Source organism: Streptomyces sp. NPDC030296, assembly GCF_055572815.1.
Map to the genome: position 1 here is coordinate 1 of NZ_JBVICQ010000006.1, position 115,343 is coordinate 115,343.

At 70.9% G+C, this 115,343-nt stretch carries 90 protein-coding genes, 1 tRNA gene and 1 rRNA gene (1 of these 92 running past the window's edge); 66 read left to right on the top strand and 26 right to left on the bottom strand.

The genetic code is table 11. The features are described 5' to 3' along the window. From rrf to ACZ4Z3_RS18275, 3 genes are all read left to right on the top strand, one after another. Positions 1-95 (top strand): 5S ribosomal RNA (rrf, locus tag ACZ4Z3_RS18265); the annotation flags it as partial. Positions 96-209: 114 nt separating this feature from the next. After that, complete coding sequence (locus ACZ4Z3_RS18270; protein ID WP_468502342.1) at positions 210-872, top strand: DegT/DnrJ/EryC1/StrS family aminotransferase; 663 nt, start codon at positions 210-212, stop codon at positions 870-872. Between the two features lie 96 nt (positions 873-968). Continuing rightward, positions 969-1,041: transfer RNA gene (locus tag ACZ4Z3_RS18275), tRNA-Thr, on the top strand. A gap of 64 nt (positions 1,042-1,105) precedes the next feature. On the opposite strand, the gene ACZ4Z3_RS18280 is transcribed toward ACZ4Z3_RS18275, so the two are convergent. Continuing rightward, a complete protein-coding gene (locus ACZ4Z3_RS18280) occupies positions 1,106-3,853 on the bottom strand; it encodes a SpoIIE family protein phosphatase (protein ID WP_468501946.1) in 2,748 nt (915 codons plus the stop codon). A 396-nt stretch (positions 3,854-4,249) separates the two neighbouring features. Between ACZ4Z3_RS18280 and ACZ4Z3_RS18285 the strand changes: the two genes are divergently transcribed. The 10 genes from ACZ4Z3_RS18285 (at position 4,250) to ACZ4Z3_RS18330 (ending at position 19,694) form a co-directional block, all read left to right on the top strand. Beyond that, on the top strand, positions 4,250-9,724 hold the full coding sequence (locus ACZ4Z3_RS18285; protein ID WP_468501947.1) for a HAMP domain-containing protein: 5,475 nt from the start codon (positions 4,250-4,252) through the stop codon (positions 9,722-9,724). Positions 9,725-10,021: 297 nt separating this feature from the next. Beyond that, positions 10,022-10,705: a response regulator gene (locus tag ACZ4Z3_RS18290; RefSeq protein WP_055538482.1), complete on the top strand. Its 684-nt coding sequence runs from the start codon at positions 10,022-10,024 to the stop codon at positions 10,703-10,705. Positions 10,706-11,009: 304 nt separating this feature from the next. Next, on the top strand, positions 11,010-13,739 hold the full coding sequence (locus tag ACZ4Z3_RS18295) for an FtsK/SpoIIIE family DNA translocase (RefSeq protein WP_468501948.1): 2,730 nt from the start codon (positions 11,010-11,012) through the stop codon (positions 13,737-13,739). A 293-nt stretch (positions 13,740-14,032) separates the two neighbouring features. Continuing rightward, complete coding sequence (locus tag ACZ4Z3_RS18300) at positions 14,033-14,899, top strand: helix-turn-helix domain-containing protein (protein ID WP_055538480.1); 867 nt, start codon at positions 14,033-14,035, stop codon at positions 14,897-14,899. Positions 14,900-15,052: 153 nt separating this feature from the next. Continuing rightward, the gene (rimO, locus tag ACZ4Z3_RS18305; RefSeq protein WP_468501949.1) at positions 15,053-16,525 is read left to right on the top strand and encodes a 30S ribosomal protein S12 methylthiotransferase RimO; all 1,473 of its coding nucleotides are present in this window, start codon (positions 15,053-15,055) and stop codon (positions 16,523-16,525) included. Further along, positions 16,522-17,253: a CDP-diacylglycerol--glycerol-3-phosphate 3-phosphatidyltransferase gene (gene pgsA, locus ACZ4Z3_RS18310; protein ID WP_468501950.1), complete on the top strand. Its 732-nt coding sequence runs from the start codon at positions 16,522-16,524 to the stop codon at positions 17,251-17,253. The genes rimO and pgsA overlap by 4 nt, the downstream gene beginning before the upstream one ends. After that, complete coding sequence (locus ACZ4Z3_RS18315; protein ID WP_468501951.1) at positions 17,250-17,795, top strand: CinA family protein; 546 nt, start codon at positions 17,250-17,252, stop codon at positions 17,793-17,795. The genes pgsA and ACZ4Z3_RS18315 overlap by 4 nt, the downstream gene beginning before the upstream one ends. 109 nt (positions 17,796-17,904) lie before the next feature. Further along, positions 17,905-18,282 carry a helix-turn-helix domain-containing protein gene (locus ACZ4Z3_RS18320; protein ID WP_055511872.1) on the top strand — a complete coding sequence of 126 codons (378 nt, stop codon included), beginning with the start codon at positions 17,905-17,907 and terminating at the stop codon, positions 18,280-18,282. 298 nt (positions 18,283-18,580) lie between these two features. After that, entirely contained in the window at positions 18,581-19,051 is a 471-nt protein-coding gene (locus ACZ4Z3_RS18325; RefSeq protein WP_468501952.1) for a Dps family protein, read from the top strand. 340 nt (positions 19,052-19,391) lie between these two features. Continuing rightward, positions 19,392-19,694: a hypothetical protein gene (locus tag ACZ4Z3_RS18330; RefSeq protein ID WP_468501953.1), complete on the top strand. Its 303-nt coding sequence runs from the start codon at positions 19,392-19,394 to the stop codon at positions 19,692-19,694. Here ACZ4Z3_RS18330 and ACZ4Z3_RS18335 read toward each other — a convergent pair. Genes ACZ4Z3_RS18335 through ACZ4Z3_RS18345 form a run of 3 tightly spaced genes read right to left on the bottom strand, consistent with a single transcriptional unit; the run spans position 19,657 to position 26,358 of the window. Further along, the gene (locus tag ACZ4Z3_RS18335; RefSeq protein WP_468501954.1) at positions 19,657-20,424 is read right to left on the bottom strand and encodes an SDR family NAD(P)-dependent oxidoreductase; all 768 of its coding nucleotides are present in this window, start codon (positions 20,422-20,424) and stop codon (positions 19,657-19,659) included. The genes ACZ4Z3_RS18330 and ACZ4Z3_RS18335 overlap by 38 nt on opposite strands. 43 nt (positions 20,425-20,467) lie before the next feature. Then, positions 20,468-21,316, bottom strand: a complete 849-nt coding sequence (locus tag ACZ4Z3_RS18340) for a DNA-formamidopyrimidine glycosylase family protein (protein ID WP_468501955.1) — start codon at positions 21,314-21,316, stop codon at positions 20,468-20,470. Positions 21,317-21,363: 47 nt separating this feature from the next. Further along, complete coding sequence (locus tag ACZ4Z3_RS18345; protein WP_468501956.1) at positions 21,364-26,358, bottom strand: ATP-dependent helicase; 4,995 nt, start codon at positions 26,356-26,358, stop codon at positions 21,364-21,366. A 148-nt stretch (positions 26,359-26,506) separates the two neighbouring features. Here ACZ4Z3_RS18345 and ACZ4Z3_RS18350 point away from each other — a divergent pair, with 148 nt between their 5' ends. Genes ACZ4Z3_RS18350 through ACZ4Z3_RS18360 form a run of 3 tightly spaced genes read left to right on the top strand, consistent with a single transcriptional unit; the run spans position 26,507 to position 28,640 of the window. Beyond that, a complete protein-coding gene (locus tag ACZ4Z3_RS18350) occupies positions 26,507-27,502 on the top strand; it encodes an AraC family transcriptional regulator (protein WP_468501957.1) in 996 nt (331 codons plus the stop codon). 26 nt (positions 27,503-27,528) lie between these two features. Beyond that, the gene (locus ACZ4Z3_RS18355) at positions 27,529-28,335 is read left to right on the top strand and encodes an AzlC family ABC transporter permease (RefSeq protein ID WP_468501958.1); all 807 of its coding nucleotides are present in this window, start codon (positions 27,529-27,531) and stop codon (positions 28,333-28,335) included. Next, complete coding sequence (locus ACZ4Z3_RS18360) at positions 28,332-28,640, top strand: AzlD domain-containing protein (protein ID WP_468501959.1); 309 nt, start codon at positions 28,332-28,334, stop codon at positions 28,638-28,640. Before ACZ4Z3_RS18355 ends, ACZ4Z3_RS18360 begins: the two co-directional genes overlap by 4 nt. A gap of 67 nt (positions 28,641-28,707) precedes the next feature. Here ACZ4Z3_RS18360 and ACZ4Z3_RS18365 read toward each other — a convergent pair whose 3' ends face one another. Continuing rightward, the gene (locus tag ACZ4Z3_RS18365) at positions 28,708-29,652 is read right to left on the bottom strand and encodes a hypothetical protein (RefSeq protein WP_468501960.1); all 945 of its coding nucleotides are present in this window, start codon (positions 29,650-29,652) and stop codon (positions 28,708-28,710) included. Between the two features lie 79 nt (positions 29,653-29,731). Between ACZ4Z3_RS18365 and ACZ4Z3_RS18370 the strand changes: the two genes are divergently transcribed. From ACZ4Z3_RS18370 to recX, 4 genes are all read left to right on the top strand, one after another. Then, on the top strand, positions 29,732-29,926 hold the full coding sequence (locus ACZ4Z3_RS18370) for a DUF3046 domain-containing protein (protein ID WP_055538943.1): 195 nt from the start codon (positions 29,732-29,734) through the stop codon (positions 29,924-29,926). 196 nt (positions 29,927-30,122) lie between these two features. Beyond that, on the top strand, positions 30,123-31,502 hold the full coding sequence (locus tag ACZ4Z3_RS18375; protein WP_468502343.1) for an AI-2E family transporter: 1,380 nt from the start codon (positions 30,123-30,125) through the stop codon (positions 31,500-31,502). Between the two features lie 313 nt (positions 31,503-31,815). After that, on the top strand, positions 31,816-32,940 hold the full coding sequence (gene recA, locus ACZ4Z3_RS18380) for a recombinase RecA (RefSeq protein WP_468501961.1): 1,125 nt from the start codon (positions 31,816-31,818) through the stop codon (positions 32,938-32,940). 3 nt (positions 32,941-32,943) lie between these two features. Next, positions 32,944-33,819 (top strand): recombination regulator RecX, encoded by an 876-nt coding sequence (recX, locus tag ACZ4Z3_RS18385; protein ID WP_468501962.1) that lies wholly within the window; start codon positions 32,944-32,946, stop codon positions 33,817-33,819. Between the two features lie 44 nt (positions 33,820-33,863). Here recX and ACZ4Z3_RS18390 read toward each other — a convergent pair whose 3' ends face one another. The 4 genes from ACZ4Z3_RS18390 to ACZ4Z3_RS18405 form a co-directional block, all read right to left on the bottom strand. Continuing rightward, on the bottom strand, positions 33,864-34,397 hold the full coding sequence (locus ACZ4Z3_RS18390) for a cupin domain-containing protein (RefSeq protein WP_468501963.1): 534 nt from the start codon (positions 34,395-34,397) through the stop codon (positions 33,864-33,866). A 146-nt stretch (positions 34,398-34,543) separates the two neighbouring features. Beyond that, positions 34,544-34,756, bottom strand: a complete 213-nt coding sequence (locus ACZ4Z3_RS18395; protein ID WP_468502344.1) for a putative leader peptide — start codon at positions 34,754-34,756, stop codon at positions 34,544-34,546. Positions 34,757-34,783: 27 nt separating this feature from the next. Next, positions 34,784-36,475 (bottom strand): FAD-dependent monooxygenase, encoded by a 1,692-nt coding sequence (locus ACZ4Z3_RS18400; protein WP_468502345.1) that lies wholly within the window; start codon positions 36,473-36,475, stop codon positions 34,784-34,786. Between the two features lie 231 nt (positions 36,476-36,706). Next, on the bottom strand, positions 36,707-37,369 hold the full coding sequence (locus tag ACZ4Z3_RS18405) for a response regulator transcription factor (protein WP_468501964.1): 663 nt from the start codon (positions 37,367-37,369) through the stop codon (positions 36,707-36,709). Between the two features lie 305 nt (positions 37,370-37,674). Between ACZ4Z3_RS18405 and ACZ4Z3_RS18410 the strand changes: the two genes are divergently transcribed. Then, the gene (locus ACZ4Z3_RS18410) at positions 37,675-38,139 is read left to right on the top strand and encodes a hypothetical protein (protein WP_468501965.1); all 465 of its coding nucleotides are present in this window, start codon (positions 37,675-37,677) and stop codon (positions 38,137-38,139) included. A gap of 62 nt (positions 38,140-38,201) precedes the next feature. Next, entirely contained in the window at positions 38,202-38,639 is a 438-nt protein-coding gene (locus tag ACZ4Z3_RS18415) for a hypothetical protein (RefSeq protein WP_468501966.1), read from the top strand. A 91-nt stretch (positions 38,640-38,730) separates the two neighbouring features. Here ACZ4Z3_RS18415 and ACZ4Z3_RS18420 read toward each other — a convergent pair whose 3' ends face one another. From ACZ4Z3_RS18420 to ACZ4Z3_RS18435, 4 genes are all read right to left on the bottom strand, one after another. Beyond that, positions 38,731-39,633 (bottom strand): amino acid ABC transporter permease, encoded by a 903-nt coding sequence (locus ACZ4Z3_RS18420; RefSeq protein ID WP_468501967.1) that lies wholly within the window; start codon positions 39,631-39,633, stop codon positions 38,731-38,733. Next, on the bottom strand, positions 39,630-40,307 hold the full coding sequence (locus ACZ4Z3_RS18425) for an amino acid ABC transporter permease (RefSeq protein ID WP_468501968.1): 678 nt from the start codon (positions 40,305-40,307) through the stop codon (positions 39,630-39,632). Before ACZ4Z3_RS18425 ends, ACZ4Z3_RS18420 begins: the two co-directional genes overlap by 4 nt. Positions 40,308-40,401: 94 nt before the next feature. Next, positions 40,402-41,238: a glutamate ABC transporter substrate-binding protein gene (locus ACZ4Z3_RS18430; RefSeq protein ID WP_468501969.1), complete on the bottom strand. Its 837-nt coding sequence runs from the start codon at positions 41,236-41,238 to the stop codon at positions 40,402-40,404. 80 nt (positions 41,239-41,318) lie between these two features. Next, positions 41,319-42,095, bottom strand: coding sequence for an amino acid ABC transporter ATP-binding protein (locus tag ACZ4Z3_RS18435; protein WP_055715723.1), 777 nt, complete (start codon positions 42,093-42,095; stop codon positions 41,319-41,321). A 384-nt stretch (positions 42,096-42,479) separates the two neighbouring features. On the opposite strand from ACZ4Z3_RS18435, the gene ACZ4Z3_RS18440 reads away from it, so the two are divergent. Both ACZ4Z3_RS18440 and ACZ4Z3_RS18445 read left to right on the top strand, forming a co-directional pair. Next, positions 42,480-43,166 (top strand): response regulator transcription factor, encoded by a 687-nt coding sequence (locus ACZ4Z3_RS18440; protein ID WP_468501970.1) that lies wholly within the window; start codon positions 42,480-42,482, stop codon positions 43,164-43,166. A 9-nt stretch (positions 43,167-43,175) separates the two neighbouring features. Next, positions 43,176-44,594 (top strand): sensor histidine kinase, encoded by a 1,419-nt coding sequence (locus tag ACZ4Z3_RS18445; protein WP_468501971.1) that lies wholly within the window; start codon positions 43,176-43,178, stop codon positions 44,592-44,594. Positions 44,595-44,699: 105 nt separating this feature from the next. On the opposite strand, the gene ACZ4Z3_RS18450 is transcribed toward ACZ4Z3_RS18445, so the two are convergent. Both ACZ4Z3_RS18450 and ACZ4Z3_RS18455 read right to left on the bottom strand, forming a co-directional pair. Beyond that, a complete protein-coding gene (locus ACZ4Z3_RS18450; protein ID WP_468501972.1) occupies positions 44,700-45,701 on the bottom strand; it encodes a TAXI family TRAP transporter solute-binding subunit in 1,002 nt (333 codons plus the stop codon). Between the two features lie 210 nt (positions 45,702-45,911). Further along, positions 45,912-47,054, bottom strand: a complete 1,143-nt coding sequence (locus tag ACZ4Z3_RS18455; protein WP_468501973.1) for a peptidoglycan recognition protein family protein — start codon at positions 47,052-47,054, stop codon at positions 45,912-45,914. Between the two features lie 231 nt (positions 47,055-47,285). Here ACZ4Z3_RS18455 and ACZ4Z3_RS18460 point away from each other — a divergent pair, with 231 nt between their 5' ends. From ACZ4Z3_RS18460 to ACZ4Z3_RS18470, 3 genes are all read left to right on the top strand, one after another. Then, positions 47,286-47,681 (top strand): pyrophosphohydrolase domain-containing protein, encoded by a 396-nt coding sequence (locus ACZ4Z3_RS18460; RefSeq protein WP_468501974.1) that lies wholly within the window; start codon positions 47,286-47,288, stop codon positions 47,679-47,681. A 59-nt stretch (positions 47,682-47,740) separates the two neighbouring features. Then, positions 47,741-49,261 carry a tRNA (N6-isopentenyl adenosine(37)-C2)-methylthiotransferase MiaB gene (gene miaB, locus ACZ4Z3_RS18465; RefSeq protein ID WP_468501975.1) on the top strand — a complete coding sequence of 507 codons (1,521 nt, stop codon included), beginning with the start codon at positions 47,741-47,743 and terminating at the stop codon, positions 49,259-49,261. Positions 49,262-49,424: 163 nt separating this feature from the next. After that, positions 49,425-50,132: a class III extradiol dioxygenase subunit B-like domain-containing protein gene (locus tag ACZ4Z3_RS18470; protein WP_468501976.1), complete on the top strand. Its 708-nt coding sequence runs from the start codon at positions 49,425-49,427 to the stop codon at positions 50,130-50,132. Between the two features lie 119 nt (positions 50,133-50,251). On the opposite strand, the gene ACZ4Z3_RS18475 is transcribed toward ACZ4Z3_RS18470, so the two are convergent. Next, the gene (locus ACZ4Z3_RS18475; protein ID WP_468501977.1) at positions 50,252-50,560 is read right to left on the bottom strand and encodes an antitoxin; all 309 of its coding nucleotides are present in this window, start codon (positions 50,558-50,560) and stop codon (positions 50,252-50,254) included. 23 nt (positions 50,561-50,583) lie between these two features. Then, positions 50,584-50,874, bottom strand: a complete 291-nt coding sequence (locus ACZ4Z3_RS18480; protein ID WP_240508567.1) for a hypothetical protein — start codon at positions 50,872-50,874, stop codon at positions 50,584-50,586. Positions 50,875-51,034: 160 nt separating this feature from the next. Here ACZ4Z3_RS18480 and miaA point away from each other — a divergent pair, with 160 nt between their 5' ends. From miaA to hflX, 6 genes are all read left to right on the top strand, one after another. Continuing rightward, a complete protein-coding gene (gene miaA / locus ACZ4Z3_RS18485) occupies positions 51,035-51,973 on the top strand; it encodes a tRNA (adenosine(37)-N6)-dimethylallyltransferase MiaA (protein WP_468501978.1) in 939 nt (312 codons plus the stop codon). A gap of 102 nt (positions 51,974-52,075) precedes the next feature. Next, complete coding sequence (locus tag ACZ4Z3_RS18490) at positions 52,076-52,606, top strand: hypothetical protein (RefSeq protein WP_099968146.1); 531 nt, start codon at positions 52,076-52,078, stop codon at positions 52,604-52,606. Positions 52,607-52,680: 74 nt separating this feature from the next. Beyond that, the gene (gene dapF, locus ACZ4Z3_RS18495) at positions 52,681-53,550 is read left to right on the top strand and encodes a diaminopimelate epimerase (RefSeq protein WP_468501979.1); all 870 of its coding nucleotides are present in this window, start codon (positions 52,681-52,683) and stop codon (positions 53,548-53,550) included. Positions 53,551-53,846: 296 nt separating this feature from the next. Beyond that, a complete protein-coding gene (locus ACZ4Z3_RS18500) occupies positions 53,847-56,009 on the top strand; it encodes a RelA/SpoT family protein (RefSeq protein ID WP_468501980.1) in 2,163 nt (720 codons plus the stop codon). Positions 56,010-56,158: 149 nt separating this feature from the next. Next, on the top strand, positions 56,159-57,649 hold the full coding sequence (locus tag ACZ4Z3_RS18505) for a M1 family metallopeptidase (RefSeq protein WP_468501981.1): 1,491 nt from the start codon (positions 56,159-56,161) through the stop codon (positions 57,647-57,649). Positions 57,650-57,856: 207 nt separating this feature from the next. Continuing rightward, positions 57,857-59,353, top strand: a complete 1,497-nt coding sequence (hflX, locus tag ACZ4Z3_RS18510; protein ID WP_055712297.1) for a GTPase HflX — start codon at positions 57,857-57,859, stop codon at positions 59,351-59,353. A 75-nt stretch (positions 59,354-59,428) separates the two neighbouring features. On the opposite strand, the gene ACZ4Z3_RS18515 is transcribed toward hflX, so the two are convergent. Beyond that, positions 59,429-60,616 (bottom strand): trypsin-like serine peptidase, encoded by a 1,188-nt coding sequence (locus ACZ4Z3_RS18515; RefSeq protein WP_468501982.1) that lies wholly within the window; start codon positions 60,614-60,616, stop codon positions 59,429-59,431. Positions 60,617-60,794: 178 nt separating this feature from the next. After that, positions 60,795-62,021, bottom strand: a complete 1,227-nt coding sequence (locus ACZ4Z3_RS18520; protein WP_468501983.1) for a trypsin-like serine peptidase — start codon at positions 62,019-62,021, stop codon at positions 60,795-60,797. Positions 62,022-62,398: 377 nt separating this feature from the next. Between ACZ4Z3_RS18520 and ACZ4Z3_RS18525 the strand changes: the two genes are divergently transcribed. From ACZ4Z3_RS18525 to ACZ4Z3_RS18540, 4 genes are all read left to right on the top strand, one after another. Then, positions 62,399-63,889: a diaminobutyrate--2-oxoglutarate transaminase family protein gene (locus tag ACZ4Z3_RS18525; RefSeq protein ID WP_468501984.1), complete on the top strand. Its 1,491-nt coding sequence runs from the start codon at positions 62,399-62,401 to the stop codon at positions 63,887-63,889. A gap of 309 nt (positions 63,890-64,198) precedes the next feature. After that, complete coding sequence (locus ACZ4Z3_RS18530; RefSeq protein ID WP_468501985.1) at positions 64,199-66,469, top strand: IucA/IucC family protein; 2,271 nt, start codon at positions 64,199-64,201, stop codon at positions 66,467-66,469. A gap of 70 nt (positions 66,470-66,539) precedes the next feature. After that, the gene (locus tag ACZ4Z3_RS18535) at positions 66,540-67,289 is read left to right on the top strand and encodes a GNAT family N-acetyltransferase (protein ID WP_468501986.1); all 750 of its coding nucleotides are present in this window, start codon (positions 66,540-66,542) and stop codon (positions 67,287-67,289) included. Between the two features lie 369 nt (positions 67,290-67,658). Next, the gene (locus tag ACZ4Z3_RS18540) at positions 67,659-69,653 is read left to right on the top strand and encodes an ATP-dependent DNA helicase (RefSeq protein ID WP_468501987.1); all 1,995 of its coding nucleotides are present in this window, start codon (positions 67,659-67,661) and stop codon (positions 69,651-69,653) included. 135 nt (positions 69,654-69,788) lie between these two features. On the opposite strand, the gene lexA is transcribed toward ACZ4Z3_RS18540, so the two are convergent. After that, positions 69,789-70,565, bottom strand: coding sequence for a transcriptional repressor LexA (gene lexA / locus ACZ4Z3_RS18545; protein WP_055512494.1), 777 nt, complete (start codon positions 70,563-70,565; stop codon positions 69,789-69,791). Positions 70,566-71,124: 559 nt separating this feature from the next. On the opposite strand from lexA, the gene nrdR reads away from it, so the two are divergent. Next, a complete protein-coding gene (gene nrdR / locus ACZ4Z3_RS18550; protein WP_468501988.1) occupies positions 71,125-71,688 on the top strand; it encodes a transcriptional regulator NrdR in 564 nt (187 codons plus the stop codon). A 160-nt stretch (positions 71,689-71,848) separates the two neighbouring features. Continuing rightward, a complete protein-coding gene (locus ACZ4Z3_RS18555; RefSeq protein WP_468501989.1) occupies positions 71,849-74,743 on the top strand; it encodes a vitamin B12-dependent ribonucleotide reductase in 2,895 nt (964 codons plus the stop codon). A gap of 70 nt (positions 74,744-74,813) precedes the next feature. Here the strand turns inward: ACZ4Z3_RS18555 and ACZ4Z3_RS18560 are convergent, their stop codons facing one another. Then, entirely contained in the window at positions 74,814-75,347 is a 534-nt protein-coding gene (locus ACZ4Z3_RS18560) for a TerD family protein (RefSeq protein ID WP_468501990.1), read from the bottom strand. Positions 75,348-75,501: 154 nt separating this feature from the next. Between ACZ4Z3_RS18560 and ACZ4Z3_RS18565 the strand changes: the two genes are divergently transcribed. The 4 genes from ACZ4Z3_RS18565 (at position 75,502) to ACZ4Z3_RS18580 (ending at position 80,063) form a co-directional block, all read left to right on the top strand. Continuing rightward, positions 75,502-76,107, top strand: coding sequence for a YdbC family protein (locus tag ACZ4Z3_RS18565; RefSeq protein ID WP_468501991.1), 606 nt, complete (start codon positions 75,502-75,504; stop codon positions 76,105-76,107). 142 nt (positions 76,108-76,249) lie between these two features. Beyond that, positions 76,250-76,909 (top strand): histidine phosphatase family protein, encoded by a 660-nt coding sequence (locus tag ACZ4Z3_RS18570; protein ID WP_468501992.1) that lies wholly within the window; start codon positions 76,250-76,252, stop codon positions 76,907-76,909. Between the two features lie 12 nt (positions 76,910-76,921). After that, entirely contained in the window at positions 76,922-77,827 is a 906-nt protein-coding gene (locus ACZ4Z3_RS18575; RefSeq protein ID WP_468501993.1) for an ADP-ribosylglycohydrolase family protein, read from the top strand. Between the two features lie 730 nt (positions 77,828-78,557). Continuing rightward, the gene (locus tag ACZ4Z3_RS18580; RefSeq protein WP_468501994.1) at positions 78,558-80,063 is read left to right on the top strand and encodes a DUF4153 domain-containing protein; all 1,506 of its coding nucleotides are present in this window, start codon (positions 78,558-78,560) and stop codon (positions 80,061-80,063) included. A 148-nt stretch (positions 80,064-80,211) separates the two neighbouring features. Here the strand turns inward: ACZ4Z3_RS18580 and ACZ4Z3_RS18585 are convergent, their stop codons facing one another. After that, positions 80,212-81,759: an MFS transporter gene (locus tag ACZ4Z3_RS18585; RefSeq protein ID WP_468501995.1), complete on the bottom strand. Its 1,548-nt coding sequence runs from the start codon at positions 81,757-81,759 to the stop codon at positions 80,212-80,214. 171 nt (positions 81,760-81,930) lie between these two features. Here ACZ4Z3_RS18585 and ACZ4Z3_RS18590 point away from each other — a divergent pair, with 171 nt between their 5' ends. The 3 genes from ACZ4Z3_RS18590 (at position 81,931) to ACZ4Z3_RS18600 (ending at position 84,011) form a co-directional block, all read left to right on the top strand. Continuing rightward, positions 81,931-82,554 carry a TetR/AcrR family transcriptional regulator gene (locus tag ACZ4Z3_RS18590; RefSeq protein WP_468501996.1) on the top strand — a complete coding sequence of 208 codons (624 nt, stop codon included), beginning with the start codon at positions 81,931-81,933 and terminating at the stop codon, positions 82,552-82,554. A gap of 81 nt (positions 82,555-82,635) precedes the next feature. Continuing rightward, complete coding sequence (locus tag ACZ4Z3_RS18595; RefSeq protein ID WP_055512478.1) at positions 82,636-83,337, top strand: ribonuclease HII; 702 nt, start codon at positions 82,636-82,638, stop codon at positions 83,335-83,337. Positions 83,338-83,405: 68 nt separating this feature from the next. After that, complete coding sequence (locus ACZ4Z3_RS18600) at positions 83,406-84,011, top strand: hypothetical protein (RefSeq protein ID WP_079049666.1); 606 nt, start codon at positions 83,406-83,408, stop codon at positions 84,009-84,011. 401 nt (positions 84,012-84,412) lie between these two features. Here ACZ4Z3_RS18600 and ACZ4Z3_RS18605 read toward each other — a convergent pair whose 3' ends face one another. Then, the gene (locus ACZ4Z3_RS18605; RefSeq protein WP_055512474.1) at positions 84,413-85,039 is read right to left on the bottom strand and encodes a hypothetical protein; all 627 of its coding nucleotides are present in this window, start codon (positions 85,037-85,039) and stop codon (positions 84,413-84,415) included. A gap of 350 nt (positions 85,040-85,389) precedes the next feature. Here ACZ4Z3_RS18605 and ACZ4Z3_RS18610 point away from each other — a divergent pair, with 350 nt between their 5' ends. The 6 genes from ACZ4Z3_RS18610 (at position 85,390) to ACZ4Z3_RS18635 (ending at position 93,035) form a co-directional block, all read left to right on the top strand. Next, positions 85,390-87,549 (top strand): RecQ family ATP-dependent DNA helicase, encoded by a 2,160-nt coding sequence (locus ACZ4Z3_RS18610; protein WP_468501997.1) that lies wholly within the window; start codon positions 85,390-85,392, stop codon positions 87,547-87,549. A gap of 130 nt (positions 87,550-87,679) precedes the next feature. Beyond that, entirely contained in the window at positions 87,680-88,765 is a 1,086-nt protein-coding gene (locus ACZ4Z3_RS18615; protein WP_468501998.1) for a hypothetical protein, read from the top strand. A gap of 302 nt (positions 88,766-89,067) precedes the next feature. Beyond that, positions 89,068-90,156, top strand: coding sequence for a hypothetical protein (locus ACZ4Z3_RS18620; RefSeq protein ID WP_468501999.1), 1,089 nt, complete (start codon positions 89,068-89,070; stop codon positions 90,154-90,156). 21 nt (positions 90,157-90,177) lie between these two features. Then, entirely contained in the window at positions 90,178-90,906 is a 729-nt protein-coding gene (locus tag ACZ4Z3_RS18625; RefSeq protein WP_240501211.1) for a hypothetical protein, read from the top strand. Positions 90,907-90,917: 11 nt separating this feature from the next. Further along, entirely contained in the window at positions 90,918-91,685 is a 768-nt protein-coding gene (locus tag ACZ4Z3_RS18630; protein WP_468502000.1) for a hypothetical protein, read from the top strand. 240 nt (positions 91,686-91,925) lie between these two features. Continuing rightward, entirely contained in the window at positions 91,926-93,035 is a 1,110-nt protein-coding gene (locus ACZ4Z3_RS18635) for a M14 family metallopeptidase (protein ID WP_468502001.1), read from the top strand. Between the two features lie 77 nt (positions 93,036-93,112). Here ACZ4Z3_RS18635 and ACZ4Z3_RS18640 read toward each other — a convergent pair whose 3' ends face one another. After that, positions 93,113-94,357 (bottom strand): ATP-grasp domain-containing protein, encoded by a 1,245-nt coding sequence (locus ACZ4Z3_RS18640; RefSeq protein ID WP_468502002.1) that lies wholly within the window; start codon positions 94,355-94,357, stop codon positions 93,113-93,115. A 125-nt stretch (positions 94,358-94,482) separates the two neighbouring features. After that, a complete protein-coding gene (locus ACZ4Z3_RS18645) occupies positions 94,483-95,853 on the bottom strand; it encodes an MFS transporter (protein WP_468502003.1) in 1,371 nt (456 codons plus the stop codon). Between the two features lie 532 nt (positions 95,854-96,385). Here ACZ4Z3_RS18645 and ACZ4Z3_RS18650 point away from each other — a divergent pair. From ACZ4Z3_RS18650 to ACZ4Z3_RS18715, 14 genes are all read left to right on the top strand, one after another. Then, positions 96,386-97,624: a hydroxyacid-oxoacid transhydrogenase gene (locus ACZ4Z3_RS18650; protein WP_468502004.1), complete on the top strand. Its 1,239-nt coding sequence runs from the start codon at positions 96,386-96,388 to the stop codon at positions 97,622-97,624. A gap of 148 nt (positions 97,625-97,772) precedes the next feature. Further along, positions 97,773-99,230 (top strand): aldehyde dehydrogenase family protein, encoded by a 1,458-nt coding sequence (locus ACZ4Z3_RS18655; RefSeq protein WP_468502005.1) that lies wholly within the window; start codon positions 97,773-97,775, stop codon positions 99,228-99,230. Positions 99,231-99,398: 168 nt separating this feature from the next. After that, the gene (locus ACZ4Z3_RS18660; RefSeq protein ID WP_468502006.1) at positions 99,399-99,824 is read left to right on the top strand and encodes a LuxR C-terminal-related transcriptional regulator; all 426 of its coding nucleotides are present in this window, start codon (positions 99,399-99,401) and stop codon (positions 99,822-99,824) included. 104 nt (positions 99,825-99,928) lie between these two features. After that, on the top strand, positions 99,929-100,903 hold the full coding sequence (locus ACZ4Z3_RS18665) for a GlxA family transcriptional regulator (protein WP_468502007.1): 975 nt from the start codon (positions 99,929-99,931) through the stop codon (positions 100,901-100,903). Positions 100,904-100,935: 32 nt separating this feature from the next. Then, positions 100,936-101,463, top strand: coding sequence for an aspartate-semialdehyde dehydrogenase (locus ACZ4Z3_RS18670; protein WP_468502008.1), 528 nt, complete (start codon positions 100,936-100,938; stop codon positions 101,461-101,463). A gap of 12 nt (positions 101,464-101,475) precedes the next feature. Beyond that, positions 101,476-101,985 carry an Asd/ArgC dimerization domain-containing protein gene (locus tag ACZ4Z3_RS18675; protein WP_468502009.1) on the top strand — a complete coding sequence of 170 codons (510 nt, stop codon included), beginning with the start codon at positions 101,476-101,478 and terminating at the stop codon, positions 101,983-101,985. Next, a complete protein-coding gene (locus tag ACZ4Z3_RS18680) occupies positions 101,982-103,289 on the top strand; it encodes an amino acid kinase family protein (RefSeq protein ID WP_468502010.1) in 1,308 nt (435 codons plus the stop codon). Before ACZ4Z3_RS18675 ends, ACZ4Z3_RS18680 begins: the two co-directional genes overlap by 4 nt. Before the next feature lie 503 nt (positions 103,290-103,792). Further along, positions 103,793-105,328 (top strand): DUF4192 domain-containing protein, encoded by a 1,536-nt coding sequence (locus ACZ4Z3_RS18685; RefSeq protein ID WP_468502011.1) that lies wholly within the window; start codon positions 103,793-103,795, stop codon positions 105,326-105,328. 252 nt (positions 105,329-105,580) lie between these two features. After that, positions 105,581-107,800: a glycogen debranching N-terminal domain-containing protein gene (locus tag ACZ4Z3_RS18690; RefSeq protein WP_468502012.1), complete on the top strand. Its 2,220-nt coding sequence runs from the start codon at positions 105,581-105,583 to the stop codon at positions 107,798-107,800. A 150-nt stretch (positions 107,801-107,950) separates the two neighbouring features. Further along, complete coding sequence (locus ACZ4Z3_RS18695; RefSeq protein WP_055715528.1) at positions 107,951-108,709, top strand: NUDIX hydrolase; 759 nt, start codon at positions 107,951-107,953, stop codon at positions 108,707-108,709. Between the two features lie 119 nt (positions 108,710-108,828). Then, positions 108,829-110,715: an ABC transporter ATP-binding protein gene (locus ACZ4Z3_RS18700; protein ID WP_468502013.1), complete on the top strand. Its 1,887-nt coding sequence runs from the start codon at positions 108,829-108,831 to the stop codon at positions 110,713-110,715. A 186-nt stretch (positions 110,716-110,901) separates the two neighbouring features. Then, on the top strand, positions 110,902-111,789 hold the full coding sequence (locus ACZ4Z3_RS18705) for a FadR/GntR family transcriptional regulator (RefSeq protein WP_468502014.1): 888 nt from the start codon (positions 110,902-110,904) through the stop codon (positions 111,787-111,789). Between the two features lie 712 nt (positions 111,790-112,501). Further along, entirely contained in the window at positions 112,502-114,040 is a 1,539-nt protein-coding gene (locus tag ACZ4Z3_RS18710) for an RNA polymerase sigma factor (RefSeq protein WP_468502015.1), read from the top strand. Positions 114,041-114,196: 156 nt separating this feature from the next. Continuing rightward, a complete protein-coding gene (locus ACZ4Z3_RS18715; protein WP_468502016.1) occupies positions 114,197-115,012 on the top strand; it encodes a serine protease in 816 nt (271 codons plus the stop codon). A gap of 202 nt (positions 115,013-115,214) precedes the next feature. Here the strand turns inward: ACZ4Z3_RS18715 and ACZ4Z3_RS18720 are convergent, their stop codons facing one another. Beyond that, on the bottom strand, positions 115,215-115,343 hold the 3' portion of the coding sequence (locus ACZ4Z3_RS18720; protein WP_055512778.1) for a DUF7455 domain-containing protein. Its footprint extends 102 nt past the window's final position; 129 of the gene's 231 nt are visible here — the last part of the coding sequence; its start codon lies off the right edge, out of view — the gene reads right to left on this strand; its stop codon occupies positions 115,215-115,217.

Below are 115,343 nucleotides of genomic sequence, written 5' to 3' on the forward strand. Positions count from 1 at the left end.
AAACGCCCGGTTACATTCCGAACCCGGAAGCTAAGCCTCACAGCGCCGATGGTACTGCAGGGGGGACCCTGTGGGAGAGTAGGACGCCGCCGAACAATCATTGATAGAGCTGGTCCCCGAATTTCGGTTCGGGGACCAGCTCTTTTTTGTTGTGCGTCACTTGGCGTTCACATTGCGCGACGAGGATCCGCGCTATGGGTACCGTTGGAATGCTCAAGGCCGCAGGTGTCGGCGTCGGTGACGAGGTGGTCGTGCCGGCGTTCGGGAACCACGAGGTCGCCCAGGCCGTGAGCCTGACAGGGGCAGTGCCGGTCTTCGCGGACATAGACCCGCTGTCGTACTGCCTGGACGCGGCGGCCGTCGAGGCCGCGGTGACCACGCGGACCGTGGCGGTCGTCGCAGTGCACCGCTTCGGGCGGTCGGCGGACATCGCGACACTGCACCAAGTAGGGCGACGACACGGCCTGTTGGTGCTGGAACAAGGCGAGTCCGAGACGCCGTACAGCGAGGTCGGAGTGCGCAGGGAACGCGCCGCGTACCTCAGCACCAAGCTGAAAGGCGTACGAACCCCGGTCGGATGCGACGGGCACACCTTCCAGCAGTACGTCGTACGGGTGCCGGGCAACGGGCGCCCGGACCGGGACGCGTTCGCACGAGCCATCAAGGCCAAGGGAGTTGCATGCAGCGTGCCGGTGAAGACGCCGGTGCACCGCATGCCTGAGTTCCGGCGGGACATATGCCTCCCCGAGACCGAACGAGCCGCCGACGAGACGCTCGCGCTGCCCATCGGCGGGGACATGTCGCGGCGCGAACTCCACCGGCTGGTGTCCGCCTGCAACGCACTCGGCGGACTGCTGCAGCCAGCGTTCTGAGAACGGTCGCCGGGCGCACGAGCTTGGTTTGGGAGCACGGCTCTGTTCGGGGTATGATCTATTCCGTTGCCGCGAGGGAAACCTCGAAAGCGACAAGCCCCTATAGCTCAGTCGGCAGAGCGTCTCCATGGTAAGGAGAAGGTCAACGGTTCGATTCCGTTTGGGGGCTCAGCCAAAAGGCCCCGCCCATCCGGGCGGGGCCTTTCTCATGCCCTTTTCCGGTCGCCGCCCGCTCAGTCCTTGGGCAGGCCCGGAACACGCATCGCCAGGATGGCCATGTCGTCCGACGGGGCGTCCGAAGCGAACCGCTCGACCGCGCGCATCACACGGGCCGCGACAGCGCCGGCCGTGAGACCCGTACAGGTCGTGAGGACCTCCGTCAGACCGTCGTCGCCCAACATGCGGGTGCCCTCACGGCGTTCGGTGACGCCGTCCGTGACACAGAGGAGCACGTCCCCGGGATCGAGGGTGACCGTCTGCTCGTACAGCTCCAGGTCCTCCATGACGCCGAGGAGCGGCTGCGGTTCGGCAGCCGGCTCGACCGTGCCGTCCTGGCGCAGGCGGAGCGGGAGCGGATGCCCGGCGCAGACGACCTTCAGGACGGCGCTGCCGTCCTCCTGAGGCCACAACTCGCCGTACAGGAGGGTCAGGAAGCGGCTGCGGGCGCCCTCGTCGATGATGGCGGAGTTCAAGCGCTCCAGAACGGCCGGGCCGCCGTAGCCCTCGCGGGCCAGCAGACGCAGGGCGTGACGGGCCAGGCCCGTGACCGCGGCGGCCTCCGGGCCCGTACCGCAGACGTCGCCGATGGCGAAGCCGTACGCGCCGTCGCGGATCGGGAAGAGGTCGTAGAAGTCGCCGCCCACCTCGTTGCCCTCGCCGGCCGCGCGGTAGATGACCTCGACCTCGACGCCCTCGATGTCCGGGAGCTCCGGCGGGAGGAGGCTGCGCTGGAGGGACTGGCTGATGGCCATGCGCTCCGAGTACAGGCGGGCGTTGTCCAGGGCCAGCGCGGCCCTGCGGGACAGGTCCTCCGCGAGTTCCAGGATCTCCTGGCGGAAGTGCTCGTCCGTCGGCTTGCCGAGCGTGAGCATGCCGATGACGCGATTGCGGGCCACCAGGGGCAGGACGACCGTCTCCCCGCCCACCGCCGAGGCCGTCGCCAGGGTCGTGCCGATGCCCGAGCTGACCGTGGCCGGTTCGCCGAGGCCCAGGCTGCGCATCGAGGTGCGCAGAGCCGCGCGGTGGGCCGCCTCCGCGGGTGCCGTCCAGACACGGGCGCCCGGAGTCGGGATCGGCTCGGGCGGCGCGATCTTGGACAGGAGGGCCTTGAGGCCGTCGATGAGGTCCTCGTCCTCGTGGAGCACGTACGAGAGGTACGGGTCGGACGCCTGGTCGGCGATCGTGTACACCGCGCACCAGGTGGCGAGGGTCGGGATCGTCATCTGCGCCATCAGGGCCAGCGTCTGATCACGGTCCAGGGTGCCCGCGAGGAGGTCGGAGGCCTCGACGAGGAACGACAGGGAGCCGCGGCGCAGACGCTCCAGCTCACCCAGGCGGGCCGACTCGACGGCGAGAGCGATGCGGTCGGCGGCGAACTGGAGGCGCAGGGCCTCCTCGTTGGAGTAGCGGCTCGCGGCCTCCGCGGCGACGCCGAGGGAACCGGTGAGGCGGCCCTCGACCTTCAGCGGGACCGTGACGACCGAGCGCATGCCCGTGCCGCTGAGCAGGGGGACCGCGCCGGGGACGGCCGCGAGATCGTCATGGACGGCCGGCATGCGGGCCGAGCCGTAGCGGCCGGGGCCGGCCTCCACGGGGACGCGTGCGAAGCGCTGGCGGGCCGAGGGAAGGCCGGTGGAGGCCCGTACCTCAAGCTCGGTCTCGTCGTCGGTGGCGAGGAGCAGGAACGCGGAGTCCCCGTCGAGCATGTCGCGGGCGCGCTCCACCGTGCGCTGCAGGAGGCCGTCGAGGTCGTCCGGGGCGGGGGAGCCGATGAAGACCTCGAAGGGGTCCGTGGCCTGGCCGCCCTCGCCGGAGCCGCTTGAGTCGCCGGTGGGGACGCGGAGCGGGGTCTGCAGGACGGCGCGCTCGTGGTCCCGTACGAGAAGGCAGACCGTGGACGGTTCGCCGGCCGTGTCGCGCACCCGGAGGTGGGAGGCGTACACCGGGGTCACCCGGCCCCCCGCGTCGCGGATGCCGTAACTGCCCTCCCAGCGGGAGAGTTGCAGGGCCTCCGCGACCCCGGTGCTGGTGCCGGGGGTGTGCGGCCAGGCGGCGAGGTCGGTGAGCGGCTTGCCGATGACCTGGTCCGGGGCGTAGCCGAACAGTTCCTCCGCGTCCTCGTTCCACGCGTTGATCGCGCCCGTGCGGTCGATCTGGACGACGGCGACGCGGACCCGGCCGTCGGCGAGGGGCAGCAGGTCGGGGGGGAGTGACGGGCCCGCGGTGCGGGTGCCCACGGGGCGGTCGGGGAGGTCGAGTTGGAACCAGACCTGCTTGTGGGTGGGGGTGTACTCCACGCCCCAGCGGCCGGCCATCGCAGCGCACAGCTGGAGGCCGCGGCCCCCCTCGCGGTCGGGGCTGCCCATGTTGACGGGGCTGGACTGGAGGGGGATCTCCCGCTCGGGGTACCTGTCGGCGACCTCGATGCGTACCCCGTCCTCCGAGCGCAGGCACAGCACGTCGGCGGAGGTGCCCGCGTGGACGACCGCGTTGGTGACCAGTTCGCTGGTGAGGACCACGGCGTCGTCGACGATGTCGGCGAAACCCCAGCCCTGGAGGGTGTCGCGGACGAACGAGCGGGCCGTCGCGACGGATCGCGAGACGGGGTCGAAACTGGCGGCCGCGCGCGCGGTGATCACAGATCTCCTTGTCCGGTTCTCGTCGTGCGAGGACCCACGACCGACCTCCTGCCGAGGCAGAGGCTGATCATCCGTCGGCCTGGGTTCCTGGGGGGCTTCCCCAGGATGCAGTCCGGTGGTCATGGTGCGGCCGCCCCTCCGATGCCTGCCCGCTCGTGCTCGTGCGCCACCGCCCAGGCCGGACGGGACCGGCATGGCTGGACAGCCGCATGCAAGGTTACTTACCTTCGCCGTCCATGCGGATGCCGGTCGTCTGTGATTCCGCCCGGAAGGTGTGCGGACCGTGTGCGAAGCTGCCGAACTGTTATGGCCTGGTTCAGCCATGGTGAAACACTGGGCAGGATTCCAGGAGAAGGCCGGGTCGGACCGCGTTCTGCCAGGTACCGGGGAGTGGTGTCCGGCTCACCGAGCAGACGTACCCGCGTACGAAAGTAGTACGAGTGGTACGAGCAGTGCGATGCGGCCCAGTGGGGCGCAGTAGATCCAGCAGGAACGGTCGACCCTTGCGGGAGGGACACAGTGGAGTCTGGCGCAGCGACGCGAGGCACTAAGGCGCGCGCGAAAGGCGGACAGTCCCTGAACCAGCAGCGCAAACCGCGCGGCGGGACCACCACCGTGGACACGGCTGCCCTGAATCGGCTGTTGACGGCGCTGGAGGCCATGCGGGACGGCAACTTCCGCAAGCGGCTCACCGTCTCGGGTGACGGTGTCATGGCCGAGATCGCCGCCGTGTTCAACGAGGTGGCGGACCGCAATCTGCATCTGACCGGCGAGTTGTCGCGGGTGCGGCGGATGGTCGGCCGTGAGGGAAAGCTCACCGAGCGGCTGGAGACGGGCGCGACCGAGGGGTCGTGGGCGGCCGCGATCGACGCGTCGAACGCCCTGGTCGACGATCTCGTACGGCCGGTCTCCGAGGTCAGCCGGGTGTTGTCGGCCGTCGCCGAGGGTGACCTGTCGCCGCGGATGGAGCTGCGGACGCACGCCCCGGACGGGAGCGGGCATCCGCTGCGCGGGGAGTTCCTGAAGGTCGGGCGGACCGTCAACAACCTGGTCGACCAGCTGTCGACGTTCACCGACGAGGTCACCCGGGTGGCCAGCGAGGTGGGCACCGAGGGCAAGCTGGGCGGGCAGGCCCGGGTGCGCGGGATGTCCGGTTCGTGGAAGGATCTGACCGAGTCCGTCAACACCATGGCGTACCGGCTCACCGCGCAGGTGAGGGACATCGCGCTGGTGACGACCGCGGTCGCCAAGGGTGATCTGTCCCGGAAGGTCACGGTTCACGTCGCCGGCGAGATGTTGGAGCTGAAGGAGACCGTCAACACGATGGTCGACCAGCTCTCCGCGTTCTCCTCCGAGGTGACGCGAGTCGCCCGTGAGGTGGGCACGGAGGGCCAGCTCGGCGGTCAGGCCGAGGTGCCGGGTGTGGCCGGAGTGTGGAAAGAACTCACCGATTCGGTGAACACCATGGCCGGCAACCTGACGGCGCAGGTGCGGGGGATCGCTCAGGTCACGACCGCCGTCGCCAACGGTGACCTGTCGCAGAAGGTGACCGTCCCGGCACGCGGTGAGGTCGCCAAGCTCGCCGAGACGATCAACCAGATGACCGAGACGCTGCGGATCTTCGCCGACGAGGTCACCCGTGTGGCGAACGAGGTGGGTGCCGAGGGGCGTCTCGGCGGTCAGGCGCAGGTGCCGGGTGCGGCGGGTACGTGGAAGGACCTCACCGATTCGGTGAACACGGTCTTCCGGAACCTGACGATCCAGGTGCGGGACATCGCGGCCGTGACGACCGCCGTGGCCAACGGCGACCTCTCGCAGAAGGTCACCGTCGACGTGGCCGGCGAGATGCTGGAGCTGAAGAACACCGTCAACGGGATGGTCGACCAACTGTCCTACTTCGGTGCCGAGGTCACCCGCGTGGCCAACGAGGTGGGGGCCGAGGGCCGCCTCGGTGGTCAGGCGAAGGTGCCGGGCGCGGCCGGTACGTGGAAGGACCTCACGGACTCCGTCAACACGGCGTTCCGGAATCTCACCGGACAGGTGAGGAACATCGCGGCGGTGACCACGGCCGTGGCCAACGGCGACCTCTCACAGAAGGTCACCGTCGATGTCGCGGGCGAGATGCTCGAACTGAAGAACACCGTGAACACGATGGTCGACCAGCTGTCGTCGTTCGCCGACCAGGTGACCCGCATGGCCCGTGACGTGGGCACGGAGGGCCGCCTCGGCGGTCAGGCCCGCGTGGACGGCGTGTCGGGCACCTGGAAGGAGCTCACCGACTCCGTCAACTCGATGGCCGGCAACCTCACCTCACAGGTGCGTAACATCGCGCAGGTGACGACGGCCGTCGCCCGCGGTGACCTCTCGCAGAAGATCGACGTCGACGCGCGCGGCGAGATCCTGGAGCTGAAGAACACCATCAACACGATGGTCGACCAGCTGTCGTCCTTCGCCGACCAGGTGACCCGGGTCGCCCGTGACGTGGGCACCGAGGGCCGTCTCGGCGGGCAGGCGCACGTGCCGGGCGTCGCCGGTGTGTGGCGCGACCTCACCGAGTCCGTGAACGGCATGGCCGGCAACCTGACCGGACAGGTCCGCAACATCGCGCAGGTCGCCACGGCGGTCGCCCGCGGTGACCTCTCCCAGAAGATCACCGTGGACGCGCGCGGCGAGATCCTGGAGCTGAAGAACACGCTGAACACGATGGTGGACCAGCTGTCGTCGTTCGCGGAGGAGGTCACCAGGGTCGCCCGCGAGGTGGGCACCGAGGGCCAGCTCGGCGGTCAGGCGGAGGTGCAGGGCGTCTCCGGCACCTGGAAGGACCTCACCCAGTCGGTGAACTTCATGGCGAACAACCTGACCATCCAGGTGCGCCAGATCGCCGAGGTCACCACCGCGGTCGCCAAGGGCGACCTGTCGAAGAAGATCACCGTGGACGCCAAGGGCGAGATCCTCGAACTCGTCACCACGGTGAACACGATGGTCGACCAGCTGTCGTCCTTCGCCGAGCAGGTGACCCGGGTGGCCCGCGAGGTGGGCACCGAGGGCATCCTCGGCGGCCAGGCGCACGTGCCGGGCGTCACCGGCATCTGGAAGGACCTCAGCGGCAATGTGAACCTGATGGCCAAGAACCTGACCATGCAGGTGCGGAACATCTCCCAGGTGGCCGCGGCCGTCGCCAACGGCGACCTCACCCGTACGGTGACGATCGAGGCGCGCGGCGAGGTCGCGCAGCTCGCCGACACCTTCAACAGCATGGTCAAGACGCTGAGCTCCTTCGCGGACCAGGTGACCAAGGTGGCCCGGGAGGTGGGCACGGACGGCATCCTCGGCGGCCAGGCGCACGTACCGGGTGTGGCTGGCACCTGGAAGGACCTCACCGAGTCCGTGAACTCGATGGCGTCCAACCTCACCGGGCAGGTCCGCAACATCGCGATGGTCACGACCGCCATCGCCAAGGGCGATCTCACCAAGAAGATCGACATCGACGCGCGCGGCGAGATCCTGGAGCTGAAGACCACCATCAACACGATGGTCGACCAGCTGTCGTCCTTCGCCGAGGAGGTCACCCGGGTGGCCCGCGAGGTGGGCACCGAGGGGCAGCTGGGCGGTCTGGCGCGGGTGCGGGACGTCGACGGCACCTGGCGGGACCTCACCGAGTCGGTGAACGAGATGGCCGGGAATCTCACCCGGCAGGTGCGCGCCATCGCACGCGTGGCGACCGCGGTGACCCGAGGCGACCTGAATCTCAAGATCGACGTGGACGCGTCGGGCGAGATCAAGGAGCTGCAGGACTACATCAACAAGATGATCGCCAACCTGCGCGACACCACGATCGCCAATCAGGAGCAGGACTGGCTCAAGGGCAACCTGGCCCGCATCTCCGCCCTGATGCAGGGCCGCCGGGACCTGGACGACGTGGCCTCGCTGATCATGAGCGAGCTGACCCCGGTGGTGTCCGCGCAGCACGGGGCGTTCTTCCTGGCGATGCCGCTGGTCGACGGCAAGGACCTGGGCCCGGACAACGAGGACCAGTACGAGCTGCGGATGCTCGGCTCGTACGGCTACTCGATGGGCTCCATGCCGACGTCGTTCCGGCCGGGGGAGGCGCTGGTCGGGACGGCCGCGCAGGAGAAGCGCACCATCCTGGTGGAGAACGCGCCGAGCGGTTATCTGAAGATCTCCTCCGGGCTCGGTGAGGCGCCCCCGGCACAGGTCATCGTGCTTCCGGTGCTCTTCGAGGGGACCGTGCTCGGGGTGATCGAGCTGGCGTCGTTCACGCCGTTCACGCAGATCCAGAAGGACTTCCTCAACCAGATCGCAGAGATGATCGCGACGAGCGTCAACACCATCTCCGTCAACACCAAGACGGAGGTCCTGCTGAAGCAGTCGCAGGAGCTGACCGAGCAACTGCGGGAGCGGTCGGACGAGTTGGAGAACCGGCAGAAGGCCCTCCAGGCGTCCAACGCCGAACTGGAGGAGAAGGCCGAGCTGCTGGCCCGGCAGAACCGCGACATCGAGGTCAAGAACACCGAGATCGAGGAGGCGCGGCAGGTCCTGGAGGAGCGGGCCGAGCAGCTCGCCGTCTCGATGCGCTACAAGAGCGAGTTCCTGGCGAACATGTCGCACGAGCTGCGTACCCCGCTCAACTCGCTGCTGATCCTCGCCAAGCTGCTCGCGGACAACGCCGAGTCGAACCTGACGCCCAAGCAGGTCGAGTTCGCCGAGACGATCCACGGGGCGGGCTCCGACCTGCTCCAGCTGATCAACGACATCCTGGACCTGTCGAAGGTCGAGGCGGGCAAGATGGACGTCTCGCCGACCCGGATCGCGCTCGTGCAGCTCGTCGACTACGTGGAGGCCACCTTCCGGCCGCTGACCGCCGAGAAGGGCCTGGACTTCTCCGTACGCGTCTCGCCGGAGCTGCCGGCCACGCTGCACACGGACGAACAGCGGCTGCTGCAGGTGCTGCGGAACCTCTTGTCGAACGCGGTGAAGTTCACCGACTCCGGGGCCGTGGAGCTGGTCATCCGGCCGGCCGGCGCGGATGTGCCGGTGGCCATCAGGGAGCAGCTGTTGGAGGCGGGCTCGCTGAGCGACCCGGACGCCGACATGATCGCGTTCTCGGTGACCGACACCGGGATCGGTATCGCGGCCAGCAAGATGCGGGTGATCTTCGAGGCGTTCAAGCAGGCCGACGGCACCACGAGCCGCAAGTACGGCGGTACGGGTCTGGGGCTGTCGATCTCGCGGGAGATCGCCCGGCTGCTGGGCGGCGAGATCCACGCCCAGAGCGAGCCCGGACGCGGCTCCACGTTCACCCTCTACCTGCCGCTGCACCCGAGCGAACTGCCTCCGCAGGGCTACGCGAGCAACACCCCGTCCTCGCTGGAGGCCGGGGAGCTGCTGGCCTCCGAGGCCGAGCTGAGCGAGCCCACTGAGACACCGGCCGAGGTGAAGTCGTACCAGGAGACGCAGAACGGGGCCGCCGCGCTGTTCAGGCGCCGCCGCAGGGCCGTGCCGGCCGGTCCGTCGTCCGGGTTGCCCGGACAGGGCAACGGGCAGGCACAGGAGAACTGGGCGCAGGAGGCGCCGCAGGCGCGCCGTGCGGCCCGGTTCGACGGCGAGAAGGTGCTGATCGTCGACGACGACATCCGCAACGTCTTCGCGCTCACCAGCGTCCTGGAGCAGCACGGCCTGTCGGTGCTGTACGCGGAGAACGGCCGTGAGGGCATCGAGGTCCTGGAGCAGCACGACGACGTGACAGTCGTCCTGATGGACATCATGATGCCCGAGATGGACGGGTACGCGACGACCACGGCGATCCGCCGGATGCCCCAGTTCGCCGGGCTGCCGATCATCGCGCTGACGGCCAAGGCGATGAAGGGCGACCGGGAGAAGGCGCTCGATTCGGGAGCCTCGGACTATGTGACCAAGCCGGTCGATCCGGATCATCTGCTGGCGGTGATGGAGCAATGGATGCGGAGCGAGTGACGGGGCGGAAGGCATGCGGTCACAACCGGATGAGCGGGAAGCGCAGTTGCTGACTGAGTGTGGCCGAGGCCGTGTAGAAGCGCGGGATTCGGGGAACCTTCTGGTCCCCCGCCGCGTTTCTGCTACGAGCACAGTGACATCACGGTGACAGGGTGTGGCGACGGGCGGGGTGCGGCTACGATGACCGGCACAAGGACGGGCGGCGCAAGGGAGTCGTCCCCTGAGGTGACACCCGGCGGTGTCACCTCGGATCCTGAGGACAGGGGAGGCCCCAAGCCGGGGCGAGGAGGGCGGGCCATGGTGCAGAAGGCCAAGATCCTCCTGGTCGATGACCGGCCGGAGAATCTGTTGGCGCTGGAGGCCATCCTCTCCGCGCTCGATCAGACGCTGGTGCGGGCATCGTCCGGGGAGGAAGCGCTCAAGGCGCTGCTGACGGACGACTTCGCGGTCATTCTGCTGGACGTCCAGATGCCGGGCATGGACGGATTCGAGACGGCCGCGCACATCAAGCGGCGTGAGCGGACACGGGACATCCCGATCATCTTCCTCACCGCCATCAACCACGGCCCGCATCACACCTTCCGGGGGTATGCGGCGGGCGCGGTCGACTACATCTCCAAGCCGTTCGACCCATGGGTGCTGCGGGCGAAGGTCTCCGTGTTCGTCGAGCTGTACATGAAGAACTGCCAGCTCAGGGAGCAGGCGGCACTGCTGCGACTCCAGTTGGAGGGCGGCGGCAAGGGTGCGGCGGGCGGCTCGAAGGAGCCTTCCGGCGGCATCCTCGCCGAACTCTCCGCGCGCCTCGCGGCCGTGGAGGAGCAGGCGGAGGCCCTCTCCAAACAGCTCGACGACGACTCGGCGGACGCGGCGGCGGTGGCCACCGCGGCCCATCTCGAACGCAAACTCACCGGGCTGCGCAGGGCGCTGGACGCGCTGGAGCCGGGCACGGGCGGACCCGCCTCGGTCCCCTCGCAGAACTGAGCGGAGCCCAGCCGGAGAAGCGCACGGGTCCATGTCGCGGAAGTGGCCGGGACCCGGCCGGAGTTGTGCCTGGGCGGGGCGAGCACCGTGCCTGGGCGGCGCGAGAACCGTGCCTGACGGCAGCGGCAGCCGTGTTCTGACGGCCCCAGTAGCTGTGCCTGAGCCTTGGGTGGCTGTGCCTGACGGCGTCGGCACTGAGGAGCCGTCAGGGGCCGTCAGCTTCGGGGCGCCGGACACGCGACACGAACGGGTGAAGCAGTAGGCACACGTGTCGGCTGTGGCCTCCACCGGTAACCTCACACTCATGGCCTCACGTCAGTCCGCTGCGAAGAAGTCGCCCGCGAAGAAGGCGGCCGCTCCGACGAAGGCTCCGGCGAAGAAGGCCCCCGCGAAGAAAGCCGCCGCCAAGAAGGCACCCGCCAAGAAGGCGGCGGCGAAGAAGACGGCCCCTCCGAAGCCGGCGCCCAATCCGACCGGGGGCGTGTACAGGCTCGTACGCGCCGTCTGGCTCGGTGCCGCGCACGCCGTCGGCGCCGTCTTCCGCGGCATAGGGCAGGGCGCGAAGAACCTCGACCCGGCGCACCGCAAGGACGGCGTCGCGCTGCTGCTGCTCGCCCTCGCCCTGATCGTCGCCGCCGGCACCTGGTCCCATCTGCGCGGCCCCGTCGGCGACCTCGTCGAGATGCTCGTGACCGGTGCCTTCGGCCGGCTCGACCTGCTCGTGCCGATACTGCTCGCGATCATCGCCGTACGGTTCATCCGGCACCCCGAGAAGCCCGACGCCAACGGCCGCATCGTCATCGGTCTGTCCGCGCTCGTCATCGGTGTGCTCGGACAGGTCCACATCGCCTGCGGGTCGCCCGCCCGCAGCGCCGGGATGCAGCCCATAAGGGACGCCGGCGGGCTCATCGGCTGGGGCACGGCCACCCCGCTGACGTACACCATGGGCGAGGCGCTCGCCGTGGCCATGCTCGTGCTGCTCACCGTCTTCGGGCTCCTCGTCGTCACCGCGACCCCGGTCAACGCGATCCCGCAGCGGCTGCGGCTCCTCGGGCAGAAGCTGGGCATCGTCGCGGCCGACGTGGACGAGGCGTACGGCGACGACGCGCGCTACGACGAGCAGTGGCGCGAAGCGCTGCCCGGGCGCCCCCGCCGCGGTGGGTCCGCCCCCCAGGAGTACGACCCCGACGGCGCCGAGCAGGAGGCCCTCTCCAGGCGCCGCCCCCGGCGTTCCGCCGTGCGCCAGCCCGACCCGGACCGGCCGATGGACGCCGTGGACGTGGCCGCCGCGGCCGCCGCCGCCCTCGACGGGGCCGTGCTCCACGGGATGCCGCCCTCGCCGGTGGTCGCCGACCTCACCCACGGGGTGAGCGCCGGGGACCGCGAGGACACCACGCCCGTACCCGCCGCGCGCACGAAGACGCCCAACCAGGACCCCCCGGCCGCCAGGACGGCCAAGGCCCCGCAGCAGGAATCCCTGGTGCCGGACCTCACCAAGAAGGCCCCCGACGAGCCGCGTGACCTGCCGGCGCGCGCCGAGCAGCTCCAGCTCTCCGGCGACATCACCTACGCGCTGCCCTCGCTCGACCTGCTGGAACGGGGCGGCCCCGGCAAGACCCGCAGCGCCGCCAACGACGCCGTCGTCGCCTCGCTCACTAACGTCTTCACCGAGTTCAAGGTCGACGCCTCCGTCACCGGCTTCACACGCGGGCCGACGGTCACGCGCTACGAGGTCGAGCTGGGCCCCGCCGTGAAGGTCGAGCGGATCACCGCGCTGACCAAGAACATCGCGTACGCCGTCGCCAGCCCGGACGTAAGGATCATCAGCCCGATCCCCGGCAAGTCGGCGGTCGGCATCGAGATCCCCAACACCGACCGCGAGATGGTCAACCTCGGCGACGTCCTGCGTCTCGCGGACGCGGCCGAGGACGACCACCCGATGCTGGTGGCGCTCGGCAAGGACGTCGAGGGCGGCTATGTGATGGCCAACCTCGCGAAGATGCCGCATGTGCTCGTCGCGGGCGCGACCGGCTCCGGCAAGTCGTCGTGCATCAACTGCCTCATCACGTCGATCATGGTGCGCGCGACCCCCGAGGACGTGCGCATGGTCCTCGTCGACCCCAAGCGCGTCGAGCTGACCGCGTACGAGGGCATCCCGCACCTCATCACGCCGATCATCACCAACCCCAAGCGGGCCGCCGAGGCGCTCCAGTGGGTCGTGCGCGAGATGGACCTGCGCTACGACGACCTCGCGGCGTTCGGCTACCGGCACATCGACGACTTCAACGAGGCCATCAGGAACGGCAAGGTCAAGCTGCCCGAGGGCAGTGAGCGCGAACTCCAGCCCTACCCGTACCTGCTGGTCATCGTGGACGAGCTGGCCGACCTGATGATGGTCGCGCCGAGGGACGTGGAGGACGCGATCGTCCGCATCACCCAGCTCGCCCGTGCGGCGGGCATCCATCTGGTGCTCGCCACGCAGCGGCCGTCGGTCGACGTCGTCACCGGTCTCATCAAGGCCAACGTGCCGTCACGGCTAGCGTTCGCCACCTCGTCGCTCGCCGACTCGCGCGTCATCCTCGACCAGCCGGGCGCCGAGAAGCTCATCGGCAAGGGTGACGGGCTGTTCCTCCCGATGGGTGCGAACAAACCCACCCGAATGCAGGGCGCATTCGTGACCGAGGACGAGGTCGCGGCGGTCGTCCAGCACTGCAAGGACCAGATGGCGCCCGTCTTCCGCGACGACGTCACCGTGGGCACCAAGCAGAAGAAGGAGATCGACGAGGAGATCGGCGACGACCTCGACCTGCTGTGCCAGGCGGCCGAACTCGTCGTCTCCACGCAGTTCGGCTCGACCTCCATGCTCCAGCGCAAGCTGCGCGTCGGCTTCGCCAAGGCCGGGCGGCTGATGGACCTCATGGAGTCGCGGGGCGTCGTGGGACCGAGCGAGGGCTCCAAGGCGCGTGACGTTCTCGTGAAACCCGACGAGCTGGACGGAGTGCTGGCGGTGATCCGGGGGGAAACTGGGGAGTAGGGGCGGTGAGGGACGGCCTCCGGTCGGGTGGAACTCGCAGGGAGCACGGGTGGACCTACGACTTTCGGGTATTCGAACGTGACCCAGCCGTAAGGAATCCGTGAGCAACCGTTTCCCTTCGGCGTACGTCAAGTTGGAGGAAGGGAAAGCCACGTGCCTCACCCTCACCACCAGCAGGATGACCGGCCATTCTGATGGCGTACAAAGACCCACCGCCCGGTTGCCCCACCCTTTCGTACCCCCCCTAGACTGAACTTCCAGCACAGGTGGCTACACGCTCGAAAGGCGCCCCCGTGTCCATCGGCAACTCCCCTGACGGCAACTTCCCCGAAGACGAGCGTCCGTTCGAAGACGACCGAGACGAACGCGCGGCGGAACGCCCCTCGATCGGCCATGCCCTCCGGCAGGCGCGCATCGACGCCGGGCTGACCGTCGACGACGTCAGTAACGCCACCCGGGTCCGCATCGCCATCGTGCACGCGATCGAGCGGGACGACTTCGCCCCTTGCGGCGGCGACGTCTACGCGCGCGGTCACATCCGCTCCGTCGCGCGTGCGGTGCGCATCGACCCCGCCCCGCTGCTCGCCCAGTACGACGAGGCGCACGGCGGGCGTCCCGCACCGACCCCGGCGGCCCCCCTGTTCGAGGCGGAACGCATCCGCCCCGAGCGCCGCGGACCCAACTGGACCGCAGCCATGGTCGCCGCGATCGTCGCGGTGATCGGCTTCGTCGGCTTCACCGCGTTCGACGGCGGACAGGACGACGACGCCTCCAGCCAGGCCGTCGAGGGCTCCACGCCGACCGCCGGCAAGTCCCCCTCGCCCACGCCCAAGGCCGACAAGCCCGAGGCCGACCCCAAGCCGGAGCCGTCCGACAGCGCCATCGCGGCCGCGCCCCGTGACAAGGTCACCGTCCGGGTCACCGCGTCCAACGGCCGCAGCTGGATCTCCGCCAAGGACCACAGCGGCCAGCTGCTGTGGGACGGTCTCCTCCAGCAGGGCCAGTCCAAGACCTTCCAGGACAGCTCCAAGATCGATCTCGTCCTCGGTGACGCCGGGGCCGTCCAGCTCTACGTCAACGGCAAGAAGATCAAGGACGAGTTCCGTCCCGGCCAGGTCGAACGCCTGACGTACACGAAGGGCGACCCGGAGGTCGGCTGACCGGGAGGCCCGCCGCGCAGGGGTCGTGAGGCCCACGGCGCGGGGCGGGCGATCCGCACAGAAGACGCACAGGGAAACGCACGCACGGGGTTGGCCACGATCGGCCAACCCCGTCGACGTGGGCTGTCAGTGGGACGAAGTAGTCTTGAGCCCATGCCTGAACGCCGTACCGTCGCACTCGTCACTCTTGGCTGCGCCCGCAACGAGGTGGACTCGGAGGAGCTCGCAGGCCGTTTGGAGGCGGACGGCTGGGAGCTCGTCGAGGACGCCGAGGACGCGGATGTCGCGGTCGTCAACACCTGTGGCTTCGTCGAAGCCGCCAAGAAGGACTCCGTCGACGCCCTCCTGGAGGCCAACGACCTCAAGGGCCACGGCAGAACCCAGGCCGTCGTGGCGGTCGGCTGCATGGCCGAGCGGTACGGCAAGGAGTTGGCGGAGGCCCTGCCCGAGGCCGACGGCGTGCTCGGCTTCGACGACTACGCGAACATCTCCGACCGCCTCCAGACCATCCTGAGCGGCGGCGTCCACGCCTCGCACACCCCGCGCGACCGCCGCAAGCTGCTGCCGATCAGCCCGGCCGAGCGCCAGGACTCGGCGGCCGAGGTCGCGCTCCCCGGGCACGCCCCCGCCGATCTTCCGGACGGACTGGCCCCGGCCTCCGGCCCGCGCGCTCCCCTGCGCCGCCGGCTCGACGGGTCGCCCGTCGCCTCCGTGAAGCTCGCCTCCGGCTGCGACCGCCGCTGCTCCTTCTGCGCCATCCCGTCCTTCCGCGGCTCCTTCATCTCCCGCCGCCCCTCGGACGTGCTCAACGAGACCCGCTGGCTCGCCGAGCAGGGCGTCAAGGAGATCATGCTGGTCTCCGAGAACAACACCTCGTACGGCAAGGACCTCGGCGACATCCGGCTGCTGGAGTCGCTGCTGCCCGAGCTCGCCGAGGTCGACGGCATCGAGCGGGTGCGCGTCAGCTATCTCCAGCCCGCCGAGATGCGGCCCGGCCTCATCGACGTGCTCACCTCGACCCCCAAGGTCGTGCCGTACTTCGACCTCTCCTTCCAGCACTCCGCGCCCGCCGTGCTGCGCTCGATGCGCCGCTTCGGCGACACCGACCGCTTCCTGGAACTGCTCGACACCATCCGCGGCAAGGCCCCCGAGGCCGGTGTCCGGTCCAACTTCATCGTCGGTTTCCCCGGCGAGACCGAGGCCGACCTCGCGGAGCTGGAGCGCTTCCTGAACGGTGCGCGGCTGGACGCCATCGGTGTCTTCGGATACTCCGACGAGGAAGGCACCGAAGCGGCCACCTACGACAACAAGCTCGACGAGGACGTCGTCGCCGAGCGCCTCGCGCGCGTCTCCCGGCTGGCCGAGGAGCTGGTCTCGCAGCGCGCCGAGGAGCGCGTCGGACAGACGGTCCGCGTCCTGGTCGAGTCGGTCGACGGCGACGAGGGCGCCTACGGCCGCGCCGCCCACCAGGCGCCCGAGACGGACGGCCAGGTGCTGTTCACGAACGGCGAGAACCTGACGGTCGGCCTTATGGTCGACGCGAAGGTGGTCGGCACCGAAGGCGTCGACCTGGTGGCCGAGGCGCTTCCGGGCTCCCTCGCGTGTACTGAGGAGGCGGCCAGATGACGGGTGTCCCGGCATCCGCGGCGGGCGGCTCCCACGGCGCCAAGAGCGCCACGAGTGCCCCCGGCGCTCCCGGCGCCCCGAGCGGCCCCGGAGACGCCAGGCCCGTGCGTGGCGGGAAGCTCGGCGCTGCCGCCGTCAACCAGGCCAGCCTCTGGAACATCGCGAACATCCTGACCATGGTCCGCCTGGTCCTCGTCCCCGGCTTCGTCGTGCTGATGCTCATGGACGGCGGATACGACCCCGTGTGGCGTGCCTGGGCCTGGGCCGCCTTCGCCGTCGCCATGATCACCGACATCTTCGACGGCCATCTGGCCCGGACCTACAACCTCGTCACCGACTTCGGGAAGATCGCCGACCCCATCGCCGACAAGGCGATCATGGGCTCGGCGCTGATCTGCCTGTCGTACCTCGGTGATCTGCCCTGGTGGGTGACGGCCGTCATCCTCGGCCGGGAACTCGGCATCACCCTGCTGCGTTTCGTCGTCATCCGGTACGGGGTGATCCCGGCGAGCCGCGGCGGCAAGCTGAAGACCCTGGCCCAGGGCACCGCCGTCGGGATGTACGTCCTGGTGCTGGAGGGTCCCCTGGCCACCCTGAGGTTCTGGGTGATGGCCGTGGCGGTCATTCTCACCGTCGTCACCGGACTCGACTATGTGAGACAGGCCATTGTGTTGCGCCGACGCGGAATCGCCGAGCGCCAGGCCGCGGCGGAGGGCGCGGAACGGTGACGTCCACAGCCGCTGACGTGCTGCGACTACTGAAGGTGAGGGGCGAGACGCTCGCCGTCGCTGAATCGCTCACCGGCGGTCTGGTCGCGGCCGCGATCACGGACGTCCCCGGCGCCTCCCAGGCCTTCCGGGGCTCGGTCACCGCGTACGCGACCGAGGTGAAGCACCAGTTGCTGGGTGTCGACGCCACCCTCCTGGACCAGCGCGGAGCGGTGGATCCGCAGGTCGCGGCCCAGATGGCGGACGGTGTCCGCAAGGCGCTCGGCGCCGACTGGGGAATTTCGACCACCGGGGTAGCGGGCCCGGACCCACAGGACGGGCAGCCCGTCGGCACGGTCCATGTCGCTGTCGCCGGCCCCCTCGGCGCGGATTCCGGCGCATTCGATGGCGGGAAAGTGGCGTCGTTGAGGTTGAACGGCGGCCGGGCGGAAATTCGTATGGAGAGTGTACGGAGCGTGCTCGGACTCCTCCTCCAGGAGCTCGTGGGCGAACAGACCGGGAATGAGCGGGCACAGGATACGGAACAGAACGGGGGGACTTGATGTTTGCAGCCCTGAGTGAACACAACAGCGCTCCCCGCACGGCCGCAGCGCGAGGCGGTACGGTGGGGCGTGAAGGATGCGGCTACACGGTCCGAGGAGGGAGCCACCGATGATTCTGCTCCGTCGCCTGCTGGGTGACGTGCTGCGTCGGCAGCGCCAGCGCCAGGGCCGTACTCTGCGCGAAGTCTCCTCGTCCGCCCGAGTCTCACTCGGCTATCTCTCCGAGGTGGAGCGGGGGCAGAAGGAGGCTTCCTCCGAGCTGCTCTCCGCCATTTGCGACGCGCTGGACGTACGGATGTCCGAGCTCATGCGGGAAGTGAGTGACGAGCTCGCCCTTGCCGAGCTGGCCCAGTCCGCAGCGGCCACCGAGCCGGTGCCAGCACCAGTGCGTCGACCCATGCTCAACTCCGTGTCGGTGGCTGGTGTGCCACCGGAGCGGGTCACGATCAAGGCGCCCACCGAAGCGGTGGACGTCGTGGCGGCGTGACGGCCGCACGTGTATGCGTGAGGTTCGGCGCACGCCGCTGAAGTAGCACGAGAAGCGCGATGGAAGCCCCGGGCGGGGCCTCCAGGGAGACCTGGGGGTGCCGGCCGGGGCTTTTGCGTGGGGTGAGCTGAGCGGGTTGGGGTTCCCGTTTGCCGGGGTGGGGGTGTGCGGTCATGGTGGAAGGGCGGGCTCGGGGGCGTGCGCGCGAGAAGTTCGTGCGCCACGCACACCGTCGTCAGGGGCGTAGGGCCGGCCAGGTCGTACGTCCGTACGTCACATCGAGAACCGGAGCGCGCCGATGTACGTCGTCAAGAGCCCGCTGTCCGACGCCGACCTCAAGATCGTCTCCGAGGCGCTGCAAGGCGCCCTGGTCGATCTCGTGGACCTGTCCCTCGTGGCCAAGCAGATCCACTGGAACGTCGTCGGGCCCCGCTTCCGTTCGGTCCATCTGCAGCTCGACGAGGTCGTGGATAGCGCGCGACTGCACTCCGACACCGTTGCCGAGCGAGCGGCCACGCTCGGCGTCTCGCCGGACGGGCGCGCCGCGACGGTGGCCGGGAGCAGCGGCATCGGCAAGGTGCCCGACGGCTGGGTCAAGGACACGGACGCCGTGGGCACGCTGGTGGACGCCCTCAGCGCGGTGATCACCCGGATGCGGACTCGGGTGGAGAGCACCGCGGAGGCGGATCCGGTGAGCCAGGACATCTTCATCGAGATCACGGCGGATCTCGAGAAGCACCATTGGATGTTCCAAGCGGAGAACGGATAGCACCTGGCTGTGGCTGTGGCTGTGGCTGTGGCTGTGGCTGTGGCTGTGGGGGGCGTCGTGCCGGGGTGGGTGCGGTGCGGTCCTGCGGGGTCGGGTGCTGCGGCTTGGGACGCTGTCAGGGGCAGTGCCACAGTCGCGGCTACGGCCTGGGCGGGCGCCGGTGGGTGCGCCGGGTGCGTGTCCGGAGCGGTGTGAGACTGCGGGGCGCACCGGGCGGCGTGTGGGTGCCGTCCCCGTGAGTGAGTCGTGCGTCCCTGTGCCGGTGATGCGCCCTCCCCGGCCGCGTCGAGGGCCGTCTAGCGTCGTTCTGGTGAGGCCCGAAGGCCTGGAGGTGGCGGCTATGCGGATAGTGCGCTGGGGGGCGACTCTGGGGCTCGGTGCGCTGTGGTGGTGGGGAGTGCTGCGACTCGCTGTCGCGCCGGATGCCGGCGCGGTGGAGGGGGCGGTCGTGGCCGGGGGGTGGGGGCTGAGTCTCCTGCCCGTGCATTGCGTGCCGAAGGGTGCGGGGGAGAGGTGGGAGCGGACGGCGCGGGGAGCGGACGGTGCGGGGCGCGGGGCGGAGGGACGTGGGGGGCGCGTGGCGGCGCCTTGGGGGCTTCTCAGGGTCACCACGGCATGGCGACGCCGCCGTTCGGGCGGATGATCTGGCCCGTGGTGAATGACGAGGCGTCGGAGGCGAGGTGCAGTACGGCGTGCGCGATGTCGTCGGGCTCTCCGACCCGGCCCAGCGGTGACAGACGGGCCATGAACGACTCGGTCCGCGCCTGTGCCTCGCTGTCGTGGCGGTCGGTCATGGGGGTACGGGTCCACCCGGGCGCCACCGCGTTGACCCGGATGCCGTGCGGGCCGACCTCGGTGGCCAGGGTCTTCGTCAGCTGGACCACGGCGGCTTTGGTCACGCCGTAGCAGAGAAGCCCGGGGCCACCGGTGTCCACCGCGCCGGAGGCCATGGTGACGATGCTGCCCCGCGTCCCACCGGCGATCATGTGGCGGGCCGCTTCCTGGCATGCGTACAGCACACCCTTGAAGTTGACCCTCCACACCCGGTCGAGGTCCTCGTCCCGAGTCTCCAGCACGGGGCTGCTGTGCATGATCCCGGCGATCGCCGCCATCACATGGAGGCCGCCCTCGCAGGCAGCCACCGCCTGCGTGAGTTGGGCGCGGTCGGTGACGTCGATGTGGTGGATGTGGGCGGTGCCGCCCGCCTCCTGGATCAACGCGGCCGTCTCGTGCAGGCCCTGCACGTCGAGGTCCGCGCAGTGCACGGTCGCCCCGGCCTCGGCGAGCAGAACGGCCGAGGCGCGGCCGATGCCACCGGCGGCTCCCGTGACGAACGCGGTGCGGCCGGACAGGTCGTACGCCTTGATGGGCATGCGGTGACCGTACGAGCGTTTCTGACGGGTCGTCAATTGGTTGTCAGCTCGGGGTACGGCGCTGGGGGCGCGGGCGGGTCGCTCTGGGTGTGCCCGGTGCCGGGGCCGGGCCCTGTTGGCAGGTGGGGCACCAGTAGGTGGGGCGTTCGCGGGAGCCGTCGCCCTGGTCACCGGCCCGGATGGGGGTGTTGCAGCGCAGACAGGGGCGTGGGGCCCGGCCGTACACGAACAGGTCGTGGAGGCGGAGGCCGGTGGTGCTGCGGATCGGGCGGTCACGGTTGGCTTCGAGGAGCTTCTTGGCGAGGGCCGGAAGCAGGGCGGCGCGGTCCTGCGGGAGTGCGCCGACGGGGAGCCATGGGGTGACGCGGAGCAGGAAGCAGAGCTCGCTCTTGTAGACGTTGCCGATGCCGGCGAGATTGCGCTGGTCGAGGAGGGCCTCGCCGAGGGGGCGCGCGGGGTCGCTCTGGAGATTGGCGAGGGCCAGGTCGGGGTCCCAGTCGGGGCCGAGCAGGTCGGGGCCGAGGTGACCGACGGCTCGCTGTTCGTCGGTGGTGCGCAGTAGTTCCAGGACGGGGAGGCGGTAGCCGACGGCCGTGCGGTCGAGGGTGCCCAGGATGGCGCGGATCTGGTGCGCCGGGCCGCCGGTCCAGCGCTCGGCGGTTCCGTACACCTTCCAGGAGCCGTCCATCCGCAGGTGCGAGTGCAGCGTGAGACCGCCCTCGACGCGGGTCAGCAGGTGCTTGCCCCGGGGGGTGACGTCGAGGACGGTACGGCCGGTGAGGTCGGCCGTCGCGTACTTCGGCACGCGCAGGTCGGAGCGGTACAGCACCTTGCCGGCGAGGGCGGCGTGCAGCCGTTTCGCCGTCTGCCAGACGGTGTCACCTTCGGGCATGGGTCAAGGGTGGCATGCGGGAGGGGGTGGGGGCGTGGCGTGGCGGCTCAGGCGCGGATGCGCAGGCCGCGGGGGGTGGCGATGAAGCCTGCTCCTTCCAGGAGGGGGCCGTGGGGGGAGGTGAGGGCGGAGGTGCCGTTCACGCGTTCCACGGTGACCGTGCCGAGGGAGCCGGCGCGGGCGGCGGTGGCCAGGGCCTCGGCTGCCGGGCGGAGGCGTGGGTCGTCCTGGGGTCTGGCGTCCGGGTCGGCGGGCCAGGCCAGGAGGGTCTTGCCGCCGCGTTCCATGTAGAGGGTGAGCTCGCCGTCGACGAGGACGACCAGCGAGCCCGCCTTGCGGCCCGGCTTGTGCCCGGCCTCGGTGGGCGGGTCGGGCCAGGAGAGGGCGGCCCCGTAGGCGTTCGCGGGGTCGGCGGCGGCCAGGACAACCGCTCGGTTGGAGGGAGCGGTGCGAGTGCGGTTCGGTGGGCCGTTCAGGCCGTTCAGGCCGTTCAGGCCGTTCCGGCCTTGGGCACCCGTAGGCCGCTGGAGGTCGTAGCCGCCGTAACCGCTGCGACCGCTCGTGCCGCCGTAGCCGTCATGGCCGTCGGGCGAGGGGAAACCGGAGGACGAGTTCAGGGGTGACGTGGGTCCGGAGGGGGCCGTCCCGGCGGGGGGCGTCGCGGTCCCGTCCGTGGCGGGGAAGGCGTCGTCGGTCAGCCAGTCGGGGAGGTCCAGGTCGCCGGGGCTGGTGGGGGAGCCGGGTGCCGGGGCAGGGGCCCGGGCGTGGCCGTTCGGGCCCATACCCGGGGCGGCCTCGCCTCTCTCGCGGGCGTTGGCCACCGCACGCAGGCGGTCCACCGCGCCGTCCATGGCGAACTGGGCCGCGCCGAGTCCCTCGACCACGTAGCCGCGGCGGGCCTGGCCGCTCTCCTCGAACACGGACAGGACGCGGTACGCCGCCGAGAAGCCGCCCTCGACGCCCTCGGCGGAGACGGCACCCCGGGTGACCACGCCGTGCCGGTCGAGAAGGGTGCGGGCGAGGGCGTGGGCGCGGACGGTGGCGTCGGGTTCGTGGGCGGGGAGCAGGGACCAGCGGCCCGCGACCGTGGGCGGCCCCGTACGGGACTGGGTGCGTGCCGCGGCGGTCAGGGAGCCGTAGCGGCCGCGCGGGACGGCGCGCTTGGCCCGGTGGGCCGTGGAACCCGCTGTGCGGCCCGACCCGAGCAGGGAGCGCATGGGGGTGAGCGTGTCGTTGGTGAGGCGGCCCGACCAGGCCAGGTCCCAGATGGCATCGGCCAGTTGGGGATCGGTGGCGTCGGGATGGGTCGTGGCGCGGACCTGGTCGGCGATCTGACGGAAGAACAGGCCGTAGCCGCCGGACAGGGCGTCCAGGACGGACTGGTGGAGTGCGGTCAGCTCCAGCGGGTGCGGGGGCGGGAGGAGCAGCGGGGCCGTGTCCGCCAGGTACAGCGACACCCAGCCGTCCTTGCCGGGGAGGGCACCGGCGCCCGCCCACACGACCTCTCCGGCGGCCGTCAACTCGTCGAGCATCGCGGGAGTGTACTGGGCGACCCGGGACGGCAGGACCAGCTTCTCCAGCGCGGACGCGGGCACGGAGGCGCCCTGCAGCTGTTCGATCGCCCGCACCAGGCCGTCGATGCCGCGCAGCCCGTGTCCCTGGCCGACGTGCTGCCACTGGGGCAGGAACTGGGCCAGCGCGGCGGGTGGCACCGGCTCCAGCTCGTGTCGCAGCGCGGCGAGAGAACGGCGGCGCAGCCGGCGCAGTACGGCCGCGTCGCACCATTCCTGGCCGATGCCCGCCGGGTGGAACTCGCCCTGCACGACCCGGCCGTTCGCGGCTAGCCGGTGCAGGGCGCCCTCGGTGACGGCCACACCGAGGCCGAAGCGGGCGGCCGCCGTGGCCGATGTGAACGGGCCATGGGTGCGCGCGTACCGGGCGAGGAGGTCGCCGAGCGGGTCCTTGACCGGTTCGGTGAACGCCTCCGGCACGCCGACGGGCAGAGCCGTGCCGAGCGCGTCCCGCAAGCGGCCCGCGTCCTCGATCGCGGCCCAGTGGTCGGTGCCCGCGATCCGGACCCGGATGGCGCGCCGGGCCCCGGCCAGCTCCCGCGCCCACTGCGGCTCGGCCCCCCGCTGCGCCAACTCGCCGTCCTGCAGCGGCCCGAGCAGACGAAGCAGGTCCGCGACGCCCTCCACGTCCTTGACCCGCCGGTCCTCCGTGAGCCACTGCAGCTCCTGCTCCAGCTCGGTCAGCACCTCGGCGTCGAGCAGCTCGCGCAGCTCCGCCTGGCCCAGCAGCTCCGCCAGCAGTCGCGAGTCCAGCGACAGGGCGGCGGCGCGGCGCTCGGCGAGCGGTGAGTCGCCCTCGTACAGGAACTGGGCCACGTAGCCGAAGAGGAGCGAGCGGGCGAACGGCGACGGCTCCGGGGTGGTGACCTCGACCAGGCGGACCTTGCGGGACTCGATGTCACCCATCAGCTCGGCGAGGCCCGGCACGTCGAACACGTCCTGGAGGCATTCGCGGACCGCTTCCAGGACGATCGGGAACGAGCCGAACTCGCTCGCCACCTGGAGTAGTTGGGCTGCCCGCTGCCGCTGCTGCCACAGCGGGGTGCGCCTGCCGGGGTTGCGGCGGGGCAGCAGGAGCGCGCGGGCGGCGCACTCGCGGAAGCGGGACGCGAACAGGGCCGAGCCGCCCACCTGGTCGGTGACGATCTGGTCGACCTCGCCCTTGTCGAAGGCGACGTCCGCCGCGCCGACCGGCGCCTGCTCGGCGTCGTACTCCGTGCCGGCCTTCGTGGGCTCCATGTCGAGGAGGTCCAGGCCCATGAGGTCGGCGTCCGGCAGCCGCAGCACGATGCCGTCGTCGGCGTGCATGACCTGGGCGTCCATGCCGTACCGCTCGGACAGACGGGCCCCGAGGGCGAGCGCCCACGGGGCGTGGACCTGGGCGCCGAAGGGCGAGTGGACGACGACCCGCCAGTCGCCCAGCTCGTCCCGGAAGCGCTCGACGACGATCGTGCGGTCGTCCGGGACATGGCCGCAGGCCTCGCGTTGCTCGGCGAGGTAGGAAAGGACGTTGTCCGCGGCCCAGGCGTCGAGGCCGGCGGCCAGCATGCGCAGTCGGGCGTCCTCCTGGGACAGTGAGCCCACCTCGCGCAGGAACGCGCCCACCGCGCGGCCCAGTTCGAGCGGGCGGCCCAGCTGGTCGCCCTTCCAGAACGGCAGACGGCCCGGAACGCCCGGTGCGGGGGAGACCAGAACCCGGTCGCGTGTGATGTCCTCGATACGCCACGAACTGGTGCCCAGTGTGAAGACGTCCCCGACACGCGACTCGTACACCATCTCCTCGTCCAGCTCCCCTACCCGGCCGCCGCCCTTCTTGGGGTCGGAGCCGGCGAGGAAGACCCCGAAGAGGCCGCGGTCCGGGATGGTGCCCCCGGAGGTGACCGCGAGGCGCTGGGCGCCGGGGCGGCCGGTCACGGTGCCGGTGACCCGGTCCCACACCACGCGCGGGCGCAGTTCCGCGAAGGCGTCGGACGGATAGCGGCCGGCGAGCATGTCGAGGACCGCCGTGAACGCCGACTCGGGGAGCGAGGCGAAGGGCGCGGCCCGCCGGACCACGGCGAGGAGGTCGTCGACCTGCCAGGTGTCCATCGACGTCATGGCGACGAGCTGCTGCGCCAGCACGTCCAAGGGATTGCCCGGAATCCTCAGGGACTCGATGGAACCGGTGCGCATCCGCTCCGTGACCACGGCCGCCTGCACCAGGTCACCGCGGTACTTCGGGAAGACCACGCCCGTGGAGACCGCTCCCACCTGATGTCCCGCGCGTCCCACACGCTGCAGCCCGGACGCGACCGACGGGGGCGACTCCACCTGGACCACGAGGTCCACGGCACCCATGTCGATGCCCAGTTCCAGACTGGACGTGGCGACCACGGCCGGCAGCCGGCCCGCCTTGAGGTCCTCCTCGACCAGGGCACGCTGCTCCTTGGAGACCGAGCCGTGGTGGGCGCGGGCGAGGACCGGGGGAGCTCCCTGAGCCGCACCCGATCCGCCCATCAGCTCTGCCGGTGCGTGGTGTTCGTCCAAGGGCTCGCCGGTGGCCCGCTCGTACGCGATCTCGTTCAGCCGGTTGCACAAGCGCTCGGCGAGACGGCGAGAGTTGGCGAACACGATCGTGGAGCGGTGTGCCTGCACCAGGTCGGCGATCCGCTCCTCGACATGGGGCCAGATCGACGGGCGTTCCGCCCCCTCGTTTCCCTCGGCGACCGGGGAGCCGCCCAGCTCGCCCAGATCCTCCACCGGGACGACCACGGAGAGGTCGAACTCCTTGCCGGACGCGGGCTGGACGATCTCCACCCGGCGGCGCGGGGAGAGATAGCGCGCCACCTCGTCGACGGGGCGCACGGTGGCGGACAGGCCGATACGGCGCGCGGGCTTCGGCAACAACTCGTCGAGCCGCTCCAGGGACAGCGCGAGATGCGCGCCGCGCTTGGTGCCCGCGACCGCGTGCACCTCGTCGAGGATCACCGTCTCCACGCCCGTCAGCGCGTCGCGCGTGGCCGACGTCAGCATGAGGAACAGCGATTCGGGGGTGGTGATGAGGATGTCGGGCGGACGTGTGGCCAGGGCACGGCGCTCGGCGGCCGGGGTGTCGCCCGAGCGGATGCCCACCTTCACCTCGGGCTCGGGCAGGCCCAGGCGGACGGACTCCTGGCGGATACCGGTCAGCGGACTGCGCAGATTCCGCTCGACGTCCACCGCGAGGGCCTTCAGCGGTGACACGTACAGCACCCGGCAGCGCTTCCTCGGGTCCGCCGGGGGCGGGGTCGATGTCAGCTGGTCCAACGCGGCGAGGAACGCGGCCAGGGTCTTGCCGGAGCCGGTCGGGGCCACCACCAGCACGTCCGAGCCCTCGCCGATGGCCCGCCACGCCCCGGCCTGGGCCGCGGTGGGCGCGGAGAAGGCCCCCGTGAACCAGCCGCGGGTCGCGGGGGAGAAGCCGTCGAGGGCTCGATCTGCGGAGCTGACCATGCCCCCATCCTGCACCCGCCCACTGACAATGGCCGTGACCTGCGCAGACGACAGCCCGGTCTCCCTTGCGAGCGAGCCGAGCCATCCCCTCCCGTCCGACCTGCACATGTCGGCAGGGGTCGGTGGTCGCAGGACGCATTATGTAGGCATGGCGGGTTCGACGGAGCGGGCACGGCACTGGCGGTACGAGGCACTGCCCGGTGTCGACCTGCTGCGGGCCAGATACGTCCAGAAGAGGTTCGTTCGGCACACCCACGAGAACTTCGTGATCGCCGCCATCGCCGACGGTGTCGAGGTCTTCCATCACGGCGACGCCGACCAGTACGCGGGCCCGGGCACGCTGGCCCTGGTCAACCCCGACACCCCCCACACGGGCCGAGCGGGCGGACCCGAGGGCTGGCGGTACGGCGCGGTCTACCCGTCGCCGGAGGTCGTGGCCGAGATCGCCGCCGAGACCACGATGATCCGCGGCACCCCCGGCTTCATCAGCCCCGTGCTCCACGATCCCTACGCCGTCGGTCTGGTCCACCAGGTGCTGCGGGCCGCCGACGAGGGCAACGCGCTCGCCGCCGACACCCTGCTCCGCGTCGCCGTGACCCGGCTGCTGCGCCTCAACGGAGGCCCGCTGCCCCGGCGTACCGCCCGCGCTGCTGGTTCCTCGGCGGCGGCACGCGCGCGTGCGGTGCTCCAGGAGCGGATGGCCGACCCGCCCACCCTGGAGCGACTCGCCGCGGACCTCGGCACCAGCCCCTTCGCCCTCCTGCGGGCCTTCCGCACCGCCTACGGCATGCCTCCGCACGCCTGGCTGACCGACGCCCGCGTCCGCCGGGCCAGGGCCCTGCTCGACGCGGGCACGGCCCCCGCCGAGGCGGCCGTCGCCGTCGGCTTCACGGACCAGCCACACCTCAACCGCCACTTCAGCCGGATCGTGGGCGTACCCCCGGGCGCGTACCAGCGGGAACGCAGAGGCGACCCCGACGACCTGCGGGCACGCTACGGCGGTAGGGAACACGAAGGCAGCAGGGAACACGAGGGCGACAGGGGCACCGGGCACGACAGGAGCACCGGGCACGACAGGAGCACCGGGCACGACAGGGAGACACAGGGCGGCGGACGCGGGCGCAAGAACGTACAAGATTCTTAGGTGCTGGTAGTCCTACCGTCCGAGGTGTGGCAGAACAGACAGCTTTCGCAGGCACGCACGACACAGGGGGCGTCAAGCCTGATCGGGCCGTCGTCCGGGACGCCCTGGCGGTCGGGGTCGCCGTCGGACTGTCCGGCTTCGCCTTCGGGGTGACCTCGGCCGGCAGCGGGCTCAGCCTGCCGCAGACCTGCGCGTTGAGCCTCCTGGTGTTCACCGGTGCTTCCCAGTTCGCCCTGGTGGGCGCGCTCGCGGCCGGCGGCAATCCGTTCACGGCGGCGGCCGGGGCCTTCTTCCTGGGGGTGCGCAACGCGTTCTACGGGCTGCGTCTGTCACAGCTGCTGGCCCTCCCGCGCGCGGTGCGGCCGTTCGCCGCGCAGTGGGTGATCGACGAGACCACGGTCGTCGCGCTCGCCCAGCCCACGCGCCGGGCCGCCCGGATCGGCTTCACCGTCACCGGGCTGAGCCTCTATCTGCTGTGGAACCTCACCACGCTCCTCGGCGCGCTTGGCGCGGAGGCCATCGGCGACACCGAGGCGTGGGGGCTCGACGCGGCCGGGCCGGCCGTCTTCCTGGCGCTCCTCGCGCCCATGCTCAACACCACCAGGGAACGGGCCGTGGCCGGCATCGCGGTCCTCCTCGGCCTGGGGCTGCTGCCCGTCCTGCCCGCAGGGGTGCCGGTGCTCGTGGCCGCGGCAGCCGCTCCCCTCGCCCTCTGGATGGAAGGGCGCCGCAAGAACGGCGAGCGGGAGACCGGCGACCGCGCGGTGAACGACTCGCACGACTCCCACGACCCACGGCGCGACCAGTGCGGCCCGCAGGAGGAGGACCGATGAACGTCTGGATCGCGATCGCCGTGACCGCCGTCGGATGCTACGCCGTCAAGCTCATCGGTCTGCTGGTCCCTGAGGGCGTCCTGGAACGCCCCCTCGTCCGACGCCTGGCCGCTCTGCTCCCCGTAGCGCTGCTCGCCGCCCTCACGGCGCAGCAGACCTTCGCCGACGGGCGTGCGCTCGTGCTGGACGCCAGGGCGGCGGGAGTCGCCGCGGCCGCCGTCGCGCTCCTCCTGCGCGCGCCCTTCCTGCTGGTCGTGGCAGCGGCGGTGATCGTGACCGCGGGGGTGCGGGCGATCACGGGCTGAGACAGCGGTACGCCTACGCGTGCGCGCGTGTGGCGCTGTCGCTGCGATCTCCTCCGCCGCCCCTTCCTCAGCCGATCGACCGCCCGTACGCGCGCAGCGTGCGCAGTGCCTCGATCGTCACGATCGGGCGGCTCTCCAGGGCGCTTCCCGGGGCCCACTGGCGCCAGCGGATCGGCCACCCGCCGTCGTCGCGCTGCTCGCTCTCCAGGAAGTCGAGTGAACGGGACATCTCCTCGTCGGTGAACCACGCGCGTGCGAGCGACTCCGGCGTACGCGCGAAGTCGAACGGGAAGTGGTGCTCACCCGGTGCGTAACCGGACGCCACGGGATGCTCCTCCAGCCGCCCGGGATCCAGCGCGGCCAGCCGCTGTTCGCGCACCAGCCGGCCGAGCCGGTCGGCGGCCGCCTGCGCGCGCGGACGGTCGGGCACGGAGTCCAGGAACGCCACGGCGGCCTGGACCTCGTACGGGTGCGACTTCTCCAGCGTCTCGACCGCGTGCCAGCAGAAGTCGGTCGCCCGGAACAGCCACGCGTGCCACACCTGGTTGCGGTGCAGCAAGCCCACGACGGGCCCGGTGGCCAGCAGCTCACTGGGTGGGTCGTCGGTGATCGGCACGAACGGGGCCGCCGGATATCCGCGTTGACCGGGATGCACGGCGGGCAGGGCGCCGTCCGGGTTCGACACCGACGTCAGATAGCGGCACACGCGTTCCACCCGCTGTCCGGCACACCGCCCGATCGAGTCCAGCACCCGCAACGCGTGTCCGGTGTGCAGGGGCTGGCTCACCGGCCCGCGCAGATCCGGTTCGAGCGCGTGCCCGTACCCTTCGTCGGCGGTGCGGTAGGCGGCCAGCGCGGCCTCCACCGCGTCGGCGCTCCCGTCCAGGAAGTGGTACGCGAAGCGGCGCTGCTCCAGTACCCGCGCGGTCAGCCAGACGAACTGCTCGGCGCGGGCGAGCGGGGTGTGCGCCGGGGGCGATGAGGGGCGTGGGGATGCTCCGGTTTCGGCCATGCGTCAGACCGTAGGGCGGAAAGCGGTATCGGCAGGCCGTCCCCGCCCGGCCCACCCCCTGGGGCGGGATACTGGAGTCATGCGGTTGACGGTCTTCTGGCAGCGGATGGCGGAACACTTCGGTGAGGGGTACGCCGAAACCTTCGCGCGCGATCATGTGATGTCCGAACTCGGTGGACGGACGGTGCACGAGGCGCTGGACGCCGGCTGGGAGGCCAAGGACGTGTGGCGCGTGGTGTGCACGACGATGGGCGTTCCGGCCGAGAACCGCTGAAAGGCTTCCATATCGGTAGCGAGGTCGTCGCCTCAGGGCCCGAAGGTGCAGGGGGCGGGGGCCGATTGTCGGTGGTGTGGGCGAGACTTGGTCCGTGGCCCCCTCAGACGAGACCGCGCAGGTCGAGCCCCAGGCATCCCCCTCCGGTACGGCGCCGCCCACCGGGCCCCCGGTCGGCACCAGGCCGAGTTCGGGCATGCCGCGTTGGCTGCCGCGTGCCATGGTGCTCGCGCTCTCGCTGGTCGCCGTCTTCCAACTGGGCAGTTGGGCGTTCCACCAGCTCATCGGGTTGCTGGTCAACATCCTCATCGCGTTCTTCCTGGCCCTCGCGATCGAGCCCGCGGTCAGCTGGATGGCCTCGAAGGGGCTGCGCAGGGGCTTCGCCACCTTCCTCGTCTTCCTGCTCACACTGATCGCGGTCGCGGGCTTCGTCACCCTCCTCGGCTCGATGCTCGCCGGCCAGATCATCAAGATGGTCGAGGACTTCCCGGCCTACCTCGACTCGGTCATCAGCTGGATCAACACCACCTTCCACACCGAGCTGAGGCGCGTCGACATCCAGGAGGGACTGCTCCGCTCGGACTGGCTGAAGAGGTACGTCCAGAACAGCGCCACCGGCGTCCTGGACGTCTCCGCGCAGGTCCTCGGTGGCCTCTTCCAGCTGCTGACGATCGGCCTGTTCTCGTTCTACTTCGCGGCCGACGGCCCCCGGCTGCGGCGCGCGCTGTGCTCCGTGCTGCCGCCCGCCAAGCAGGCCGAGGTGCTGCGCGCGTGGGAGATCGCCGTCGACAAGACCGGCGGCTACCTGTACTCCCGCGGCCTGATGGCCATGATCTCCGGCATAGCCCATTACGTCCTGCTGGAGTACCTGAACGTGCCGTACGCCCCCGCCCTCGCGGTCTGGGTCGGCCTGGTCTCCCAGTTCATTCCCACCATCGGCACCTACCTCGCGGGCGCCCTGCCGATGCTGATCGCCTTCACGGTCAACCCCTGGTACGCGCTGTGGGTCCTGGTCTTCGTGGTCATCTACCAGCAGTTCGAGAACTACGTGCTGCAGCCCAAGCTGACCGCCAAGACCGTGGACATCCACCCGGCCGTCGCCTTCGGATCGGTCGTCGCGGGCACCGCGCTCCTCGGCGCCGTCGGCGCGCTCATCGCGATCCCCGCCATCGCCACCCTCCAGGCGTTCCTCGGGGCGTACGTGAAGCGGTACGCCGTCACGGACGACCCGCGCGTCCACGGCCACCGCAGACGCGGCTCCGGCAACCTCCTCGCCCGTCTCCGGAACCGTCCGCGCACGGAGCGGGACGAGGACGGCTCCGGGAACGACGTCCTCACGCGCGTGCGTGAGCGGCTGGAGCACAAGTGGGGCACGAAGCGACCGTCGGACGACGCCACGCAGGAGGAGACCGGGCCTCAGGAGGGGGACGGTCCTCAGGGCGAGGACGGTCCCGAGGGCGAGGACGGTCCCCAGGGGGGAGACGGTCCCCGGGCGGAGGACGGTTCGCAGGGGCCGGGCCGTGACACGGGTCCCGAGGGAAGCTCCGGATCAGAAGGCGGCACTCCGCGGGACTGACGCCCGGCGGCATGACTCCGCCCCCCTTCGCGGGTGCGGCGACCAGCTCCGGTGCCCGGCCATCGCCATCGTCGACGAGCTGAATCGCCGCTTCCGTAAGTCCCCGGGGGTCGCGTGGTGCGCTTGACACCAAATTCGAACATCCATTCTTATGGGGGCTCCGGCGAGCCTCTCGACGGGAAGTTCGACAGGGTTTGTGTGGAGAAGTACCCGAGTTATCCACAGGCCGGGCGGGCGTCGGGGCCCATTGTCAGTGGCAGGCGTTAGCGTCTTTCACGTGAAGCGATCGACTCAAGCAAATCGGGTGGAACCCATGGCAGGAACCGACCGCGAGAAGGCGCTCGACGCCGCGCTCGCACAGATTGAACGACAATTCGGCAAGGGCGCGGTCATGCGCATGGGCGAGCGGTCGAAGGAGCCCATCGAGGTCATCCCGACCGGGTCGACCGCGCTGGACGTGGCCCTCGGTGTCGGCGGCCTGCCGCGTGGCCGAGTGGTGGAGATCTACGGCCCCGAGTCCTCCGGTAAGACGACCCTGACCCTCCACGCGGTGGCGAACGCCCAGAAGGCCGGCGGCCAGGTCGCGTTCGTGGACGCCGAGCACGCCCTCGACCCCGAGTACGCGAAGAAGCTCGGAGTCGACATCGACAACCTGATCCTGTCGCAGCCGGACAACGGCGAGCAGGCCCTGGAGATCGTGGACATGCTCGTCCGCTCCGGCGCCCTCGACCTCATCGTCATCGACTCCGTCGCCGCGCTCGTCCCGCGCGCGGAGATCGAGGGCGAGATGGGCGACAGCCACGTGGGTCTGCAGGCCCGACTGATGAGCCAGGCCCTCCGGAAGATCACCAGCGCGCTCAACCAGTCCAAGACCACCGCCATCTTCATCAACCAGCTCCGCGAGAAGATCGGCGTGATGTTCGGCTCGCCGGAGACCACGACCGGTGGCCGCGCGCTGAAGTTCTACGCCTCGGTGCGTATCGACATCCGCCGCATCGAGACCCTGAAGGACGGCACGGAGGCGGTCGGCAACCGCACCCGCTGCAAGGTCGTCAAGAACAAGGTCGCGCCGCCCTTCAAGCAGGCCGAGTTCGACATCCTCTACGGCCAGGGCATCAGCCGCGAGGGCGGTCTGATCGACATGGGTGTGGAGCACGGCTTCGTCCGCAAGGCCGGCGCCTGGTACACGTACGAGGGCGACCAGCTCGGCCAGGGCAAGGAGAACGCCCGCAACTTCCTCAAGGACAACCCCGACCTTGCCAACGAGATCGAGAAGAAGATCAAGGAGAAGCTGGGCGTCGGCGTACGACCCGAGGAACCCACCGCCGAACCGAGTGCGGACGCCGCGGCCGCCGCCGCACCCGCCGACGACGCGAAGACGGTGCCGGCCCCCGCTGCCAAGACCGCCAAGACCAAGGCCGCGGCGGCCAAGAGCTAGTCCGTGACACGCAGAACGGACTGGGGCGAGTACGCATACCCCAGTGCCCCTGAGAGCCGGGGGCGCGGGGGTACCGGGGGATCCGCCGCAGAGGAGTTCGGACCGTACGCCGGCGACGCCGACGGGGAACATGTCGCCGACCCGCCGGAGGATGGTGGGCCCTCCGGTGGGGGCGCGCCGCGCGGTGGCCGTGGACGTGGTGGCGGAAGCCGTGGCGGCGGTGTCTCACCGGGCGGCGCGGCCGGTGAGACACGTGGTCGACGAGGCCGCGGGGGGCGACGACGCGGCTTCGGGGAGTCGGCCGGCGATCCGTATGACGACGGGGGGCCACAGGACGGGGGTTCGTCTTTCTCGTCGAGGGCCGAGAAAGGGGAGTCCTCAGGGGACCCGGCTGAGCGGGCACGGGCGATCTGCCTGCGCCTGCTCACCGGGACCCCGCGGACCCGCAAGCAACTCGCCGACGCCCTGCGCAAGCGGGAGATCCCCGACGACGTGGCGGACGAGGTGCTGTCACGGTTCGAGGAGGTCGGGCTGATCAACGACAGCGCGTTCGCGGACGCCTGGGTGGAGTCCCGCCACCACGGCCGGGGCCTGGCCCGGCGGGCCCTCGCCCGGGAACTGCGTACCAAAGGCGTCGACTCCGCCCTCATCGACGACGCCGTCGCCCAGCTCGACTCCGACCAGGAGGAGGCCACCGCGCGCGAGCTCGTGGCCCGCAAGATGCGCTCCACCCGAGGCCTCGACCGTGACAAACGCCTCCGCCGCCTGGCGGGCATGCTCGCCCGCAAGGGCTACCCCGAGGGGATGGCCCTGCGGGTGGTCCGACAGGCGCTGGAGGAGGAGGGCGAGGACACGGAGGGGCTGGAGGAGGGGTACTGAGCGAAGGCGGTCAGTGATCGCTCAGTACCTCTGGGAGTGGGCGCTCACTGCCAGTCCTCCGGGCGTTCGACGTGCTCGAGGCGCAGCACCTGGCCCGTGCGGCTGTAGCGGCGGATGCGGGGCAGGGGCGGATAGTAGGCGTGCACCGAGATGGAGTGCTCCTCGGCGGACTCGTTCAGCACCTCGTGCACATGGTGGCGGCCGAAGGAACGACCCTGGCCGCTGGGCAACCGGCGTTCACGGTCGACACCGTCGGTGAGTTCGAGGGTCTTCCAGCCGTCGGTGGGCAGCCGCGCGGCGAGGGAGTACTCCTTCAGCTCCCCCGCGGCTGTGACGAACGCGCCCACCGAGTCGGCGTGGTCGTGCCAGCCGGTTCCGGAGCCGGGCGGCCACCCGATGAGCCACGCCTCGCTGCCGCCGGGCCCTTCGAGCCGCACCCAGGTGCGCCCTTCGGGGTCGAGCGGAAGCGAGGCGACCAGCTCGGCGTCGGCAGCCGTCCGGCGCGCGAAGTCGAGCAGCTCGGACTGAGTGGGAGCGGAAGAACCCGAAGCAGGGGCGGCCACGGGGGTGGAGGCCACGGAAGCGGAAGTCGCGGAGGACGCGGAGGCGGAGGGCGAGGAGGAAGAGACAGCGGGAGACACAGACACGGGGACCGTCCTGGCGAATGGTTCGCGGGAGCGCACGTCGGCACAACGGCGGCGCGTGCGGGGAAGAGGGATGCGAATCAGCAGGACGGCCGACACACGCAGCCCGCGTAGCGGACGAGGTCCATGTGGACCCTCCGCCACAGGCGCGTAGAGGTGTCGATCACGGTCCGGAGTACACCACGACCGGCCGGACCGGTCAACCGACCGTCACTATGTGGACACACAGAGACGGTCGTCGCGAGAAGCGGCCGGACACGAGCCTGCACCGGCGCACCGGCGCACCAGGGCACCGGCAATGGCGCAAGCGGCGCAACGGCTCAGTGTGATGCCGCGGTCGCCTCGGTGGACTCGGGCTGCTGCTTCGCCCCGCCCAGGGCCGCCTCCGCCGCCGCGTACAGATCGGCCGGGCGCACGCCGTTCAGGGCCGTGACGAGGTGGCCGTCGGGCCGTACGAGGAGCACGGTGTGGGCGGCCGCGCCCGGGTAGCTCTCGGCCACCAGTAGCTCGGCGGAGTGCGGCAGGGCGGACACCGCCGCCGCGAGCCGCGGCATGATCCCCGCGCTCACCCAGTGCTTGCGCTCCCACACCCCGGTACCCGGCGCGATCAGCACCACCAGCAGCGCTCCCCGCCCGAGCCGGTCGCGCAGCGGTACGAACGTGCCGTCCTCGGCGGTCACCTGGACGTCGACGACCTGGGCACCCGGAAGCGTGTCGATCGGCGCCTCGGAAGCGGTGTGCGGAGCCATGAGCGGCGAGTCGGTGTACGCCCCCGGCGCACCCAGCGGGCCGCGCCCCAGGTGTCCGTCGGCGAGCAGCGCGTCGTGGCCCCGGCCCGAACCGGGGACGTAGGAACGCAGCCCCTTGCCGCCGCGCACCAGGGGCAACGCCTGGTCGGCTGCGCGCAGCCGGGCGGCGACGACCGCGCGGCGCTCCGCCTGGTAGCTGTTGAGGAGTGCCTCGTGCGGGCCGTGGTGCCAGGCCAGCGCCAGTTTCCAGGCGAGGTTGTCGGCGTCGCGCAGCCCTTCGTCGAGGCCCTGGGTACCGAGCGCGCCGAGCAGATGGGCGGCGTCCCCGGCGAGGAAGACCCGGCCGACCCGCCACCGCCGGGCGAGCCGGTGGTGAACGGTGTGCACACCGGTGTCCAACAGGTCGTACGGGGGTGTTGCGCCCCCCGACCAGCCCGCGAGGGTCTCCCGGACGCGGGTCACGAGGAGTTCGGGGGTGACGAGGTCCTTGCCCGGCGGCAACAGCCAGTCCAGCCGCCAGGCTCCGTCGTCGAGCGGCCGGGCGGTCACCTCACCGCCGGAGGGACCTGACGTCCGCCACGGCGGCATCCGGTGCAGCAACGCTTCCCCTGGCCAGGGGAGTTCCACGCGCAGTGCCGCCACGGCGTGCCGCTCCACGGCCGTGCGGCCCGGGAAGCGGATGTCCTGGAGCTTGCGCACGGTGGAACGGGGCCCGTCGCACCCCACCAGATAACTGCCTCGCCACCACGTGCTCCTGGGGCCGCGAGTGTGGGCCGTGACCCCGGACGCCTCCTGCTCGATGGCGTCCACACGGCTTTCCACGGCGACCTTGACGAGCCGTTCCCCGGCGATCGCGTCGCGCAGCGCGGTGGTCAGGACGTGCTGCGGGATGTGGAGCGGGGGGAGGCCGACGGAGCCCTCGACGGTGTCCTCGGCGGCGTTGCGGGGGCCCCTCACCGCGTCCCGGGCGGAGCCTTCCGCCTCGTCGGGGTCGATCTCCCCGAACCGGACCTGACGCACCGTCTGCTTGCGCCGCATGGACCGCCATCCGGTCCAGCGACATCCCCCTTCCGTGAAGGGGACGCCGGACAATCGTTCCAGCAGAGCGGCCGTGTCCTCCTGCAGCACGACCGTCCGAGCGAGCCGCTGCTCGTCCTTGCCCGGCCCCTCGTCGAGGACCACGGACGGCACTTCCTGACGCGCCAACGCCAGCGCGAGCGCAAGCCCCACGGGCCCCGCCCCGACAATGATCACCGGGTCCACGGCGCGGCGCCCCCTGCCCGCAGCGGCGTCCCGGAGGACGTAGGTGAACAAGAAGTTGGAGCAGGGTGCACGATCACAGAACGTATGCAACCCATTGCCGGTGCTTGCGTCAAGTGACGGCGACGGTGGCGGCCCAAGCCCGATGACGATGTATGGAGGCAGGGACCCATGGCGGGGCTGTCGAAGGGGCGGCACTACGCGGACCGGGGCTGATCACGCGAGCGCCGCCGGTCAGGCGGGGGACGGGACGACCCCGGCCTGCCAGGCGATGCGGGCGGCCTGGATGCGGCTGGTCGCGTGGAGTTTGCCGCACAGGGCGCGCACGTGGTCCTTCACCGTGTCGGGGCTGATGTGGAGTGTCTCGGCGATGGCACGGTTCGGAAGACCGTCGCCGATCAGGGCGAGGACCTCAAGTTCGCGCGGGCTGAGACTGCCGAGGCGTTCCGTGTCCGTGCCTGGGCAGTGCGGAGAGAGGGGACGTCCGTTGATGACCGCGTCGGCGAGCTCAGGGGAGAGCGCGCGGCTGCCTTCCACGACGGCGGCGAGGGCCCATGCGAGATTTCTGGCCGCGGAGCGGTGCAGCAGGACGCCCGCGGCGCCGTGGCAGAGGAGGGTGCGGGCGTCCGTCTCCGAGACACGTTCGCCGATGACCAGGACCAATGGGGGTCGTGCCAGCCGGGCGAGGGACCTCAGCAGCAGGAGTGAGGACTGACCGCAGGTGTCCCCACTGACCAGGAGATCGGGGCGGGTGACGCGCACGAGTGCCGTCGCCTGGTCGACCCTTCCCTCGCACACGACACTGCTGCGGAGCCCGTGTGCCGTCTCCGGGGGCAGGGCCTGAAGCATCCCGCGCAGACCCGCGCGCGCGAGTGATCTGTCGTTGATGATTCCCACCCGTAGCATCCGGTCCCCGTTGTGGTCGTCACGAGCGTGGTGGCACCTGAGCAGCCGTCGGCGAGCGGTCGGCATTCGCCGCGGCTTCGGGCCCGATCCTCCGGCTCTCGCGAGACCGCGTCAATCGACCTTTGGGGAGGGTGCGCGCCGCGACAGGCGCCCGCACACCTCGGCCGTCCCCTTCCCTGTCAATCCCCTTTCGAGGGGTGACCTTTCGGGCTTCCCCCTTGCCGGGGAGATTCCCTCGCACTCGTCCGGGCCACAGTGATGGCCGTACACACCGTCCTGGATGAGAAGGGAACGACATGACGGGGAACAGGACGAGCAGCAGAGCGGGGCGTGCGGTCGCCGCAGCTGCCTGCGCACTGGCGATGGGCGTCATGGCGGCGCCCGCCGCGGAGGCGGCACCTCTCGCGGAGCCGGCCGCGGCGGTCAAGGCCAAGTGCGGAGCTCCGGAACTGAAGGCGTGGTACGACTCGGACCAGTTCGGCACCTACCTCAAGGTGTGGTTCAAGACGGCGAAGGGCTGCAAGAAGGGCCGGAAGATCGCCAACTTCAGCGGCGACATCTACTGCACCACCACCAAGAAGCGCGTCTACCGGGTCAACGTGGCGAGCAAGAAGGCGCCGTACTCGACTGTCATCAAGGGGATGCCGCCGAAGAACAAGTGCAAGCAGTTCTGGGCCACGTCGACCATCGTCTACAGCGACGCCAAGAGGACGCCCTTCAAGGACACCTGGCGCTGGAACTGGGGCGACTACCCCGCCTGAGGCGCGCAATCCACCACGACCACACGACGGTTCAGGCGAGAGGCTTCTGAAGGGAGCCACAGATGTACAGCAAGGGCATGGGCGGAGCGGTGCGCCGTGGCGCCATGGTGATGGGGACGGCGGTGCTTGCTTCCGCGCTGGCCGTTCCGGCGGCGACCGCCGACGGTCCCACCGAGAAGTACCTGGGCAAGCGCCAGGGCAAGATCAAGATCATCGTCTACCCGTACACCTGGGTCGACAAGCAGTACCGCAGCACTTCCCTCAAGAACCTGCGGAAGCATTCGATCCGTATCACGTACAAGAAGTGTGCCTGGTGGAAGGCGCGTGCCTCCGTCAAGTGGGGGAAGAACGTCGACACGGTCGAGACCACCGTGAAGGGCTGCAACAAGTCCGTCGTGCTGTCGCCCATGGGCAACCTGAAGGCGAACGTCACTCTGACCATTCACCAGCTCAACGCGGACGGAGCCTCCGGGAGCACGTCCATCAAGCCCATCGGCTGAAACGACACGGAGCGGTCCTCGGTCCTTCCCCGCGGGGAAGGACCGAGGACCGCTCCGTTCTCGGCTGCGCGGACCGCTCACTCGAACGCGGCTACGGACCCGTCTGCTTGTCGGTGGTCGGCTCCGGCCCCACCGTCTCCAACTCGTCGAGCTGGGCGGCGCCCACCACGGCACCGGTGGATCGCTTGCCGCCGCGGATCCTGCGCTCCAGCCAGCTGGCGAAACTGGTGAGCAGGAAGTTCAGCAGGATGTACAACACGGCGACGACGATGAAGGTGGGGATGACGTTCGCGTAGAACCCACTCATCGTCCGCACGGAGCGGAGGAGCTCCGCGTAGCCGATCAAGGCGCCACCCAGGGCGGTGTCCTTCACGATGACGACGAGCTGGCTGACGATCGCCGGCAGCATCGCGGTCACGGCCTGCGGCAGCAGGATGTTCGTCATCGTCTGGCCCTTGCGCAGGCCGATGGCCTGAGCCGCCTCGGTCTGCCCCCTCGGGAGGGACAGGATGCCTGCCCGCACCACCTCGGCGAGCACCGAGGCGTTGTAGAGGACCAGGCCGGTGACCACCGCGTACAGCGGGCGGATGTCGCTGCTGACGTCGGTGAACGACGCGTAGAGCTCGTTCGCGAAGAGCATCAGGATCAGGACGGGGATGGCGCGGAAGAACTCCACCACCACACCGGCCGGGACCCGGATCCACTTGTGGTCGGAGAGCCGTGCGATACCGAAGAGCGCCCCGAGCGGAAGTGCGATGACGAGAGCCAGCCCCGCAGCCTTCAGCGTGTTGCCGAGCGCGGGAAGCAGATAGGTTTCCCAGGCCTCGGAGGTGGTGAACGGCTTCCACTTGGCCCAATCGAACTGGCCCTTGTCGACCATGACGGAGATCAACCACCAGGCGACCAGGGCCATGACGGCCACGAACGCCACGGTGTAGACGACGTTGCGCTTCTTGGCCTTGGGACCGGGGGCGTCGTACAGAACGGAAGTCATCGCTTCACCGCCACTCGCTTGGCCACCCATCCGAGGATCAGACCGGTCGGCAGGGTGAGGATCACGAAGCCGACCGCGAAGATCGCGGAGATGAGGAGCAACTCGGCTTCGTTCTCGATCATTTCCTTCATCAGGTAGGCCGCCTCGCCCACGCCGATCACCGCGGCGACGGTGGTGTTCTTGGTCAGTGCGATCAGTACGTTGGTCAGAGGTGCGACGACCGAACGGAACGCCTGGGGGAGCACGATCAGGGTGAGGACCTGGGTGAACGACAGGCCGATGGCGCGAGCCGCCTCCGCCTGGCCGACGGGCACGGTGTTGATGCCGGAGCGCAACGCTTCACAGACGAAGGCCGCGTGGTACGCGATCAGGCCGAGGATGGCCAATCGGAACACCCTCGTCTTGACGTCGTCAGGCGCACCCATGGAGACACCGAACGTGTCGGCCAGACCCAGAGAGGTGAAGAGGATGATGACGGTGAGCGGGATGTTCCGCACCACGTTCACGTAGGCGGTGCCGAAGCCCCGCATCAGAGGGACGGGGCTGACCCGCATCGCGGCCAGCATGGTGCCCCAGACAAGGGAGCCGATGGCCGAGAACACGGTGAGCTGCACCGTCACCCAGAAGGCACCCAACAGACTCGGGCTGTCATAGTCAGAAAGAAAGTCGAACACGATCTCCCGCGCTTCCGCGTGTGTCGTTGGCGGGACGCGCCGCCCCAGGTGGGGCGGCGCGTCGCCGAGCCGGTGGCCCCCCGTCAGGGAACCGTCAGCTCTTCTCGGTGATGGCCGGGGCGGGCTCGTTCTTGTAGTTGGCCGGGCCGAAGTGCTCCTTGACGGACTTCTCCCAGGCACCGTCCTTGACCATCTTCTCCAGCGCGGCGTTGATCTTGCCCTGGAGTTCCGTGTCGCCCTTCTTGATGCCGATGCCGTAGTTCTCGTCGCTCAGGCTGAGCCCGGCGAGCTTGAACTTGCCCTTGTACTGCTCCTGGGCCGCGTAGCCGGCGAGGATCGAGTCGTCCGTGGTGAGCGCGTCGACGGCGCCGCTCTCCAGGCCGCTCAGGCACTCCGAGTAGCCGCCGTACTCCTGCAGCTGCGCCTTCGGAGCGATCTTGTTCTTGACGTTCTGCGCCGAGGTGGAACCGGTGACCGAGCAGAGCTTCTTGCCGTTCAGGTCCTCGCCCTTGGTGATGTTGTCATCAGCCCGGATGAGGAGGTCCTGGTGGGCGAGGAAGTACGGGCCGGCGAAGGAGACCTTCTCCTTGCGCTCGGGCGTGATCGAGTACGTGGCGACGATGAAGTCCACGTCACCGCGGCGGAGCAGGTTCTCGCGCTCCGCGCTCGGCGCTTCCTTGAACTCGATGTCACCCTCGTCGTAGCCGAGTTCCTTGGCCACGTACTTGGCGACATCGACATCGAAGCCCGCGTAACCGTCCGGGGTCTCCTGACCGAGGCCCGGCTGGTCGACCTTGATGCCGATGGTGACCTTGCCGTTGCCGTCCCCACCGCTGCCGTTGTCGTCCTTGTCGCCGCCACCGCAGGCCGTGGCGGTCAGGGCGAGGACGATCGCGGCGGAGGCGGCGGCGCTTGCCTTGCGAAGCTTCATGGTGAACATCCTTTGACTGGTGAAGATGCGGACCGTCATGGGTGCGGGTGCCTGTGGCCGGGACCGGCCTCGTCGGGCGGTCAGTGGTGCAGGATCTTGGAAAGGAAGTCCTTGGCCCGGTCGCTGCGGGGGTTGCTGAAGAACTGGTCCGGCACAGCCTCTTCGACGATGCGGCCGTCGGCCATGAACACCACCCGGTTGGCGGCCGAACGGGCGAAGCCCATCTCGTGGGTGACCACGACCATGGTCATGCCGTCGCGGGCGAGCTGCTGCATGACCTCCAGGACCTCGTTGATCATCTCGGGGTCGAGGGCCGAGGTCGGCTCGTCGAACAGCATGACCTTCGGGTCCATCGCCAGCGCCCGGGCGATCGCGACACGCTGCTGCTGACCACCGGAGAGCTGCGCGGGGTACTTGTCCGCCTGCGTGCCGACACCGACCCGGTCGAGCAGGCTCCGGGCCTTCTCCTCGGCCTGCTTCTTGTCGGTCTTGCGGACCTTGAGCTGTCCCAGCATCACGTTCTCGAGCACGGTCTTGTGCGCGAAGAGATTGAACGACTGGAACACCATGCCGACGTCGGCCCGCAGTCGCGCGAGCGCCTTGCCCTCGGCGGGCAGCGGCTTGCCGTCGATCAGAATGTCGCCGGAGTCGATCGACTCCAGCCGGTTGATGGTGCGGCACAGGGTGGACTTACCGGACCCGGAGGGTCCGATCACCACGACGACCTCGCCCCTGGTGATCGTCAGATCGATGTCCTGGAGTACGTGCAACGCGCCGAAGTGCTTGTTGACGCTCTTCAGGACGACCAGGTCGTCGGCCGCGGGCACCGCGTCCTTGACCACCGAAACTTCGGTCATCGCTTTCTGGCTCCGTCCTCCTCGGTTTCGGAGGACAGTAGTGACCGGCGACGACCAGCGTCATTACATCTGAGGGGAAATTGAGCATAACGATCTGGTAGCAGTCGGACACTGCGCGTAGCGGACCCGCGCGGGGGCGTTTCGGCTGGGTAACGGAACCCTCGCGGAACCTGTACGGCCTTGACGGCGTCCTCAGTCATCGGTGTCACTGCCCAGGTGGGCGGGCCTCAGCGGCCGGGTCCCCGCTTGCCCTCACGTCATGCCCCTGAGTGGGCGGAACTCGACGCCGGCCGAGGTGCGCGTAAGGTGTGCCAGCCGAGACCGTATGTACGACCGAACGTACGCCCGACAAACGCTTGCCCGATCGAACCGGAGGGGGCCGGAATGAGGCTGCTCCTCGTCGAGGACGACAACCATGTCGCGGCCGCGCTGTCCGCGGTCCTGGCCAGGCACGGCTTCGACGTCACCCATGCCCGCAGCGGCGAGGAGGCCCTCCAGGCACTCGTCCCGGAAGGCGCCGGCTTCGGCGTCGTCCTGCTCGACCTCGGCCTGCCCGACCAGGACGGCTACGAGGTCTGCGGCAAGATACGCAAGCGCACCAGCATCCCCGTGATCATGGTGACCGCCCGCTCCGACGTGCGCTCCCGCATCCACGGCCTCAACCTCGGGGCCGACGACTACGTGGTCAAGCCGTACGACACCGGCGAGCTGCTCGCGCGGATCCACGCCGTCGCCCGGCGCCGGGTCCCCGACGAGTCCACGACCTCCGGCGACACCGGGCTGCGCCTCGGACCCGTGCTCATCGAGCTGCCCACCCGGCAGGTCAGCGTGGACGGCGCGGTCGTCCAGCTGACCCGCAAGGAGTTCGATCTCCTCGCGTTGCTGGCCCAGCGCCCGGGTGTCGTGTTCCGCCGGGAACAGATCATCAGCGAGGTGTGGCGGACCAGCTGGGAGGGGACCGGACGCACCCTCGAAGTACACGTCGCCTCGCTGCGGTCGAAGCTGCGCATGCCCGCCCTGATCGAGACCGTGCGCGGGGTCGGCTACCGGCTGGTGCCCCCGACGCCGTAGCGTTCCCGCGTGCGCACTCGTCTTCTTCCGCTGCTCATCGTCCTGATGGCCGCCGTGCTGCTGGCCCTCGGCATCCCGTTGGCGGTGAGCCTGGCGGCGGCGCGCCAACAGGAGGTCGTCGTCGACCGCATCGACGACACCGCGCGCTTCGCGGCCCTCGCGCAGTTCGTCACCGAGTCCCCGACCCGGTCCCGGACGGACGACATCTCGGGCGACGGCCGCCGGGACACCCTCCAGCGGGAGCTGGAGCAGTACCACAGTGTGTACGGCATCAAGGCCGGCGTCTTCTACCGCGACCGCAACCGGCGCCCCATGGCCAACGCCCCCCTCGGCTGGGGCGTGCCCGCGGCCGGCGAGGGGAAGGAGGCGTTCGACGAGGCGCTGCTGGGGCGGCGGCCACACGACCCGGAGCAGGTGTGGCCGTGGCAGCGCGGCCGTCTCGTGGTCGCCTCGCCGGTCATCCACGACGGTGACGTCGTCGCCGTCGTCGTCACCGACTCGCCCACCGGCCAGATGCGCTCCAAGATCCTGCGCGGCTGGCTGATCATCGGCGCCGGCGAGATCGCCGCGATGCTCCTCGCCCTCGGCGCCGCCCTGCGGTTGACGGGCTGGGTCCTCAAGCCCGTGCGCGTCCTCGACACCACCACCCACGCCATCGCCTCCGGACGGCTGAAGTCACGGGTCGCCGTCGCCAGTGGACCGCCCGAACTCAGGCGCCTCGCACGGTCGTTCAACGAGATGGCCGACAACGTCGAGGACGTCCTGGAGCAGCAGCGCGCCTTCGTCGCCGACGCCTCGCACCAACTGCGCAACCCGCTCGCCGCGCTGCTGCTGCGCATCGACCTGCTGGCCCTGGAACTGCCCGAGGGCAACGAGGAGATCGCCTCCGTCCGCACCGAGGGCAAGCGCCTCGCGCAGGTCCTCGACGATCTGCTCGACCTCGCGCTCGCCGAGCACGCCGAGTCCGATCTCCGGCTCACCGACGTGGGGGAGCTGACCGCCGAGCGCGTCGCCTCCTGGTCGCCGCTCGCCGAGGACAAGGGCGTGACCCTGGTCGGCACCTGCCCGGCCACCACGGCCTGGGTCGACCCGGTCGCCCTGTCCAGCGCCCTGGACGCGGTGATCGACAACGCGCTCAAGTTCACGCCCGCCGGGGAGCGCGTCGAGGTCGAGGTCGCCCCGAACGGACCGGACTGCACGGTCGTCGTCACCGACGGCGGCCCCGGCCTCAGCGACGAGGAGCTGGAGCGTGTCGGCGACCGCTTCTGGCGCAGCACCGCGCACCAGAACATCAAGGGCTCGGGCCTCGGGCTCTCCATCTCCCGGGCCCTGATAGCCGCGGGCGGCGGCTCCATCGCGTACGCCCACCACAAGCCGCACGGCCTCAGGGTGACGGTGACGGTGCCGAGGACCCGCCCGCAGAACTGACCGGCTCGCAGAACTGACCGGCTCGCAGAACTGACCGGCCCGCAGAACTGATCGGCTCCCAGAGCTGCCGACCCCCGGAACTGCCGGCCCGCAGCCGACCGGCGGCTACGGCTTGACGGACTGGTAGTACTGTTGCGCGCCCTTGTGCAGCGGCAGCGGATCGGTGTAGATCGCGGTGCGCAGGTCCACCAGCTGGGCCGCGTGGACCTTCTTGCCGATCCTGTCCCGGCTCTTGATGACCATGCGGGTCAGCCACTGGGTCAGCCGGGGGTCCATGTCCTCGCGGGTGATCAGCAGGTTCGCCACGGTGATCGTGGGCACGGTGGAGCCCCTGAGGATGGTCGGGTAGGCGTCGGCCGGCATCACGGAAGCGCGGTAGTGGCTGTAGACGGAGCCCTGTTCGTGCAGCTTCGCCACGAGGTCGCTCTCGATCGGCACGAAGCGGAAGTCGTAATGGTACTTCTCCGCCAGGTCGGTGATGCCCTTCGTGGGCAGCCCGCCCGACCAGAAGAAGGCATCGATCCTGCCCTCGCGCAGGGCGTCGGGGCCCGTGCGGATGGTGTCGCTGCGCGCGTCGATGTCCTTGTCGATGTTCAGCCCGTCGGCGGAGAGCACACGCCCCGCTATCAGCCGCACCCCCGAGCCCTGGGGCCCGACGGCGACCCGCTTGCCCTTCAGATCGGCGACCCGCTGGACGGGCGAGGTGGCGGGAACGATCAGCTGCACATAGTCGTCGTACAGCCGTGCGAGGCCGCGCAGCTTGTCGGCACCGGGCTTTCCCTGGTCCACATAGGTCTGCACGGCGTCGGCGGCGGCGATGGCGAAGTCGCTCTCTCCGGCGGCGACGCGGGTGACGTTCGTCTGGGATCCGTTGCTGTCCTCCAGGTCGATCCTCAGGTCGGGCATGTCCCCGCCGACCGAGTCCCGCAGCAGCTTGCCGTACTCCTGGTAGACGCCCTGCGGGGCTCCCGTACTGAGGGTGATCGTCCCGCTCGGGGGCGTCTCGCGCGGCCAGAGCCACCACGCGAGCAGCCCGAGGACCACCAACGAGGCCGCCGAGCCCAGTAGCGCGCGACGCCCGCCGATGCGGGGGAATACCTGGACCATGCGCGAGATCCTGCCAGGTCACCGGACGGGCGGCCAGGATCGGGACCATCCGGTGCGAGCTCGTGACACGGGGTGATGCGAGCGCGCCCCCGAGGGCCGCCTCCCGCGGGCCGCCCAGCCCCGTGGCACCGGGGCCGGGCGTCGTTACGGCGCCGCCGGTGCCGGACCCGCCGGGCGGGGGACCGGCACCTGTCGCGGACGAGGAGTGTGTCAGCGGCGCGCGGCGGCCACCGACGTGCGGAGTCGGTCCAGCTCCTGGTACATGACCGCGCCCGGGCACTCGGTCGCCATCCAGTCCCGGTGCCCGCTGATCTCCGGGACCTCCTTCTTCACGCCGTTGACCGGGTTCGTGTACGTCACCCGGGCCTGCGGGTCCACGCCGTGCAGCCGGACCAGCACGCGGACCAGGCGGGTGAGCGCCTCCCGGGCCGGTTCCTTCGGGCCCTGCTCGGTGAAGGTGCCGAGCAGGGCGATGCCGAGGTTCCCGGAGTTGAAGCCGCCGACGTGGAAGGCGGTCACCACCTTGCCGTCCTTGTCGTGGGCGGGCATCCCGTCATCACCGGAGTAGCGGCCCTCGTAGATGCGCCCCTCCTCGTCGATGAGGAAGTGGTAGCCGATGTCGCCCCAGTCGTTGGTGACCGCGTGCAGCTGGTAGATCGCGCGGACGGTGGCGGCCGGGTCCGGGTCGTCGTTGGCCATGGCCGTGTGGTGCACGGTGATGGTCTGGAACGGGTAGAACGCGGTCGGTGAGTTCTCCGTGCCGTCCGCCTTGAACCGCAGCTTCTCGTCGGCGCCCCACGCGGCGCGCGAGAGGTACTCGACACCGCGGACCCGGGTCGGGTCGGTCGGCACCCGTACCTTCCGGCGCGGGCCGTGCCGGGTGTCGAGCGCGAGCGAGCGCAGGCCGATGGCGCCGTCGGGCGCCTTCAGTTCGTAGCCGGCGGCCTGGTCGGCGGCGATCAGTACGCCGCCGCCGTTGGCCACGGAGCAGCCGCCGTCGCCGAGCGGCTTCCAGGCGCCCTGGCCGCCGTCGGCGTCCCGGAGCCGGATGCCGCCGCCGGTGGTCTCGTCGGTGCCGCCCCAGGCGACACCGATGTAGCCGATTGGGAAGGCGGCCTCCACGGGCGCCTCACCGCTGGCGGCCTCGGCGCGGGTCCGGGGGAAGGTCTCGGTCGTCGTGCCGCCGCCCGCGTCGCCGGAGCCGGCCGCGGCGGGTTCGGAGTCGTCGGTCGTGGCCATCACCGTCGGTGTGATCACGGCACCGGCGGCGACCGCGCCGGCGGCGCCGAGCACGGTGCGGCGGGCCACGCGGGAGGTGGCCCGGTGGGAGGCGGAGGTGGGGGGAACGCTCACGTTCGGTCCTCAATCGTTCAGGGGGGCACTTGAAGACTCAACGAAGCGTACGGAACCGGGTCACCGCCGCCGACACCAGCCCCCGGCTACTGACGTGGCATCAGATGGTGATGCGCACAAGGGTTTTGGGGCATCAGGACCGTACGAGCCGGACGCGCATGACCAACCGCCGATGGCGGCCCAGGTACCGGACGTGCGGAGGCGCCGGCCGGTGGTCGATAGGGTCGGTGGATGAGTTCCTCTCCCGCCCGTCTCGTCCGTGAGTTCCATCGCGCCTTCGGACTCGACGCCCGTACCGAACCGGCCGAGGTCTCACCCGAGCTGGCCGCCCACCGCGGCGAACTGCTGGCGGAGGAGGCGGCCGAGGTCGCCGAGGTGGCGGTCGGCGGCCCGCTCGACCGGCTGGCGCACGAACTCGCCGACGTCGTGTACGTGGCGTACGGCACCGCCCTCGTCCACGGCATCGACCTCGACGCGGTGATCGCCGAGATCCACCGCTCCAACATGACCAAGCTGGGCCCCGACGGCCGCGTCTCCCGCCGCGCGGACGGCAAGGTCCTCAAGGGCGACCACTACCGGGCGCCCGACATCGCCGCCGTCCTGCGTGAGCAGGGCTGGACCGGCTGAGACGGGCGTGCACGGGGTGAGGGGCCGGGCGTACTCCGCGGAGCGCCTACCCTGGTGACATGACCAGCAGCGACCGGAGCCAGGCAGTGGGCGTCAAGACATACGAAGTACGCACCTACGGGTGCCAGATGAACGTCCACGACTCCGAGCGCCTGTCCGGTCTCCTGGAGGAGGCCGGCTACGTGCGCGCGCCCGAGGACGCCGGCGAGGGCAACGCCGACGTCGTCGTCTTCAACACCTGCGCCGTACGCGAGAACGCCGACAACCGCCTCTACGGCAACCTCGGCCGCCTCGCCCCCATGAAGGCGTCCCGGCCCGGCATGCAGATCGCCGTCGGCGGCTGTCTCGCGCAGAAGGACCGCGACACCATCGTCAAGAAGGCGCCCTGGGTGGACGTCGTCTTCGGCACGCACAACATCGGCAAGCTGCCGGTCCTGCTGGAGCGCGCCCGGATCCAGGACGAGGCGCAGGTCGAGATCGCCGAGTCCCTGGAGGCGTTCCCCTCCACCCTGCCCACCCGCCGCGAGAGCGCCTACGCCGCGTGGGTCTCGATCTCCGTCGGCTGCAACAACACCTGCACCTTCTGCATCGTCCCGGCGCTGCGCGGCAAGGAGAAGGACCGCCGCACCGGCGACATCCTCGCCGAGATCGAGGCGCTGGTCGGCGAGGGCGTCTCCGAGATCACCCTCCTCGGCCAGAACGTCAACGCGTACGGCTCCGACATCGGCGACCGTGAGGCGTTCAGCAAGCTGCTGCGGGCCTGCGGGACGATCGAGGGACTGGAGCGCGTCCGGTTCACCTCGCCGCACCCCCGTGACTTCACCGACGACGTCATCGCCGCCATGGCCGAGACGCCGAACGTGATGCCGCAGCTGCACATGCCGCTCCAGTCCGGATCGGACACCGTCCTCAAGGCGATGCGCCGCTCGTACCGCCAGGAGCGCTACCTGGGGATCATCGAGAAGGTCCGCGCCGCCATCCCGCACGCGGCCATCACCACCGACATCATCGTGGGCTTCCCCGGCGAGACCGAGGAGGACTTCGAGCAGACGCTGCACGTGGTGCGCGAGGCCCGCTTCGCACAGGCGTTCACCTTCCAGTACTCCAAGCGCCCCGGCACCCCCGCGGCGACCATGGAGGACCAGATCCCCAAGGAGGTCGTGCAGAAGCGCTACGAGCGTCTCGTCGCCCTCCAGGAGGAGATCTCCTGGGAGGAGAACAAGAAGCAGGTCGGTCGCACCCTGGAGCTGATGGTCGCCGAGGGCGAGGGCCGCAAGGACGGCGCCACCCGCCGGCTGTCCGGCCGCGCCCCCGACAACCGCCTCGTCCACTTCACCAAGCCGGACCAGGAGGTGCGCCCCGGTGACGTCGTGACCGTCGAGATCACGTACGCCGCCCCGCACCACCTCCTCGCCGAGGGTGCCGTCCTCGATGTGCGCCGGACGCGCGCCGGCGACGCCTGGGAGAAGCGGAACGCCGCCCCCGAGGCCAAGCCGGCGGGGGTGCTGCTCGGCCTGCCGAAGATCGGCGTCCCGGAGCCGCTGCCGGTGGCGACGACCGGTGGGTGTGGGGGGCACTGACACCCGCTGTCCGTGCGGTTCACGGACGGTGCCCGTACCGGCTCGGCTTCGGCCCTGATCGTGGTTCCCGGGCTGACGGTCGGGGAGGGCGCCTCGCGCCGTTCCCCGCGCCCCCTGGCGGCGGCCCGCGCATCCGGGGGTGGTGACGGTTACCCTGCGGATCATGCTTGTCGCCGCCGCTGTCTGTCCCTGTCCTCCGCTGCTCGTGCCCGAGGTGGCCGCGGGGGCCGCGCCCGAGCTGGACCGTGCGCGGGAGGCCTGCGCGGACGCGCTCGGGGTGCTCGCGGCGGCCCGGCCCGGACGCCTGGTGGTCGTCGGGCCCGCCGAGCGGGACGGCCGGTACCCGCAGGGCGCGCGTGGTTCGTTCCGCGGGTTCGGCGTGGATCTCGACGTCCGGCTCGGACAGGAAACGGCCGAGGAGGCGTCGCAGGGTGAGCTGCCGGCGTCCCTCGCGGTGGCCGCCTGGCTGCTCGACCGCGCCGAGCGGTCCGTCCCCGTCGAAGGCGTCGCCGTGGCGGAACCCCTCGCCGCCGAGCGGTGCATCTCTCTCGGACGGGACATCGCCGGGGCGGCCGAGCGCGTGGCCCTGCTGGTGATGGGCGACGCCAGCGCGTGCCGCACCCTCAAGGCGCCGGGGTACCTGGACGAGCGTGCCGCCGGCTTCGACGCGGCGGTCGCCCGCGCCCTCGCCACGGTCGACATCGCCGCCCTCGAGACACTGGACGCCGGGCTCGCCGGGGAGCTGCTGGTCTCCGGCCGCGCCCCCTGGCAGGTGCTCGCCGGCGCCGCCGAGGAGGCGGACCTGAGCGGCAGCCTGCTGTACGACGACGCGCCCTACGGAGTGGGCTACCTGGTGGCGACCTGGTCGTGACACGGCGGACGGCCGGGAGCGAGGTGCTCCGCGGCCGTCCGCCTGGTGGCGACCTGGTCGTGACACGGCGGACGGCCGGGAGCGAGGTGCTCCGCGGCCGTCCGTCGATGTGAAGGTGGTCAGGAAGTCGGAGGCGGTGGTGGCGTGGCCCCGCCGGCCGGAGGCGGTGGTGGCGTGGCCCCGCCGGCCGGAGGCGGGGGCTGGGTGCCGCCGCCTTCTTCCTTGTGCGCGAGTCGGTCCATGGCGTGCTTCGCCTTGCCCGTGCCCGACTGGATCTTGTGGCTGTACTTGCCCTTGGTCTTCGTGTCGACCGCGTGCGCGGCCTTGTCGAGACCGTGATGGATCTTGCCCTCGTGCTTCTGCGCGAGGTGCGAGACCTTCTCCTTGGCCGGGGAGAGTCTGGTTTTCATGTTGTGCAGAAGACCCATGGTTCACCTTCCCGCGCGGATCATCACTTGCGGGCGCCCTCACTGGCCTCGTTGTCGGCGGCCTTCTCGGCGGTCTGCTGCTGGGGGATCTCGACGTCGTCCGCCGCGTCGACCACCTCCGCCACGGCGTCCTTCGCCTCGTCCTCGGTGTCGGCTTCCGGCTGGGCGGCCTCAGCAGATCCCTTCGCCTCGTCCGACTCTTCCGTCCCGGTCCCGGTGGTCACCGCGGGGGTCGCCTCGACGGCCTCCTCCGAGCCCTTCGCCTTGCGACGGAACAGCGAAAAAACGCCCATATCAACCTCAATGCTACTCATGCGGGTCGAATCCCGCGCCTTCCCGGAGCGTCCGATTGCGTCAACCGGGTCGCCGGTACTCGAAACCGGCGCTCAGAACACGCAACACGCAACGACCCCGCCCGCCTCGCGTCACGTAGCTCGTTCGAGATGAGGCCCCGAGGTTTGCGAGACTGGGGCAGTGAGTAGCGCAGTTCCCGCCCCGCGGGTCATCGCCGTCGTCGGCCCGACCGCGGCGGGCAAGTCCGATCTGGGTGTCTTTCTGGCCCAACGCCTCGGCGGCGAGGTCGTCAACGCCGATTCCATGCAGCTCTACCGGGGGATGGACATCGGCACCGCGAAGCTGACCCCCGAGGAGCGCGACGGAGTCCCGCACCATCTCCTCGACATCTGGGACGTCACGGTCACCGCCAGCGTCGCCGAGTACCAGCGGCTCGCCAGGGCCCGTATCGACGCGCTCCTCGCCGAGGGACGCTGGCCCATCCTGGTGGGCGGCTCCGGCCTGTACGTCCGGGGCGCCGTCGACAACCTGGAGTTCCCCGGCACGGATCCCGAGGTCAGGGCCCGCCTGGAGGAGGAGCTGACCCTGCGGGGCTCCGGCGCCCTGCACGCGCGGCTCGCCGCCGCGGACCCCGAGGCCGCCCACGCCATCCTGCCCAGCAACGGCCGCCGTATCGTCCGGGCCCTCGAGGTGATCGAGATCACCGGAAAGCCCTTCACCGCCAACCTGCCGGGCCACGACTCGGTCTACGACACCGTGCAGATCGGTGTCGACGTGGCCCGCCCCGAACTCGACGAGCGCATCGCGGCCCGCGTCGACCGCATGTGGGACGCCGGACTGGTCGACGAAGTGCGCGCACTGGAGGCGCAGGGGTTGCGCGAGGGGCGTACGGCGTCGCGGGCGCTCGGCTACCAGCAGGTCCTCGCGGCCCTCGCCGGACAGTGCACCATGGACGAGGCGCGTGCCGAGACGGTCCGTGCCACCAAGCGCTTCGCGCGCCGTCAGGATTCATGGTTCAGGCGCGACCCGCGGGTGCATTGGCTCAAGGGGGGTGTCGCGGACCGGACGGAACTCCCCCAGCTCGCACTGGCGTTGATCGAACGACCGGTCACAGCCTGATCACGTCATGGCATCGGGTCGCCCCGGCGGTCATCCCGGCCTCCGGGAGCGTGCCATCATCGAGCTTCGATCGACCAAGTGGAGTCCGAGTTGGGAGGGCGCGTGGCGATGGAGGCCGGCCCTCGCGACACCGCACAAGGCGCGGAGCACGGTACCGCGGACGACGCGGACCAGCTGGTTACCGAGGGGTACGCACTGGACCTCGACAGCGGTCCGCTGAGCCCCGACGGGCCGGACGACCAGACTCCGGACGGCGTGACCGACGACGGACCGGAACCGGACGAGATGTCCGCACCGGAGGTCGAGGTCGAGCTGCGCCCCCAGCGCAGGCTCCGTCTGTGGCAGCTCGCCCCCATCGTGGGCCTCGGCGCGGTCGGCTCCCTGATGTTCGCCTTCCCGCTCGCCTTCGAGTTCGGCGACGGCGGTGCCGTGGTCGCCATGCTCGGTCTGCTGATCTGCTCCACCGCCGGCGGCTGGGGCATGATGGCCGCACGCCGTGTGGGTTACACGTGGCCCGGTCTGCCCGCGCGGGGCTCCGGACGCCGCCCGGACTGGCGGGTCGTCCTCGGGTACGCCCTGGTGCTGGCCGCCGTGGTCGTCCTGGCCGTCTGGCGCGTGGCCCGGCTGCGCTAGGGCGCGTCGGCGTACGGGTGCCCCGTGAGCCGGTGCCCGGAGGGCACGGCCCCTCCACCCCGTACGATCGAGGAATGAGCACGCGGATCGCCTTCCTCAAGGGGCACGGGACCGAGAACGACTTCGTGATCGTCCCCGACCCCGAGAACCTCATCGACCTCACTCCCGCCGCCGTCGCCGCGCTCTGCGACCGCCGCGCGGGGATCGGGGGCGACGGCGTGCTGCACGTCGTACGGTCGGCCGCGCACCCGGAGGCCACGGGCATGGCCGCCGAGGCCGAGTGGTTCATGGACTACCGCAACGGCGACGGATCGATCGCCGAGATGTGCGGGAACGGCGTCCGGGTCTTCGCCCGCTACCTCCAGCACGCCGGCCACGTCACCGAGGGCGACCTCGCCGTCGCCACGCGCGGGGGCGTCAAGCGCGTCCACATCGCCAAGGACGGCGACGTCACCGTCGGCATGGGCACGGCACGCCTCCCCGAGGGGGACGTCACGGTGAGCGTCGGCGACCGCAGCTGGCCCGCGCGCAACGTGAACATGGGCAACCCGCACGCCGTGGCCTTCGTCGACGACCTCTCCGACGCCGGCGACCTGTACGCCCCGCCCCCGTTCAGCCCGGCCGCCGCCTACCCGGACGGGGTCAACGTCGAGTTCGTCGTCGACCGGGGCCCGCGCCATGTGGCGATGCGCGTCCACGAGCGCGGCTCCGGCGAGACCCGGTCGTGCGGCACGGGCGCGTGCGCCGTCGCCGTGGCCACCGCCCGCCGGGACGGCACCGACCCGGCCGCGACGGGCACCCCGGTCACGTACACGGTCGACGTGCCCGGCGGAACCCTCGTCATCACCGAACGGCCCGACGGCGAGATCGAGATGACCGGCCCCGCCGTGATCGTCGCCGAAGGCGAACTCGACGCCAACTGGCTCGAAAACGCCGTGCGTTGAGTCATGTGAGGCTCGACACAGTGGTATGCGGGTCCCGGATGCCGCAGGTGTGCGAGCCGACCCCCTGCTCAGGGGCGCGAATCCCAGGCAGGGCCGGGGTCGCGTGGCTCGAAACCGCAAACACCGGAACCTTCGCTCTAATGGGTGATCCGTTTCACGCTCGCCGAGAGGCGGTCAGGTGGGCGTGATGGGCTCGGTAGCATCAAGCACCGGCACGGACGGGGGAACGACAGGATCCCTGAGCCGCCGCACGCCATGGGGCACCCGTCCGCCGGTCCACGCAGCCGGAGGTGCCCATGAGCGCGGAGGCCACGAACCCCGCCGTATCGCCCGCCCCTGCGCCGCCCGCAGCGCACCGCAGGAAGGGCCGGCCTCGTATCGACCTGCGCCGTCTGGGCCGTGCCGCACTGCTGGGGCCGGCCGCCCGTGACCGGTTGCCCGACGCCATCAGCCATGTCGCCGAGGCCCACCGCGCCCACCACCCCGACGCCGATCTCGAACCGCTGCGCCGGGCGTACGTCCTCGCCGAGTCCTCGCACCGCGGCCAGATGCGCAAGAGCGGCGAGCCGTACATCACCCACCCGCTCGCCGTGACACTGATCCTCGCCGAACTCGGCGCGGAGACCACGACCCTGACGGCCTCCCTGCTCCACGACACCGTCGAGGACACGGACGTGACGCTCGATCAGGTGCGCGAGCAGTTCGGCGAGGAGGTGCGCTACCTCGTCGACGGCGTCACCAAGTTGGAGAAGGTCGACTACGGCGCCGCCGCCGAGTCCGAGACCTTCCGCAAGATGCTCGTCGCCACCGGCAACGACGTCCGTGTGATGTCGATCAAACTCGCCGACCGGCTGCACAACATGCGCACCCTCGGCGTGATGCGCCCCGAGAAGCAGGAACGCATCGCCAAGGTCACCCGTGACGTGCTGATCCCGCTCGCCGAACGCCTCGGCGTCCAGGCCCTCAAGACCGAACTGGAGGACCTCGTCTTCGCGATCCTCCACCCCGAGGAGTACGCCCACACCCGCGAACTGATCGCGGACAACGCCGCCCGGGAGAGCGACCCGCTCGCCGAGATCGCCGAAGAGGTGCGCGGGGTCCTGCGCGAGGCCGGCATCCAGGCCGAAGTCCTCATCCGGCCCCGTCACTTCGTCTCCCTGCACCGGGTCTCGCGAAAACGCGGCCAGCTGCGCGGCACCGACTTCGGACGGCTCCTCGTCCTCGTCAACGAGGACGCCGACTGCTACGCCGTCCTCGGTGAACTGCACACCTGTCTCACCCCGGTGGTCTCGGAGTTCAAGGACTTCATCGCCGTACCGAAGTTCAACCTCTACCAGTCGCTGCACACGGCCGTCGCCCGCGGCGACGGGCAGGTCGCCGAAGTCCTCATCCGCACCCACCAGATGCACAAGGTCGCCGAGGCCGGAGTCGTCGCGCTCGGCAACCCCTACGCCGCACCCGCCGAGGACCAGACCGACGGTGACCGGGCCGACGGCGACGGCGAGCGCGTCGACCCCACCCGTCCCGGCTGGCTCTCCCGCCTCCTCGACTGGCAGCAGGCCGCTCCCGACGCCGACATGTTCTGGTCCACTCTGCGCGAGGACCTCGCCCAGGACCGCGAGATCACCGTCTTCCGGCCCGACGGCGGCACCCTGGGCCTCCCGGAGGGCGCCAGTTGCGTGGACGCCGCCTACGCCCAGTACGGCGAGGACGCGCACGCCTGCATCGGCGCCCGCGTCAACGGTCGTCTGGCGACGCTGAGCACGGTGCTGAGGGACGGCGACACCGTCCAGCTCCTCATGGGCCAGGACCCCGCCTCCGAGCCCTCCAGGGAGTGGCTGGAGCACGCCCACACCCCCGCCGCCCGCATCGCCATCCAGCGCTGGCTCGCCACCCACCCCTCGTCCGCCGCCGACGAGCCGCACGCCCTCGACGCCGAACGCAAGGACGGGGCGCCCGCCCCCCGCCCCGCCCACGACGAGCCCACCACGCCCTCGGACACCGCGAACGCCGTGGTCGTCGCCGACCAGCCCGACGCGAACGTCCGCCTCGCCGGCTGCTGCACCCCCGTACCGCCCGACGAGGTCACCGGCTTCGCCGTCCGCGGGGGAGTGGTGACCGTGCACCGGGTCGAGTGCGCCGCCGTGACACGCATGAAGGGCCTGGGGCGCGCGGAGATCGCCGTGCACTGGGGGGACACCACCGAGTTCCGGGTCACCCTCGTCGCCGAGTCGTTCCAGCGGCCCCACCTCCTCGCCGACCTCACCGAGGCCATCGCGCTGGAGGGCGTCGCCATCGTCTCCGCCACCGTCGAACCCCCGACCCAGCAGCGCGTCCGGCACACGTACACGGTGCAGCTCCCGGACGCCGCCCTCCTCCCGAACCTGATGCGCGCCATGCGCGACGTGGCGGGCGTCTACGACGTGGCCCGGCCCCAGCACCAGGCGGCCGCCCAGTAGCCACCTGCGGGCCGGGCGGCTCGGCGGACCGCCGTTTTGGCCGCTCGTTCGGGTGGTACGGCTACGCGTCGGATCGCCGGGCCGCTCGTTCGGGTGGGACGGCTGCGAGTCGGCGACGCGGACAGGGAGCGCGCTGGTAGCGGTGGCCCATGCCGCTCACCCCACGCCTCAGGGCCCGCCGTACCAAGGCGCTGCTCACCTCCGCCGTCTCCGTCTGCCTGATCGCCGCGAGCGCCCCCTCGCCCGCCGTCCCGCTCGGCGTCGGCGACCGCCTCTTCCCGCACCTCGGCAACCCCGGCTACGACGTGCAGTCGTACGACCTCGCCTTCACATACCCGGGCGACAACCTCAAGCCCCTGACGGCCGTCACCGCGATCGACGCCCGCACGACCTCCCCCCTGGAGCGGGTCAACCTCGACTTCACACACGGCAAGGTCAGTTCCGTCGAGGTCGACGGGGCGCCCGCCACCTTCACCACCGCGGGCGAGGACCTGGTGATCACCCCCCGGCAGCCGCTCCCCGCGGGCAGCCGGACACGCATCACCGTGCGGCACACCAGTGACCCCGTGTACACCGGGGACGAGGAGGGTGGCTGGGTGCGGACCGTCGACGGGCTCGCCATGGCCAATCAGGCCGACGCCGCCCACGTGGTGTTCCCCTGCAACGACCATCCCTCCGACAAGGCCATGTTCACCGTCCGCGTCACCGTGCCCGACGGCTACACGGCCGTCTCCAACGGTCTGGACGCCGGGACGCGCCGCGGCCCCCGCACCACCACCTGGACGTACCGCACCGAACACCCCATGGCCACCGAGCTGGCCCAGGTGTCCATCGGCCGCTCCGCCGTCGTGCGCCGCTCCGGACCGGGCGGTCTGCCCGTCCGCGACGTGGTCCCCGCCAAGGACCGCGAGCGGCTCGAACCGTGGCTGCGGAAGACCCCGGCCCAGATCGCGTGGATGGAGCGCAAGGTCGGCCGCTACCCCTTCGAGACGTATGGGGTGCTCATCGCCGAGGCGCAGACCGGGTTCGAACTGGAGACGCAGACCCTCTCCCTGTTCGAGAGGGAGCTGTTCGTCCGCCCCGAGTACCCGAAGTGGTACGTCGAGTCGATCATGGTGCACGAGCTGGCCCACCAGTGGTTCGGCAACAGCGTCAGCCCCCGCACCTGGTCCGACCTGTGGCTCAACGAGGGGCACGCCACCTGGTACGAGGCCCTCTACGCCGAGGAGACGGCCGGCCGCCCCATGGAGACCCGGATGAAGGCCGCCTACAGCGCCTCCGACCGCTGGCGGGCCGCCGGTGGCCCGCCGGCGGCCCCCAAGGCGCCCGAGGCCGGCGACAAGATCGACATCTTCCGGCCGAACGTCTACGACGGGGCCGCGCTCGTCCTGTACGCCCTGCGCGAGGAGATCGGCCGCCCCGCCTTCGAACGGCTCCAGCGCGAGTGGGTCACCGTCCACCGCGACGGCGTCGCCTCCACCGCCGACTTCCAGCGGCTCGCGAACCGGATCGCCGGACGCGACCTCGACGCCTTCTTCCAGGGCTGGCTCCACGGCGAGCGGACCCCTCCCATGCCGGGGCACCCGGACTGGGAGGCGGCCCCCGCCGGGGCCTCGGCCAAGCGGAAGACGGGAGAATAACCCGCGTGACGAGACGAGGCGTGCCGTGCGACCATCGTCGAGTCGGCGACGCGGCCCACACCCGGTCAGCCGTGGACCGGCCCCTGGGGGCTGGTCCGGGGTCGGCCGAGACCGTGTCCGGGAATCTCCGGGCATGCCCGGGCGTTGTCGCCATGGACGGACCGAGATCCGTCACCCCTTCGGTACCCCCATCGACGTAAGGATCCAATGACCTCCTCTTCATCCCCTTCCCAGGCCGCACAGCGCGCCTTCGCGCAGAACAATCCCGAGGGTCTTCGGGCCGATGCCCTGATGGAAGAGGACGTCGCCTGGAGCTTCGAGATCGACGGCGAGCGGGACGGCGACCAGTTCGACCGCTCCGAGCGCGCGGCACTACGCCGCGTCGCGGGCCTCTCCACCGAACTCGAGGACGTCACCGAGGTCGAGTACCGCCAGCTCCGCCTGGAGCGAGTCGTGCTCGTCGGCGTCTGGACCACGGGAACCTCGCAGGACGCGGAGAACTCCCTGGCCGAGCTGGCCGCCCTCGCGGAGACGGCGGGCGCGCTCGTGCTCGACGGAGTGATCCAGCGCCGCGACAAGCCGGACGCGGCCACCTACATCGGTTCCGGCAAGGCCGGCGAGCTGCGGGACATCGTCCTCGAATCGGGCGCCGACACTGTCATCTGCGACGGTGAGCTGAGCCCGGGGCAGCTCATCCACCTCGAAGACGTCGTCAAGGTCAAGGTCATCGACCGTACGGCCCTGATCCTCGACATCTTCGCCCAGCACGCCAAGTCCCGAGAGGGCAAGGCCCAGGTCGCGCTCGCGCAGATGCAGTACATGCTGCCGCGACTGCGCGGCTGGGGTCAGTCGCTGTCCCGGCAGATGGGCGGCGGCAAGGGCGGCGGCCTCGCCACCCGTGGTCCCGGTGAGACCAAGATCGAGACGGACCGGCGACGGATCCGCGAGAAGATGGCGAAGATGCGCCGGGAGATCGCGGAGATGAAGACCGGCCGCGAGATCAAGCGCCAGGAGCGCAGGCGGAACAAGGTTCCGTCGGTCGCCATCGCCGGCTACACCAACGCGGGCAAGTCCTCCCTGCTCAACCGGCTCACCGGCGCGGGCGTCCTGGTCGAGAACGCCCTGTTCGCGACCCTCGACCCGACCGTGCGCCGGGCCGAGACCCCGAGCGGGCGGCTGTACACGCTGGCGGACACCGTCGGCTTCGTACGGCATCTGCCGCACCACCTCGTCGAGGCGTTCCGCTCCACGATGGAGGAGGTCGGCGACTCCGACCTGATCCTCCACGTGGTCGACGGTTCCCACCCGGCGCCGGAGGAGCAGCTGGCCGCCGTGCGCGAGGTCATCCGTGACGTGGGCGCGACGAACGTCCCCGAGATCGTGGTGATCAACAAGGCGGACGCGGCCGACCCGCTGACGCTGCAGCGCCTGCTGCGGATCGAGAAGCGCTCCATCGCGGTCTCGGCCCGCTCCGGCCAGGGCATCGAGGAACTGCTCGCCCTGATCGACAACGAACTGCCTCGTCCGTCGGTCGAGATCGAGGCGCTCGTGCCGTACACGCACGGCAAGCTCGTCGCCCGCGCCCACACCGAGGGCGAGGTGATCTCCGAGGAGCACACCCCGGAGGGCACCCTGCTCAAGGCCCGGGTGCACGAGGAACTGGCGGCGGACCTGGCACCGTACGTACCGGCGCCGACGGCCTGACCCGTCACGCGAAGGAAGGCCCGTCCCTCCCCCGAGGGGCGGGCCTTCGACGACGGCTCACCGGGCGGACATCGCTCACTGATCGCCGTACGACATGCTCAGGTCGTCGTACAGCGCCTTGGCACTCTTGCCCAGTTGGGGTCCGGCCAGCCAGGTGTTGTCGGCCGGGCCGATCGACGTGTTCGAGACGAGCCGGGGCGCGCCGTCGACCATCCGGAACCAGCCGCCGCCCGACGAACCGCCCGTCATCGTGCAGCCGATGCGGTACATCGTCGGCAGCGACGCGCCGAGGGAGAGCCGCCCGGGCCTGTCGACGCAACGGAACATGGTCAGGCCGTTGTACGGCGGTGCCGCCGGATAGCCCCAGGCGCCGAGCGAGTCGATCGCGGACGCGGCGGGCGCCGAGAAGTCCACGTCCAGCGCAGAACCGACGGTCTCCTCCAGCGACTTGGAGCCCGCCTCCGGCTTCACATGCAGGACCGCGTAGTCGTACGCCGCGCCGGCGCCGCCCTCCTGTGAGCCGCCCGCGATCCACTCGTCCGAGGTCGCGGCCCAGTCCGCCCACCACTGGCCGAACGGAGCGACCTCCTCCGCAGGAGCGCCCGCGGCCAGCTCCTCCTCGGACCTGCCGAAGTCGTTGTAGGCCGGGACGAAGACGATGTTGCGGTACCAGCCGCCGCCGCTTCCCGCGTGCACACAGTGGCCGGCGGTCCACACCAGGTTGGACCTCCCCGGACGGTTCTCGTCCGAGACGACCGTGCCCGAACAGACCATCGCGCCTTCGGGCGAGTCGAAGAAGATCTTGCCGACGGGACCGGCGTTCACGTGGTACGGCGTCTTCTCGGCCACGGCCTCGACCGGTGCCGGAGGCGGGTCACTGACGCTCTGGTCGACGGAGGCGTCCTGCGAGGAGACCGTCTTCGCCGGGTCCTCGGCCTCGCGCATCCGCTCCGCGTCCCACAGGTCCTCGATCACCGGGTTGAAGAACTCCTCGGCCTCACCGAGCCACTGCTCCTCGTCCCAGTCCTTCCAGCCGCCGTCCTCCCAGTCGTCGACGTCGACGCCGTGCTCCTCGAGCCGGTCGGCGATGTCATCGGGGACACCGTCACCGTCACCGTCCCTGTCGGCGGTGCGGGACGCGACGACGTCGGGTTTGTCGCTCGTGCCCCCGTCGGCCGAGCCGCAGGCGGTCGCAGTCAGCGCGAGCACCGCGATCAGTCCGGTGGCGGCGAGGAGGGACTGCCGCCGATATGAGAAGCGCATGGTTCTCGACCCCCGTCGGAACTGCTCCTTGTGTCACGCCCACTATGCGGGGGCGCTGGGGGACGAGCGCAGAGCGCGCGGCCGAAATTTCCGCGCGCCTCCTCCACAACACGTCGGCGGCTGCCTTCCGACAGCCGCCGCACCGTCGTCGCACACGGTCGTCACCGCGTGCCCGACATCACCGCTGGGCGAACTTCTCGCTCACCGCGTCGTAGATGCCCTGAGCCTCCTCGCCCAGCCGGGGGCCGGCCAGCCAACCCGCGCTCACCGGGCCGATGGAGGTGTTGGACACCAGCGCCGGCCTGCCGTCGGAGCCGGTCGCCACCCAGCCGCCGCCCGACGAACCGCCGGTCATGGTGCAGCCGATGCGGTACATCGTCGGGTCGGACTCGACGAGCGAGAGCCGCCCCGGCTTGTCCGTGCACTGGTACATCGCCTCGCCGTCGTACGGGGCGCCCGCCGGGTAGCCCGTCGCGGTGATGCTGTCCACCTGCGGCACGGCCGGCGCGTCGAAGTCCACCGGCAGCGCGGAACCGACCGTCTCCTCCAGGGACTTGCCGCCGTTGTCGTCCTCCGGCGTCACATGGATGACCGCGAAGTCGTACGGCGCTCCGTCGCCGCCCTTCTGGCCGCCCTGCTCGATCCACTGGTCCGAGGTCTGCGCCCAGTCACCCCACCACATGCCGTACGGGGCGACCTGGTCCTTGGTGGCCGTCCGCATCTGCGCCGCCGACAGACCGCTGTCGTTGTAGGAGGGGACGAAGGCGATGTTGCGGTACCAGCCGCCCGACTTGCCGGCGTGCACACAGTGCCCGGCCGTCCACACGAGGTTGGACCTGCCCGGATTGGCCGGGTCCTTCACCACCGTCGCCGAGCAGACCATCGTGCCCTCGGGCGCGTCGAAGAAGACCTTGCCCGCCGCCGGCGCGTTCGCGTGGTACTTCGTCGCCACCGCCTCCGCCTGGACGGCCTGGGGGGTCGGGTCGGTGACGCCCTGGTCGCCGGTGAGGTCGCTCTCGTCGACCTCCTTCTCCGGCTCCTCGGCGTCGCGCATCCGGCCCGGGTCCCACAGGTCCTTGATGATCGGGTTGACGTAGTCCTCGGCCTCGCGCAGCCAGTCGTCCTTGTCCCAGTTCTTCCAGGCCCCGCCCCGCCACTTGTCGAGGTCGATCCCGTGCTCCTTGAGCTTTTCCTTGATGTTGTCCGGGATCCGGATCTTGCCGTCGCCGCCGTTGCCCTGGGCGGACGACGACGCCTCGGCGTTCGCCGTGGTGTCCCCCGAGCCGCAGGCGGTGGCGGTGAGCGACAGGGCTGTGGCGAGACCCACCGCTGCCAGGACGGGGGAGGTTCTGCGGCGCGCGCTCCTTCCACGACGAGCGGCGAAGAGCGGGCGTATGGGTCGCATGGTCTGAACTCCCCTGGGGCGTTGAAGAACTCTGTGCTGCCGAAGCGGTGCGCGTACGGCCCTGCCGCACGACCGCCGCCTCTTCGTACGGCTCCGACACGACTCGCGCTCGGCCCGTACGTCTGCTTCTTCGTACGTGGTCGCCGTACGCGCGGCTTGGTACGGATCCGCCGAGCCGGGCGTCCCTCCGGAACGGCACCACACACTATGCGGTCCCTGTGGGGGACATCCGATGGAACGGCAACGGTTCCGTCACGGCAAGGATCTTCGCCTCACCCGCTTCCGAGTGCGTGCCGCGTCGTTGGTACGGGCGGGGACCCGCCGGTGCTCGGTGACCCCTGCCAACTCGCCTCTGAGCAGCGGGAGGAAGTGTAGTCGTGGCGGTGACCGAGTCTGCGGTGGCACCTGTGGGGAGCGGGTCCGAAGGGGCGCGCGCGGGACACGAGGACGAACGGGTGCCCGCGCGGCGGGAGTACGAGGGGGCGCGCTCGGCGCACGAGGGGATCCTGCGGCGGCAGGCGGCGCGCGAGTCTGCGGCGCGCACCTATGCGCGTGCTCTGCCGATCGTGCCGGTGCGGGCTCGAGGGCTGACCATCGAGGGCGCGGACGGCCGCCGCTATCTCGACTGTCTGTCCGGCGCCGGCACCCTCGCTCTCGGGCACAACCACCCGGTCGTCCTCGAAGCGATCCGCAAGGTCCTCGACTCAGGCGCCCCACTGCACGTCCTCGATCTGGCCACCCCCGTCAAGGACGCCTTCACCACCGAACTGTTCCGCTCCCTCCCTCCCGGCCTCGCGGACCGCGCCCGCGTGCAGTTCTGCGGGCCCGCCGGCACGGACGCGGTGGAGGCCGCGTTCAAGCTGGTGCGGGCGGCGACCGGCCGCACCGGGATGCTCGCCTTCACCGGCGCCTACCACGGCATGACCGCCGGGGCGCTCGAAGCGTCCGGGGGCGCCGGTGAGGTACGGGTCGCCCGCCTGCCCTATCCCCAGGACTACCGCTGCCCGTTCGGCATCGGCGGCGAACGCGGCGCCGAACTCGCCGCACGCTGGACGGAGTCCGTCCTCGACGACGCCAAGTCCGGTGTTCCGTCGCCCGCCGGGATGATCCTCGAACCCGTCCAGGGCGAGGGCGGTGTCATCCCGGCGCCGGACGGGTGGCTGCGACGGATGCGCGAGATCACGGCCGCGCGGTCCATCCCGCTGATCGCTGACGAGGTCCAGACGGGTGTGGGGCGCACGGGTCGCTTCTGGGCGGTCGAACACAGCGGGGTCGTCCCCGACGTCATGGTCCTCTCCAAGGCCATCGGCGGCAGCCTTCCCCTGGCCGTCGTGGTCTACCGCGACGACCTCGACGTGTGGCAGCCCGGCGCCCACGCGGGCACCTTCCGCGGCAACCAGCTCGCCATGGCCGCGGGAACCGCCACCCTCGCCTACGTCCGGCAGAACGGCCTCGCCGAGCGCGCCGCGACCCTGGGCGCCCGGATGCTCGCCCGCCTTCGCCTGCTCACCGAGGAGTTCGCGTGCGTCGGCGATGTACGGGGGCGGGGGCTGATGATCGGCATCGAGTTGGTCAACCCCGAGGCGGCCCTCCCCCCGGGCGCCACCGGCCCGCACCCTCCCGCCCCGTCCATCGCCACCGCGGTCCAGCGCGAGTGCCTCCGCCGCGGTCTGATCGTCGAACTGGGCGGCCGCCACGCGGGCGTCGTACGCCTCCTCCCTCCTCTGACGCTCACCGACGAACAGGCCGACGCCGTACTCGACCGCCTCACGGACGCGATCGCCTCCGTGGCCAGCGCAGCGGCGCGAGGGCCGGGAGCGGTACGTCACGAGGCGGCCGTGAACCCGGGGCGCGCGCCCGGGGGCTGAGCGTGCGGACGGGTCGGACAACCGGGTGGCTCGGACAACCGGCCGGTGCGGTCACCCCCACGCCACCCCAGCAGCCCTCTCAGCAGCCGGCCCGCCCAGGCCCCGAGGACTTCCGCCCCGGCCTCGTCCCCGCCACGCGCGCACCCCTCGGGCGACCCGCACCTCCCGCCGCCGCACGACCGCGCGACCATCCCGCACGGAGCACCGCAACGGCTCACGCGGAGCACCGCACGAACACCCCGCACGACCGCCTCGCGCGGGACCACCGCACGACCACCCCCGCCCGGACCACCACATCCAGGAATTCCCTTGACCGCGACCCCCGCCTCCGAAGGCCGCACCGACGCCTCCGAGGACCACGCCCCCGCCCCACGGGCGCCCCTCACCCCGGCCGAGCCCGACACCGTGCCGACAGACGCGCCCTCCCGACACCGGGCCACCAGCCCCGAGCCCCTCCCCACCGGCGAGCTTCTCGACCACCTCGACCCGCACAGCGCGGCCCAGACCGCGGCCGTCGAGAACCTGCTGCGCTGCTGGGTACGCGAACACGACCTCACCCGCCCCGACGACGCCACCCTCCGCATCCCCCTCCCCGCCACCGGTACGGCCCTCCTCGTCCCCGTTCACTACTGGTCCCCGACCGGCTGGCACCGCTTCGGCTTCCCCCGCCTCGCCGACGCCCCCGAGACGGCACCGCCCGCCGACGCGGTGACGGTGGCGGCGTTGCTTTCCAGAGAGGAGGAGGCAGGTGGCCCACCGGCTCCGCACAGCCGGCCCGTTCCGCATGACCAAGCGGCGCCGCAGAGCCAGTCGGCAGCGCACGACCATCCGGCCCCACTCGGTCAACCGGCCCCGCACGACCAGTCGGTCCTCCTCGGCCAGTCGGGCCCGCTCGACTCACTCGACCTCGTCGGTCGGGTCGCCGACTCCGTCCGGCGCGTCGCGGGGTTCATCGCCGAACGGCGGGTCCGGCCGGATGACGGGCCGGATCTGTTCCTCGCCGCTGAGCAGGCCCTCGTCCTCGGGCACCCGCTGCACCCCACCCCGAAGAGTCGGGAAGGGCTGTCCGAGGCGGAGGCGCGGCTCTACTCACCCGAGTCGCGTGGCTCCTTCCCCTTGCACTGGCTGGCTGTCGCACCCTCCGTTCTGTCGACCGACTCGGCGTGGACGGAGCGTGGCCGAGTCGTCCCGGCCGAGCGACTGAGCGCACGGCTGGCTGGCCCCGGCCTTCCGCTGCCCGACGGCTACGCCGCCCTGCCCGTCCACCCCTGGCAAATGCGCGAGGTCCGACACCACCCGACCGTCGCCGCCCTCCTCGACGCCGGACTGCTGCTCGACCTCGGCCCCCACGGCTCGCCGTGGCACCCCACCTCCTCCGTCCGTACCGTCCACCGCACCGCCGCCCCCGCGATGCTGAAGCTGTCGCTGGGGCTGCGGATCACCAACTCCCGTCGGGAGAACCTCCGCAAGGAACTCCACCGGGGCGTCGAGGTCCACCGCCTGCTGCGCACCGGTCTGGCCAAGGAGTGGCAAGCCGCCCACCCGGGGTTCGACATCGTGCGCGACCCGGCCTGGCTTGCGGTCACCGCGCCGGGCGGTGACCCCGTGCCCGGCCTGGACGTGGTGATCCGGCACAACCCGTTCGGCCCGGCGGACGACGCGTGCTGTGTGGCGGGGCTCGTGTCACCGAGGCCGTACAGGGACCGAGCGCCAGTGGGCGGGACACTCGCGGACGGGCCGCTGGCGAGCGGGCAGCACGCGCACCGGCCGTATGCGGACGAGCCACCTGTGGCCGGGCCGCAAGCGGAGGGGCCGTTCGCCGAAGGCCCGCACCCGGATGGCGCGCACCAGGCAACCCGCATCCCCGGACAGCGGGCCTCCCTCCGCGGCCGGGCACCGCATCACCTCGCGGACCCGCAGGCGGCCGGTCACGCCGACCGTCTTCCGGAGGGCCCCGCCATGCGGTCCCGGCTCGCCGAAGTCGTCACCCGCATCGCCGGGCGCACAGGGCGCCCCCGAGGTGCCGTCGCCGCCGAGTGGTTCCTGCGCTACCTGGAGCAGGTCGTGCGGCCCGTGCTGTGGCTGGACAGCGAGGCCGGGATCGCCCTCGAAGCCCACCAGCAGAACACCGTTGTCCTGCTGGACTCCGACGGCTGGCCCCAGGGCGGGCGGTACCGCGACAACCAGGGCTACTACTTCCGCGAGTCCCGTCGTGCGGACCTCGACGCCCGACTGCCCGGCATCGGCGAGCACAGCGACACCTTCGTCTCCGACGAGGTCACCGACGAACGGTTCGTCTACTACCTCGGCATCAACAACGTGCTCGGTCTCATCGGTGCGTTCGGCTCGCAAGGCCTCGCCGACGAGCGACTGCTGCTCGCCGCCTTCCGCCGTTTCCTCACCGATGTCGCCACCGGCCCCGCCCGGTTGGACACCACCCTGCCGGCCCTGCTGCTCGACTCACCCGTCCTGCGCTGCAAGGCCAACCTGCTGACCCGGCTGAACGGCCTCGACGAACTCGTCGGCCCGGTCGACAGCCAGTCCGTCTACGTCACCATCGCCAACCCCCTCCACCGCTGACCCGGCCACTGTCGACTCCCTTCACGTCCCGAGGAACATGACCCACCCCATCCACTGAGAGGAGCGTCGCGTGCCTCCCACCGATGCGAGCGCCACATCCGGCACCGACTCGGGCACCACCCGGGCCCCCAGCAACGAGGACACACTCGAACTGCGCCTGCCCGACGACCTGGCCGCGTTCCTCGCCGAGGACGCCGACCCGGACGGTGGGCACACCGACCCGGGCGGGGCGGCACTCTCGGACACAGGGGAACTGCTGGATCACCTCGCCGAGTGGCGACCCGCGGTCACCCCCGTCGGCACGCTGCGCCTCCTCCCCGTCCGCCCAGGACGGGACCTCCCGCTGATCACCCGCTGGATGAACGACTCCGCCGTGGCCTCGTCCTGGAAGCTCGCCGGACCCGAGGAGGTGACCGCGAACCACCTCCGGGCCCAGCTCGACGGTGACGGTCGCAGCGTGCCCTGCCTCGGTGTGCTGGACGGCACCCCGATGAGCTACTGGGAGATCTACCGGGCGGACCTCGACCCCATCGCCCGCCATTACCCCGCGCGCCCCCACGACACAGGCGTCCACCTCCTCATCGGTCCGGTGGCCGACCGCGGGAGGGGTCTCGGCTCCGCCCTGCTCCGCGCCGTCGCCGATCTCGTCCTGGACAACCGTCCTTCCTGCGCCCGCGTCGTCGCGGAACCCGACCTTCGCAACTTCCCCTCCGTCTCCGCTTTCCTCACCGCCGGTTTCCGGTTCTCCGCGGAGGTCGACCTGCCCGACAAGCGGGCCGCCCTCATGATCCGGGACCGGCTGCTGCGCGATCTGATGTAGATCCGATGTGCACCTGCTGTGACGCCGTCATTCCTGGTACACCGCCCGGCCCGATCCGGTTCCCGATCGCGCCCGACAAAATGCCGAGCACGCCGAGCAGCGCCCGCTTCCGTCCCCCTCCCACCGAAGAGAACCCCTCTTGATCCCGCGCTCCGCCCTCCATCCCGACCTCTGTCCCGCGCCTTGCGCCACCCTTCATCCCGACCTCCGTCCTAACCCCCGTACCGACCTCCGTCCCAGGCTGTCTCCCCACCTCCGTCCCGCCCCCGGCGCCGCTCCGCCCGCCCCCTGCCCCGCCCCTCTCCCCATCCCCGCCTCCTCCGTCGCGATCACCCGTTTGTCAGTGCGGCGCCGTAGGGTGGTCGCGCTATGACGAAGCCCTCACTCCACGAACTCCTGCACGCCGCCGTCACCGCCGTCGGCGGCATGGAGCGCCCCGGCCAGGTGACCATGGCCGAAGCCGTCGCGGAGGCGATCGACGACGGCTCCCATCTGCTGGTCCAGGCCGGCACCGGCACCGGTAAGTCGCTGGGCTACCTGGTGCCCGCCCTCGCGCAGGGAGAGCGCGTCGTCGTGGCCACGGCGACCCTGGCCCTCCAGCGGCAGCTCGTGGAGCGCGACCTGCCGAGAACGGTCGACGCGCTGCACCCGCTGCTGCGCCGCCGCCCCGAGTTCGCGATGCTCAAGGGCCGGTCGAACTACCTGTGTCTGCACCGCCTCAACGAGGGCGTGCCCCAGGACGAGGAGGACGGCCTCTTCGACCAGTTCGAGGCGGCCGCCCCCTCCAGCAAACTGGGCCAGGACCTGCTGCGGCTGCGGGACTGGTCGCAGGAGACCGAGACCGGCGACCGGGACGACCTCACCCCCGGTGTCTCCGACCGCGCCTGGTCCCAGGTGTCCGTGTCGTCGCGGGAGTGCCTGGGCGCCTCGAAGTGCGCGTACGGCGCCGAGTGCTTCGCCGAGATGGCCCGGGAGCGCGCCAAGCTCGCCGAGGTCGTCGTCACCAACCACGCCCTGCTCGCGATCGACGCCATCGAGGGCGCCCCGGTGCTCCCGCCGCACGAGGTGCTGATCGTCGACGAAGCCCACGAACTGGTCTCGCGGGTGACCGGCGTGGCCACGGGCGAGCTGACCCCCGGCCAGGTCAACCGTGCGGTGAAGCGGGCGGCGAAACTCGTCAACGAGAAGGCCGCCGACCAGCTCCAGACCGCCGCCGAGGGCTTCGAGCGGCTGATGGAGCTGGCGCTTCCCGGGCGCCTGGAGGAGATCCCCGAGGACCTGGCGTACGCCCTGATGGCGCTGCGTGACGCCGCCCGCACGGTGATCACCGCGATCGGCACCACCCGCGACAAGTCGGTCCAGGACGAGGACGCCGTTCGCAAGCAGGCCCTGGCCGCCGTGGAGAACGTGCACGAGGTCGCGGAGCGCATCAGCAACGGCTCCGAGTGGGACGTCGTCTGGTACGAGCGGCACGACCGCTTCGGCGCCTCCCTGCGCGTGGCCCCCATGTCCGTGTCGGGCCTCCTCAGGGAGAAGCTCTTCGCGGACCGTTCCGTCACCCTGACCTCGGCCACACTGAAGCTGGGCGGCGACTTCAACGGCGTGGGCGCCTCCCTGGGGCTGGCGCCCGAGGGCACCGAGGGGGACGACTTCCCGCAGTGGAAGGGCGTCGACGTCGGCTCGCCGTTCGACTATCCGAAGCAGGGCATCCTCTACGTCGCCAAGCATCTGTCGCGTCCCGCCCGGGACGGCGACCGGGCGGACATGCTGGACGAGCTCACGGAGCTGATCCAGGCGGCCGGCGGCCGGACTCTCGGCCTGTTCTCGTCGATGCGGGCGGCCCAACTGGCGGCGGAGGACCTGCGGGTCCGCATCCCGGAGTTCCCGATTCTCCTCCAGGGCGAGGAGACGCTGGGAGAGCTGATCAAGGGCTTCGCGGCCGATCCGAAGACGTGTCTGTTCGGCACGCTCTCCCTCTGGCAGGGCGTCGACGTGCCGGGCCCCAGCTGCCAGCTGGTCGTCATGGACAAGATTCCGTTCCCGCGTCCCGACGATCCGCTGATGAGCGCCCGCCAGAAGGCCGTCGAGGAAGCGGGCGGCAACGGTTTCATGGCGGTGGCGGCCACGCACGCCGCCCTGCTGATGGCCCAGGGCGCCGGCCGCCTCGTGCGGGCGCAGGGCGACCGGGGCGTCGTCGCCGTCCTCGACCAGAGGCTGGCGACGGCGCGGTACGGCAGCTATCTGAAGGCGTCACTGCCCGACTTCTGGTACACGACGGACCGTAACCAGGTGCGGAAGTCGCTCGCCGCGATCGACCAGGCGGCAAAGACCCTCGAAGAGGCGAAGGCGGCCGAAGAGGCGTAGCAGAGCCGGTGGCCCGCCCCCGACAGGGGACGGGCCACCGGGCACGAAAGCCCAGGACCCCGGAACCGGCGCAGTGGATTCCGGGGCCCGGATCAGGGGCGCGGACCGGCACGGGAGGCCGTCCGCCGCGAGGGGTCAGACGCGGCGCAGGACCGCCACCACCTTGCCGAGGATGGTCGCGTCGTCGCCCGGGATGGGCTCGTAGGCGGCGTTGTGCGGCAGCAGCCAGACATGGCCGTCCTCGCGCTTGAAGCGCTTGACCGTGGCCTCGCCGTCCAGCATGGCGGCCACGATGTCGCCGTTCTCGGCGACCGGCTGGCGGCGGACCGTCACCCAGTCGCCGTCACAGATCGCGGCCTCGATCATGGAGTCACCCACGACCTTCAGGACGAACAGCTCGCCGTCACCGACCAGCTGGCGCGGGAGCGGGAACACGTCCTCGACCGACTCCTCCGCCAGGATGGGGCCACCGGCCGCGATCCGGCCGACAAGCGGCACATACGACGCGGCGGGCTTGCCGGCGGTGTCGGTCGGCTGCGCCGCCGCCTGGTCGGAGCCGCGGACCTCGTAGGCACGAGGGCGGTGCGGGTCGCGGCGCAGGAAGCCCTTGCGCTCCAGGGCCATCAGCTGGTGCGCCACGGACGACGTGCTCGACAGGCCGACCGCCTGACCGATCTCCCGCATCGACGGCGGGTACCCGCGCCGCTGCACGGAGTCCCTGATGACCTCGATCACCCGGCGCTGCCGGTCGGTCAGTCCGGAGCTGTCCGCCCTGATGCCTGGAGGTCGGCCGGGCAGGGCCCGCTTGGGCCCCTCATGGTTCGGAACTTCGTTCATCGCGTGCACCGGCTCGAGTCGGCCCTGGGAGCGGTCCTGGGCAGTGATGGTGGCGCTGTCTGCGGTCGTGGTCACGTCGGCCCCTCTCGATGGTCTCCCGTGCAGCACAACGGTAGTTGCTTTCGAAAGGTTGCGCCAAACACACGTTCGAGTGAAAAACCATGGATTACCTGACGTGACCATGTGTGCGGGTGTATGGCTCGGCTGCTCCGGGCGGACAAAACCGCTGATTGCTGTACTCTTCACCGCCGGGGCGGGGGCTTCGTGGGCCGCTGTCGCCGCGCGGCACAGTCTGCCACTCCCCACCTCTTCCGTCGGGTACCGGTACCCGGCTTTCTCCGGTTCCCCTCGCGTTCCGGTCCGATCCGGCGCGTCCGGGTCCGTTCCGCGACGGCGCGGATGCGCTCCGCGACGGCTCCTCCCTCCGGCACTTGCCAGTACGGGTGCGACACGCGCGTCGTGTGGGGATTTACGTGCCAAGCCCTACATCTAGTGCTTGGATTGCAGCAACAGCCCAGAAGTTGTGGTCCCCCCGGTCTGAGGGCTCATGGTCATCCCCTATGCTTGGGGCTGCTTCGCGGGGTCCAAGAGGCTCGTGGGGCTATTGAGTCGCGCTGTGAGGAGGGTTGGAGTTATGCACTGTCCCTTCTGCAGGCACCCCGACAGCCGTGTCGTCGACAGTCGTACGACGGACGACGGCACGTCGATCCGCAGGCGCCGCCAGTGTCCGGACTGCTCCCGTCGTTTCACGACGGTGGAGACGTGCTCGCTGATGGTGGTCAAGAGGTCCGGTGTGACCGAACCCTTCAGTCGTACCAAGGTCATCAACGGCGTCCGCAAGGCATGCCAGGGACGGCCTGTCACCGAGGACGCGCTCGCCCAGCTCGGTCAACGGGTCGAGGAGGCGGTGCGCGCCACCGGCAGCGCCGAACTGACCACCCATGACGTGGGTCTGGCCATACTCGGTCCGCTGCAGGAACTCGACCTCGTCGCCTACTTGCGGTTCGCCTCGGTCTACCGGGCGTTCGACTCGCTGGAGGACTTCGAGGCCGCCATCGCGGAACTCAGGGAAGAGCAGGGGAAGCGCCCCGACGCGGACGACGACGGTGTCGGCAACGCGATCGAGGGGTGCCGGGAGGACGACCGCGGGTCCGGAGGGGCTGTCCAGGTCCCCGTGCCCGCCAACGCCGCCGACTGAGGGCGGGCCGCACCTCCGGACCGTCAGGACCGGGTGTCGGCGGCGATCCGAGACCTGTCGCGGACGGCTGTGCGAGCCGGGTCGCGACACAAGACAGAACACCGTGTCACAGGAACAAAGTGGCACTTCAGGGCGTTTTAGCCCGATACAGGGAGGCGGCATGACAGAGACGGCGAGCGGTCCGGCACGGAGTTCCCGCGCCAAGGGCACCAAGGCGAGCAAGGGCCTGCGTATCGAGCGCATCCACACCACCCCCGGCGTGCACCCGTACGACGAGGTGGCCTGGGAGCGCCGTGACGTCGTCATGACCAACTGGCGCGACGGCTCGGTCAACTTCGAGCAGCGTGGCGTCGAGTTCCCCGAGTTCTGGTCGGTGAACGCGGTCAACATCGTCACCAGCAAGTACTTCCGGGGCGCCGTCGGCACCCCGCAGCGCGAGGTGAGCCTGAAGCAGCTCATCGACCGCATCGTGAAGACGTACCGGAAGGCCGGTGAGGACTACAAGTACTTCGCCTCGCCCGCCGACGCCGAGATCTTCGAGCACGAACTGGCGTACGCCCTCCTGCACCAGATCTTCAGCTTCAACAGCCCCGTCTGGTTCAACGTGGGCACCCCGCAGCCCCAGCAGGTCTCCGCCTGCTTCATCCTGGCCGTCGACGACTCCATGGAGTCGATCCTCGACTGGTACAAGGAAGAGGGCATGATCTTCAAGGGCGGCTCCGGCGCCGGCCTGAACCTCTCCCGTATCCGTTCCTCCAAGGAACTGCTCTCCTCCGGTGGCAACGCCTCCGGTCCCGTCTCCTTCATGCGCGGTGCCGACGCGTCCGCGGGAACGATCAAGTCGGGCGGTGCCACCCGCCGTGCCGCCAAGATGGTCGTCCTCGACGTGGACCACCCGGACATCGAGGACTTCATCGAGACCAAGGTGAAGGAGGAGGAGAAGATCCGCGTCCTGCGCGACGCGGGCTTCGACATGGACCTGGGCGGGGACGACATCACCTCCGTCCAGTACCAGAACGCCAACAACTCGGTCCGTGTGAACGACGAGTTCATGAAGGCGGTCGAGCAGGGCGGCGACTTCGGTCTGCGGGCCCGCATGACCGGCGAGGTCATCGAGCAGGTCGACGCCAAGGCGCTGTTCCGCAAGATCGCCGAGGCCGCCTGGGCCTGTGCCGACCCCGGCATCCAGTACGACGACACCATCAACAACTGGCACACCTGCCCCGAGTCCGGCCGGATCACCGCGTCGAACCCGTGCAGCGAGTACATGCACCTGGACAACACGTCCTGCAACCTCGCCTCGCTGAACCTCATGAAGTTCCTGAACGACGACGGCAAGGGCAGCCAGTCCTTCGACGTCGAGCGATTCCAGAAGGTCGTCGAGCTGGTCATCACCGCGATGGACATCTCGATCTGCTTCGCGGACTTCCCGACCCAGAAGATCGGCGAGAACACCCGCGCCTTCCGTCAGCTCGGCATCGGCTACGCCAACCTCGGCGCCCTGCTCATGGCGACCGGCCACGCGTACGACTCCGACGGCGGCCGCGCCCTCGCCGGCGCCATCACCTCCCTGATGACCGGCACGGCCTACCGCCGCTCCGCCGAACTGGCCGCGGTCGTCGGCCCGTACGACGGCTACGCCCGCAACGCCGACGCCCACAACCGCGTCATGAAGCAGCACTCCGACGCCAACGGCACCGCCGTGCGCATGGACGACCTGGACACCCCGGTCTGGGCCGCCGCCACGGAGGCCTGGCAGGACGTGGTCCGCCTCGGCGAGAAGAACGGCTTCCGCAACTCGCAGGCCTCGGTGCTCGCCCCCACCGGCACCATCGGCCTCGCGATGTCCTGCGACACCACCGGTGTCGAGCCGGACCTGGCGCTGGTCAAGTTCAAGAAGCTGGTCGGCGGCGGCTCGATGCAGATCGTCAACGGCACGGTCCCGCAGGCCCTGCGCCGCCTGGGCTACCAGGAGGAGCAGATCGAGGCGATCGTCGCCCACATCGCCGAGCACGGCAATGTGATCGACGCCCCGAGCCTCAAGCAGGAGCACTACGAGGTCTTCGACTGCGCCATGGGTGAGCGGGCCATCTCCCCGATGGGCCACGTCCGCATGATGGCCGCGATCCAGCCGTGGATCTCGGGCGCCATCTCCAAGACGGTCAACATGCCGGAGACGGCGACCGTCGAGGAGGTCGAGGAGATCTACTTCGAGGCCTGGAAGCTGGGCGTCAAGGCGCTGGCGATCTACCGCGACAACTGCAAGGTCGGCCAGCCGCTCTCCGCCAAGACCAAGGAGTCGGAGAAGGCGGAGATCACCGAGAAGGCCGAGGACACCATCCGGACCGCGGTCGAGAAGGTCGTCGAGTACCGCCCGGTCCGCAAGCGCCTCCCGAAGGGACGTCCCGGCATCACCACGTCCTTCACCGTCGGCGGAGCCGAGGGCTACATGACCGCCAACTCCTACCCGGACGACGGTCTCGGCGAGGTCTTCCTGAAGATGTCCAAGCAGGGCTCCACCCTCGCGGGCATGATGGACGCCTTCTCCATCGCGGTCTCCGTCGGCCTCCAGTACGGCGTGCCGCTGGAGACGTACGTCTCGAAGTTCACCAACATGCGCTTCGAGCCGGCCGGTATGACGGACGACCCGGACGTGCGGATGGCCCAGTCGATCGTCGACTACATCTTCCGCCGCCTGGCGCTGGACTTCCTGCCCTTCGAGACGCGTTCCGCGCTCGGCATCCACTCCGCCGAGGAGCGTCAGCGCCACCTGGAGACGGGTTCGTACGAGCCCGCGGAGGAGGACGTGGACGTCGAGGGCCTGGCCCAGTCGGCCCCGCGGCAGACGGACCTGAAGGCCGTGGCCACGCCGCGGGCCGAGGTCGAGGCGGCCAAGCCCGCCCCGAAGCAGGCGCACACCAGCGCCGAGCTGGTGGAGATGCAGCTGGGCATCCACGCCGACGCCCCGCTCTGCTTCTCCTGCGGTACGAAGATGCAGCGGGCCGGCTCCTGCTACATCTGCGAGGGCTGCGGCTCGACCAGCGGCTGCAGCTGACCTCTTGAGGCACTGAAGGGCGGCACGGCCCATGGCTGTGCCGCCCTTCGGCGTCCGTGGCGCGGGTGCGTCAGGACTCGCGCGGGGCGCCCATCACGCGGGCGAAGGTCGCCGGGTCCTCGTCGTAGCCGTGGAGACCGGGAAGGAAGCTCCAGGAGCCGGAGCCGTCCCGGACGAACTCGGCGACGACCGCGGCCGTGGAGCCCTGGACCGAGGCGAAGTCGTCCTCGGCCAGGACGGTGTAGTCCTCGCGGATGCGCAGGCCCGGCTTGATGACGTCACCGAAGGTCTTCGGGCTCGCCCCCTGCTGTATGGCCACGCCGATCACCACACGCCCGTACCGGCCGTCGAGGCGGTTCAGCTCGACGGTCATCACCTCGTCCCAGCCGAAGCCCTGGCCGGTCTTGCTGTCGCGGTTGAGGGTGATGGTGCCGTCGGGCGAACGGCTGTCGAAGTGCACGACGTAGGCGGGATCGCCGCTCGGGTCGGCCGCCGGGTAGGTCGCCGCGACGATGTCGAGGTCCGAGGGCGGCTGACCGGCGGGGCTCGGATCCCACTTCAGCGACACCTCGACCTTGCGGATGCCCTTGTTGAGGCCGTTCAACAGAACTCTCCTCCCCGTTCTCCGGTGCGTGAGGGCCGAACTGCTCCCCAGTCCAGGCCAGTTGCCCATCCTCGCATGCGTACGCCGGCGCTCGCCGGGCCACAACCCGTCGGAGGGTGACCGGCGCCACGCTCCGTGGCCTTACCATGGCGCGGTGCTGGTCAAGTGGATTCGCTGCACCGTGGTCGACCGCCGCGGCTTCGAGCGGGGGCAGCGAAAGTGGGCGGGGCTTCTGGGGGAGCCGGGATTCCGTGGACAGGGTGGGGGCTGGAGCCGGGCACGACCCGGGGTGGCGCACATCTTCTCGTTCTGGGAGAGCCGTGCCTTCTACGACTCCTTCATGGCCCGATCCCACGACCGTCTCGCCGCCTCGCAGTCCGGCACCCACAAGGACACGCAGGTCAAGCTGTTCGACCACCGCTTCGACGTGAAGACCGGCTTCGAGCCGCGCTTCGGGGACGCCGACCTCGTACGGGTGGCGCACTGTCGTGTCCACGAGGAGCGCGCCGAGCACTTCGCGCTGATGCAGGAGAAGGTATGGAACCCCGCGATGGCGGGTTCCCCCGGAATGCTGCGGGGCCTGTTCGGCGAGGCGCCGGGCCATGAGTTCTTGATCCTCTCCATGTGGCAGTCGGCCGCCGAGCACGGCAAGTACCGGGTCGAACGCATCGAGCGCCTCGCCCTGCGGGCCCAGATCGAAGCGGATGTCGCCGCCCTCGCGGGCGACATCGTGGAGCTGGAACCGAGCTGGACGGTCTGACGCCGAGAGGGGCCTGCCTGGCACATCGGAGATCCGGACTCGGGTGGGGCCCGGGAACCGGACTGTCAGTATCGGTGTGATCTACGCCGTAGGTGACCCGGACAGGTGCTCGTTACCGCCTCGTCCCCTTTAGGGTTTTGGCATGGCACGACCACGGCGCATCGTCCTTGTCCGGCACGGCGAGTCAACGGGCAATGTTGATGACACCGTGTACGAACGCGAGCCCGACCATGCTCTGGCGCTCACCGAGCTGGGCTGGCAGCAGGCCGAGGAGACCGGCAAACGGCTCCGGGAGCTTTTCGGCCGGGAGCGTGTCAGCGTCTACGTCTCCCCGTACCGCCGGACGCACGAGACCTTCCAGGCCTTCCATCTGGACCCCGAGCAGGTACGCGTACGCGAGGAGCCCCGTCTGCGGGAGCAGGACTGGGGCAACTGGCAGGACCCCGAGCAGGTACGCCTCCAGAAGGCCTACCGGGACGCGTACGGCCACTTCTTCTACCGCTTCGCTCAGGGGGAGTCCGGGGCCGACGTGTACGACCGGGTCGGCAATTTCCTGGAGAGCCTGTTCCGTAGTTTCGAGGACCCCAACCACCCGCCGAACGTCCTGATCGTGACCCATGGGCTCGCCATGCGGCTGTTCTGCATGCGCTGGTTCCACTGGACGGTCGCCGAGTTCGAGTCCCTGTCGAACCCGGGGAACGCGGAGATGCGGATGCTGGTGCTCGGGGAGAACGGCAAGTACACCATCGACCGGCCCTTCGACCGCTGGCGTGACCCGGAGTCGTACGGGGCCACCAGTTAGAGTGGCAGGGCGATGACCGCTGACTCCTCTCCCGACGGCCGCCTGGGGCGTGCCCTGGCCAGCCTGCGCGGACTCGCGGTGGGGGACGCGCTGGGCTCGCAGTACTTCGTGCCGGTGAACTATCCGCTGCTCAAGCGCCGTGAGACGCCGCCCGGCCCCTGGCAGTGGACAGACGACACCGAGATGGCCTGCTCCGTCGTGGCCGTCCTCGCCGCCCACCAGCGGATCGACCAGGACGAGCTCGCCCGCTCCTTCGCCGTCCACCACGACTTCGACCGGGGCTACGGACCCGCGGTCAACCGTCTGCTGCGGCTGGTCCGAGAGGGCGGCGACTGGCGTGAACTGGCCTCCGCCCTCTTCAACGGCCAGGGATCCTGGGGCAACGGCGCGGCCATGCGGATCGCCCCGCTGGGCGCCTGGTACGCCGACGACCCCGAGCAGGCGACGCACCAGGCGGAGATCTCGGCGTACCCCACGCACCAGCACCGCGAGGCCGTCGTCGGCGCCATGGCCGTCGCCGCGGCCGCCGCCCTGGCGGCCGACCCGGCGGGGCCGCCGACCGCCGAGGCGCTGCTCGACGGGGTCATCGCGCTCGTCCCGAAGAGCGCCGTCGGCGCGGGGCTGCGGCGTGCCCGGGACATGCTCGACTACGCCGACGCGGACACGGTCGCGGCCGTACTGGGGTGTGGCCGGCGTACGACGGCGCACGACACGGTGCCGTTCGCGCTGTGGTCGGCCGCGCGCGCCCTCGGTGACTACGAGACGGCGTTCTGGACCACCGCCCAGGCCGGCGGTGACGTCGACACGACCTGCGCGATCGTCGGGGGAGTGGTCGCCGCCGGCGGCAAGGGCGGGGCGCCTCCCGAGGGATGGGTGGACCAGACGGAGGCCCTGCCGGACTGGGCGCCTGTGCGGTAGTTCCGGCCGGAGGGAGCCGATTCGGCGAGCGGTCGCGGGGCGACAGCCCGCTTCCCTGGGCTCGGTTGTCACAACCGCCTCAAGTGTCACAGGCGTGCCACAGAGTGCTACTCGGTCTCTCTCATGGCCGGGCGTGCCGCATAGCCTGTCCCGCACGCCGCTGTTGATCTTGACAAGGTGCGGCGCCGAGACACCGGCCCACGAGCCTCCACCGCGGCGGCATGCCGCCGGCGGCGGGCGATGAGGGCCGGTCGGGGGAGGGGGTCCCGTGTCCGAACCACCGTCCACGCCGCCAACGCCCGGGTCCGACGGGCGAACGCCCAGGGCGCGAGCCTCGGCCGAGCAGTCCGGCACGGATGCGCAAGAGCCTGCGCAGACACCCGGGGAGGCCGCGGCGGATGCCGCGGACGGGGGAGACGCGGCGGACGCCACGGCAGAGCGTTCGGCCGCTGAGTCGGCGTCGGCGGGCGAGCCTGCCGGTGCTGAAACGGTACGGCCCGTATCCGTCGCCGAGCCCGAGGTGACGAGCCCGGCTGCCGGGGACGGGTCAGCGGATCCGGCTGATTCCGTGTCGGCGGGCCAGAGCACCGGGTCGGAGACGATGCCGCCGGTCACCCCGTCGGTGTCGACACGGTCAGTCACCCCGTCGGTGTCGACGCGCTCGGTTGCCGTGGCGGGGTCTGCGCGGTCGGTCGCCGGGGTCGGGAGGGCGGCCGGTGGGGCGGCGCCTTTGCCGGGGCGTGCGGCTGGGTCCGGTGTCGAGGAGCCCGCGCCGATCCGTACCGCGACGCTCTGGGCCGCGCTGGCCACCGGGCTGCTCAGCATGCTGCTGCTCGGGGACGGGATGGCGGTCAACCTGCTGGTCGTCGCCGTGCCCGCGACGCTGGCCGTGTACTTCGCCGGGCGACGGGCCGGTCGGCGGCCACGCGCCTGGTCGCTCGTCTGGGGTGCGGGAGGGCTCGCCCTGCTGGTCGTGCCCTCCGTGCGGGCCGCCGAGTGGCCCTCGTTCCTCGCCGTCGTCACCGCGCTCGCGGCGGGCTCGCTCGCCCTGCACGGCGGCCGCACCTGGCCGGCCGTCGTGCTCGGCCCCGTCGGCGTGTTCACCGCGGTGGTCACCGGCCCCGCCTGGGCCTGGCAGGGGCTACGGGAACGCGCGGGCGGCGACCGGAGCAAGGTGGGGCCCGTGCTGCGGTCGCTCGCCGTGGCCGCGGGGCTGCTGCTGGTCTTCGGCGTGCTCTTCGCCCAGGCGGACGCCGCCTTCGCCGACCTCCTCGGTGCCCTGGTACCGGAGGTCTCCACCGAGGACGGGCCCTGGCGGATCCTGCTCCTCATGCTGGGCCTCTTCGGGACACTCGCCGCGGCCCGCACGGCCGCGGCGCCGACCCGCTGGGAACGGGTCCAGGTGCCCGCCGGAGTGGCCCGCGGCCGCGTCGAGTGGGCGCTCCCGCTGATCGGACTGATCGTCCTCTTCGCCGCCTTCAACGCCGTCCAGCTCGCCGTGCTCTTCGGAGGCTACGACGCCGTGCTGGCGCAGACCGGGCTGACCTACGCCCAGTACGCGCGGCAGGGCTTCTGGCAACTGCTCACCGCCACCCTGCTCACCCTGGGCGTCATCGTCGTGGCGCTGCGCTGGGCACCGCGCACCCGAACGGGTGACCGCACGCTCGTGCGGGCCGTGCTGGGAACCCTGTGCGCGCTGGCGCTCGTTGTCGTGGCATCCGCCGTGCGCCGTATGGACATGTATGTGGAGGCCTATGGGCTGACGCGACTGAGGATCTCGGTGGTGGCCATGGAGCTGTGGCTCGGCCTGGTCATCGTGCTCATCATGGCGGCCGGGGTGTGGGGTGCCCGTCTGCTGCCGCGGGCCGTCGCGGTCAGCGCGCTCGCCGGGGTGCTCGCGTTCGGGTTCGTGTCGCCGGACGAGCTGATCGCCGAGCGCAATGTCGAGCGGTACGAGACCACGGGCCGGTTCGACCTGGAGTACGCGAGGGGGCTGTCCGCCGACGCCGTACCGGTCCTGGACCGGCTGGAGGAGCCGATCCGCTCGTGCGCGCTGCGGGACATCGCCGCCGAACTCGACGAGGAGCGGGACACCCCCTGGTACGCCACGAGCTGGGGCGAGGCCGAGGCTCGACGCGTCCTGGAGGAACGGCCGGTTGCGTCCGAGGTGAGCGGGCCCAGGAGTGGGCCGACCTGCGGCGAGTCGGAGTGGGAGCCGGAGCCGTTGGTCCGCTGAGGCAGGTGCGTGAGCCTGGCCTTGTCGGGGGCCGCCCCTGCGGTGTGCTCCTGTGACACCGGGGGCGCTGGGACGGGACTCGCCGACCGGACCACGACCCCTGCCTCGGGCTCGGCCAGGGACGTGGTCCGGCGTCGGTGGGTGGTGGTCAGCCTCCGGCGGGTCCCGCTGTTCCCGCGAGGGCGTCCAGGTCGCTCTTGCGGACCCTGATGACCACCGCCGCGGTGGCCAGGGCGAGAACGGCCATCGCGATGGCCGGGATGAACGCCGTAGCGATGCCGTGCGCGAGCACCTCATGGCTCCAGGGGGCCGGAAGCCGCTGCGTCCTCGCGAACTCGGCCTTCTGCTCGGGCGACGCCTCGGCCATGAACAGCCGCACCTGCTTCTGTCCCTCCTCACGGCTGGCCGTACCGAAGACCGTGGTGAGGATGGACAGACCCAGCGAACCGCCCACCTGCTGTGTGGCGTTGAGCAGCCCGGACGCCGCGCCCGCCTCGTGCGGGGCGACCCCGGAGACGGCCGTCAGGGTCAGCGTCACGAAGTTCAGCCCCATGCCGAAGCCGAACAGCAGCATCGGGCCGAGCACACCGCCGGCGTAGGAGCTGTCGGGGGTGATCAGGGTCTGCCAGGCGAGGCCGAGTGCCACCAGTGTCGAACCGCCCAGCATGAACGGCTTCGGCCCCAGCACCGGCAGGAACCGCTGCGACAGACCGGCGCCCGTGACGATCGCGACAGTCACCGGCAGGAAGGCGAGGCCGGCCTCGATCGGCGTGTACCGCAGCACGTTCTGCACGAACAGCACGATGAAGAAGAACATGCCGAACATCGCCGCGGCCAGGCTCAGCATGATCACGTACGTGCCCGACCGGTTGCGGTCGGCGAACATCCTCAGGGGGGTGATCGGCTCCTTGGCCCGGCTCTCGATGTAGCCGAACGCAAGCAGCAGGACCACCGCCGCCGCGAACGAACCGATGGTCAGTCCGTCCCGCCAGCCCTCCTCGGCCGCACGGATGAAGCCGTACACCAGGGACGCCATACCGGCCGTCGAGGTGAGGGCGCCCGCTATGTCGAACCGCCCGGGGTGCCGCTCCGACTCGCTGATGTACATCGGCGCGAGCACGGCGATCAGCACGCCGATGGGCACGTTGACGAAGAGCACCCAGCGCCAGTCGAGCCATTCGGTGAGCATGCCGCCCGCCAGCAGACCGATGGCGCCGCCGCCCGCCGAGACAGCGGCGAACACCCCGAACGCCCGGTTGCGCTCGGGCCCTTCCGGGAACGTCGTGGTGATCAGCGCCAGCGAGGTCGGCGACGCGATCGCGCCACCCACACCCTGGAGGGCGCGCGCGGCCAGCAGTTGCCAGGGCTCCTGGGCGAGACCGCCGAGGAGCGAGGCGAGCGTGAAGACGAGGATGCCGGTCATGAAGACCCGGCGGCGACCGAGGATGTCCCCGGCCCGGCCCCCCAGGAGCAGCAGCCCGCCGAACGTCAGCGTGTACGCGCTGACCACCCAGGTCAGGTCGGTGGTGCTGAACTTGAGCGACTCTTGAATGTGCGGGAGGGCGATGTTCACAATCGTCGCGTCCAGTACCACCATGAGTTGGCAGGCCGCGATGACCGTGAGCGCGATGCCGGGACGCCCCTCCCGGCGGGCGGCTCCCGGCTTCTGATGCTGAATCAACGGAGAGGTTGTCACTATGGGTCCCCCACAAGTGCCTTAGTGAACGCTCGCGTTCACTGTCGCGTCAACGGTAGTGAGTCCCCCTTAGTGAACGCAAGCGTTCACCGAAGTCGCCGCCGTGCGCGCCCCGACCGCCCGCTCGCACCCGCCGAGATCCCCGCCCCCAGGCTCAACGGAGAAACACAGATGGTCACTTCGCGCTGGACGGCCGCTCCCGCTCAGACGGCCTCCCCGCGCCGGCGCGGCGCCGTACTCGAACGCGCGATCCTCGACGCCGCGCTGGATCAGCTCAGCACGGTCGGTTGGAACGGCCTCACCATGGAGGGCGTCGCCGCGGGCGCCCAGACCGGCAAGGCCGCGGTCTACCGCCGCTGGCCGTCCAAGGAGGACCTCGTGGCCGACGCGCTCCAGGCCGGGCTGCCCCGCTTCGACGAGGCGCCCGATCGCGGAAACGTCCGCGACGACCTCCTGGAACTGTGCCGCCAGGCCCGCGAGGCGATGTTCTCGCGCCCCGGGTTCGCCCTGCGCTCGGTGATTCACGAATGCGACACCCTCCAGGCGGAGCGCTTCCACACCGTGATCATCGAGGGGGTCGTGGAGCCCACGGTGAAGCTGCTGCGGGAGGTCCTGGAGCGCGGAATCCGGCGTGGCGAGGTACGCCCCGACGCGGCCAACGGCTATGTCCTCGACGCGATTCCCGCCATGATGATGTACCGCTCGAAGGTGTGCGGCAGCGAATGGAGCGAGCGGGAGATGGCGGAGATGATCGACCAGTTGATGGTGCCGCTGCTGCGCGCGACGGGCGCCTGACCCGGCCCCGTCGCGGGGCCGCGGCCACCCCGGGAACCTGGGTGTCGCACCGCCTCACGGGCGGCGTAGGCTAAGGGCGCCATGCCGTACGAACCACCTACTCACACCGTCGAGCGCTCCCTGCGCGCCACGACCGGAGCGAAGGTCATTGCCGGTGTCGACGAGGTGGGGCGAGGTGCGTGGGCCGGCCCCGTCACCGTCTGCGCGGCGATCACCGGACTGCGCCGACCGCCCGAGGGCCTCACCGACTCCAAGCTCCTGACGATCAAGCGCCGCGAGGCGCTCGCCGAGGAACTGCTGAAGTGGGTGACCTCGTACGCCCTCGGTCACGCCTCCCCGGAGGAGATCGACGACCTGGGGATGACGGCCGCGCTGCGGCTCGCCGCCGTACGGGCCCTGGACGCGCTCCCGGTGCGTCCCGACGCGGTCATACTCGACGGCAAGCACGACTACCTCGGTTCGCCCTGGCGCGTCCGTACGGTGATCAAGGGCGACCAGTCCTGCGTCGCCGTCGCGGCGGCCTCGGTGATCGCCAAGGTTCGGCGCGACAAAATGATGGCCGAACTGGGTGTCGAGCATGCAGACTTCGGTTTTGCGGCCAACGCCGGCTATCCGTCGCCCGTGCACAAGGCCGCTCTGGCGGAGCGGGGGCCCACCCCGCACCACCGGTTGTCGTGGGCGTATCTTGATGCGCTGCCCCAGTGGCGGCACCTCAAGAAGGCCCGCAACTGGGCGGACGGAAGCGTTCCGGAGATCGAGGGTCAGCTCGGCTTCGATTTCTGACGGATTCGTTCGCACTCATGTGCCACCCGCTGACGCGAGTCGTCGCGGCGTTTGATAAACATCAGCTCATGCCTCTCATTCCCGAGGAGCCTCAGATTCACGAGAGTGCCCAGGGTCCGCGCGCCACTCCGGCCAGCGGCCGCGTCGCGCCGACCCCTCGTCCCGTACCCGGACCCCGTCCCGCGGCCCCGCCGCGTCCCGGCCGCCCGGGTCCTGCCCGGCCGGTGCCGGCCCAGCGCGCGTCGCACACCGCGGCCAAGCCCGGGCCGTCCGCTCCGGCCGCCACCCCGCAGATCCAGCTGCTCCCGGCCTCGGCCGAAGGCGCGCTGGACGCCGCGGAGGAAGCCGTCGACCTGCTGCTGGAGTCGGGGCGCGCCCCCGGCGACGTACTGGTGATCACCACCGGTGAGCAGCACCCGTGGGCCGCCCACGAGCTGTCCTTCGGGGAGAGCGCGTACTGGGCCCAGCACGACGCGGGCGACGACGTCTTCTACGCCGACGCCTCCGCCGTCGGGCGGGCCGCGCCGCGTCCCGTGGTCGTGGTCGCCGTCAACGGCGGCACCGAGGCCCTCGCCGCGCAGACACTGCCCCAGGCTCTCGGCCGGGCGCGTGCGCTGCTGATCGTCTGCGGCGACCCGCAGAAGATCAACGCGGTGCTGGGCGCCGGAGTCTGAACGACCGCGGACCCTCCCGGCAGGCCCGCCAGGGCACACCGGGGAGCGACGCGTGCCCGTCACGGCCCCCGGGGCGCCGTGACGGCCACACCCCGCGACGGGGCGCTTCGGCGTGCCGGCGGGGTGTTTCGCGTGCCCGCGCGCAGGGCGGGCCGGCGCTTCGGGGGCCGGGGCAAGGCTCGCCTGGTGCTGGTGCTGGTGCTGGTGCTGGTGCTGGTGCTGGTGCGAGGCGCGGGGCCGGGAGGGTGGACGTGCGCCTTAGGCGTGCGTGTGCGCGGGCGCACGTACCCGTAGGTGCGCGCACGCCTGTAGTGCCCTGTGGTGTGTGGGGGCGCGTGCGTGGCCTGAAGTGTGCCGGCGCCGCCGGGCCCGGCGTGACGGGAGGGCCCGAAGGCCCCGGGTCAGCGGGCCGCCGCTCGGCGCAGTACCTCGGAGGCCACCCCGCCGGTGCGCGGTATCGGCGGCGGTGCCATGGCCGTGGCGAACGGCTCGGCCGGTGAGTCCGCGTGGGGTCGGCGGCCACCGCGGCCTTCGCCCAGGACCTGCCAGCCGTCACGTGTCAGCGTGATGTACGCCCCGCAGCGCAGTCCGTGCAGGGTGCAGGCGTCCCGCAGTCCCCACATCCACGCCCCGTCCTCCTCCGTCCAACGCGCGTCCCCGTCACGGCAGTACAGCAGGACGGCCGTCCGGACCGGCGCACGCCGGCGCAGGTCGTGCGGGATGACCCGGCGCAGCTGCGCGAGGAGCGCGTTACGGAACATCCAGCCGTCCGCCGGGGCCGGTCGCCTGATGAACGAGGCACTCGCCCGCAGCCGTTCGTCGGGGTCCAGGACGGCGATGACCGCCGTCGCGGGCCGCGGCTGGTGGCGCGCGTGCAGTCCGCTGACGACCTCCCGGGGATTACGCAGCAGCGGAATCCCCGCGGCGGCCCATTCCGCGGGCTCGAGCAACCGGTTGGCGGAAGCGGCGGACAGGTCGGCAGACGTCGACATGGAGGCCGCCGAGGACGGAGCGAATCCGAAGGTCACGATCCTCCCTTCGGCTACGCGCCCACACTGCGGGCGGGGTCGGACTGGGGGAGCGCACGCCGCAGCAGAAGCCCTACCGGTTCACCGGTGGGCCGTGCGGGGAGCGGACCTCAATTCTTCCTGCCGAACTTGGTTGCGGCAACGAGCAATTGGGGCCACTGGCGGTTTTGTGGTGATCCACCGTTTATATCCCCGCCCCGTGGGAGTCGTCGGCAACGCCCCGGGTGGCGGGTGGCAACGCGCTGTTGACGTGTAGATCCGGGGCGGGACACCTGCCGTGGCTGCTTGTGAGGGAGGGGTCGCGGGGGGTGAGGTGGCTGACTGTCCGAGGTATCGGGTTGCATGGGGACATGGACACCGTGAAGCTCCGTGCCGAAGCCGACGCCATCCTCGCCGAGCTCGTCGGCGACCCCACGGGGTCGGCGAGGCTCCGGGAGGACCAGTGGCAGGCGGTGGCGGCCCTCGTGGAGGAACGCCGGCGCGCCCTGGTGGTGCAGCGCACCGGCTGGGGCAAGTCGGCGGTGTACTTCGTCGCCACCGCCCTGCTGCGCCGCCGCGGGTCCGGTCCGACGGTGATCGTCTCGCCCCTGCTGGCGCTGATGCGCAACCAGGTCGAGTCGGCGGCGCGCGCCGGTATCCAGGCGCGCACCATCAACTCGGCCAACCCGGAGGAGTGGGAGACCGTCTACGGAGAGGTCGAGCGCGGTGAGGCCGACGTCCTCCTCGTCAGCCCCGAGCGCCTCAACTCCGTGGACTTCCGCGAGCATGTGCTGCCCCGCCTCGCGGCCACCACCGGTCTGCTGGTGGTCGACGAGGCGCACTGCATCTCCGACTGGGGACACGACTTCCGCCCCGACTACCGCCGGTTGAGGGCGATGCTGGCCGAACTCCGCCCCGGCGTACCGGTGCTCGCCACCACGGCCACCGCGAACGCGCGGGTGACGGCCGACGTGGCCGAGCAGCTGGGCACCGGCGGCGGCGAGGCCCTGGTGCTGCGCGGCCCGCTGGAGCGGGAGAGCCTCCGCCTCGGGGTCGTACGCCTGCCCGACGCGGCCCACCGGCTGGCCTGGCTGGCGGAGCACCTTCGGGAGCTGCCGGGCTCCGGGATCATCTACGCCCTCACGGTGGCCGCCGCCGAGGAGGCCACCGCGTTCCTGCGGCAGCGCGGCTTCGACGTGGCGTCCTACACGGGGCGTACGGAGAACGCCGACCGGCTCCAGGCCGAGGCCGACCTCCAGGAGAACCGGGTCAAGGCGCTGGTCGCGACCTCGGCCCTGGGCATGGGCTTCGACAAGCCGGACCTGGGGTTCGTGGTCCATCTCGGTTCGCCGTCCTCGCCGATCGCCTACTACCAGCAGGTGGGGCGCGCGGGGCGCGGTGTGGCGCACGCCGATGTACTGCTGCTGCCGGGCAAGGAGGACGAGGCCATCTGGCGCTACTTCGCCGACACCGCCTTCCCGCCCGAGGCGCAGGTCCGGCAGACGCTCACGGCCCTCGCCGAAGCGGGACGGCCGCTGTCGGTGCCGGCCCTGGAGACGTCGGTGGACCTCCGGCGCACCCGGCTGGAGACCATGCTCAAGGTGCTCGACGTGGACGGGGCGGTCAAGCGGGTCAAGGGTGGCTGGATCTCCACCGGCGAGCCCTGGTACTACGACGCCGAGCGGTACGCGTGGGTCGCCAAGCAGCGGGCGGCCGAGCAGCAGGCCATGCGCGACTACGTGAGCACGTCCGGGTGCCGGATGGAGTTCCTGCGCCACCAGCTCGACGACGAGGGTGCCGCCCCCTGCGGCCGGTGCGACAACTGCGCGGGGGCCTGGGCCGACTCCTCCGTCTCGACGGACACGCTGACCAGCGCGACACGGGAACTCGCCCGCCCCGGGGTCGAGGTCGAGCCGCGCAAGATGTGGCCGACGGGGATGCCCGCCCTGGGCGTCGACCTGAAGGGACGTATCCCCGCCGCCGAGCAGTGCTCCACCGGGCGTGCCCTCGGGCGACTCTCGGACATCGGGTGGGGCAACCGGCTGCGCCCGCTGCTGGCCGAGAACGCGCCCGACGGACCCGTACCCGACGATGTTCTCCAGGCCGTGGTGACGGTCCTCGCCGACTGGGCCCGCTCCCCGGAAGGCTGGGCGTCCGACGGTCCCGGCTCCGCCGCACGGCCTGTCGGAGTCGTCGCCATGCCCTCCCTGCGGCGCCCTCAACTCGTCGCCACACTCGCCGAGCGTGTCGCCGCCATCGGGCGTCTGCCCTTCCTCGGCAGCCTCGCGTACACCGCGCAGGGCGGCGAGCACACGGCGCGGCGCAGCAACTCCGCACGGCACCTCCAGGCCCTGTCCGCCGCCCTCACCGTGCCCGACGAACTGGCCGGGGCCCTCGGCGCGGCCTCCGGCCCCGTGCTGCTGGTGGACGACTTCGTCGACTCCGGCTGGACCCTCGCCGTCTCCGCCCGCCTGCTGCGCCGGGCGGGCGCCGGACAGGTCCTGCCCTTGGTGCTCGCCACGGCGGGCTGAGCATTCCCCTCACCTGCGGACACAGGCGGAAGTACTAGAGGCGGAAAAAGCGCAGGGACCATCGTCCTATGGCGTAAGAACTCCGCGGCACGCCAGAGTGATGACCACGGCGAGGAAATACGCAGAGGTCATGACGGGAGTGATCGTGTCCGCGCAGATATCCATTGATCCCGGCCGCTTCAGCCAGTTCGGTGAAGCCACCGGAAGCACTTTCTGTCTGATCACGAATTCCGAGCTGGTCGATCGGATCGAAGTCAAGGAGACGGCGCAGTACCGGCAGTACCTGACCATCACACTGGACGCGGGGGACAATTTCGAGGAAATCCTCGAGAAGAAGATTCCGGAACCCGCACACGTGCTGGTCATCTCCCCGCACAGGTTCTTCGAGTCACCGGACCCCGATCTGGTGGGGCAGCGGAAGATCATGGGCATGGCGTGCAACTCCACGCCCACCGGGCTCGACGAGATCCGGCACTTCCTCGGGGTGATGGAACGGACGTCGGCCGCCGACCAGGCGGCGTTCTGCGACACCTTCTTCGAACTCGCCGAGGACGCGGACCACCTCGTGTACGCCGACCCCGTGCACGGCACCCGCGCCACCCTCGACCACCTGCGCGAGGGCCTGGTGTGGAACCAGCAGGCCGGGCCGCTGGACTGGGGTGACCAGCAGATCGTCCCGTCAGGTGAGATCAGCGTCCTGCCGGTGGAGATCAGGGAGTTCGACGAGGCCCTGAAGCTGCCGCTGGAGGGCGAGATCACGCTGCGCGGCTACCCGATCCTGCACAACGGCACCCCCTCCTTCTCCCGGCGTGACCAGGCCCGCATCCACTCCCAGCTCTGGGCGATGCGCGACAACGCGATCAAGGCCGTCGTCGAGGACGGCAGGATCCGGCACCTGGAGGCGCTGGACGCCGGGGCGGCGCCGGCCGTGGCGATGCTGGAGCAGATGTTCGCGGTGGACTCCCGCTACCGGATCGTGTGGGAGATCGGCCACGCCCTCAACGTCTCGCACGACATCCTGCCCGGCAACCACGCCATGAACGAGGTGTACGGAGGCACGGAGGGCTGCCTGCACTTCGGGCTCGGCCTCACCCCGTACACCCAGTACCACCTGGACATCATCTCGCCCGACACCCGCGTGCTGACCAGTAACGGCGTCGCGGTGATCGGCCACCCGGACCACCCCACCGTCGAGCGGGTCGTGCCCGCCGTATAGCGGACCGCCACCGTTCGACCCGGCGGGGTGTACGCAAGGAAATACAACCAACAGGAGGTGACTCGCCATGAAGAAGATCAAGGTGCAGAAGAACCGCAACTACCTGGGCACGCTCCTGGGCTGAGTACCGACCCGTGGCGGGGCACGCGCAATGCCCCGCCGCGGGGTTCCCCTTGTCTTTCCGAGACCACTGCCTTTCCAGGAATTCTGCACTTCCCGAGATTCCTGCACGTCCCGAGATTCCTGCACTTCTCGGGAGTCCTTTCCTTTCCGGGAATTCTGTCTTCTCTAGGAGTGCGCCCGTGCCGCCGCTGGAACTCACGACAAGCGATTTCGGTCAGTTCGGTGGGCCGGCCGAGGCTTTCTGTCTGATCACGAGTGAGCAGTGCGGCGAGTCGATCTCCCTGAATCCGGGCGACGGGGGTTCCCGCGTACTGCGCCTGACGCTTCCGCCCGGCACCCGCCTCGGAGAGCTGATCGCGGCGAGCGTCCCGGAGGACGCGGATGTGCTGGCGGTCTGCCCAGGGCGGTTCCTCGACTCGCCGACCCCCGAGGAGCTCGGCGGACGCAGGCTGGCGGTGCTGCCGGCCGGGTCCACGCCCCTCACCGACGAACACGTCCGCTACTTCCTGCGCACCGCCGCCCGCACCGACGTGGCCCGGCAGACCGGCGCCGCCGAGGAGTTCTTCGATCTGGTGGGTGACAGCGACCGGCTGACGATCGTGGACGACGTCTCCGGCACCGAGGCCGAGTTCGACCACACGGCCGGCGCCTGTGTCTGGAACCAGCAGGCCGGTGTCCTGGAACCGGGCGATCAGCAGATCTTCCCCCCGGGGAAGCTGAGCGTCACCGCCGCGGAGATCACCACGTTCGAACCGGACGCCCGGCTGCTCGGACTCCACGGGGACCTGACCCTGCGCGGATGGCCGATCGTCCACCGTCACGAGGACCCGGCCGACGGCGCCGACCAGCGACGACTCTTCGAAGCCCTCTCCCCGCTCGTCGCCCACGCCGTGACGCTGCACATCGCCGCCGGAACCATCGAGGGCGTCACGCCGCAGACACCGGGCGCGACCTCGGCCGCGGTCGAGCTGGAGAAACTCCTCACCGACGATCCGCGCTACCGCGTCATCTGGGAGCTCGGCTTCGGGATCAACACCACCACGGAGATCATCCCGGCGAACTGCGGCCCCAACGAGGTGTACGGCGCCACCGGCGGCGTCGTGAACCTCGGGCTGGGGATCACGCCGGCCACGCGCTTCGCCCTGGCCTTCCTGTGCCCCCGCAGCTCGCTGGTGACAGCGGACGGAACAGCCGTCCTCGGCGCCCGCAAGGCGGTACGCCGCGGCCGGATGCAGCGAGTCTCCAGCGCGAGCTGCGGCTGCCACTGACCCCAAGGAGGGATGCACGCCATGACGATCAACCCCGAACTGCGCAAGAAGGTCGACGCGATCCTCGACACCTTCATCAAGGACTTCTACGAGACGGTCCCGTACGCCCAGCACCAGAAGAACTCCTCCGAGCTGAACCTCGACTACTACAAGCGCCACAACATCGAGACGATCCTGCGGCTGCGCCGCAAGCGGACCGTGGACGCGTTGGCCATCAAGTACTTCACCAAGGTGGACCCGGTGCAGGCCAAGGCGTGGGCGCACTACACCGACGACGAGATGCTGCACGACCGGCTGTTCGCCGCCGACCTCGCCAAGGTCGGCGTCACCAAGGACCAGATCTACTCCACGGAACCGCTGCTCTCCACCAAACTGCTGACCGGATACCTCCAGTACGGCATGGAGTTCGAGGACAGCCCGCTGGCGCTGATCACCAGCGTGTACTTCGTGGAGTACGTCACCACGCGCACCCAGCCGGAGTGGCTGGACAACCTGGGCGAGGTCCTCGGCGAGGACAACGTCAAGGGGGCCCGCGCCCACGTCAACACCGACCTCGACGACGACCACGACGACTTCGTGTGGCGGGTGCTGTCCACGCTGATCACGTCGGACGCCGAGGAGCAGAAGGTCGTCGAGCACCTCAACCACATCTACTGGCTGTGGAAGCTGTACTTCGTGGAGCTGCACCAGCTCACCGTGATCGGCAGGAGCGACGCGCAGATACCGCTGCCCACCGCGGCCGAGGCCTGAGCGGGGCCGCGGTGGCCGACGACGACCGCGGAAGGCGGCCCGACGGGCGGCGGAGGGTCGAGGTGCTGGCCCTGCCGCCCGGCCGGGAGCTGCCGACCGAGACCGAGAAGTGGATCGTGGACGGCCTGGTCCTCGCCATGCCGGGCCTGCACACCCGTCAGCTGTTCACGCTCCGACGGGACATGCTGACCGAGGCCGATCATGTGATCATCGGGGTGGACCGGGAGCGGGATCGCGTCGTCGCGCTGCTCACCTCGCGGTGGGCGGAGATCCCCTCGGGGCGGCCCTGCCTGCACATCATGATCCAGTTCGTGGGGGACGCGTACCGCAACGGCTCGGTCTTCAAGGAGAGCTGGGCCCTGCACTTCGACCGGCTGCTGGCCGAGGGCCGCCCGTTCCCCGAGGTGATCGCGCTCAAGACGTACAACCCCGTGGTGCACTGCGCGATGGAGGCGTTCAGCGGTCACCCGGACATCACCATGTACCCGGATCTCGCGGGCAGGGACGACAGCGGGGCGGCCCTGGCGGCGGAGGTGGCCGGGGCGCTCGCCCCCGGAGCCGCCTTCGACCCCGCACGGGGAGTGGTCCCCGGCATCGGCCGTCCGGTCGACCTGTACCGGGAGCGGCCCCTGAGCCACGCGCCCGACGCCAACCGGTACTTCGCCGAGCACACGCGACCGGGGGACCGGGTGCTGTGCCTGCTGCACGTTCCGACACAGGCGGGGGCGCACTCGATCCTCACCGCCCTGGGGCTGCCGGCGCCCTCGGCACGCCGCTGACACCTCCCGGCCCACCGGGCCCGGCGCCCTGACGAGGCTCCGGGCCCCCTCGTCCGTGCCACCGGTGTCGGGCGCCCGGTCGTGCCGCCGGTGTCGGGCGCCCGTTCGTGCGGTCGGCTTCGGGCACTCGTTCGCATGGCGGTGCGGCCGCCGCACAGGCGCGCGGTCCCGGGCGGCCGTACGTCCCCCGTGCGTCGGCCGTACGCCATCCCACCCGGCACTCCACGATCGTGAGGCACCATGTCGGACGCATTTCCGCACGACTACTCCCAGGCACGCGCGGACTTCCTGGGCGCCGCGGAGGCGGCGGGCGCACGGCTGAGGACCTTCGTCCTGCCCGGGCACCGGGGGCCCGACGGCGGCGAACTCGCCGTCGACACCGCCTACCTGGGGCCGCCCGATCCGGTGAAGCTCCTGGTGACGGTGTCCGGGACCCACGGCATCGAGGGCTTCTGCGGTTCGGCCTGCCAGACCGGGATCCTGCTCCGCGAAGGCCTCGCCAAGGCCGCCGCCGGACCCACCACCGGCGTTCTGCTCGTCCACGCCCTCAACCCGTACGGCTTCGCCTATCTGCGGCGGGTCAACGAGGACAACGTCGACCTCAACCGGAACTTCGTCGACCACGACGCCCCGCCGCACAACGACGCCTACGACGCCGTGCACCGCACGCTGGTCCCGCCGGACGCCGCCGTGTTCGACCCTGGCGAGCTGGTCGCGCACCTCACCGCGCTGCGCGACGAACTCGGCCCGGGGCGCCTCCAGGAGGCGGTGACCCGGGGCCAGTACCGCCACCCCGACGGCCTCTTCCACGGCGGGCGCGCCCCGACCTGGTCCCGGCGGGTGTTCGAGACGGTGGTGGCCGAACAGATCGCCGGCGCCACCCACATCGGCTACATCGATCTGCACACCGGGCTCGGCGAACGAGGCGTCGGCGAACCCATCTTCCGCGGCGGCCGTGACGCCGACGCCCACCAGCGGGCCCGCCGCTGGTACGGCGACGCGCTCACCGCCTCGGAGCACGGCACCTCGTCCTCCACACCCATCGTCGGCAACACGGCGACCGCGGTGGCCGACGGCATCGGCGCCGACAGCCGGCTGACCGCGATCACCCTGGAGTTCGGCACCCGGCCCGGCCCCGAAGTGCTGCTGGCCCTGTGCGCCGACGCGTGGCTGCACCGGCACCACACGCCGGCCGACGCCGTCCGCTCCGGCCTCAAGCGGCTGATCCGGGACGCCTTCTGCCCCGCCGACGACGCCCGCTGGCGCGAACAGGTCCTCCGACGGGCGCGGGAGGTGTTCGACCAGGCCCTCACCGGCCTCGCCGACGCCAAGCCCGGCGAGCACGGCTGACGCGTCGAGCACCGCGGTGACGCCGAACCTCCCGCAGTCCGCCGACGACTGCGGGAGGTTCGGCGTTTCGGTGGTGCCTACGGGTCGAGCGGCTCGATCTCCACCTTGGCCTCGATCTCGCGCACCCGCTTGGTGTCCTCGTCGAGGACGTCCTGGTCGGGGGTGGAGAGCAGGACCCAGCCGAGCGTGGTGAAGAGGTCCTCCGTCTTCGGGACCCGGGAGCCGTTCGGGTAGCGGCAGCCCAGCTTCTGGAACGAGGCCAGGTCGCGCATCGAGTCCAGGACCTCCGCGTTGCGCATGATCCCGCTGTTCGCCGCGGAGAGCCAGGCCACCCGGGTGGGCTGCACGATCTCGTAGCCGGGGCTGAACGCCGAGTCCAGATGGTGCCGCACGGTGCGGTCGATCTGGGAGTCCCCCGTCGCGAGCCGCGCGGCCTGCTGCGCACAGCCGCCGTCGAGGCGTGCCGCGATCTCGATCAGGCGGGGCCCCTCGTCCGTCAGCATGATCTCGGTGTGGGTGCACCCCGTTCGAATGCCGACGGCCTCGGCGACCTGGCGCGTGTACGCCTCCAGCACCTTGACCAGCGGGTCCTCGGGAAGGAGGTAGTCCTCGGCGTCGTAGACCCCGATGCGGGCGCCGCGGGCCGACTTGCTGTACCGGACCACCGCCACCAGCCCCAGTTCCCCGTCGACGGAGTAGGTGTCGACGACGAACTCGGTTCCCGACGCGAACTCCTGGACGAGGATGCTGTCGTTGGTCAGGTCGAACATGTTGACCGAGCCCAGCAGCCGCCTGAACGGGAGCCGCCAGTCCTCGCCCGCCTCCACCTTGTGCACGCCGTCCGTGCCGCCGCTGCACCGGGGCTTGAGCACCAGCGCCCGCCCCTCCAGGCCGGTCTCCCGCAGCCAGTCGGCCGCCTCCTCCTCGGTCGCGGCGGCGAACGTCCGCAGATGGGGGATGCCCGCGCTCGCCACGGCCTGGGCCATGGGCCACTTGTCGCGGCGGGCGGCGGAGAGTTCGGGCACGTTGCCCGTGCCGGGGAACAGCTCCTCGACGAGCGCGTCCACGAGCCTGACGGCGTGCTCGTTGCCGGGGATGACGGCGACGGGGTCATAGCCGCGCACGGTCTCCACCAGCTTCGCGAAGTCGCCGTCATGGAAATGGGTCGCGCTGAAGGACTCCGGCTTCCAGCCGTGCAAGTAGGACTTGAGCGGTGCCGGTGTGCTCAGGACGGCCACCGACGCGACCCCCCGCGCCCGGAAGGCGTTGGCGAACTCGGCGGCCTCGGAATAGGGATCGACCAGGATGACATGGCGTTGCATCTAATTGCTTCCCCTTCTACGAATTTCCCGACGCTTGCGCGATCGCCGTCCCGCTCCTGCGGAGCCGTCCTAGGTTCCTGTCCTGCGGAGTGTTCCTAGGGTTTCCGTCCCCCTGCGGGGCCGTCCTAGGTTCCCGTCCGGATCTCCGCGTCGGCTGTTCCGGAATCGCCGATCCCTTTCCCCTCGTTCTCGGTGCGGTCCTCGTTCCTTTCCGTGGCTCGGGGTGGGCGTACACCGCCCCACGCGGCCGCCGCGGCGAGCAGACCCACCACACCGCAGCCGAGCCACAGGCCTTCCTCGTAGCGATTCCAGATCATCACTCCGATGAACGGGCCGACGGCGCTGCCGAGTCCGTACAGCGCGTTCGACGCGCCGAGATAACGTCCCCGAAGTGCGGGCGGGCCCGCTTGTGCGGGATAGGCGAAGAACAGCGACGGATATCCGATGATTTCGCCGAGGGACCAGACGAGGGTGGCGATCACGAGGGCGGCCAGTCCCAGCGGCAGGGCGTAGAGGCTCATGCCGACGCCGGTCAGCAGCACCCCGATGATCACGGCCGTCCGGATCTGCCAGCGCTGCACCACCTTGGCGACGAGGAGTTCGCAGGTGATCACGAGCAGGCCGTTCAGCGCGATCATCGCCGCGTAGACCTCGACTCCCATGCCGAGGTGTTTCACGGCCAGCGGCAGTGCCGAGATGTGCTGGATGTAGATCACCGAACTCACGAACATCGCCAGCAGGAACATCAGATAGCGGCGGTCGGTGAGTACGGCCAGATACGAGGCCTTCGGCGCCGCCGCCTCCCCGTCGGCGCCCGTGGCGCCGACCGCCGCTCCGCTGTCCTCCGTCCCGCCGTCCGCGGGTTTCGTCGTGTCCGTCATGCGATGCGGCAGGGTGGTCGCGGCGACGGCGGAGAAGACCACCACGGCCAGCGCCTCGCCCCAGAACAGGAAGTCCCAGGAGACCTTGACGAGCGCCGCGCCCAGCAGGGGCGCGGCGGTCGTGCCGAGATTGATCGCCAACCGGCCCATGGCGAAGATCATCACGTGGCGCTCGACCGGCGTGAGAAGGCTGATCATGCTGGTGGACGCGGGCTGGTAGGCCAGGCTGGCCGCGCCGCTGATGGCGATGACCACGAGGATGGCCCAGTAATTGTCCAGGTAGAGGACGCAGGGGAGTAGAGCAGCCGAGCCCAGCAGGGTGGTCACGATCGTCAGTCGCGGGCCGAGCCGGTCGGACATCCAGCCGCCGACGAGCGTCCCCAGGACGGCTCCCGCGCCGTACACACCGAGCGCCGCGCCCGCCTGGCCGTCGGAGAACCCGCGTTCGGTCAGATACAGCACCATGAAGACCTGCACGAAGCCGCCCAGGCGAATGATCATGGTGCCGGCCAGCAGGGACTTCACCGCCGTGGGGGACTCGCGCCAGACCTGCCGTACCCCCGCGTGCTGCTTGACCGCCCCGTCCGATGCTCTCGTCGCGTTGTCCTGTGCCATGCGTCTCACTGTGCGGAACCGGTCGGCACGGCAACAGGGCCCGCACTGACGATCACCATCGAATTACTGCCATCGCCGCCGCCCCGTTCCTGATCGGCGAGGGCGGCGAAAACAGGGCGCGCGACCGGTTGTCGTCCTGGCGGAGCAGGAATTTCACCAGTACTGGCTCAAAGCTGTTGACCGATCCGGCCATAGGACTTCGGACCTATGGCGGGGCCGAAACCTACTGGCTAGTGTGGCCACCGCTCGACAGGGCCATGGGACCCTGGTCCTATGGTGGCAGCGAAATCGACTGGCTAGTGTGGCCCTCACCCGGTCGAAATTCCGCGTGAACGGCGACATCACCGTGCCGAGCGGCCACATCATCTGACTGTGCGTCATCCTTCGCGGCAACTGTTTCGTGCTCGCGGCAACAGTTTCGCGATCGAAGTCACCGAGATCGATCTGAAGACGGGGGTGGACTGTGGAGTCGTATGCGTATGGCGGAAATGGTCCAGAGCGGGAACGAATAATCAGCTGGCAGGCACCACCCTTGAAATTCGGTGTCGGTGCCACCCGGGAGATCGGCCATGAACTGCGAAAAGCCGGCATCTCATCGGTGCTGCTGGTGACCGATCCCCTTCTGGCCGAACTCGGTCTGCCCGCCCGTGTCGCCAAACAGATCGAACAGGAGGGGATCTCGGTCTCGGTGTTCGACCGGGCCCGGGTGGAACCCACCGACGAGAGCTGCGCCGAAGCGGCCCGTGAACTGCGGTCCCTCCAGGTGGACGGTTACGTCGGTCTCGGCGGCGGCAGCTCCATCGACACCGCCAAGATGCTGAACCTGCTGCTCACCCATCCCGGCCGCCCCGTCCGCGACTACCTGAACGCACCCATAGGCGCCGGATCCCCGATCCCCGGCCCACTCAAGCCGCTGGTGGCGGTACCCACCACAGCCGGCAGCGGCAGCGAGTGCACCGCGATGGTCGCCCTCGGCGTCACGGGTCTGAACGTGAAGACCGGGATCAGCGACCTGCGGCTGCTGCCCTCCCTGGCACTGGTCGACCCGGTCAACACCCTGACCCTGCCCCCGGCGGTCACTGCGTCCTCGGGCTACGACGTTTTGACCCATGCCTGCGAGTCGTACACGGCCCGGGCCTACGACCGACGCCCGCCCTACCCCACCCCGGGGGACCGGCCGCTGTACATCGGCGCCAATCCGATCAGCGACGTCTGGGCGGAGCAGGCGCTGGAACTGGTCGGCCGCTACCTCAGGCGCGCCGTCCTCAACCCGGACGACCTGGAGGCCCGGACGGGGATGAGCCGGGCGGCGAGCTTCGCGGGGATGGGGTTCGGCAACGCCGGCACCCACATCCCGCATGCCTGCGCGTACCCCATAGCCGGACTGGTCCGCGACTACCGGCCGGACGGATACCAGGTCGACCACGCCATGGTGCCCCACGGAGCGGCGGTCGTCTCGACCGCGGCGGCGGCTTTCGAGTTCACGTACCCGACCTCCCCCGATCGCCATCTGCGGGCCGCCGAACTGCTCGGGGCCAACCTCGCCGGCGTGACCGAGGCCAACGGCGCGGACGTGCTGCCGGCGACCTTGCTCAGCATCGTCGCGGACACCGGCGGGCCCACCGGACTGGCGGACTTCGGCTACTCCGCCAAGGACCTTCCCGACCTCGTCGAAGGCGCGCTCAAACAGCAGCGGCTGCTGGTGTGCTGCCCCCGTGACGTCGCCCCGCACGATCTCCAGCGGATCATCGCCGGTTCGATGGCCGCCTGACCTTCCGACTGTCCGGCCGTCCGACCGGCTTGACCGGCTTGACCGTTCGGCCGCCCGACCGTTTGACCGCCCGACCGTCCGACTGTTTTGACCGTCCGACCATGAAGCAGTGCGGCCCTCCCCCCAGGCCAAGGAGCTGGATGCACCCGTGAGTGAAGCAGTAATACCGGAGTACACGGCTGTCATCGCGGGAAAGCAGGTTCCCACCACGCGGTGGATCGACGTCCTCGATCCGTCGAACGCCCGCCCCTTCGCACGAGTCGCCCGCTGTGGCGCGGCCGAGGTCCAGTCGGCCGTGCAGGCGGCCCGGAACACGTACGAGACGGTCTGGCGCTTCTCGACGCCGGTCGAGCGCTCGCGGATCTGCCACCGCATCGCCGACGGGCTGCGCGCCGAACGCGAGGAACTGGCACAGCTGGAGACCCTCGACACCGGCAAGCCACTCGGCCAGGCCCGCGTCGACGCCGACATCGCCGCCCGCTACTTCGACTTCTACGCCAACGCCGTCGAAGCCCTGGGCGGTGACACCATCCAGCAGCAGCCGGGCCGACTGGCCTTCACGCTGCGCGAACCCTACGGCGTGTGCGGCCACATCATCCCGTGGAACTATCCGCTGCAGATCGCCGCCAGGACTGTGGCCCCCGCCCTCGCCGCCGGGAACTGCTGCGTCCTCAAACCGGCCGAGGACGCGCCGTTGACCTCGCTGCGCCTCGCCGACATCGTCGAACAGGCGGGACTTCCGCCCGGGGCCCTCAACGTCGTACCGGGCCTCGGGGAGGAAGCGGGCGCCGCACTCACCGCCCACCCCGACGTGGACCGCCTCGCCTTCACCGGCTCGCGGGAGGTCGGCGAGGCCGTGATGGCCGCGGCGGCGCGGAACATCGTGCCGGTCACCCTGGAACTCGGCGGCAAGTCGCCGCACCTGGTCCTGCCCGACTTCGACGCCGCACGCGCGGTGCCGCAGATCGTGGAGTCGATCACCGAGCACGCCGGACAGAACTGTTCCGCCGGCAGCAGGCTGCTCGTCCACCGCTCCGTGCACGACGAACTGGTCGCCGCCCTCGCCGAGGAGTTCCGCTCCCTGCGCATCGGGCCGGGAATCGACGATCCCGACCTGGGCCCGCTCATCTCCGCCCGCCAGCGCGACAGGGTGCTCGGACATCTCGCCGACGGCCTGCGCACCACCGAGGTCGTCGTCGGCGGGGGAGTACCGCACGGGGACGCGTACGCCGAGGGCTTCTACGTGGAGCCCACCATCCTCGACCGGGTGACCCCGGACCACCGGGTCTTCAACGAGGAGATATTCGGACCCGTCCTGTGCGTCTCGGTCTTCGACGCGCTGGACGAGGCGGTCGCCCTCGCGGAACACACCACCTACGGACTGGCCGCCGGAATCTGGACATCGGACGTGACGACGGCCCATTGGCTCGCCCAACGTCTGCGCGTGGGGCAGGTGTTCGTCAACAACTACAGTGCGGCCGGTGGAGTCGAGTTGCCGTTCGGCGGCTACCGGCGATCGGGAATCGGAGTGGAGAAAGGCCTGGAGGCACTGCGCGAATACACGCGTTGTAAGACGGTGGCGATCCACGCGCAGCTTTCTTCCTGACCCGGTGTCCCAACTCACCCCCGCAGCCCCCGAATCCTATGGAGAAGCGCGTCCCATTTCATTCATATCGATGGAGGGAGTTCATGAATGTCACGTGTTGTGCGAGAGCCCGCCACCGAGTCGAGAGCCCGACGGTGCTGCGTGTTGTGCGGGGCGCCGGCGCAGCCCGTGGCGGCACTGGCCGAGGTCGTCGCCAACGTGCACAAAGCGTTGGACGAGGCGCAAGGTGCGCTGGAAGCCCAGGAACAGGTGATCGAGGACTTACGGGCCGACGCCGACGCCGACGGCGGCCGGCAGGCCGGTGTCGAACCGTCGCGTTCCGAGGAGGTCCTCGCAGCGCGGACCTCGCTCGATCTGCTGACGGCCCGTGAGCGCCAGATCCTGGTGCTCATCTCCCGGGGAAATTCGAATCGTCGCGTGGCCAAAGCCCTCGGAATATCGGAGAAGACGGTGAAGAACCACTTGTCCGCCGTCTTCACGAAGGTCGGCGCATCCGATCGCACACAGGCCGTGGTAATGGGAATCCGCAGTGGGATGGTCTCCATTGGTGAGCCCTTCGACGATGCGCCTCCGCCCATGAACGCGAGTGAGTGACTCCCCTCGCTTCAGGGCCCATGCCGAGAGTATGCGGGCCGATCCGGCCAGGCGACAGCGCAGGGACTGTCAGAAGACCACGCATTACTGCCACATTGGTTCCCATGCTGAAGAACGTAGCCGCGGTCCTGCTCGACAACGTCCATCCATTCGAACTCGGTGTCGTGTGCGAAGTATTCGGGATCGACCGCAGCGAGGAGGGGCTGCCCGCGTACGACTTCGCTCTCGTCGCCGCGGAAGGCTCGTCGGTGCGGGCGGTGCCCGGGTTCACCATCAGCACGCCCTACGGGCTCGACCGGCTGGAGGAAGCCGATCTCATCGCCATCCCGGTGGGGGACGACTTCCACACCAGGGACTTCCCGCCCGCTCTTCTGGAGGCGTTGCGGCAGGCGGTGGCCCGCGGCGCCCGGGTCGTGAGCGTCTGTGTGGGCGCTTTCGTCCTGGGCGCCGCGGGACTGCTGGACGGTCGGCGCTGCACGACCCATTGGCGGTACGCCGCCGCGCTCACCGAGCGCTACCCCAAGGCCCAGGTGGAACCGGGTGTCCTCTATGTCGACGAGGACCCGATCCTCACCTCCGCCGGCACCTCCGCGGGCATCGACGCCTGCCTCCACCTGGTGCGCAAGATCCAGGGCAGTGACGTCGCCAACGCCATCGCCCGGCGCATGGTGGTGCCCCCGCACCGGGAGGGCGGCCAGGCCCAGTACATCGAACGGCCGGTGGCGCACGTCGGGGAGGACGGTGTGCGCGAGGTCCTGGCCTGGGCCGAGCGGCACCTGGACCAGGAGATCAGCGTCGAGCAGTTGTCGGCACGGGCCTGCATGTCGCCGCGCACCTTCGCCCGCCGCTTCCGGATGGAGACGGGCACCACCCCCTACCGCTGGCTGCTGGCCCAGCGGGTGCTGAGCGCCCAGCGGCTGCTGGAGAACACCGACGACACGATGGAGATGGTCGCGGCCCGGACAGGCTTCGCCAACGCGGCGGCCCTCCGGTACCAGTTCGTGCGCTCCCTCAACACCACCCCCAATGCCTATCGGCGTGCCTTCCGGGGCCGCTTACCCGACACGACCACGCACTGAGCCCCACACGGGGGGCCGACAGGAGGAACCGAATGCTGCGCATCGCGGTAGTGGGCGCCACCGGAGCGGTGGGCCGGGAGTGCCTGGCCCTGCTCGACGGCGGGATCGTGCCCGTGGAGCAGGTGACACCCGTAGGCTCGGCGCGCAGCGTCGGCCGCGATCTGGCCGCCGAACTGGCGCTCTCCCTGCCCATGACGGACGTGGTCACCCTTGACGATCTGGACCCGAGGGGTCTGGATGTCGCCATTTTCTCCGCGGGCGCGGAGGTGAGCGCCCGAGAGGCGGAGCGGCTCGCCTCGGCCGGGGTGCTGGTGGTCGACAACAGTTCCGCCTTCCGGATGCGCCCCGACGTCCCCCTCGTGGTGCCGCAGGTCAACCCCGGCGCCCTCGACGACCGCCCGGTGAGCGGGCTCGTGGCCAACCCCAACTGCTCGACCATCCAACTGGTGCGCGCCCTGCACCCGTTGCACGAACTGGCGGGCCTGGAGAGCGTCGTGGTCCTGGAACCCTCCGCCAGTTCCCGCAGACCGCGCACTCCACCGCCGGACGCCGCCTGGTAGGTCGCCACCACTTTGGACGAGCCCCGCGCGCAGGGCGCCGCCGGCGGGCGCTTCGGGCAGCCGCTGTCCTTCAACCTCGTCCCCGAGATAGGGCTGCGGGACGACACGGGGCTCACGCACGAGGAACGCAAACTCGTCCGTGAACCGCGCAAGATCCTCGGCCTGCCGGAGCTGCGGGTGAGCGCCACCGCGGTACGGGTCCCGGTCTTCGACTGCCACTCCGAGGCCGTGCACCTCCGGCTGCGCGAGCCGGTCACAACGGCATCCGTCGAGGAGGCCCTGGCCGCCACGCCCGGCCTCCGGGCCTACCGCCGGTCGGATGCCCCCTCCTACCCCATGCCCCGCACCGTCTTCGCCCGCCCCGAGGACCGGGCCCTCGTCCATGTCGGCCGGATACGCGTCGAGCCCGAGGACGACCGGGCGGTGGCTCTGTGGGTGGTCGCCGACAATTTGTGGGTGGGAGCGGCGCTGAACGCCCTGCAGATCGTGGAACTCGCCACCAAGAACGGGTGGCTCGGATGACCCCCCGCCGCGCCCCCGGCAGCCGTCCGCTGGTGCTGAAGTTCGGCGGCTCCGCCTTCGCCGACCTGGACGGCTATCACCGCGTCGCCCGGTACGCGGTGCGCCGCGGCGCCGAGGAGGAGCGCCCGCTGGTCGTCGTGGTGAGCGCGATGTCCGGGACCACCGGCAGACTCCAGCAGACCCTGGACGCCCTCGCCGCCGATCCGCCGGCCTCGGCCGCCGCGATGCTCCTGACCACCGGTGAGACCGTCAGCGTCGCCCTCCTCACGGCCGCGCTCGACGCGCAGGGCGTGGCCGCGCATCCGGTTCCCGCGGCGGGCACCGGCCTCCTCGCCGAGGGCCCGCCGGACCGGGCGACGGTGACCTCGGCCGACGCCACGGCGTTGTCCCGCGTCCTGACCGACGGCGGGATCGCGGTCGTCCCCGGCGGCCAGGCGGTCGACGCGCACGGGCGGACCGTCATGCTCGGCCGCAACAGCTCGGACCTCTCCGCGGTGGCGACGGCGGCGATGCTGGGCGCCGACACCTGCGAACTCTTCTCCGACGTGCCCGGCGTCTGCACCGCCGACCCCTATCTCGTCCCGGAGGCCCGCCCCCTCTCCCGGATCAGCTACGAGGGGGTGCGCCGGATGTCCCGCCACGGGGCCAAGGTCGTCCACGAGGGCGCCGTGCAGTGGGCGGAGCGCGCGGGGGTGAGGGTGTGGTGCCGTCCCTTTCCCTGGGGTGAGGGGGCGGGGGGCGAGACCGGGGTGGGGGAGCGGTTGGAGGCCGAACCGGAGGAGGGGGTCGTGGCCGGGGACCGGGCCGTTGTGGGGGACGGGGCCGTGCGGGACCAGCGGCGGGCCGTCGGCACGGTCGTGGGGGCGGGGCCGGAGGCGGCTGCCGTGGTCGTGCACCAGGGCAGCGACGTGTGGTCGTTCCGGTCCGGCCGGGAGCGGCGGGCGGTGGCCGGGCGGTTGCGGGCCGAGGGACTGCCGGTCACCGAGTTCGACACCGCGGGCGAGATCTGCCTGACGGTTCCGGCGGGGGCACGGAGTGCGGCCCGGCACCTGAGCGGCGCGCGCCTCCTCGACGACCTGTGCCTGGTCACCGCCCTCCGGGCGGACGGCCGGGCGGATCACATCGCGGTGCCGCGCTCGGAAGCCGCCGCGGAGGCCCGCCGTCGGCACGCCGCGCTCTATCCGTCCCTCGCCGGAGCCACGGCACCGCCCGCCGCCCCGCCGGTCAAGGCCCGTTCCCCGCACAGTGACGTTCTGGTCGGGTCGGGGCCGGTCTCCGCCCCCGACGACGAGCGGGTCGACTGAGCCGGCTGCGGGCGGATGCCGGGGATCCGTGATGGGCAGGTTCGCGTCGTTCATGGCCCCATGCAAGCCGATGCCTCGGACATCGCGCGGACGAGCGGTGTGGATCTGTGGACAACCTCTGACGTGGTCATGGTCGGACTTATCCACAGGTCAAAGCGGAATTTCAAGATCCGCGAGATGGTCGCCGCATGACGAATCACAGCGAAGCGGCCGGGACCTCCGGCAACGGTGACATCAGCGGGCAGAACGGCTGGACCGGGCGCGGGGAGACCACCGCGTACGAGGACCGCGAGCGGCGGCCTCTCCCGGACCGTGACGAGTGGGGGCCAAGGTCTCGGGCGGAGCGCGACGAGTGGGGGCCGCGGTCTCGGTCGGAGCGCGACGACTGGGGGCCGAGGCATGAGCCCGGGCATGACGAGTCAGCGGGGCACGGGGCGGTGCCTGACAGGGCGGTGCCGCCGCTCGTGGGGCACGCGTCGGCGCCCGAGGGGACAGCCCCGCTCATGGGGCACGGTGAATGCGGGGCCTACGCGGGGCACGGCGCGGCCGCCGGCCCCGTCGGAGAGCAGCAGGTCACTCTGCGGACCCCGGCCGAGCTGGCCGACGCCCTGCCGTATCTGCTCGGCTATCACCCCGAGGACAGCATCGTTCTCGTCGCACTGCACGACGGGGAGGCGAAGGGGCGGTTCGGCGGGCGTGCCCGGCTCGGGATCCCGACCCAGACGGACGACTGGCCGTCCGTGGCGCAGCAACTGGCCCACGGGCTGGTGACCGGCAGCGAGCGCCGGGGCGCCAAACCGGAGAGCATGGTCGCCTTCCTGTGCCAGGACCCGGCGGGCGGCGAGTCGGCGCGCGACGTCATGGAGCGCCTGCGGCCACTGGCCCAACTCCTGCGCAGGGCCTGCGGCGCCCTCGACGTCCCGGTGGTCGAGGCCCTGTGCATTTCCGACGGCCGCTTCTGGTCGTACTGCTGCCCGGGCAACGGATGCTGTTCCCCGGACGGGGAGGCGATGGGGCTGCCCGGCACCTCCGTGCTGGCCGCCGCCGCGACCTACGCGGGCCTTCAGGTACGCGGCACGCTACGGGAGTTGAGGGCGCGACTCATGCCGTGGGAGACCGCGGCGGCATTGCAGCAGGAGGCCGCGCTCGACACCGCCCAGGCTGCCCTCGTGCCGCGCATCCTGGAAGCGGAGAGCCGCGCTGATGTGGCCGAGGAGACGCTCGCGGTGGTCCGGCGCGCCATGGAGCGCCTCGCGGCCGTACCGACCGTGTCCGGCACCCTCGACGCGGATCTGCGCGACGACGAGGTGATCGGTCATGACGACGCCGCCATCATGATTCTGGGCCTCCAGGACAGGGCGACCCGGGATCGGGCCGCGGAGTGGATGGAGGGTGACGAGGCGAGTCCCGCGCTCCGACTCTGGCGCACTCTCGCCCGCCGCTGCGTGGGCCCCTACGGAGAACACGCCGCGGCCCCTCTCACGCTGGCCGGCTGGGTGGCGTGGTCGACGGGCGACGAGCTGGAGGCCCGCGAAGCCCTCGCCATGGCCCTCGCCGCCGACCGCGACTACCTCTTCGCCCGCCTCCTCCACCAGGCCTGCAACGAAGGCCTCGACCCCGAGTCGATCCGCCGCTGCCTCCGCGCGGAACGCAGGGGACGAGAGCATCCGAAGCTTCCGACGACCACGACGGAGGCAGGCGCCGAGACCGCACCGGACGTTGCTGAACAGCCGAGCGAGGCGACAACCGCAGTCGAAGCGCCACCCGGTGATGTGGCATCCGCTGACAAGGCATGCGGCACCGGCTCCAGGCGCCGGCGCCGGTCACGACCGGAACGAAGCCCTGACAGCCGCGCCGGCCGTCGTTCACCCGGCGGTACGGCCCAGCCACGTCGTCCGCGTCCCACCGACGGCACCTCGCCGGAAGGCCGACGCTCGGCACGCGCCGCCGACAGCCCCCGTGGCCGAGCACGGGCCCGCCGGACCGTCGACGGCCAGGTCACGAAGCCGGAGGGGACGCATGCCGATGAACAGCCGTGACAGGGAGGGGACGCATGCCGATGGACGTCCATGGTCCGGAAGGGCGGCACGCCGATGAGCGGCCGTGCCCCGGATGGGACGTACGCCGATGAACGACTGCACCGTGACCCGGAGTCGAGCCGTTCCGTTCACCTGAGTGGCGGTATCCGTGGCTTGCCCTCGCCGCCGCCCCGTCCCGTCACACCGTCACCGCTGTTCTCCACCAGGTGCCGAGCGCACCCACCGCGCGCCGAACGCAGAAGAAGCCACTCCATGTCCCTGCCCTCCTTGCCCGACGCCTACGACGACGTCCCGTCGTTCGGCAGGCTCCGCCAGCCCACCCCCCGCACCCGCGGCGGGAACGGCATCCCGGCCCCGCGCCCGGAGATCCGCAACCCGTCATCGCCGGCCATCGGCGTGCGCCCGAGGAACCCGAGCGGCACCAAGCCCCCCACAACCGGCCCGGGTGCCCCCACCCCACCGACCGCCACGCCTGCCGGAAACCCGGCCCCTACCCCACCGTCGCTTCCGGGCGCCCGACGCCCCACGGAGCTGCCCCCCGCCCACACCACGTTGATCTGCGTCGCTCTGCCGGGCCTTGCGATCTCCGGCGAACACGGTCAGCTGACCGGCGAGGGGCTGGAAGGCTTCTACCGCGGGGGACGGCGCATGCTCTCCCGCTGCCAGATCCGTGTGGCCGGACGGGAGCCCCTTCCCGTCCAGGCACGGATGATCACGGCCGACCGGGCCCGCTTCGTGGGAACGCTGCGCGTCTCCGCCGACGCCGGTCCCGACCCGGACGTGATGGTGGAACGCACCCGCCACGCCGACGGCACCGAGCGGATCACCCTGCACAGTAAGGCCCGCCGCCCACTGCGCCTGCCCGTCGAGGTGTCCCTGGGCACGGACCTCGCGGAACTGCCTGCCGTCGCCTCCGGCAGCCCCGGTAAGGAGCTGCCCGCCAGCGTCCGTGACGCGGGCCTGCGCTGGTCCTGCGCCACCGGTCATTCGACCGTCACCGCCTCCCCGCCACCCGCCGACGCCCTGGCCTCCGCCGGACTACTGCGCTGGGAGTTGGAACTGCCTCCCGGTGGCTCGCGCAGCGTGGAGCTACGGGTACGACCGGACGGGGCGGGCCCCATCAGACCGGTGGGACGCGGAGCCACGAGCCCCCTCGCCCAGGCGGAGGCCGCGGGCGACGACTCCCGGGCCGGGGCGCTGCTGCACACATGCCTGGAAGACCTGGAAGCTCTGCTGCTGCGCGACCCCGCCAACCCGTCCGACATCCACCTCGCGGCGGGCGCGCCCTGGCGCTGCGGCATGGCCCCGGCCGACGCCCTGATCGCGGCCCGCATGACGCTGCCCCTCGGCACGCGTCTCGCCGCGGGCACCCTGCGTACCCTGGCCCGCACCCAGCTCGCGGGGCCGGCGGCCCGGTCGGGCATGATCCCCGGCCCACGGAGGGACGCGGGCCCTCATCTGCCACCGGGCTGCACCGGCACTGAAGCCACCCTCCACTTCCCCGTGCTCCTGGCCGAGGCCAGACGCTGGGGGCTGCCCGAGCAGGAGACAGAGGACCTGCTCCCCGCCGCCGAGCGCTGTCTGCGGTGGCTGCGGGCCACCGTCGGAGCCGGGACCTATCTGCCCGACCCGGGCCCCGGCGGTCCGCTGCGCTGCGAGACCCAGGCACACGCCCACCGGGCCGCGCTGCTGGGCGCAGACCTGCTCGACGCGTACGGCCGACCCGGCGCGGACGAGCTGAGGGAGTGGGCGATACGACTGCGCACCCGATTCCGGGCGGACTTCTGGGTCGACGACCGCGGCGGCGGCAGACCCGCCGCCGCCCGCACCCCCGACGGGCGCCTCGTCCCGCATCTGGGTGCGGCCACCGCCCACCTCCTCGACATGGGACTGCTCGGCGGGGGCCGCCAGGCTCCGGGCCTGCTCGACAAGGTGCAGACCGAGCAGCTCGCGCGGCTGCTCGGAGGACCTGCCATGGACTCCGGGTGGGGGCTGCGCAGCCTCGGCGCGAAGGAGCCGGCGTACAACCCGTTCGGGCACCGCAGCGGTGCCGTGCGCGTGCAGGAGACGGCGATCGCGGTTGCCGGGCTCGCGGCGGCGGGCTACGAGAAGGAGACGAGCGCTCTGATGCGGGGAGTGCTGGCGGCGGCCGAGAGCTTCGGCCACCGACTGCCGGAGATGTACGCGGGGGAGCGGCGCGCCGAGGGCGGCGCGCCGCTGCCGCATCCGGCCGCCTGCAGACCGGCCGCGACGGCGGCGGCCTCGGGTGTGCTGCTGCTCACCACCCTCGTGGGCATCCGGCCGGACACCCCGGCCGGCACGGTGACGCTGCGGCCGGTGAGCAGCGCACCGCTGGGCGAAATCGGCCTGACCGGCCTGCGTGTGGCCGGCGCCCCCTTCGCCGTGCGCGTCAGCAGACTGGGGCTCGCCATGGTCGAGGAAGCGGCCGGGGGTCTGCAGTTGGGAGGGTGACCTCGGCGGACGTGTGATCGACCACGCCCGTGCGGACCTCGCGAAGGCCCCGGGTGGATCATGAGTCAGGTGTCGGACAGAAGCGGATCAAGAACGGAAGCGACCACTGAAGGGAGTGTTTATCGTCAGGGAGACGACTATGATCGCGGCATGCCCTACGACCCGTCGGACTACCCGCCCTTCGCCGTCACCGTCGACCTGGTCGTGCTGACCGTCCGCCGCCACGCGCTGTGCGCGCTGACCGTGCGGCGGGGCGAACAGCCTTTCCAGGGGCGGTGGGCGTTGCCCGGCGGCTTCGTACGGCCCGACGAGGATCTGGCACAGGCCGCCGCACGGGAACTGTCCGAGGAGACCGGGCTGACCGCCCACGATCCGTCCGCCCCCGCGCAGGACAACGGTGCGCACCTGGAGCAGTTGGCGACCTACGGCGACCCGAAGCGGGACCCGCGAATGAGGGTCGTCAGCGTCGCCCACCTCGCGCTCGCCCCCGACCTGCCGGCACCCCGCCCGGGCGGCGACGCGAACAGCGCGCGCTGGGCGCCCGTCGAGGAGTTGCTGGCCCAGGGGGGCTACGGACGCGACGGCGAGCCGGTGGCGCCGCTGGCCTTCGACCACGCGCAGATCCTGGCGGACGGCGTGGAGCGTGCTCGTTCGAAGATCGAGTACTCATCGCTGGCGACCGCCTTCTGCCCGCCGGAGTTCACCGTCGGTGAGCTGCGTCGCGTCTACGAGGCGGTGTGGGCCGTGGCGCTCGATCCGCGCAATTTCCATCGGAAGGTGACGGGTACGCCCGGCTTCCTGGTGCCGACGGGCGGCACCACCACCCGGCAGGGCGGCCGCCCCGCCCAGCTCTTCCGTGCCGGTGGCGCCACGCTCCTCAACCCGCCGATGCTCCGCCCCGAGGTCTGACGGGAGCGCACCGCAACGAGCCGAGGTCCGTCCGGCGGCTTGGCCCGGCGCCGCCCGCTGCCTCGAAGCGAGCCGCGAGGTGCCCGGAAAACCGGACATATCGCGCTATCTTGCTTCGGGTGATCCAGGCCATCGGACTGACCAGCACCTCTCGCAAGGAGCTTCCGCCCGCCGTCGACGACGTGTCGTTCGAGGCGCACTCCGGCCGTGTCACCGCACTCCTCGGAACGCCGGGTGCGGGCAGGACGACCGTGCTGAGGCTGATGCTCGAACTCCAACAGGGCCGGGGAATCACCTACTTCAGAGGACGCCCCCTGCACCGCATCGCGCACCCCAACCGCGAGGTGGGTGTTCTGCTGGGCGAAGTGCCGGGGCATCCGGCCCGCACGGTTCGGGGTCATCTGCGGATGCTGTGCGCGGCCGCGGGACTGCCCGCGCGGCGGGCCGACGAAGTCCTGGAGGTGATGGGTCTGGTCAGTCTGCGCGAGGCCCGGTTGAGCACCCTCTCGCGGGGCATGGACCGCCGACTCGGCCTGGCCTGTGCGCTGCTGTCCGACCCGCACGCCCTCGTCCTCGACGAGCCCACCCACGGGTTGTCCGTGCGCGAAGGGCGTTGGTTGCACGGGATCATGCGGGCGCACGCGACCCAGGGCGGCACCGTCCTGTTCACCACCGGCGACCCCAAGGAGGCCGCACGGATCGCCGACCGGGTGCTCACCCTCGAACAGGGCCGACTCGTAGCCGACCAGGACGTCGCCGACTTCTCCCGCACCCGCCTCCGCCCCCGGGTGGCCGTCCGCACCCCCCACGCCGCCCGCCTCGGCGCCCTGCTGACCAAGGAGGCCCGGACCGCACGACGTTCCGTGGAGATCGTTCGAGAGGGCGGCAACCGGCTCTCGGTGTACGGGAGTACATGCGCGGAGGTCGGTGAAACCGCGTTCCGGCACGGCATCCTCGTACACCAACTCGCCGACGAGATCGGTGACATGGGGCCGACGGCCGCGGCGACGGCGGCGACGACGGAGACGGAGACGGAGACGGCGGCCGCGACGCCGACACCGTCGCGGCCTGATGTGGGGGAACCGGGGGAGGGGGATTCCGGTGACTCGGTCGAGGAGCCGCAGGGGGCGGGCGATGACCCCGGGGCGGCTACGCAAGAGCAGTCGCCCCGCCTGCCCCGCTCGGTCGAGACCGGCGCTCTGCCCCCGCTCCCGCCCCCCATCACCGTTCGCCCGGCGCCGAACCCCCTGCGTCCGGTGCTGTACGAGTTGCGCCGGGCCACAGGGGTCGGGACCGGTTATGTGACCGCGGTCGTCGTGATTGTCGTCTCCGCGGTCATGGCCGTGATGCTGGCCGGGACGGGGCACACGCCGCAGCCACGGCTGCTGGCCGCGTGGCCGCGGGAGCTTCCGCTGCCGCCCGCGGCCGTCGGGGCGGGGCTGCTGGGCGCGATCGCCTTCGGGGACGAGTTCCGGTACCCGGCGCTGGCCGTGGACCGCGGCACCGTGCCACGCCGCCTGGAGCTCCTCGCGGCGAAACTCCTCGTCTCGGCCGCCACCGGCCTGCTGCTGGCCCTGCTCACCGTCGGCTGCGACCTGGAGGTGCTCTACCTGCTCCACGGACCGGAACTCACCTCGATCCCCGGTGACTGGCTGCCGCTCGGTGCGAGTTGGCTGGGCTTCGTCGTGGGGTGCGCCTGGGCGGGGGTGCTCGCCGCGGGCGTCTTCCGTTCCACCAGTGCGGGGCTCGCGGCCGTGGTCGCCGTCCCCCTCCTCGTCGTCCCCCTGGTGCAGAAGGCACTGGAGGGGCCGACCGTGCGACATGCGATCGGATTTCCGATGCGGCTGCGCGAGCTCGTGCTGACGCAGTGGCCGTTCGGGGGTGATCGCTACGTGGAGACGGCGGCGCGGGTGATCGTCCAACCCGAGGGAGGGGCGCTGCTGTTGTCGCTGACCGCGTTGCTGGGGGCCTATCTGTTCACGACGGTACGCGGCAGGGTCCGATGAGGATCGTCCCTCACTCTTTCGTGCTCACGCTCCGTGCTCTTCCGCCGCCGCAATGTGCGCAACTCCTCGTGGAACGCCCATTTCTTTCCGATAAGGCGTCAATTGCGAAGGGGTGAGCGATCACCCTTTCGTGTGCTTTTCACCAAAGACCTCAAGGGAGTTGAGAACGCAGCCGACAAAGGATGCGTGAGTACCCTTGCGCACACCATGATGACCGCCGCCCGCTCCGCCGATTCCGGCCTCGCAGGACCGGGCGAACTCGACCGCTACCCCTACGCCGAGCACCCCGGCGTCGACCGTGTCGGCATCCCCTCCTGGGACGGCGCGGACCCCGAGCTGGGGCGCGTGGGCCGTCGCGCCGCCGGGAGCCGTGGACGCGGGCTCCACGGCCAACTCGTCCAGCAGCTCGGTCAGATGATCGTCTCCGGCGATCTGGGGGCCGACCGCCCGCTCGTCCCCGAGGAGATCGGTCAGCGGTTCGAGGTCTCCCGCACCGTCGTCCGTGAGACCCTCCGCGTCCTGGAGGCGAAGGGGCTGGTCAGCGCCCGCCCGAACGTCGGCACGCGGGTCCGCCCGGTCAGCGACTGGAACCTCCTCGACCCGGACATCATCGAGTGGCGGGCCTTTGGCCCCCAGCGCGACGACCAGCGGCGCGAGCTCGGCGAGCTGCGCTGGACGATCGAGCCGCTCGCCGCCCGCCTCGCCGCCGGGCACGGCCGGGACGACGTCCAGCAGCGGCTCGGCGACATGGTCGAGCTCATGGGGCACGCCATGGCCCAGGGCGACGCGCTGACCTTCTCCCGCGCGGACGCCGAGTTCCACTCGCTGCTCATCCAGGTCGCCGGCAACCGCATGCTGGAGCACCTCTCCGGCATCGTCTCGGCGGCGCTCCAGGTCTCCGGCGGCCCCGCCACCGGCTGTGACCGGCCGGGTGAGGCGACCCTCGTGCACCACGCCCGGATCGTCGACGCCCTCGCCGCGGGCGACGGCGGAGCGGCCGAGACGGCCATGCGGCAGTTGCTGACGGTCCACCCCGAGGTGGAACGTGTGGTGCCCGCGCCGCGCGAGCACTGAGCGCACACAGGGCGCGACTGGAGCGGCACAGTCGCGGTGTGAGCCCTTGGCGACCCTGATCGGCCGGCGAACCGTGTGCCGCCGGACCCCATCGGATCCTTCCGGGATTCGGCGGGGCCCGGCGGCACGACGGCCCGACGCCCCCACGGCCCGACGGCCGCACGGTCGTGGGCACCGCTGCCCGTAGGCGCAGGTGCCGGGTCGCCGACCGCCCGTACATGCGAAGCCCGCCCCGGACGCCGCCGTCCGTCATTCTCCGACTGGTCGGCATCGATCCGATCTCCGCCGGATCGATTGCAGCCGGACCGACCCCGCCCGGTCGTCCCCCGCCCCCGCTCCCGTCCGCCAGACAGCAGGACCGTATGCCTCCGCAAATGAGGCGGCCCCCCGCTGGGGAGTTCGTTCGGAAATCGTGTGGGTACACGAGGTAGGAGCACCGGTCGTGGCCCTGGCTCGACTACCTCTGGCCATGTCTGACCGCTTTTGAGCGCTTACGGGGTGTGACTCGGGCCACGCAGATTGGGCGTAACGCTCGCGGGAGCCACGCGATGACCTAAGAGGTGACAGCCGCGGAGGGAATACGGACGCCGTTCACGGCGCTGTGCATCTTCCCGGCCCTCGCCCGCACCGTCGGCCCATCCCCAAGCCGGTGGTCGGCTCCTGTCCAAGGACGGGGCCGGAAGCCGTTTTCCAACGTTCCGAGAGGTTGTTCGTGTCGGCCAGCACATCCCGTACGCTCCCGCCGGAGATCGCCGAGTCCGTCTCTGTCATGGCGCTCATTGAGCGGGGAAAGGCTGAGGGGCAGATCGCCGGCGACGATGTGCGTCGGGCCTTCGAAGCTGACCAGATCCCGGCCACTCAGTGGAAAAACGTACTGCGCAGCCTCAACCAGATCCTCGAGGAAGAGGGTGTGACGCTGATGGTCAGTGCCGCGGAGCCCAAGCGCACCCGAAAGAGCGTCGCAGCGAAGAGTCCGGCCAAGCGCACCGCCACCAAGACGGTCGCGGCGAAGACGGTGACCACCAAGAAGGCCGCCGCCGCCGCGCCGGCGGCACCTGCGGCCGAAGCCTCCGCCGAAGACGCCCCCGCCAAGAAGGCCGTCGCCAAGAAGGCGACCGCCAAGAAGGCGGCCCCCGCCAAGAAGACCGTCGCCGCGAAGAAGACGGCGGCGAAGAAGGTCACCGGGAAGAAAGACGACGTCGAGCTCATCGAGGAAGAAGTCCTCGAGGAGACCCCCGGCGGCAAGCCCGGTGACGAGCCCGAGGGCGCCGAGAGCGCCGGTTTCGTGCTCTCCGACGAGGACGAGGACGACGCGCCGGCCCAGCAGGTCGCCGCCGCCGGTGCCACGGCCGACCCCGTCAAGGACTACCTCAAGCAGATCGGCAAGGTCCCCCTGCTCAACGCCGAGCAGGAGGTCGAGCTCGCCAAGCGCATCGAGGCCGGTCTTTTCGCCGAGGACAAGCTGTCCAACGCCGACAAGCTCGCCCCCAAGCTCAAGCGCGAGCTGGAGATCATCGCCGAGGACGGCCGCCGCGCCAAGAACCACCTCCTGGAGGCCAACCTCCGTCTGGTGGTCTCCCTGGCCAAGCGCTACACCGGCCGCGGCATGCTCTTCCTGGACCTCATCCAGGAGGGCAACCTCGGTCTGATCCGCGCCGTCGAGAAGTTCGACTACACCAAGGGCTACAAGTTCTCCACGTACGCCACCTGGTGGATCCGTCAGGCGATCACCCGAGCCATGGCCGACCAGGCCCGCACCATCCGTATCCCGGTGCACATGGTCGAGGTCATCAACAAGCTCGCGCGCGTGCAGCGCCAGATGCTCCAGGACCTGGGCCGCGAGCCCACCCCGGAGGAGCTGGCCAAGGAACTCGACATGACCCCGGAGAAGGTCATCGAGGTCCAGAAGTACGGCCGCGAGCCGATCTCCCTGCACACTCCGCTGGGCGAGGACGGCGACAGCGAGTTCGGTGACCTCATCGAGGACTCCGAGGCCGTCGTCCCGGCCGACGCGGTCAGCTTCACGCTCCTCCAGGAGCAGCTGCACTCGGTCCTCGACACGCTCTCCGAGCGTGAGGCGGGCGTCGTCTCCATGCGCTTCGGTCTCACCGACGGTCAGCCCAAGACGCTCGACGAGATCGGCAAGGTGTACGGCGTCACGCGTGAGCGCATTCGCCAGATCGAGTCGAAGACGATGTCGAAGCTGCGCCACCCGTCCCGCTCGCAGGTCCTGCGCGACTACCTCGACTGAGCCCGCCGCGGACCCGTCCGCGTGCGGGCCGAGACAGGCGTCGAAGGCCCGGTTCCCTCGAAGGAGCCGGGCCTTCGGCGTGGGGGGCGGCATGCGGGCGCCCGCCACGTGGATAACTCTGGGTGTGCTATCCATCTCCCAGAGTCAGGAGCGCGCATGCGTCCCACCATTGCCCGACTGCTGGCCCTCGCGGCCGCCACGGCCGTCATACCGCTGGCCGCACCTCCGACCGCGACCGCCGACGTCGTCGTCGGCGGTCACCCCGTCGAGATCTCTCAGGCGCCCTGGACGGTGGCGCTGTCCAGTCGTGACCGGTTCGGGGGTACGAGAGCCGGGCAGTTCTGCGGCGGCGTCGTGGTGGGCCGCTCCACGGTCATGACGGCCGCCCACTGCCTCAGCGAGGAGGTGCTGGGAGGGCCCCCGGCACGGCTACCCGACCTGATGGTCATCACGGGCCGTGCCGATCTGCGCTCGAACGAGGGTCGGGAGATCCCGGTGAGCGACACCTGGGTCAATCCGCGGTACGACGCGGCTACGAACGCGGGGGACTTCGCCGTGGTCACACTGGCGACGCCGCTTCCCGAGAGTTCCGTACTCCCGTTGGCGGAAGCCGGCGATCCGGCGTACGAGCCGGACACGGCCGCGGCCGTCTACGGCTGGGGCGACACCACGGGCGCCGGGGACTATGCGCTGAGCCTGCGGGCCGCGTCGGTGCGGGTGCTGGCCGACTCCGTGTGCGCGAGGGCCTACCCGGGCGGCGCGGAGGGCCGGTACCAAGCCGACTCCATGGTGTGCGCGGGAGAGCTGAACGGCGGCCGGGACGCCTGCCAGGGGGACAGTGGAGGACCGCTCGTCGCCCGGGGAAAGCTGATCGGACTCGTGTCGTGGGGCAGCGGCTGCGGCCTGGCCGGGAGCCCGGGGGTGTACACCAGGGGCTCCTACGCGGCCCAGGTGCTGGCGGAGAGCCGCTGAGAGGTCGTTGAACGCCGTACCGGCGGTGGAAGCCGCACGCCCTGTGCGGCACCGCCACGGTGCCGCACAGGGCCGCGGAGCGGCAGCGGGCGCGGAACGAATGCGGCACCGGAACGAGAGCGGGCGGCCACCCCGTGTGTGCGGGAGTGGCCGCCCGGTCACCGGCCTCGAGCCGGTGTCGGCTCGTCGTTGGTGCGAAGCGTCAGCGTTCGTCGGTTTCCGCGGTGGCGGGAACGGACGTCAGCCGCTCCGTCTCGTCCTGTATCTCCGCGGCGATCTTCTTGAGCTCAGGCTCGAACTTACGCCCGTGGTGGGCGCAGAACAGCAGCTC

Bases quoted from the DNA above. Each gene is read 5' to 3' on its own strand.
- ACZ4Z3_RS18340 (WP_468501955.1), bottom strand. From the start codon at position 21,316: ATGCCCGAAGGTGACACCGTCTGGCAGACGGCGAAACGGCTGCACGCC.
- ACZ4Z3_RS18590 (WP_468501996.1), top strand. From the start codon at position 81,931: ATGGTCACTTCGCGCTGGACGGCCGCTCCCGCTCAGACGGCCTCCCCG.
- ACZ4Z3_RS18410 (WP_468501965.1), top strand. From the start codon at position 37,675: ATGACGGGGAACAGGACGAGCAGCAGAGCGGGGCGTGCGGTCGCCGCA.
- ACZ4Z3_RS18610 (WP_468501997.1), top strand. From the start codon at position 85,390: ATGGACACCGTGAAGCTCCGTGCCGAAGCCGACGCCATCCTCGCCGAG.
- ACZ4Z3_RS18715 (WP_468502016.1), top strand. From the start codon at position 114,197: ATGCGTCCCACCATTGCCCGACTGCTGGCCCTCGCGGCCGCCACGGCC.
- dapF (WP_468501979.1), top strand. From the start codon at position 52,681: ATGAGCACGCGGATCGCCTTCCTCAAGGGGCACGGGACCGAGAACGAC.
- nrdR (WP_468501988.1), top strand. From the start codon at position 71,125: ATGCACTGTCCCTTCTGCAGGCACCCCGACAGCCGTGTCGTCGACAGT.
- ACZ4Z3_RS18420 (WP_468501967.1), bottom strand. From the start codon at position 39,633: ATGACTTCCGTTCTGTACGACGCCCCCGGTCCCAAGGCCAAGAAGCGC.
- ACZ4Z3_RS18345 (WP_468501956.1), bottom strand. From the start codon at position 26,358: ATGGTCAGCTCCGCAGATCGAGCCCTCGACGGCTTCTCCCCCGCGACC.
- ACZ4Z3_RS18555 (WP_468501989.1), top strand. From the start codon at position 71,849: ATGACAGAGACGGCGAGCGGTCCGGCACGGAGTTCCCGCGCCAAGGGC.
- ACZ4Z3_RS18370 (WP_055538943.1), top strand. From the start codon at position 29,732: ATGCGGTTGACGGTCTTCTGGCAGCGGATGGCGGAACACTTCGGTGAG.
- ACZ4Z3_RS18480 (WP_240508567.1), bottom strand. From the start codon at position 50,874: ATGAGTAGCATTGAGGTTGATATGGGCGTTTTTTCGCTGTTCCGTCGC.
- ACZ4Z3_RS18520 (WP_468501983.1), bottom strand. From the start codon at position 62,021: ATGCGACCCATACGCCCGCTCTTCGCCGCTCGTCGTGGAAGGAGCGCG.
- ACZ4Z3_RS18515 (WP_468501982.1), bottom strand. From the start codon at position 60,616: ATGCGCTTCTCATATCGGCGGCAGTCCCTCCTCGCCGCCACCGGACTG.
- ACZ4Z3_RS18440 (WP_468501970.1), top strand. From the start codon at position 42,480: ATGAGGCTGCTCCTCGTCGAGGACGACAACCATGTCGCGGCCGCGCTG.
- rimO (WP_468501949.1), top strand. From the start codon at position 15,053: ATGCCTGAACGCCGTACCGTCGCACTCGTCACTCTTGGCTGCGCCCGC.
- hflX (WP_055712297.1), top strand. From the start codon at position 57,857: ATGACCTCCTCTTCATCCCCTTCCCAGGCCGCACAGCGCGCCTTCGCG.
- ACZ4Z3_RS18640 (WP_468502002.1), bottom strand. From the start codon at position 94,357: ATGCAACGCCATGTCATCCTGGTCGATCCCTATTCCGAGGCCGCCGAG.
- ACZ4Z3_RS18475 (WP_468501977.1), bottom strand. From the start codon at position 50,560: ATGGGTCTTCTGCACAACATGAAAACCAGACTCTCCCCGGCCAAGGAG.
- ACZ4Z3_RS18570 (WP_468501992.1), top strand. From the start codon at position 76,250: ATGGCACGACCACGGCGCATCGTCCTTGTCCGGCACGGCGAGTCAACG.
- miaB (WP_468501975.1), top strand. From the start codon at position 47,741: ATGACCAGCAGCGACCGGAGCCAGGCAGTGGGCGTCAAGACATACGAA.
- ACZ4Z3_RS18435 (WP_055715723.1), bottom strand. From the start codon at position 42,095: ATGACCGAAGTTTCGGTGGTCAAGGACGCGGTGCCCGCGGCCGACGAC.
- ACZ4Z3_RS18335 (WP_468501954.1), bottom strand. From the start codon at position 20,424: ATGCCCATCAAGGCGTACGACCTGTCCGGCCGCACCGCGTTCGTCACG.
- ACZ4Z3_RS18665 (WP_468502007.1), top strand. From the start codon at position 99,929: ATGCTGAAGAACGTAGCCGCGGTCCTGCTCGACAACGTCCATCCATTC.
- ACZ4Z3_RS18575 (WP_468501993.1), top strand. From the start codon at position 76,922: ATGACCGCTGACTCCTCTCCCGACGGCCGCCTGGGGCGTGCCCTGGCC.
- ACZ4Z3_RS18600 (WP_079049666.1), top strand. From the start codon at position 83,406: ATGCCTCTCATTCCCGAGGAGCCTCAGATTCACGAGAGTGCCCAGGGT.
- ACZ4Z3_RS18695 (WP_055715528.1), top strand. From the start codon at position 107,951: ATGCCCTACGACCCGTCGGACTACCCGCCCTTCGCCGTCACCGTCGAC.
- ACZ4Z3_RS18430 (WP_468501969.1), bottom strand. From the start codon at position 41,238: ATGAAGCTTCGCAAGGCAAGCGCCGCCGCCTCCGCCGCGATCGTCCTC.
- pgsA (WP_468501950.1), top strand. From the start codon at position 16,522: ATGACGGGTGTCCCGGCATCCGCGGCGGGCGGCTCCCACGGCGCCAAG.
- ACZ4Z3_RS18415 (WP_468501966.1), top strand. From the start codon at position 38,202: ATGTACAGCAAGGGCATGGGCGGAGCGGTGCGCCGTGGCGCCATGGTG.
- ACZ4Z3_RS18320 (WP_055511872.1), top strand. From the start codon at position 17,905: ATGATTCTGCTCCGTCGCCTGCTGGGTGACGTGCTGCGTCGGCAGCGC.
- ACZ4Z3_RS18280 (WP_468501946.1), bottom strand. From the start codon at position 3,853: ATGACCACCGGACTGCATCCTGGGGAAGCCCCCCAGGAACCCAGGCCG.
- ACZ4Z3_RS18595 (WP_055512478.1), top strand. From the start codon at position 82,636: ATGCCGTACGAACCACCTACTCACACCGTCGAGCGCTCCCTGCGCGCC.
- ACZ4Z3_RS18450 (WP_468501972.1), bottom strand. From the start codon at position 45,701: ATGGTCCAGGTATTCCCCCGCATCGGCGGGCGTCGCGCGCTACTGGGC.
- ACZ4Z3_RS18330 (WP_468501953.1), top strand. From the start codon at position 19,392: ATGCGGATAGTGCGCTGGGGGGCGACTCTGGGGCTCGGTGCGCTGTGG.
- ACZ4Z3_RS18615 (WP_468501998.1), top strand. From the start codon at position 87,680: ATGACGGGAGTGATCGTGTCCGCGCAGATATCCATTGATCCCGGCCGC.
- ACZ4Z3_RS18540 (WP_468501987.1), top strand. From the start codon at position 67,659: ATGACGAAGCCCTCACTCCACGAACTCCTGCACGCCGCCGTCACCGCC.
- ACZ4Z3_RS18500 (WP_468501980.1), top strand. From the start codon at position 53,847: ATGAGCGCGGAGGCCACGAACCCCGCCGTATCGCCCGCCCCTGCGCCG.
- ACZ4Z3_RS18350 (WP_468501957.1), top strand. From the start codon at position 26,507: ATGGCGGGTTCGACGGAGCGGGCACGGCACTGGCGGTACGAGGCACTG.
- ACZ4Z3_RS18295 (WP_468501948.1), top strand. From the start codon at position 11,010: ATGGCCTCACGTCAGTCCGCTGCGAAGAAGTCGCCCGCGAAGAAGGCG.
- ACZ4Z3_RS18325 (WP_468501952.1), top strand. From the start codon at position 18,581: ATGTACGTCGTCAAGAGCCCGCTGTCCGACGCCGACCTCAAGATCGTC.
- ACZ4Z3_RS18680 (WP_468502010.1), top strand. From the start codon at position 101,982: ATGACCCCCCGCCGCGCCCCCGGCAGCCGTCCGCTGGTGCTGAAGTTC.
- ACZ4Z3_RS18635 (WP_468502001.1), top strand. From the start codon at position 91,926: ATGTCGGACGCATTTCCGCACGACTACTCCCAGGCACGCGCGGACTTC.
- ACZ4Z3_RS18365 (WP_468501960.1), bottom strand. From the start codon at position 29,652: ATGGCCGAAACCGGAGCATCCCCACGCCCCTCATCGCCCCCGGCGCAC.
- ACZ4Z3_RS18360 (WP_468501959.1), top strand. From the start codon at position 28,332: ATGAACGTCTGGATCGCGATCGCCGTGACCGCCGTCGGATGCTACGCC.
- ACZ4Z3_RS18375 (WP_468502343.1), top strand. From the start codon at position 30,123: ATGCCGCGTTGGCTGCCGCGTGCCATGGTGCTCGCGCTCTCGCTGGTC.
- ACZ4Z3_RS18460 (WP_468501974.1), top strand. From the start codon at position 47,286: ATGAGTTCCTCTCCCGCCCGTCTCGTCCGTGAGTTCCATCGCGCCTTC.
- ACZ4Z3_RS18690 (WP_468502012.1), top strand. From the start codon at position 105,581: ATGTCCCTGCCCTCCTTGCCCGACGCCTACGACGACGTCCCGTCGTTC.
- ACZ4Z3_RS18670 (WP_468502008.1), top strand. From the start codon at position 100,936: ATGCTGCGCATCGCGGTAGTGGGCGCCACCGGAGCGGTGGGCCGGGAG.
- ACZ4Z3_RS18625 (WP_240501211.1), top strand. From the start codon at position 90,178: ATGACGATCAACCCCGAACTGCGCAAGAAGGTCGACGCGATCCTCGAC.
- recA (WP_468501961.1), top strand. From the start codon at position 31,816: ATGGCAGGAACCGACCGCGAGAAGGCGCTCGACGCCGCGCTCGCACAG.
- ACZ4Z3_RS18470 (WP_468501976.1), top strand. From the start codon at position 49,425: ATGCTTGTCGCCGCCGCTGTCTGTCCCTGTCCTCCGCTGCTCGTGCCC.
- ACZ4Z3_RS18290 (WP_055538482.1), top strand. From the start codon at position 10,022: ATGGTGCAGAAGGCCAAGATCCTCCTGGTCGATGACCGGCCGGAGAAT.
- ACZ4Z3_RS18685 (WP_468502011.1), top strand. From the start codon at position 103,793: ATGGGGCACGGTGAATGCGGGGCCTACGCGGGGCACGGCGCGGCCGCC.
- ACZ4Z3_RS18645 (WP_468502003.1), bottom strand. From the start codon at position 95,853: ATGGCACAGGACAACGCGACGAGAGCATCGGACGGGGCGGTCAAGCAG.
- ACZ4Z3_RS18270 (WP_468502342.1), top strand. From the start codon at position 210: ATGCTCAAGGCCGCAGGTGTCGGCGTCGGTGACGAGGTGGTCGTGCCG.
- ACZ4Z3_RS18505 (WP_468501981.1), top strand. From the start codon at position 56,159: ATGCCGCTCACCCCACGCCTCAGGGCCCGCCGTACCAAGGCGCTGCTC.